This window comes from Ferrimonas sp. YIN67, from assembly GCF_057219095.1.
The window spans coordinates 807,400-922,742 of sequence record NZ_JBXVVJ010000001.1; the positions used below are offsets into that span (position 1 = coordinate 807,400).

102 protein-coding genes and 4 tRNA genes (2 of these 106 only partly in view) are annotated in these 115,343 nt (G+C 57.1%); 42 read left to right on the forward strand and 64 right to left on the reverse strand.

Annotated features, from left to right (window positions below):
• The 6 genes from AC2D8U_RS03110 to xerD all read right to left on the reverse strand — a co-directional run.
• On the reverse strand, positions 1-139 hold the 5' portion of the coding sequence (locus AC2D8U_RS03110) for an acyl-CoA thioesterase (protein ID WP_484617578.1). The gene continues 281 nt to the left of window position 1, outside the view; 139 of the gene's 420 nt are visible here — the first part of the coding sequence; its start codon is at positions 137-139; its stop codon lies beyond the left edge, outside the window.
• 169 nt (positions 140-308) lie between these two features.
• Positions 309-1,577 carry a DEAD/DEAH box helicase gene (locus tag AC2D8U_RS03115; protein ID WP_484617579.1) on the reverse strand — a complete coding sequence of 423 codons (1,269 nt, stop codon included), beginning with the start codon at positions 1,575-1,577 and terminating at the stop codon, positions 309-311.
• 120 nt (positions 1,578-1,697) lie between these two features.
• Positions 1,698-2,579, reverse strand: a complete 882-nt coding sequence (locus AC2D8U_RS03120) for an AEC family transporter (protein ID WP_484617580.1) — start codon at positions 2,577-2,579, stop codon at positions 1,698-1,700.
• A gap of 1,085 nt (positions 2,580-3,664) precedes the next feature.
• A complete protein-coding gene (gene recJ, locus AC2D8U_RS03125; RefSeq protein WP_484617581.1) occupies positions 3,665-5,389 on the reverse strand; it encodes a single-stranded-DNA-specific exonuclease RecJ in 1,725 nt (574 codons plus the stop codon).
• 74 nt (positions 5,390-5,463) lie between these two features.
• Positions 5,464-6,174, reverse strand: coding sequence for a bifunctional protein-disulfide isomerase/oxidoreductase DsbC (dsbC, locus tag AC2D8U_RS03130; RefSeq protein WP_484617582.1), 711 nt, complete (start codon positions 6,172-6,174; stop codon positions 5,464-5,466).
• Between the two features lie 163 nt (positions 6,175-6,337).
• On the reverse strand, positions 6,338-7,228 hold the full coding sequence (xerD, locus tag AC2D8U_RS03135) for a site-specific tyrosine recombinase XerD (protein ID WP_484617583.1): 891 nt from the start codon (positions 7,226-7,228) through the stop codon (positions 6,338-6,340).
• A 177-nt stretch (positions 7,229-7,405) separates the two neighbouring features.
• On the opposite strand from xerD, the gene AC2D8U_RS03140 reads away from it, so the two are divergent.
• The 3 genes from AC2D8U_RS03140 to AC2D8U_RS03150 all read left to right on the forward strand — a co-directional run bounded on the left by AC2D8U_RS03140 (position 7,406) and on the right by AC2D8U_RS03150 (position 12,829).
• Entirely contained in the window at positions 7,406-8,593 is a 1,188-nt protein-coding gene (locus AC2D8U_RS03140) for an efflux RND transporter periplasmic adaptor subunit (protein ID WP_484617584.1), read from the forward strand.
• The gene (locus AC2D8U_RS03145; RefSeq protein WP_484617585.1) at positions 8,593-11,742 is read left to right on the forward strand and encodes an efflux RND transporter permease subunit; all 3,150 of its coding nucleotides are present in this window, start codon (positions 8,593-8,595) and stop codon (positions 11,740-11,742) included. The genes AC2D8U_RS03140 and AC2D8U_RS03145 overlap by 1 nt, the downstream gene beginning before the upstream one ends.
• A gap of 226 nt (positions 11,743-11,968) precedes the next feature.
• On the forward strand, positions 11,969-12,829 hold the full coding sequence (locus tag AC2D8U_RS03150) for an esterase/lipase family protein (protein WP_484617586.1): 861 nt from the start codon (positions 11,969-11,971) through the stop codon (positions 12,827-12,829).
• A gap of 120 nt (positions 12,830-12,949) precedes the next feature.
• On the opposite strand, the gene brnQ is transcribed toward AC2D8U_RS03150, so the two are convergent.
• Complete coding sequence (gene brnQ / locus AC2D8U_RS03155; protein WP_484617587.1) at positions 12,950-14,272, reverse strand: branched-chain amino acid transport system II carrier protein; 1,323 nt, start codon at positions 14,270-14,272, stop codon at positions 12,950-12,952.
• Between the two features lie 415 nt (positions 14,273-14,687).
• Here brnQ and AC2D8U_RS03160 point away from each other — a divergent pair, with 415 nt between their 5' ends.
• The 3 genes from AC2D8U_RS03160 (at position 14,688) to AC2D8U_RS03170 (ending at position 18,849) form a co-directional block, all read left to right on the forward strand.
• Entirely contained in the window at positions 14,688-15,353 is a 666-nt protein-coding gene (locus tag AC2D8U_RS03160) for a tRNA1(Val) (adenine(37)-N6)-methyltransferase (RefSeq protein ID WP_484617588.1), read from the forward strand.
• Complete coding sequence (gene srmB / locus AC2D8U_RS03165) at positions 15,350-16,585, forward strand: ATP-dependent RNA helicase SrmB (protein WP_484617589.1); 1,236 nt, start codon at positions 15,350-15,352, stop codon at positions 16,583-16,585. The genes AC2D8U_RS03160 and srmB overlap by 4 nt, the downstream gene beginning before the upstream one ends.
• Before the next feature lie 104 nt (positions 16,586-16,689).
• Positions 16,690-18,849, forward strand: a complete 2,160-nt coding sequence (locus tag AC2D8U_RS03170) for a PAS domain S-box protein (RefSeq protein ID WP_484617590.1) — start codon at positions 16,690-16,692, stop codon at positions 18,847-18,849.
• A 9-nt stretch (positions 18,850-18,858) separates the two neighbouring features.
• Here the strand turns inward: AC2D8U_RS03170 and AC2D8U_RS03175 are convergent, their stop codons facing one another.
• The 6 genes from AC2D8U_RS03175 to epd form a co-directional block, all read right to left on the reverse strand.
• Complete coding sequence (locus AC2D8U_RS03175) at positions 18,859-20,187, reverse strand: tetratricopeptide repeat protein (RefSeq protein WP_484617591.1); 1,329 nt, start codon at positions 20,185-20,187, stop codon at positions 18,859-18,861.
• Positions 20,188-20,469: 282 nt separating this feature from the next.
• A complete protein-coding gene (locus AC2D8U_RS03180; RefSeq protein WP_484617592.1) occupies positions 20,470-21,105 on the reverse strand; it encodes a hypothetical protein in 636 nt (211 codons plus the stop codon).
• 401 nt (positions 21,106-21,506) lie between these two features.
• On the reverse strand, positions 21,507-22,223 hold the full coding sequence (locus AC2D8U_RS03185) for a DUF481 domain-containing protein (protein ID WP_484617593.1): 717 nt from the start codon (positions 22,221-22,223) through the stop codon (positions 21,507-21,509).
• A gap of 117 nt (positions 22,224-22,340) precedes the next feature.
• A complete protein-coding gene (gene fba, locus AC2D8U_RS03190; protein ID WP_484617594.1) occupies positions 22,341-23,408 on the reverse strand; it encodes a class II fructose-bisphosphate aldolase in 1,068 nt (355 codons plus the stop codon).
• Between the two features lie 89 nt (positions 23,409-23,497).
• Positions 23,498-24,676 (reverse strand): phosphoglycerate kinase, encoded by a 1,179-nt coding sequence (locus AC2D8U_RS03195; protein ID WP_484617595.1) that lies wholly within the window; start codon positions 24,674-24,676, stop codon positions 23,498-23,500.
• 12 nt (positions 24,677-24,688) lie between these two features.
• Positions 24,689-25,723, reverse strand: a complete 1,035-nt coding sequence (epd, locus tag AC2D8U_RS03200; RefSeq protein WP_484617596.1) for an erythrose-4-phosphate dehydrogenase — start codon at positions 25,721-25,723, stop codon at positions 24,689-24,691.
• A 187-nt stretch (positions 25,724-25,910) separates the two neighbouring features.
• On the opposite strand from epd, the gene AC2D8U_RS03205 reads away from it, so the two are divergent.
• From AC2D8U_RS03205 to AC2D8U_RS03220, 4 genes are all read left to right on the forward strand, one after another.
• Entirely contained in the window at positions 25,911-26,600 is a 690-nt protein-coding gene (locus AC2D8U_RS03205; protein ID WP_484617597.1) for a pseudouridine synthase, read from the forward strand.
• Between the two features lie 54 nt (positions 26,601-26,654).
• Entirely contained in the window at positions 26,655-27,326 is a 672-nt protein-coding gene (locus AC2D8U_RS03210) for a potassium channel family protein (RefSeq protein WP_484617598.1), read from the forward strand.
• 87 nt (positions 27,327-27,413) lie between these two features.
• Positions 27,414-28,247, forward strand: coding sequence for a CvfB family protein (locus AC2D8U_RS03215; RefSeq protein ID WP_484617599.1), 834 nt, complete (start codon positions 27,414-27,416; stop codon positions 28,245-28,247).
• Positions 28,248-28,359: 112 nt separating this feature from the next.
• Entirely contained in the window at positions 28,360-28,974 is a 615-nt protein-coding gene (locus AC2D8U_RS03220; protein WP_484617600.1) for a LysE family translocator, read from the forward strand.
• A gap of 17 nt (positions 28,975-28,991) precedes the next feature.
• Here AC2D8U_RS03220 and AC2D8U_RS03225 read toward each other — a convergent pair whose 3' ends face one another.
• Both AC2D8U_RS03225 and AC2D8U_RS03230 read right to left on the reverse strand, forming a co-directional pair.
• Positions 28,992-29,228: a DUF3389 domain-containing protein gene (locus AC2D8U_RS03225; protein WP_484617601.1), complete on the reverse strand. Its 237-nt coding sequence runs from the start codon at positions 29,226-29,228 to the stop codon at positions 28,992-28,994.
• A complete protein-coding gene (locus AC2D8U_RS03230) occupies positions 29,225-29,656 on the reverse strand; it encodes a hotdog fold thioesterase (RefSeq protein ID WP_484617602.1) in 432 nt (143 codons plus the stop codon). Before AC2D8U_RS03230 ends, AC2D8U_RS03225 begins: the two co-directional genes overlap by 4 nt.
• 143 nt (positions 29,657-29,799) lie before the next feature.
• On the opposite strand from AC2D8U_RS03230, the gene AC2D8U_RS03235 reads away from it, so the two are divergent.
• Positions 29,800-30,276, forward strand: a complete 477-nt coding sequence (locus tag AC2D8U_RS03235) for a DUF2947 family protein (protein ID WP_484617603.1) — start codon at positions 29,800-29,802, stop codon at positions 30,274-30,276.
• A 55-nt stretch (positions 30,277-30,331) separates the two neighbouring features.
• On the opposite strand, the gene AC2D8U_RS03240 is transcribed toward AC2D8U_RS03235, so the two are convergent.
• Positions 30,332-31,567, reverse strand: coding sequence for a GGDEF domain-containing protein (locus AC2D8U_RS03240; protein ID WP_484617604.1), 1,236 nt, complete (start codon positions 31,565-31,567; stop codon positions 30,332-30,334).
• A gap of 140 nt (positions 31,568-31,707) precedes the next feature.
• On the opposite strand from AC2D8U_RS03240, the gene AC2D8U_RS03245 reads away from it, so the two are divergent.
• Entirely contained in the window at positions 31,708-31,905 is a 198-nt protein-coding gene (locus AC2D8U_RS03245; protein WP_484617605.1) for a YgdI/YgdR family lipoprotein, read from the forward strand.
• Between the two features lie 194 nt (positions 31,906-32,099).
• Here AC2D8U_RS03245 and tkt read toward each other — a convergent pair whose 3' ends face one another.
• From tkt to speE, 4 genes are all read right to left on the reverse strand, one after another.
• The gene (gene tkt, locus AC2D8U_RS03250) at positions 32,100-34,100 is read right to left on the reverse strand and encodes a transketolase (RefSeq protein WP_484617606.1); all 2,001 of its coding nucleotides are present in this window, start codon (positions 34,098-34,100) and stop codon (positions 32,100-32,102) included.
• A 214-nt stretch (positions 34,101-34,314) separates the two neighbouring features.
• Positions 34,315-35,175 carry a DNA ligase gene (locus tag AC2D8U_RS03255; protein WP_484617607.1) on the reverse strand — a complete coding sequence of 287 codons (861 nt, stop codon included), beginning with the start codon at positions 35,173-35,175 and terminating at the stop codon, positions 34,315-34,317.
• A 224-nt stretch (positions 35,176-35,399) separates the two neighbouring features.
• Positions 35,400-37,316, reverse strand: a complete 1,917-nt coding sequence (gene speA / locus AC2D8U_RS03260) for a biosynthetic arginine decarboxylase (RefSeq protein WP_484617608.1) — start codon at positions 37,314-37,316, stop codon at positions 35,400-35,402.
• Positions 37,317-38,177 (reverse strand): polyamine aminopropyltransferase, encoded by an 861-nt coding sequence (gene speE / locus AC2D8U_RS03265; protein ID WP_484617609.1) that lies wholly within the window; start codon positions 38,175-38,177, stop codon positions 37,317-37,319.
• Between the two features lie 509 nt (positions 38,178-38,686).
• Between speE and metK the strand changes: the two genes are divergently transcribed.
• The gene (gene metK, locus AC2D8U_RS03270; RefSeq protein ID WP_484617610.1) at positions 38,687-39,841 is read left to right on the forward strand and encodes a methionine adenosyltransferase; all 1,155 of its coding nucleotides are present in this window, start codon (positions 38,687-38,689) and stop codon (positions 39,839-39,841) included.
• An 83-nt stretch (positions 39,842-39,924) separates the two neighbouring features.
• Here metK and AC2D8U_RS03275 read toward each other — a convergent pair whose 3' ends face one another.
• The gene (locus AC2D8U_RS03275; RefSeq protein WP_484617611.1) at positions 39,925-41,127 is read right to left on the reverse strand and encodes an MFS transporter; all 1,203 of its coding nucleotides are present in this window, start codon (positions 41,125-41,127) and stop codon (positions 39,925-39,927) included.
• Between the two features lie 177 nt (positions 41,128-41,304).
• On the opposite strand from AC2D8U_RS03275, the gene AC2D8U_RS03280 reads away from it, so the two are divergent.
• The 6 genes from AC2D8U_RS03280 (at position 41,305) to AC2D8U_RS03305 (ending at position 45,782) form a co-directional block, all read left to right on the forward strand.
• Entirely contained in the window at positions 41,305-42,468 is a 1,164-nt protein-coding gene (locus AC2D8U_RS03280; protein ID WP_484617612.1) for a hypothetical protein, read from the forward strand.
• Positions 42,469-42,529: 61 nt separating this feature from the next.
• A complete protein-coding gene (locus AC2D8U_RS03285; RefSeq protein ID WP_484617613.1) occupies positions 42,530-43,018 on the forward strand; it encodes a SprT family zinc-dependent metalloprotease in 489 nt (162 codons plus the stop codon).
• A gap of 49 nt (positions 43,019-43,067) precedes the next feature.
• Positions 43,068-43,754 (forward strand): endonuclease, encoded by a 687-nt coding sequence (locus AC2D8U_RS03290; RefSeq protein ID WP_484617614.1) that lies wholly within the window; start codon positions 43,068-43,070, stop codon positions 43,752-43,754.
• Between the two features lie 15 nt (positions 43,755-43,769).
• On the forward strand, positions 43,770-44,501 hold the full coding sequence (gene rsmE, locus AC2D8U_RS03295; protein ID WP_484617615.1) for a 16S rRNA (uracil(1498)-N(3))-methyltransferase: 732 nt from the start codon (positions 43,770-43,772) through the stop codon (positions 44,499-44,501).
• A gap of 10 nt (positions 44,502-44,511) precedes the next feature.
• Positions 44,512-45,459 carry a glutathione synthase gene (gene gshB / locus AC2D8U_RS03300; RefSeq protein WP_484617616.1) on the forward strand — a complete coding sequence of 316 codons (948 nt, stop codon included), beginning with the start codon at positions 44,512-44,514 and terminating at the stop codon, positions 45,457-45,459.
• On the forward strand, positions 45,456-45,782 hold the full coding sequence (locus AC2D8U_RS03305) for a hypothetical protein (RefSeq protein WP_484617617.1): 327 nt from the start codon (positions 45,456-45,458) through the stop codon (positions 45,780-45,782). The genes gshB and AC2D8U_RS03305 overlap by 4 nt, the downstream gene beginning before the upstream one ends.
• Positions 45,783-45,791: 9 nt before the next feature.
• Here the strand turns inward: AC2D8U_RS03305 and AC2D8U_RS03310 are convergent, their stop codons facing one another.
• From AC2D8U_RS03310 to AC2D8U_RS03325, 4 genes are all read right to left on the reverse strand, one after another.
• Complete coding sequence (locus AC2D8U_RS03310; protein ID WP_484617618.1) at positions 45,792-48,251, reverse strand: putative bifunctional diguanylate cyclase/phosphodiesterase; 2,460 nt, start codon at positions 48,249-48,251, stop codon at positions 45,792-45,794.
• 399 nt (positions 48,252-48,650) lie between these two features.
• On the reverse strand, positions 48,651-49,100 hold the full coding sequence (locus AC2D8U_RS03315) for a hypothetical protein (protein ID WP_484617619.1): 450 nt from the start codon (positions 49,098-49,100) through the stop codon (positions 48,651-48,653).
• A 5-nt stretch (positions 49,101-49,105) separates the two neighbouring features.
• Positions 49,106-50,257: a hypothetical protein gene (locus AC2D8U_RS03320; RefSeq protein WP_484617620.1), complete on the reverse strand. Its 1,152-nt coding sequence runs from the start codon at positions 50,255-50,257 to the stop codon at positions 49,106-49,108.
• Positions 50,241-50,633, reverse strand: coding sequence for a hypothetical protein (locus AC2D8U_RS03325; RefSeq protein ID WP_484617621.1), 393 nt, complete (start codon positions 50,631-50,633; stop codon positions 50,241-50,243). The genes AC2D8U_RS03320 and AC2D8U_RS03325 overlap by 17 nt, the downstream gene beginning before the upstream one ends.
• Positions 50,634-50,773: 140 nt before the next feature.
• Here AC2D8U_RS03325 and AC2D8U_RS03330 point away from each other — a divergent pair, with 140 nt between their 5' ends.
• From AC2D8U_RS03330 to AC2D8U_RS03360, 7 genes are all read left to right on the forward strand, one after another.
• Entirely contained in the window at positions 50,774-51,808 is a 1,035-nt protein-coding gene (locus AC2D8U_RS03330; RefSeq protein ID WP_484617622.1) for a methyltransferase, read from the forward strand.
• Positions 51,809-51,882: 74 nt separating this feature from the next.
• Positions 51,883-51,969, forward strand: a tRNA-Leu gene (locus AC2D8U_RS03335).
• 23 nt (positions 51,970-51,992) lie between these two features.
• Positions 51,993-52,079, forward strand: a tRNA-Leu gene (locus tag AC2D8U_RS03340).
• 32 nt (positions 52,080-52,111) lie between these two features.
• A tRNA-Leu gene (locus tag AC2D8U_RS03345) sits at positions 52,112-52,198 on the forward strand.
• Positions 52,199-52,203: 5 nt separating this feature from the next.
• Positions 52,204-52,290: transfer RNA gene (locus AC2D8U_RS03350), tRNA-Leu, on the forward strand.
• Between the two features lie 100 nt (positions 52,291-52,390).
• Positions 52,391-54,004 carry a DUF342 domain-containing protein gene (locus AC2D8U_RS03355; protein WP_484617623.1) on the forward strand — a complete coding sequence of 538 codons (1,614 nt, stop codon included), beginning with the start codon at positions 52,391-52,393 and terminating at the stop codon, positions 54,002-54,004.
• A 106-nt stretch (positions 54,005-54,110) separates the two neighbouring features.
• Positions 54,111-54,719, forward strand: coding sequence for a superinfection exclusion B family protein (locus AC2D8U_RS03360; RefSeq protein WP_484617624.1), 609 nt, complete (start codon positions 54,111-54,113; stop codon positions 54,717-54,719).
• A gap of 41 nt (positions 54,720-54,760) precedes the next feature.
• Here the strand turns inward: AC2D8U_RS03360 and AC2D8U_RS03365 are convergent, their stop codons facing one another.
• A complete protein-coding gene (locus tag AC2D8U_RS03365; protein WP_484617625.1) occupies positions 54,761-55,525 on the reverse strand; it encodes a TetR/AcrR family transcriptional regulator in 765 nt (254 codons plus the stop codon).
• A 981-nt stretch (positions 55,526-56,506) separates the two neighbouring features.
• Between AC2D8U_RS03365 and AC2D8U_RS03370 the strand changes: the two genes are divergently transcribed.
• The gene (locus tag AC2D8U_RS03370; RefSeq protein WP_484617626.1) at positions 56,507-56,647 is read left to right on the forward strand and encodes a hypothetical protein; all 141 of its coding nucleotides are present in this window, start codon (positions 56,507-56,509) and stop codon (positions 56,645-56,647) included.
• Positions 56,648-56,777: 130 nt separating this feature from the next.
• On the opposite strand, the gene AC2D8U_RS03375 is transcribed toward AC2D8U_RS03370, so the two are convergent.
• The 10 genes from AC2D8U_RS03375 to AC2D8U_RS03420 all read right to left on the reverse strand — a co-directional run bounded on the left by AC2D8U_RS03375 (position 56,778) and on the right by AC2D8U_RS03420 (position 67,041).
• Complete coding sequence (locus AC2D8U_RS03375; protein WP_484617627.1) at positions 56,778-57,329, reverse strand: hypothetical protein; 552 nt, start codon at positions 57,327-57,329, stop codon at positions 56,778-56,780.
• 423 nt (positions 57,330-57,752) lie between these two features.
• Positions 57,753-58,433, reverse strand: coding sequence for a tRNA (guanine(46)-N(7))-methyltransferase TrmB (trmB, locus tag AC2D8U_RS03380; protein WP_484617628.1), 681 nt, complete (start codon positions 58,431-58,433; stop codon positions 57,753-57,755).
• Positions 58,433-59,203, reverse strand: a complete 771-nt coding sequence (locus AC2D8U_RS03385; protein WP_484617629.1) for an ABC transporter permease — start codon at positions 59,201-59,203, stop codon at positions 58,433-58,435. Before AC2D8U_RS03385 ends, trmB begins: the two co-directional genes overlap by 1 nt.
• Complete coding sequence (locus AC2D8U_RS03390) at positions 59,203-60,141, reverse strand: ABC transporter ATP-binding protein (RefSeq protein ID WP_484617630.1); 939 nt, start codon at positions 60,139-60,141, stop codon at positions 59,203-59,205. Before AC2D8U_RS03390 ends, AC2D8U_RS03385 begins: the two co-directional genes overlap by 1 nt.
• A 171-nt stretch (positions 60,142-60,312) precedes the next feature.
• A complete protein-coding gene (glnB, locus tag AC2D8U_RS03395) occupies positions 60,313-60,651 on the reverse strand; it encodes a nitrogen regulatory protein P-II (RefSeq protein WP_484617631.1) in 339 nt (112 codons plus the stop codon).
• 9 nt (positions 60,652-60,660) lie between these two features.
• Positions 60,661-62,283, reverse strand: coding sequence for an NAD+ synthase (locus AC2D8U_RS03400; RefSeq protein WP_484617632.1), 1,623 nt, complete (start codon positions 62,281-62,283; stop codon positions 60,661-60,663).
• Between the two features lie 105 nt (positions 62,284-62,388).
• Complete coding sequence (locus tag AC2D8U_RS03405) at positions 62,389-64,590, reverse strand: prepilin-type N-terminal cleavage/methylation domain-containing protein (protein ID WP_484617633.1); 2,202 nt, start codon at positions 64,588-64,590, stop codon at positions 62,389-62,391.
• Positions 64,591-64,604: 14 nt separating this feature from the next.
• A complete protein-coding gene (locus tag AC2D8U_RS03410) occupies positions 64,605-65,750 on the reverse strand; it encodes a pilus assembly PilX family protein (RefSeq protein ID WP_484617634.1) in 1,146 nt (381 codons plus the stop codon).
• A gap of 11 nt (positions 65,751-65,761) precedes the next feature.
• Positions 65,762-66,484 (reverse strand): hypothetical protein, encoded by a 723-nt coding sequence (locus AC2D8U_RS03415; protein ID WP_484617635.1) that lies wholly within the window; start codon positions 66,482-66,484, stop codon positions 65,762-65,764.
• Positions 66,475-67,041 carry a GspH/FimT family pseudopilin gene (locus tag AC2D8U_RS03420; protein WP_484617636.1) on the reverse strand — a complete coding sequence of 189 codons (567 nt, stop codon included), beginning with the start codon at positions 67,039-67,041 and terminating at the stop codon, positions 66,475-66,477. The genes AC2D8U_RS03415 and AC2D8U_RS03420 overlap by 10 nt, the downstream gene beginning before the upstream one ends.
• Positions 67,042-67,155: 114 nt before the next feature.
• On the opposite strand from AC2D8U_RS03420, the gene AC2D8U_RS03425 reads away from it, so the two are divergent.
• Positions 67,156-67,599 (forward strand): type IV pilin protein, encoded by a 444-nt coding sequence (locus AC2D8U_RS03425; protein WP_484617637.1) that lies wholly within the window; start codon positions 67,156-67,158, stop codon positions 67,597-67,599.
• Positions 67,600-67,657: 58 nt separating this feature from the next.
• Here AC2D8U_RS03425 and ispH read toward each other — a convergent pair whose 3' ends face one another.
• The 6 genes from ispH to murJ all read right to left on the reverse strand — a co-directional run bounded on the left by ispH (position 67,658) and on the right by murJ (position 75,029).
• Positions 67,658-68,587 (reverse strand): 4-hydroxy-3-methylbut-2-enyl diphosphate reductase, encoded by a 930-nt coding sequence (ispH, locus tag AC2D8U_RS03430; RefSeq protein WP_484617638.1) that lies wholly within the window; start codon positions 68,585-68,587, stop codon positions 67,658-67,660.
• Positions 68,587-69,051 (reverse strand): FKBP-type peptidyl-prolyl cis-trans isomerase, encoded by a 465-nt coding sequence (gene fkpB / locus AC2D8U_RS03435; RefSeq protein ID WP_484617639.1) that lies wholly within the window; start codon positions 69,049-69,051, stop codon positions 68,587-68,589. The genes ispH and fkpB overlap by 1 nt, the downstream gene beginning before the upstream one ends.
• Positions 69,048-69,578 (reverse strand): signal peptidase II, encoded by a 531-nt coding sequence (gene lspA / locus AC2D8U_RS03440; RefSeq protein ID WP_484617640.1) that lies wholly within the window; start codon positions 69,576-69,578, stop codon positions 69,048-69,050. The genes fkpB and lspA overlap by 4 nt, the downstream gene beginning before the upstream one ends.
• Positions 69,571-72,393, reverse strand: coding sequence for an isoleucine--tRNA ligase (gene ileS / locus AC2D8U_RS03445; protein WP_484617641.1), 2,823 nt, complete (start codon positions 72,391-72,393; stop codon positions 69,571-69,573). The genes lspA and ileS overlap by 8 nt, the downstream gene beginning before the upstream one ends.
• Positions 72,394-72,416: 23 nt before the next feature.
• Positions 72,417-73,358 carry a bifunctional riboflavin kinase/FAD synthetase gene (ribF, locus tag AC2D8U_RS03450; RefSeq protein ID WP_484617642.1) on the reverse strand — a complete coding sequence of 314 codons (942 nt, stop codon included), beginning with the start codon at positions 73,356-73,358 and terminating at the stop codon, positions 72,417-72,419.
• Between the two features lie 114 nt (positions 73,359-73,472).
• Positions 73,473-75,029, reverse strand: a complete 1,557-nt coding sequence (gene murJ, locus AC2D8U_RS03455; protein ID WP_484617643.1) for a murein biosynthesis integral membrane protein MurJ — start codon at positions 75,027-75,029, stop codon at positions 73,473-73,475.
• A gap of 270 nt (positions 75,030-75,299) precedes the next feature.
• Here murJ and rpsT point away from each other — a divergent pair, with 270 nt between their 5' ends.
• A complete protein-coding gene (gene rpsT, locus AC2D8U_RS03460) occupies positions 75,300-75,560 on the forward strand; it encodes a 30S ribosomal protein S20 (RefSeq protein ID WP_484617644.1) in 261 nt (86 codons plus the stop codon).
• Between the two features lie 533 nt (positions 75,561-76,093).
• Here rpsT and yaaA read toward each other — a convergent pair.
• Both yaaA and AC2D8U_RS03470 read right to left on the reverse strand, forming a co-directional pair.
• On the reverse strand, positions 76,094-76,870 hold the full coding sequence (gene yaaA / locus AC2D8U_RS03465; RefSeq protein WP_484617645.1) for a peroxide stress protein YaaA: 777 nt from the start codon (positions 76,868-76,870) through the stop codon (positions 76,094-76,096).
• A gap of 145 nt (positions 76,871-77,015) precedes the next feature.
• Positions 77,016-78,464: an alanine/glycine:cation symporter family protein gene (locus tag AC2D8U_RS03470; RefSeq protein WP_484617646.1), complete on the reverse strand. Its 1,449-nt coding sequence runs from the start codon at positions 78,462-78,464 to the stop codon at positions 77,016-77,018.
• A 484-nt stretch (positions 78,465-78,948) separates the two neighbouring features.
• Here AC2D8U_RS03470 and AC2D8U_RS03475 point away from each other — a divergent pair, with 484 nt between their 5' ends.
• The 4 genes from AC2D8U_RS03475 (at position 78,949) to AC2D8U_RS03490 (ending at position 83,010) form a co-directional block, all read left to right on the forward strand.
• Entirely contained in the window at positions 78,949-79,926 is a 978-nt protein-coding gene (locus AC2D8U_RS03475; protein ID WP_484617647.1) for an OmpA family protein, read from the forward strand.
• Between the two features lie 138 nt (positions 79,927-80,064).
• Positions 80,065-81,021: a transaldolase gene (gene tal, locus AC2D8U_RS03480; RefSeq protein ID WP_484617648.1), complete on the forward strand. Its 957-nt coding sequence runs from the start codon at positions 80,065-80,067 to the stop codon at positions 81,019-81,021.
• 63 nt (positions 81,022-81,084) lie between these two features.
• Entirely contained in the window at positions 81,085-82,731 is a 1,647-nt protein-coding gene (pgi, locus tag AC2D8U_RS03485; RefSeq protein ID WP_484617649.1) for a glucose-6-phosphate isomerase, read from the forward strand.
• Between the two features lie 99 nt (positions 82,732-82,830).
• The gene (locus tag AC2D8U_RS03490; RefSeq protein ID WP_484617650.1) at positions 82,831-83,010 is read left to right on the forward strand and encodes a DUF3545 family protein; all 180 of its coding nucleotides are present in this window, start codon (positions 82,831-82,833) and stop codon (positions 83,008-83,010) included.
• A 56-nt stretch (positions 83,011-83,066) separates the two neighbouring features.
• On the opposite strand, the gene AC2D8U_RS03495 is transcribed toward AC2D8U_RS03490, so the two are convergent.
• Entirely contained in the window at positions 83,067-83,612 is a 546-nt protein-coding gene (locus AC2D8U_RS03495) for a hemerythrin domain-containing protein (RefSeq protein ID WP_484617651.1), read from the reverse strand.
• Between the two features lie 89 nt (positions 83,613-83,701).
• Entirely contained in the window at positions 83,702-84,382 is a 681-nt protein-coding gene (gene ung, locus AC2D8U_RS03500) for a uracil-DNA glycosylase (RefSeq protein WP_484617652.1), read from the reverse strand.
• A gap of 158 nt (positions 84,383-84,540) precedes the next feature.
• Between ung and nfo the strand changes: the two genes are divergently transcribed.
• The gene (gene nfo, locus AC2D8U_RS03505; RefSeq protein ID WP_484617653.1) at positions 84,541-85,407 is read left to right on the forward strand and encodes a deoxyribonuclease IV; all 867 of its coding nucleotides are present in this window, start codon (positions 84,541-84,543) and stop codon (positions 85,405-85,407) included.
• A 94-nt stretch (positions 85,408-85,501) separates the two neighbouring features.
• Here the strand turns inward: nfo and thrC are convergent, their stop codons facing one another.
• From thrC to AC2D8U_RS03525, 4 genes are all read right to left on the reverse strand, one after another.
• Positions 85,502-86,782, reverse strand: coding sequence for a threonine synthase (gene thrC, locus AC2D8U_RS03510; protein WP_484617654.1), 1,281 nt, complete (start codon positions 86,780-86,782; stop codon positions 85,502-85,504).
• Positions 86,782-87,735 (reverse strand): homoserine kinase, encoded by a 954-nt coding sequence (gene thrB, locus AC2D8U_RS03515; protein ID WP_484617655.1) that lies wholly within the window; start codon positions 87,733-87,735, stop codon positions 86,782-86,784. Before thrB ends, thrC begins: the two co-directional genes overlap by 1 nt.
• Before the next feature lies 1 nt (position 87,736).
• Complete coding sequence (gene thrA, locus AC2D8U_RS03520; RefSeq protein WP_484617656.1) at positions 87,737-90,193, reverse strand: bifunctional aspartate kinase/homoserine dehydrogenase I; 2,457 nt, start codon at positions 90,191-90,193, stop codon at positions 87,737-87,739.
• Between the two features lie 386 nt (positions 90,194-90,579).
• Positions 90,580-91,263 (reverse strand): tRNA/rRNA methyltransferase, encoded by a 684-nt coding sequence (locus AC2D8U_RS03525; RefSeq protein ID WP_484617657.1) that lies wholly within the window; start codon positions 91,261-91,263, stop codon positions 90,580-90,582.
• Between the two features lie 111 nt (positions 91,264-91,374).
• On the opposite strand from AC2D8U_RS03525, the gene aceK reads away from it, so the two are divergent.
• From aceK to AC2D8U_RS03540, 3 genes are all read left to right on the forward strand, one after another.
• Entirely contained in the window at positions 91,375-93,099 is a 1,725-nt protein-coding gene (aceK, locus tag AC2D8U_RS03530) for a bifunctional isocitrate dehydrogenase kinase/phosphatase (RefSeq protein WP_484617658.1), read from the forward strand.
• A 69-nt stretch (positions 93,100-93,168) separates the two neighbouring features.
• Complete coding sequence (slyD, locus tag AC2D8U_RS03535; RefSeq protein WP_484617659.1) at positions 93,169-93,747, forward strand: peptidylprolyl isomerase; 579 nt, start codon at positions 93,169-93,171, stop codon at positions 93,745-93,747.
• 158 nt (positions 93,748-93,905) lie between these two features.
• On the forward strand, positions 93,906-94,073 hold the full coding sequence (locus AC2D8U_RS03540; RefSeq protein ID WP_484617660.1) for a DUF2986 domain-containing protein: 168 nt from the start codon (positions 93,906-93,908) through the stop codon (positions 94,071-94,073).
• Positions 94,074-94,171: 98 nt separating this feature from the next.
• Here the strand turns inward: AC2D8U_RS03540 and AC2D8U_RS03545 are convergent, their stop codons facing one another.
• The 12 genes from AC2D8U_RS03545 to AC2D8U_RS03600 all read right to left on the reverse strand — a co-directional run bounded on the left by AC2D8U_RS03545 (position 94,172) and on the right by AC2D8U_RS03600 (position 105,697).
• Positions 94,172-94,522 (reverse strand): hypothetical protein, encoded by a 351-nt coding sequence (locus AC2D8U_RS03545; protein WP_484617661.1) that lies wholly within the window; start codon positions 94,520-94,522, stop codon positions 94,172-94,174.
• Positions 94,523-94,826: 304 nt separating this feature from the next.
• Positions 94,827-95,165: a hypothetical protein gene (locus AC2D8U_RS03550; RefSeq protein WP_484617662.1), complete on the reverse strand. Its 339-nt coding sequence runs from the start codon at positions 95,163-95,165 to the stop codon at positions 94,827-94,829.
• A gap of 738 nt (positions 95,166-95,903) precedes the next feature.
• Complete coding sequence (locus tag AC2D8U_RS03555; protein ID WP_484617663.1) at positions 95,904-96,380, reverse strand: phosphatidylglycerophosphatase A family protein; 477 nt, start codon at positions 96,378-96,380, stop codon at positions 95,904-95,906.
• On the reverse strand, positions 96,377-97,366 hold the full coding sequence (gene thiL, locus AC2D8U_RS03560) for a thiamine-phosphate kinase (protein ID WP_484617664.1): 990 nt from the start codon (positions 97,364-97,366) through the stop codon (positions 96,377-96,379). The genes AC2D8U_RS03555 and thiL overlap by 4 nt, the downstream gene beginning before the upstream one ends.
• A 33-nt stretch (positions 97,367-97,399) precedes the next feature.
• A complete protein-coding gene (gene nusB, locus AC2D8U_RS03565; RefSeq protein ID WP_484617665.1) occupies positions 97,400-97,810 on the reverse strand; it encodes a transcription antitermination factor NusB in 411 nt (136 codons plus the stop codon).
• Between the two features lie 12 nt (positions 97,811-97,822).
• A complete protein-coding gene (gene ribH, locus AC2D8U_RS03570; RefSeq protein ID WP_484617666.1) occupies positions 97,823-98,299 on the reverse strand; it encodes a 6,7-dimethyl-8-ribityllumazine synthase in 477 nt (158 codons plus the stop codon).
• 96 nt (positions 98,300-98,395) lie between these two features.
• Positions 98,396-99,499 (reverse strand): bifunctional 3,4-dihydroxy-2-butanone-4-phosphate synthase/GTP cyclohydrolase II, encoded by a 1,104-nt coding sequence (gene ribBA / locus AC2D8U_RS03575; RefSeq protein WP_484617667.1) that lies wholly within the window; start codon positions 99,497-99,499, stop codon positions 98,396-98,398.
• A 13-nt stretch (positions 99,500-99,512) separates the two neighbouring features.
• Entirely contained in the window at positions 99,513-100,169 is a 657-nt protein-coding gene (locus tag AC2D8U_RS03580; protein ID WP_484617668.1) for a riboflavin synthase, read from the reverse strand.
• Positions 100,170-101,303, reverse strand: a complete 1,134-nt coding sequence (gene ribD / locus AC2D8U_RS03585) for a bifunctional diaminohydroxyphosphoribosylaminopyrimidine deaminase/5-amino-6-(5-phosphoribosylamino)uracil reductase RibD (protein WP_484617669.1) — start codon at positions 101,301-101,303, stop codon at positions 100,170-100,172.
• Positions 101,303-101,755 (reverse strand): transcriptional regulator NrdR, encoded by a 453-nt coding sequence (gene nrdR, locus AC2D8U_RS03590; protein ID WP_484617670.1) that lies wholly within the window; start codon positions 101,753-101,755, stop codon positions 101,303-101,305. Before nrdR ends, ribD begins: the two co-directional genes overlap by 1 nt.
• 133 nt (positions 101,756-101,888) lie before the next feature.
• On the reverse strand, positions 101,889-103,145 hold the full coding sequence (gene glyA, locus AC2D8U_RS03595) for a serine hydroxymethyltransferase (protein ID WP_484617671.1): 1,257 nt from the start codon (positions 103,143-103,145) through the stop codon (positions 101,889-101,891).
• A 218-nt stretch (positions 103,146-103,363) separates the two neighbouring features.
• Entirely contained in the window at positions 103,364-105,697 is a 2,334-nt protein-coding gene (locus tag AC2D8U_RS03600; protein WP_484617672.1) for a TonB-dependent hemoglobin/transferrin/lactoferrin family receptor, read from the reverse strand.
• Between the two features lie 361 nt (positions 105,698-106,058).
• Here AC2D8U_RS03600 and ettA point away from each other — a divergent pair, with 361 nt between their 5' ends.
• The 3 genes from ettA to AC2D8U_RS03615 all read left to right on the forward strand — a co-directional run bounded on the left by ettA (position 106,059) and on the right by AC2D8U_RS03615 (position 110,548).
• Positions 106,059-107,723 (forward strand): energy-dependent translational throttle protein EttA, encoded by a 1,665-nt coding sequence (ettA, locus tag AC2D8U_RS03605; protein ID WP_484617673.1) that lies wholly within the window; start codon positions 106,059-106,061, stop codon positions 107,721-107,723.
• Between the two features lie 115 nt (positions 107,724-107,838).
• The gene (locus AC2D8U_RS03610; RefSeq protein WP_484617674.1) at positions 107,839-108,987 is read left to right on the forward strand and encodes an ABC transporter substrate-binding protein; all 1,149 of its coding nucleotides are present in this window, start codon (positions 107,839-107,841) and stop codon (positions 108,985-108,987) included.
• Position 108,988: 1 nt separating this feature from the next.
• Complete coding sequence (locus AC2D8U_RS03615; RefSeq protein WP_484617675.1) at positions 108,989-110,548, forward strand: GGDEF domain-containing protein; 1,560 nt, start codon at positions 108,989-108,991, stop codon at positions 110,546-110,548.
• Positions 110,549-110,577: 29 nt separating this feature from the next.
• Here the strand turns inward: AC2D8U_RS03615 and AC2D8U_RS03620 are convergent, their stop codons facing one another.
• Positions 110,578-112,059, reverse strand: coding sequence for a pectate lyase (locus tag AC2D8U_RS03620; protein ID WP_484617676.1), 1,482 nt, complete (start codon positions 112,057-112,059; stop codon positions 110,578-110,580).
• Between the two features lie 32 nt (positions 112,060-112,091).
• On the opposite strand from AC2D8U_RS03620, the gene AC2D8U_RS03625 reads away from it, so the two are divergent.
• Positions 112,092-112,268, forward strand: coding sequence for a hypothetical protein (locus AC2D8U_RS03625; protein ID WP_484617677.1), 177 nt, complete (start codon positions 112,092-112,094; stop codon positions 112,266-112,268).
• Positions 112,269-112,632: 364 nt separating this feature from the next.
• On the opposite strand, the gene AC2D8U_RS03630 is transcribed toward AC2D8U_RS03625, so the two are convergent.
• Complete coding sequence (locus AC2D8U_RS03630) at positions 112,633-113,142, reverse strand: zinc ribbon-containing protein (protein WP_484617678.1); 510 nt, start codon at positions 113,140-113,142, stop codon at positions 112,633-112,635.
• A 156-nt stretch (positions 113,143-113,298) separates the two neighbouring features.
• Here AC2D8U_RS03630 and leuS point away from each other — a divergent pair, with 156 nt between their 5' ends.
• Positions 113,299-115,343, forward strand: the 5' portion of a protein-coding gene (gene leuS / locus AC2D8U_RS03635; RefSeq protein WP_484617679.1) for a leucine--tRNA ligase. It continues 535 nt past the right edge of the window; only the first 2,045 of its 2,580 coding nucleotides appear in the window; the start codon lies at positions 113,299-113,301; its stop codon lies off the right edge, out of view.

The following is a 115,343-nucleotide window of genomic DNA, read 5'->3' on the forward strand; positions in this document are numbered from 1 at the left end:
ACTTTTGAAAAAAATGGATCCGCACATTTTCGAAATAACGGAAGTACACCACGTTGTTCACATGCCCTAAGGCATCCATCTCGCCCCAGGCCACCGGCTGTTCCATCCAGATGGGGTAATCTTGCTTAAACTTGCTCATCGCTTGCCCTGCGTTAAAACGAACGTTTGATTTCATTTTACGTTAGCAGTCAGGCCGATATGGAACAAGGCTCTCGGGGAGAGCCTTGTCTCTTGGAAGTGCCTGTGTTCGGAAGCGCTACCGGGCACCCGGATCTTAGCGCCCGGCATCTGAAACCAGCACCGAAGACTTATCGCTTGGCCTTGCCTTTGCGGGCCCGCATGGCTCGCTCACCGGCGCTTTGGTCGGTGGGGTTGTTGGCCCGAGCCTGCTTACGGGTATAGCGTTGCTTGTTGTGCACTTCGTAGATCAGGTTGGTACGATCTTTGACCGCATAACCCGGTTGGTTGATGCGATGGATCTGCTGGCCGATTAGGTTCTCGATCTGGGCGACGGAGAGCTCCTCGTCGCGTCCCACCAGGGAGATGGCATGGCCCCGTTGTCCGGCACGACCGGTGCGACCGATGCGGTGGACATAGTCCTCGGCCAAGAATGGTACGTCGTAGTTAAGGACATAGGGCAGGCCCTGGATATCCAGGCCCCGAGCGGCCACATCGGTGGCCACCAGTACACGGATCTTTCCTTCCTTAAACTCCCGCAGGGCACGACGACGAGCTCCCTGCCCCTTGTCACCATGACAGGCTGCGGCAGGCACGCCGTATTGGTTGAGCTCCGCAACCACGGCGTCGACGGACTCCTTGTAGTTGGCGAACACCAACACCTGGTTCCAGTTTTTACGACCGATCAGCTCTACCACCAGATCCAGCTTGCGCTCGTCATCAACGGGATAGATCACGTGGGAGACGGTTTCGGCGGTGGCATTTTGTGGTGCCACGGCGACGACAACCGGGTTGCTCAGGCTCTGGGTGGCCAATTGCTTCATCTTCGGTGGGTAGGTGGCGGAGAACAGCATGGTTTGATGCTTGGGTGGCACCAACGCCATCACCCGCTTTAGCTCGCCGGCAAAGCCCATATCGAGCATACGGTCCGCTTCATCCAATACCAGATGGGCCACCTGGCTCAGGCTGACATTGCCCTCGCTGACGTGCTCCAGCAGGCGTCCTGGGGTAGCAACCAGGATATCGACGCCATTTTTCAGCCGCTCCGCCTGACCGGCCATCTTGGTGCCACCGTAAACCACCTCTACCGTCAGTTCGGCGTATTGGGTGTAGTCACGGCAGTTGGTGGCGATCTGGGCAGCCAACTCCCGGGTGGGGGCGAGGATCAGGGCGCGGATCTGACGGCCCTGGCGCTGCTTCGGGTTGTCCAGCAGCTGTTGGATAATGGGCAGCGAGAAGGCGGCGGTCTTACCTGTGCCGGTCTGGGCGTTGGCCAGGATATCCCGCCCCTTGCGCGCGGCGGGGATCGCCTTGCGCTGGACCGGGGTCATCTTGTCGTAGCCGCACTCGGTGACGGCGCGAACGATTTCCGGGCCAAAGCCCTGGGAAGCAAAACTCATGGTGATTCCTGACCGACTGAAAAATACGGGCGCGAATTATACCTGAATAATCATAGCTTGTCGGCGCTAGCCACGATCTGGGGGCAAAGCGCCCTTTATTCCCGGCATTTTGGCGATGCCTCAGGCCAGCTGAAAGGCCAGGATCAGCAGGATGGGCAGGGTGATCAGGGTTAAAAAGTTGCCAAACAGGATCATCGCCGACATCTGGTGGGGCGACACGTTATAGCGCTCGGCAAACAGGTAATTCATCACCGCCGGCGGCAGCATGCAGAACAGCAGCATCATCTGACGGTGCAGCAGGGGCAGATCCATGACCAGCTCGACCACCCCGAAGGTGATGGCCCCGGTGAGCAGGCCCAGCAGGGTGGCCGCGACGCCCAACTTGAGATCGCGCCAGTGGAGCCGCACCAGCTGCCCGCCCAGGCCCAACAGCATCAGGGGAATGGCTGCCTGGCCCGCCAGCTCCGCCGCCTGGATTAAGGGATTCCACAGGGTGATCCCGCTCAGGTTCAGGCCGACGGCCAGCAAGGCGGCAGGCATCAGGGGCGAGCTCAGCAGGCCCGACAGAGACAGTTTGCCCTGAAACAAGGCCAGCCCTATGGTCAGGTGCAGCATGGAGGCGACGGCAAACAGCAGTACGGCAGGCTCTTGTGCAACCTCACCAAAGGCAAAGAAAAACAGGGGAATGGCCAGATTGCCACCATTGCGAAACATCTGCGGCAGTGCCCACAAGGGGAAGGACAGTCCCAATAGGCGGGCCAGGGGCCAGATCAGGACTCCGGGCAGGAGGACAGCAATGATGCAGGCCAGGATCAGATCTTGTACTCCGCTATTGGCCAATGGCAGTTGCAACAGGGAGCTGAACACCAGGGCGGGCACACAGACGGCCATATTGATCCGGTTCATCTGACTGAAATCCGGCTTTATCGTCCGTGCCAGGAGAAAGCCCGTCAGGGCGATGGCAAACAGGGGAAACAGGATGGCACTCAAGGTGGCGAACATCGAAACTCCATCGAACACTTCAGTAAATACAACGTACTAGAACGATACGAACCCCACACTTTATCACATTCGTGCAGCATCTGGCGGCCCTGGGTTGCCCTGGCTGTTCCTCGGGATCCGTTCATGCACGGCGCAATGAGGCGCAACGGTTTGCGGCGGTTTTTGGGGATGGGTGTTGAGCTTCGCTTAGGCTCAACTCAACCTACAATTTTGTCCCGACATTCCCGCGTAGGTTGACGTCGAGCGGAGCGAGGCTCAACGGTTCCCCGGTTTCCCCGGTTTCCCCTCGTAGGTTGACGTCGAGCGCAGCGAGGCTCAACGGTTTCCCCGCGTAGGTTGACGCCCGGCGCAGCGAGGCTCGACGTTTTGCGGCGGTTTGGGGGATGGGTGTTGAGCTTCGCCTAGGCTCAACTCAACCTACAATTTTGTCCCGATGATCCCGCGTAGGTTGACGCCCGGCGCAGCGAGGCTCAACGGTTTACGGCGGTTTTGGTTGGTGGGTGTTGAGCTTCGCTTAGGCTCAACTCAACCTACAATTTTGTCCCGACATTCCCGCGTAGGTTGACGCCCGGCGGAGCGAGGCTCAACGGTTTGCGGCGGTTTGGGGAATGGGTGTTGAGCTTCGCTTAGGCTCAACTCAACCTACGATTCTGCGCAGATCTCCGGTACCAGCGTAGGTTGACGTCGAGCGGAGCGAGGCTCAACGTTATTCCCCGGTTTCCCTCGTAGGTTGACGCCCGGAGCAGCGAGGCTCAACGCTTTGCGGCGGTTTGGGGGGATGGGTGTTGAGCTTCGCTTAGGCTCAACTCAACCTACAATTTTGTCCGGGTTTACGGTTTCCCTCGTAGGTTGACGTCGAGCGGAGCGAGGCTCAACGGTTTACGGCGGTTTTGGTTGGTGGGTGTTGAGCTTCGCTTAGGCTCAACTCAACCTACAATTTTGTCCGGGTTTACGGTTTCCCGCGTAGGTTGACGTCAAGCGCAGCGAGGCTCAACGGTTTTCCCCGCGTAGGTTGACGCCCGGCGCAGCGAGGCTCAACGTTTTCACCAGATTTGAGTGGTATGTTGAGTCAGGGTTTCGTTGGGTTAAGCCGGCTCGAGGTATTCCACCAGCAACTGGACACTGTCACGCCCGCGCCAGTGATTGATGTCCAGCTTGTACGCCAGGGTTACCCAAGCCACTGAGGCATTAGGCCAAGTTTTGAGATCCACATTGAAGGCGATGGCGTCGAGCTGCACCTGGCCACACTCACTCTCCACCGCCAGCTTCAGATGTTTCTGCCCCACCAGACGCTGATCGAGAATACGGAACCTGCCATCGAACAGGGGTTCGGGGAAGTTCTGGCCCCAGGGACCGGCACTGCGCAGCAGGCCCGCTGTTTCCAGGTTAAGCTCGGCTGCCGTCAGCTCTCCGTCGGACAATAGCACGCCGGTCAGGGCTTCCTCCTCCAGGGTTGCTCGCACCGCTTGATCATAAGCGCTGGCAAATCGATCGTAATCCACTTCGCGCAGGCTGAGTCCGGCGGCCATGGCATGCCCCCCAAACTTGAGGATCATTCCCGGGTGGCGGGTATCGATCCCCTCCAACAGATCCCGCATGTGCAAGCCGGGAATGGAGCGGGCCGAGCCCTTGATCTCGCCATTGCCCGCATCGGCGAAGGCGATCACCGGGCGGTGGAACTGCTCCTTGATGCGCGAGGCCAGGATCCCGATCACTCCCTGATGCCAATCGCTCTGGTACAGGGCAACGCCCCAGGGCAGGGCTTCACCAGAGAGATCCAAGCGAGCCAGCGCCTGCACCGCTTCCTCCTGCATCCCCTGTTCTATCTCCCGTCTTTCCTGGTTGAGTCGATCCAGCTCGGAGGCGATCTGACGCGCTTCGACCATATCATCCGCCAGCAGGCAGGCTATCCCCAGGGACATGTCATCCAGACGACCCGCCGCATTGAGCCTCGGCCCCACGGCAAAGCCCAGATCCGAGGCCACCAGGCGGGCGGGCTCCCGCTGGGCCACCTCCAGCAGCGCCTTGATCCCGGGTCGGCAGCGTCCCGCTCGGATCCGTCGCAGCCCCTGCTGCACCAGCAAACGGTTGTTGTGATCCAGCGGCACCACGTCCGCAACCGTGCCCAGGGCCACGATATCGAGCAATTCGGCCATGTTGGGCAGGGGTAATTGTGCCTGGGCGAACCAGTTGCGCTGACGCAGCTCACCGCGCAGGGCCAGCATCAGATAGAAGGCGACCCCGACCCCGGCCATCGCCTTGGAGACGAAGGGGCATTCGTCCCGGTTGGGGTTGATGATCACATCGGCATTAGGCAGGGTGGCACCAGGAAGGTGGTGATCCGTGACAATAACCGTCATCCCCGCATCTTTTGCGGCCTGCACCCCAGAGTGTGCGGAGATCCCGTTGTCCACGGTGATCAACACCTCGGCACCGGCCTGCACTGCCAATTCCACCAGCGCCGGACTCAGGCCGTAGCCATAATCAAAGCGATTAGGCACCAGGTAGTCGACAAATTGGGCCCCCATGGCCCGCAACGCCAGCATGGAGAGGGCACTCGAGGTGGCGCCATCGGCATCGAAGTCCCCGACGATCAGGATCCGGCGATTGGCGGCGATGGCATCGGCCAACAGGGCGGCACCTTGGGCTGCGCCGGACAGGGTTTGCGGATCCAGCAAGTCGACCAACTCCAGTTGCAGAGCCTTGGGATCGGCCACGCCACGGCGGGCGTAGATCTGGCGTAGCAGGGGCGCAAGGGTATCGGGCAGATGGCTGTCATCCACCAAGGGGCGACGGATCAGATTTACCATGGGCAGGCTCGGTCGGAGAAAAAACAAAAGGCGTGCATCACGCACGCCTTTGGGCTTATCGGTCGTACGCTAGCTTACTGGGTTTTCAGGGCCATCAGCAAGCGCTCAGGCGGCAGGTAACCCGGCACCAGAGTACCATTTTCCAGCACCAGTGCGGGAGTACCGCTTACGCCGAAAGTACCACCCAGGGCATAGTGTTCGGCCACCTGGTTGTCACACTGTTTGGCCGCACCGGCTTTACCACTGGCCTTGGCCGTGGTCATCGCCTCCTGTTTATCCTCGGCACACCAGACGCTTTCCATCTCACGCCAGGCCGCTGTGCCCTGGCCACCACGGGGGAAAGCCAAGTACCGGATGGTGATCCCGCGCTCGTTGTAACCGGCCATGTCATCATGCAGCTTGCGGCAGTAACCACAGCTGATATCGGTAAAGACGGTCACCACGTACTGCTCGTCCTTGGCCGGAAAGACAATCATCGAGTCCTCCATGGCCTCCAGCTTGGCCTTGCGTACGCTCCCCATGGCCTGCTCGGTGAGGTTGGTCATGCCATTCTCGATGTCATAAACATTGCCGTGCAGTAAACGCGTACCGTCGGCGCTGACATAGAGCAGCCCCTGGGGGGTGATCACCTGAAAAAAGCCCTCAATGGGTGCCACGGTTAGCTCGGTGGCCGAGATCCCCAGCTTTTCCTGCAATGCAGCCTTGGCTTTACCCGTGGCGTCGTCCGCCAGGGCGGTCCCCAGGCTCAGGGCACCCGCGATCACAATGGAGAGTGCTTTCTTCATCTCATCATTTCCTTTCATTCAGTGGCGTCTTACAGCATAGACCGGCGCGCGTTGGCAAAACTTACCTTAGACGTGAACACAATGCCATGGCCAGACTTTGATAACCCAAACTCGGCTAACGTTTCGATGGTGCCAGGCTCGTACCTTGTGATCTCGAAGCAGCTCAAGGCCTTGGATGATGCGCCTCGTGCAGCGCCTGCAAACGGGCCTGGGCCACATGGGTGTAGATCTGCGTTGTGGAGAGATCACTGTGACCCAGTAACAACTGTACGACCCTCAGATCGGCCCCATGGTTCAACAGATGCGTCGCAAAAGCATGACGCAGGGTATGGGGCGACAGTGGCTTGTCGATCCCGGCCTTTAACGCATAGTGCTTGATGCGATACCAGAACGTCTGTCGGGTCATCTGCACCCCCCGCAAGCTGGGGAACACCACGTCAGACCGGTTCAATCCCAATAGCGAGCCCCTCGCTTCCTTTAGATAGTGCTCCAATACGAACTGCGCCTGCTCTCCCATGGGGACCAGGCGCTCCTTCCCCCCTTTGCCGGTGATCCGCACCACTCCCTGTCGCAGGCTGATCTGCTCCAACTGCAGGCTCACCAGTTCGGTCACTCGCAGCCCCGTGGCATAGAGCAGCTCCATCATCGCCCGATCCCTCAGCTGCACGGGATCGCCCTCCTCCGGTGCGGCCAGCAGAGCTTCCACATCGCTTTCACTGAGGGTGTCCGGCAATACCTTGGGCAGCTTGGGCCTGGCAATCAGTATCATGGGATCCGTGCCAATCCGTCCATCCGCGGCCAGTTGGGCATAGAAGCGACGCAGGGATGACATGGCTCGGGCGGTCGAGGAGCGCGCCAGCCCCTGCTCATGGCGCCAGGCCAGGTATTGCCGCACCAACTCGCCATCGACCTGGCACAATGAACGCTGCTGTTGTTCAACAAAACGGGCAAACGCCATCAGATCCGTTCGATAGGCCGACAGGGTATTATCCGATAGCCCCCGTTGGGACCAGAGGCGGTCGCAGAATGCCTCGATCTCGTGTTCCATGGTCATAAATTTGCAGAAAAATAGAGAGTTATAGACCAGCCTAAAGACCACAAGAGTGGGATTCAATGGCCCAAGTCGCCATGGGCCGAAATATACCCTTTTACAATTAGCCGCTTTCGTTCCCTTTACCTCGTGTTAACGTATGCTCCCATAGGTTGAGATTTTGTGGAAAAGGAATAGCCAATGAGTCTGTGGATACGACGCCTGCTGCCTCCCGTTATGGTGCTGGGGGCATTTGTGCTGGCGTTTATCGCCCTGATGGCCACCAAGCAAGCTCCCGAAAAGAAGGAGCAACAAGAAGCCCTCCCCATTGTCGAAGTCGTCGAGCTCACCCCCAGCTCTCACCAGTTGATCCTCAGTTCCTATGGCGTAGTAAAGCCCAAGCACGACGCACAGTTGGTGGCGGAGATCGGCGGACGCCTGATCGAACTGGCACCGGAGTTTGTGGTGGGACAACACGTCACTCAGGGCCAGTTACTGGCCCGGATCGAGCCCGCCGACTATCAGGCCAACCTGATGCAGGCACAGGCGGGTCTGGCCCAGGCCCGAGCCCAGTTGCAGGAAGAGATCGCCCGAGGCAAAGTGGCCGAAACCGAATGGCGGGGCGTAATAGAGGGGATCCCACCGGAGTTGGGGCTGCGCAAACCCCAACTGGCCAAGGAGCAGGCCAATGTCCGCAGCGCCGAGGCCACCCTGGCCCGTGCTCAGCGGGATCTGGAGCGCACCGAGATCCGTGCGCCGTTTGATGGCATCGTGACCGAACGTAACGTCGATCTGGGGCAGTACATCAACGTCAGCCTCAACCTGGGCCGGATCCAGGGTACGGCTCTGGCCGAAGTGAGACTGCCCCTGCCCCCCGAGGAGCTGGCCTACCTGGAACAGGAGGGCGATGCCGAGGTGATCCTCACACAGGATCTGGCCGGCAAGCGCCGGGAGTGGCCGGCTCGCATCGTCCGCTCCGAAGGGGTGATCAACGACGCCAACCGCATGATCTATCTTGTGGCTCAACTCACCGATCCCTATGCCCTGCATCATGATGGCCTGCCACTGAATTTCGGCAGCTTCGTCAATGCCCGGATCAAGGGACGCCGGCTCGATAACCTGGTCGATCTTCCCCGTCACGCGGTGCGCAGCCAAAGGATCACCATAGTCAAAGCCGACAACACCGTGGAGCTGCGCCAGGTGGAAGTGGTCCGGGCCGATCTGGAACGGATCTATATTCGTACCGAGCTCGCCCCGGGTGAGCGGATCAGCCTGAATGCCCTGGATGCCCTCGATAACGGCCGAAAAGTTAAGGTGGCCGGTGAGCCTCAACCCGAACAGCGCAGCCCAACCGGCACCAGCCAGATGGCGGTGGCAGGAGGCCTGTAATGAGAAAAACGGACAGCAACAAAGGGATCATTGCCTGGTTTGCCCGCAACCCGGTGGCAGCCAACCTCTTGATGGTGATCCTGATGGCCGGCGGCCTGTTCTCGGCACTGACCATCAACAAAGAGGTATTCCCCAAGTTTGAAATCAACCAGGTAATGGTGCGAGTTGCTTATCCTGGCGCCGCTCCTCAGGAGATAGAAGAGGGGATCACCATCAAGATCGAGGAGTCGATCAAAGACATTGAGGGGATCAAACGGATCCGCTCAGTGGCTCGGGAGGGATCCGGTGACGTCCGAGTTGAGGTTCTGGACAAGTTTGATCCCAAAGTGATTCTGGACGAGATCAAACTGCGGGTCGATGCCATCGCCACTTTTCCCGACAGCATCGAAAAACCCAATATCTACCAGCTCAAACCCGAAGCCAGTGTGATGTGGGTATCGGTGGCCGGCGATCGACTCACCGAGACCGAACTCAAGGAACTGGGTAAGACCATTCGGGACGATATCACCTCCCTGCCCGGCGTCACCAACGCCGAACTGCAAGGTGCCAAAGCTTATGAGATCGCCATCGAGGTGTCGGAGAGCAAGCTGCGGGAGTATCGGCTGACCTTTAATGATGTGGCAGCAGCGGTCAATGCGTCCTCGCTCAACCTGCCCGGAGGCTCCATTCGGGCCGAAGGAGGCGATATCTTGCTGCGCACCGATGGCCAGGCCTATGTCCAGGGAGACTTCGACCGCATCGTGCTGCGCAGCCTGCCCGATGGCTCCCGCCTGCTGCTGTCGGACGTTGCCACCATCCGGGATGGCTTCGAGGAGCGCCTGGGGCTGGCCCGATTCGATGGCGAAAAGTCGGTAGTGATCGCCGTGCGCAGTGTCGGCGATCAGGATGCCCTGTCCATCGCCAAACGGGTCAAGCAGTACATCGCCGACAAGCAGGAGAGTCTGCCAGAAGGGGTCGTGCTGGCCCACTGGGGGGACATGACCCAGTTCCTCTCCGGACGCCTGGATATGATGCTCAAAAACATGAGCCAAGGGGCCCTGCTGGTCTTCCTGGTCCTGGCGCTGTTCCTGCAGCTAAAGGTGGCCTTCTGGGTGATGATGGGCCTGCCCATCTGTTTCCTCTCCGCCCTCTTCTTTATGCCATTTGAGCCCATGAGCCTGTCGATCAACATGATCACCCTGTTCGGCTTCATCCTGGTGCTCGGGATCGTCGTCGACGATGCCATCGTGATCGGCGAGTCCGCCTATGCCCAGACGGAGAAGGACGGTCACAGCGCTGAAGCGGTGATCAAAGGGGCTCAGAAAGTCGCCATGCCAGCCACTTTCGGCGTCCTCACCACCATCGCCGCCTTTATCCCCATGCTGATGGCCACCGGCTTCCTCGGCGTGATTGGCGGTGCCATCGCCTGGGTGGTGATCCTCTGCCTGGGCTTCTCCCTGGTGGAATCCAAATGGATCCTCCCGGCCCACCTGGCCCATATGACGCCGCCCAAGCCGGGGCAAGGCTGGGGACCCTGGCTGCGCTTCAAACAGAGATTCAATGACGCCATACAACACCTCATCTACCAAGGCTATAAACCTGCCATGTCATGGCTGATGGATCACCGCTACTCGGTTCTGGCGTTCTTTATCGGCCTGATGATCCTCTGCAGTGGCCTGCTCCTCTCCGGCCAGGTGCGCTTTATCGTGTTTCCCAATATCCCCTCGGACTTCATCGAGGTAAGCGTCGAGATGGAGCCAGGCGTGTCCGAACGACAGACCCTGGATGCCATTGAAAAACTCGAAACCAGCCTGTTCCGGGTGGATGAACAGATCCGCCAGGAGCAGGGGATCGACGTGGTCAAACATGTCTTTGTCTGGTCCGGCAGCCGAACCAGTGCGCACATGGTGATCGAGCTCACCAGTGGCGAAGAGCGGGAGCAACTCGATGCGGTCATGATCGCAGCCCGGTGGCGGGAAACCATGCCCGAGCTGGTGGGGGTCAAGATCCTTGATATCAATGCCTCTACCGGAGATCAGGGCTCAGACGTGGCGTTTCGTCTCAACAGCAAGGATATGGATCAGCTGCTGGCCGCCAGCAACGATCTCAAGACGGCCCTGGCCGAATACGAAGGCCTGTACGACATCCAAGACAACTACTCCTCCGGCTCCCAGGAGATCCGTCTGGCCATCAAGCCCGAGGCCGAGGCCCTGGGCCTGACCCTATCGGATCTGGCCCGACAGGTGCGCTGGGGCTTCTACGGTTATGAAGCCCAGCGGATCCTGCGCAACAAGGAGGAGGTCAAGGTGATGGTGCGTTACCCCGCCGAGCAGCGCCGCACCATAGGTCATCTGGAAAACATGCGGATCCGCACCCCGGCTGGCCAGGAGGTGCCCTTCTCCACCGTGGCCCATATCGAACTGGCCAAGAGTTTCTCGGCCATCACCCGCACCAATGGTATTCGCTCCATCACGGTCAAGGCGCGGGCCTTCAAGGAGAAAGTGGAACCCGGCAAGATCTTGAGCGAAGTGAACGAGACCACCATCCCTGCACTCAAAGAGCGCTATCCGGGACTGACCACCGCCTTGGATGGTAGCGCCGAGGAAGATGCGGAAAATACCTTGCTGATGCTCCAGGGAACCTTCTTCGCCCTCTTTACCATCTTTGCCCTGATGGCGATCCCGCTCAAGTCCTACAGCCAGCCCTTGATCATCATGTCGGTGATCCCCTTTGGCATGATCGGGGCCGTGGTCGGCCACTTCCTACTGGGGCTGGATCTCTCCATGCTCAGCCTATTTGGGATCATCGCCCTAGCCGGTGTCGTGGTAAACGACTCATTGATCATGGTGGACTTCGTCAATCAGGCCCGAGCCGATGGCCACTCGTTGAAGGCCTCGGTCCAGGAAGCAGGGACACAGCGATTCCGCGCCATCGTCCTGACCTCCCTGACCACCTTCCTGGGGCTGGTGCCCATCACCCTGGAGACCAGCCTGCAGGCCAAAATCGTGATCCCCATGGCCGTATCCCTGGCGTTTGGGATCCTGTTCTCCACCCTGGTGACTCTGGTGCTGGTACCCACCCTCTACCTGATCCTCGATGACGTTAAGCGCCTGCTGAAATGGTGGTGGCGACCCGGCGGTGTCCCCCATCCACTGAGCCACAGCGACTAACGAACAATTTGGGGTCAGAGTAAAAACTCCCTGCGCCAAAGCAGACCACACAGGTCCAAAGGCATGTGTTTTTACTCTGACCCCAAATTCCAAGGGAGAAACAAGGATGTTCTGGCAAGGGTTAACGTCCACTCTGCTGAGCCTGACAATGTTGGCGGGCTGCGCGAGCTTGAGCGGAGCAGGATCAAATTCGGATGCTCAAAGCGGAGAAGGATCGATCCCCGGATTGAGCCGCTGTCACAGCCAAGCGCTCCAACCAATAGATGTCACACCGGGTGAGCCCATCACTGTGCTGGTTCATGGCTGCTTCAGCTCAGCCGGACGCTTTGAAGCCCTGGCCGATGTGCTCGCGTTTCATGGACAACAGGCGATCTGCTACAGCTATGATGATCGGGACAGTCTGATCAGCAGTGCAGAGGGCTTGAGTCGGGCGCTAGAGCAACTGTCCCAGCAAACCCAAGCTCCCCAAATCACGGTGATCGGACACAGCCAGGGCGGTTTGATCGCCCGCAAGGCACTGACCACCTCACTTCCTCAGCCCTTAGCCCTGCCAGCCAACGCCAAAGGTCTCCCGAAGATCGAGCTGGTCACGGTTTCCGCACCGCTGGCCGGGATCCGTGCCGCCGAGGCCTGTGCCAATCCCTGGCTACGGATCGCCACCCTCGGGCTCCATGATCTGGCATGCCGTGCCATCAGTGGGAGAAAGTGGTACGAGATAACCCATGCCTCAGAATTTATTCGAGAGCCCGGAGCACTGCAGGAATCCGTCCAGCGTTACTTATTGATCGCGACGGATGAACGAGGCAGCTGCAGGACATGGGATCCTCAGGGGCAATGCGAGAAGGACGATTACGTTTTTTCTCTTGAAGAGCAGCATCTGGGCAACCATGGCGGCGGCCTATTAGCCGTGCGTCATCAACTGGAGGCGGGTCATGCGGAGATAGTCGGAGAGGAAGGAATGGTGCCGTACAAGTTGATCCACAGCCTACAACAGCATGGCTATATCAAGAGCACGCCACTCGCTCATCGCAGCGCCTTTGACCAACTGCTTCGGCATCTCTATCTAAGCAATTTGGGGTCAGAGTAAAAACTATAAAGGGAGTCGGTGTGATTTGACCGGGTGTCGGGAGTTTTTACTCTGACCCCAAATTCAAACTGCAAAAAAAAGCCCCCCGATCATCGGAGGGCTTTTTCATATATCGAGTGTTTACGCTTGCTCGGTGGCTGCCTCGATGGCTTCCCCACGCTTGTAAAGCATGCCGGCAATCAGGGTGACCAGCACTGGGACGATCCAGGCCATATGAATGTCGTACAGCGGCAGGAAGGCGAAGAGCTCAACCAGAGGTGCCGCCAAACCCGCTACGTTCAGGCCGCTCAATACGCCGGTGAACAGGGCACCGATAAGCATGGCCGCCAGTGTCACGGTGCGAGCCGCAATGGCAGGACGGGCAAATACGAAGATCACCAGGGCCATGGCAACCGGGTAGATGATGAACAGCACTGGGATGGAGATGGCGATCAGCTGCTCCAGACCGATATTGGCCACGAACAGACAGACTGCGGCACAGATCAGCACCCAGTTACGGTAACCCAGGTTGATCTGACCGTTGAAGTACTCGGCAAATGCGGTGGTCAGGCCTACGGCCGTGGTCAGACAGGCCAGTACCACGACGGCAGCCAGGATCACGCCACCAAAACCACCAAACAGGTTCTGAACGTAGGCCGCCAGGATGGCGCCACCATTGGTCGCATCCGCCGCGAACTCGGAGCTTACGGAACCGACGTAGAACAGGGAGATGTAGACAAATGCCAGACCGACAGCGGCGATCACGCCGGCAATCATCATGTAACGAGCCTGGGCAGAAGGATCGGTAACCCCTTGACGACGCAGGATATCAACCAGCAGAGTGCCGAAAATCATCGCCCCCAAGGCATCCATGGTCATGTAGCCTTCCAGGAAGCCGGTGGTAAAGGCATCCGTTGCCCAACCGCCCTGTGCCTCGGCAACCGGGGCTGCTGGCGCGAAGAAGACGGAGATGGCGAGAATGGACAGCAGGGCGATCAGGGTTGGGGTCAATGCCTTACCGATGATGTCCATCAGCTTGCCCGGGTAGAGGGCCAGCAGAGTGGCAACAGCGAAGAACCCCAGGGTAAAGATCGCTTGGCTGGTCCCCGTGGCTTCACCCAGGAAAGGCACAGCACCGATCTCATAGGCCACCAGACCGGTACGTGGCGTCGCGAAGGCTGGACCGATAACGATAAAGATGGTTGCGGCAATCGCGGTGCTGACCCAAGCAGGCAGGCCACGGGTCATGGCCGGAACACCGCCCCCGACACGAGCGATTGCCACCAGGCAGATCAACGGCAGGCTAACGGCGGTGATCAAAAAGCCCAGCATGGCCGGCAGCATATTTGCGCCGGACTGGAGACCCGCCAATGGCGGGAAGATGATGTTGCCCGCGCCCAAAAAGAACGCGAAGAGCATGAACCCGAAACTTAAGGTATCGGCGGTGGATAATTTTTTGCTCAAAACTGACCTCTACTACGGCGGCTTTGTTGTTATAACGATTTCCTGAGCTCCACCATGTCAATGTGTACACCTAAATTTACAGGCCTGACATACACTATCGATGGGTTCCTTGAGCATTAATCCTTCATTTGCCGCGTTTTTCCCTTGGTTTCATCGCCAGCATGGCCAACTGGATACGAAGACAAGGGAAAATCGTGCTAACTCGACAGATGCACTAATACCAGCACAATCCACCAATTTCAAGCACAAACACCAAACGATAACAATTGAATTCTTTCTCCTCACATTGGCCCTCGGCGCATTTTCCACAAATTGGTGGCAAAATCTGCTAAAGTCTGCGCCCCCGTAACGAGCGAACCCCGGATCCATGCCCTTTACCTTTAAGCAATTTCATGTGGATGATGACCACTGCGGAATGAAAGTCAGCACCGATGCGGTGTTGCTTGGGGCCTGGGCTCACGTGCCTGTGCGGGGTACTCTGGTGGATATCGGAACCGGCTCTGGGATCCTGGCTCTGATGGCCGCCCAGCGCTGTGATGCTCATATTTTTGCCGTCGAGATGGACGCCGCTGCTGGGTGTCAGGCGCAGGCCAACTTTGATCTCAGCCCCTGGTCGGAGCAGTTGAGCCTGATCCCGCAGGATATTCAGACCTGGCAACCAGAGAAGCCGGTGGATGCCATCCTTTGCAACCCGCCCTACTTCACCAGCGGCGAACGTACGGCAAAGTGCCAGCGGCGTGCCCAGGCACGCCACCATGACAGCCTGAGTCATCCGGCTCTACTGGCCACCATCGAGCGCTTGCTAAGGCCTACGGGCTGTGCCAGCCTGATCATGCCAGCAACAGAGGCCGATGCGCTGTTGAAACAGCTAGAACAATATAAGCTGTACCCGGTACGTAGGTGTCGGGTACAAACCAAAGCAGATAAGCCGGTGCAGAGGGTTCTGCTTACCCTGTCACTCGCGCCACAACCTTGTCTCGATGAGACCTTGGTGATCCACGACGCCGATGGCCGTTATAGCGAGGCATTTTGTCGTCTCACCGAGGATTTTTACTTGAATATTGGATCGCAACGCCAATGAGCTTCCCCGAACTCGATCTTGACCCAAAACTGGAACGTGCCCTGCTAGAGGCCGGGTACACCAAACCTACCACCATTCAGAAGGCCGTGCTTGAATCCGCCCTGGAGCAACGCGACATCCTGGCCAGCGCCCCAACCGGCACCGGAAAAACGGCGGCGTTTCTGCTGCCAGCCATCCAGCACCTGCTGGACTTCCCACGCCGGGATCCGGGCCATGCCCGAGTGCTGATCCTGACCCCGACTCGTGAACTGGCAGAGCAGGTCCGTCAGTACGGACAGAAGTTGCTGGCCGGTACCGATCTCTTTATTGGTGCCATCGTCGGAGGACGTGACTTCCAACTGGATGCAGATCTCCTGCGCGGCAACTTGGATATCCTGGTCGCAACCCCGGGACGCCTGCTGCAGTATCTGGAAGATGAAAAATTTGATCCCCGCCAGGTGGAAGTTCTGATCATCGACGAAGCGGACCGCATGCTGGACATGGGCTTTATGCCTTCGGTACAGCGCCTGGCGGACGAGGTGCGCTGGCGCAAGCAGACCATGTTGTTCTCCGCCACGCTGGAGGGCAAGGGCCTGGAAACCTTTGTCGAGACCCTGCTGGACGATCCGCTGCGTTGCGATGCCAAGCCGCCACGCAGCGAGAAGCAGAAGATCAACCAGATGGCCTACCGCTGTGACGATGCCGGGCACAAGTTCAAGATCCTGCGCCACCTGATGGCCCAGGAAGATTGTGAGCGCAGCATCATCTTCTGTCGCACCAAAGAGCGCGCCACCGAACTGCACGCCAAGCTGTTTGCCAACAAGTTCCGTGTCGCCGTATTGCAAGGCGGTATGACCCAGGCTAAGCGCGACGATGCCCTGCTGAAGTTCAAAGAGGGCCGGGTCAAGCATCTGATCGCCACCGACGTGGCCGCACGGGGCCTGGATGTTCCTCAGATCAGCCATGTGTTCAACTATGACATGCCACGCAGCGGTGACGTTTATCTGCACCGTATCGGTCGTACCGCCCGTGCAGGGGCTAAAGGCACCGCCATATCGCTGATCGAGGCTCATGATCACCCAATGCTGGCCAAGGTGCAGCGCTACACTGATGAGCCCATCCGCAACCGAGTGATCGAGCACCTGCGACCACAGACCAAAGCGCCTAAGTTCAGCAAGCCGAAAAAAGCGAAGGTAACGAAAGGGGCAAAGAAAAACACGAAAAAAGCCGGGACAAAGCGTAAGACAAAGTAACGACTTGGCGCTCTTCTCAGGTAACCGCATCCACGAGGTGGCTTTGGATGAGCCAGGCACCTCGTGGTAACATCTCCGCATAATCAATGTGCACGGATGTTAAAGTGTCTTCGAAGGAATCGTTACAATTTGGCCTAAAAGAGGTTCTGGTTCGACACGCTCAACATAACCGCCGTCACCCTGCCTCCTTTCCCCTGCAGATCGCCCTGATGCTGGTCTTGGTCCTGGGGGCAACCTACGCCATGTTATATTTCAACAGCGAGATCCTAACCAGCCGCCTCACGAGCAAACGCTTTGCCGAGATGCAGCTGTTCAGTGACAGGATCAACGAGTCCCTGTTACGCCAGGAAGGCTCCATGCAACTGCTCAGCCAGTTTAGCAACCTCGCTTCCCTCAAGGATGCCTTCGACAAAAAAGGCACACAAGACACCCTCGAGCAGCTCCAGCGCAAGATGGCCCATTTCCAGTCCCTGACCCTGCTGGCCGCAGATGGCACCCCGACCATCCAGGTTGGCCCCCCCCCCACACTGGCGATCTCGACACAAGAGATCCAACTTAGTCGACAGGGGCTGGATCCGGGGGAGATCTATACGTCCCAGCTCTATCTCAATACCAAAGAGCGGTTGGCGTATCAGTGGTTGCTCGCCCCCCTGCCCAACAGCCCCGATGAGGCCAAGTCACTGCTGGCGGTCATCGAGATCAGCGATCTGTGGGAAAGCTTCTATACCTTCAATGGTGCCAATATTCTCCCGCTATTGCTGGTGGATGAAAACGGCTTCTATATTACGCTTACCGGTCAGGAGGAACTCGCACAAAGCCCGATAGCAACGCGCTTCCCCCGTCTGTGGCAGGCCATGGGCAGCAACAGCTTTGGCCAGTTTAATCAGGGCCCATACCATTTCGTCTACCTCCAGCTCCGCCCGGACAACGACACCCCTCTCTATCTGCTGTCCTATGTCGACGAACGTTCACATAAGCCGCTGGAGGATCGCTATCAACTGCAATTTTTTATCCTGACCCTGGCACTGATCCTGGTTCTGGCGCGCCTGATGTGGCGGCGTCGCTATGAACACGATCACCGCCTGGGGCAGCAGCAGGCAGAAACCCTGGCTGAGCAGCTATACCAAAGCAGTAATGCCACCATGCTGTTTGATACGGACGGCATTTGCCAAAGTGCCAATCAGGAGCTTTGCCAGCAATTGGGCCTCGGCGCAGACCAGTTGAAAGAACGCCGCTTCCGCCGCCTGTTTGACAGCGATCCCCTCAGCATCGACATGGTTTGGCAGCTGGCCCGTTCATCCGGTTACTGGGAAGGCCAGCTGTTTCTGCGCAAACAGCCCAAGGTGGCGCTCAAGGTGCAACTGCGCAAACTGCCCATGCAGAACAGGCACAACCTGATGTTGCTGTACATCGAAGAAAATCGGAAACAGTGGGCACAGGCACAACAGCTCAAGCAGCTCACCCAGCTCTGTGACGGTGCCAGCGGCTTGGCGCTACTGGATCTAAAAGATACCATCCTGACCTGCAATCCAGCCATGCGTCGGATCTGTGGTCAGCCACAGGACAAACTCACTGGCCAGCGGTGGCAACAGTTCTTGTGCCTGTTCAATGAAGAGATCCGTCTAACCCTCGCCAAGCAGCTCAATACGCGTGGCTACTGGCAGGGCCCTTTGTGGCTACGTCGCGGAGATGGTGATGTGATCCGCTGCTTAGCGAACCTTCAACTAAGCGATCCCTTGGGGGGGGAAGAGCCTTATCAGGTGCTGACCCTGACGCCACTGGAAAATCTGGCCGTGAAAATCGAGGGACAAATCGAGTACGGTGGCGTCACTCGGCATAACCTGGCTCAATGGGTGCGCCAGCACCCGGAGAAAACCGCCAGCCTGATGGTGCTGGAGTTGGAACAACCCGGAGTGCTCAACAGCTTTGCCGACGCCGACACGCTGCTCTATCAGCAACATAAATTGCTTTCCCTGCTAAATGGGGCCCTACCCAAGGAAGCATTACTCGGTGATGAGCTCCGCACAGGTGAGCTGCACATCCTGTTACCGGGCTGGGACGACGGTCAAACCACCTGTCTGGCAGCCAACCTGATCAAACTGCTCAAATCGGCAGAGCTGGATCACGAGCTGGTGATCGGCCTGGCAATCCGGCAGGACAGCCTAAGCTGGGAGGCGATGCTAGGGCAGGCACAAGCGGCGGTACAAAGGGCCAAGATGAGTGGCCAAGCCTATTGTCAGGCCTTTACCCGTACGCTGACGTAAACGGTTCGCTCACAGGGGACCATCCCTGACACCGTCATCCATCTTAGCCACCTTGGCGAGAAAGGAGCGATAGGGTTCCAGTTCGGCATAGGGCGTGGGATCAAACCCGCCTTGAACGGACAAAGAGAGGCTATCAAACGCCGCGGCTTTTTCGCCGAATTGCCATTGATGCTCAGCCAAAGTGGCGTTGAGCCAGGCTGGGTTATCGGACACAGCGGCCCCCTGCCGCAAAATGGCAAAAGCCTCTTGCCATGCCTCTCGCTGCACCAGCAGATAGCTCAAATTGCTATAAGGCTTGTGGCGATAAGGCTCCAAATCGATGGCATGACGGTATTTCAATTCCGCCTCCTGACTCTCTCCCATCGAATGCAGGGCCAATCCCCAGTGATACCAAGCCTCCCAAAGATCCGACTGCAGTGCCGTCGCCAGGACCAGGGATTGCACCGCCTGTGCCACCTCCCCCTGCTCCATCAGCACACTGGCCAGCCCATTATGGGCCAGCGCTTGATTGGCATTAAGCACTAATGCCCGCTCAAATTTCTCCTTGGCCTCATCGAAACGCTGCTGACGCGCCAAGATCTCCCCCCACATTACCAAGGCCAGATCCGCATCTTCGCGCTCTTGCGCCACCATTTGGCCCAGCACTGACAGGCTGAGTTCATCCTCGCCATTGGCCCAGTAGTAACTGGCCAGGACATAGGGATCGATCTTGAGCAGCAGCGCCTTGGCAGCCTGGGCGACCAAGCGATCAAAATCCTCATAGGGAAGCTCGGGGTTACTGACCGGCTGACTCACCAGGATACTCTCCTGTTCACTGACACTCAGCTTCAGCTCAAGCACGGTGCGCTTGTTCATCAGGTGGCCGGATATGGCCCGGTTCTCAATGCCCAGCACCATACGCACCAGGGACTTCAAAGAGTTGAGGGAGACGCCAAAGAGCACCACATCCTGGGTCACCTCCGGCTGCTCCGACTGCACGGCATTGAGTCCGGTATTGCTCCAGCCATCTCGCTGGATCCGGGCGATCTCATCACTGAGTTGCCAGGAGACCAGATCTTGCGTCAGCCCATCCAGATGAAAGGACTCAGGCACAGCGATGGGCTCGATGATAAAGCTGCGCTCAAACAGCCCATCGACGATGGAGAGAAAGGCGATGCCGACGGTAATAAAGCCCATCAGCTTGGTCAGCAGAGCAAAGATCCGACTCAAGCGCCGCTCGATACGCACCAGCCCCACATCGCGAAGGCGAACCCAGCCCTTTACCAGGGCAGACAGCGCCCTTTTTCCCCACGCCCGCGGCGCCACGTGCCCCGGGGCCATCTCCTTATTCGCGTCCATTGCTCTCCCTGCGTTTCACGCTGCCCTTGTCTCCCGTAATCACGACCAATAAGAAGGCTTGCAAGATGACTAAGCGAACCCTGAGGATAGAAACGGCTTAAAAGTCATGACGGCCGATATCAAACAGATGCATCCTCTTTCGAGCCACCGTCTCAGACTCACTTTGACCTCACAAGAGTAACTGGAGGACATTCAATCCAACCTCTGCCAGGAAGCTCTCAGCCTGATAAAAAGCGATAAAGAACGACAGCACAGAGATTGAAAAAAAGAATTTCATTTCTGTCATTTACTCCTAACTGGTATTTTGGCTTGACCGCAATGTGGGTCACCGTACAGGAGAACGATCTCAATAGGAAACGGAACAGAGACATTAGTTCTGGTCAAAAGGAAGCCATTTTGTAACCCCGCCGGCTTTCCACCCACCTCGATATGACTTATGAAGGGGCTACACGGGGTCATTTCAGAAAATGTCGTATAGAAGTTTGTTGTTCTTGTTTTATCGTCCCAGCAGGAGGCGCTGAGATTGGTGTTTCCATATGTCCAACCATACGGCTTAACTTGATAGGCAGAGTGTTTGAGCCATGCCTTGGCTTGGCTTACCCCATCTTCATCATCTTTACAGACCGCGATATTTAACGGTGTGTAGTCACTTAATCTATTGCTCCTATTTTCTCCTTGGTTAAACCAAACATAAACCAGTAATTCATCATCTGGGACGATACCATCACTGTCATTCACAATATGGCCCCACTTGTTTGATATGACTTCTTTCTTAAAGTCATCATTACTGCTGCACTTCTGGATTTCTGTTATCACTTTATCCTTATCCCCGTAGTGACACCGGTACCAGGTGGTTGAGACGTTGGCGTCTTGCTTCATATTATTGGCATCAGAAGTAAGAATATAAAAGTTAGGCATAATTCATCCTTGAATTGAATGGATAGGCTGTCAAAGCAAATGGAATATATTTCCCTTAAGAAACGATCAAATCGTCGTAAATAACACTCGTACAAAAATGTTCCATTTGGCATATAGAACAGATAAAACATGCCTGTGGTCAAACCTCTACACAAGCCAAAGGGCCGAGTGAGCAACGATACACACTGGTAACGTCAGTCCCTTGAAGCTTAGGATTAAAATCGCACATTACCACCCTATATTAGGCTTAACATCGAAGCATGGAACCCTGCCCCTCACAAACTTACCCCATACTTCGCACAAAAGACCCCCCTTCACCATCAATATCCCCTGAACCGAAAACGGGGCCTCAGCCCCGTCTCAATAGCAATGGAACACTGTGCCTCAAAGCCGACATCGCTTTAGAACTTGTACAAGAGCGTCGCCACCAACTCGGTGTCAGTACTCTGTTTGCCGACAACGGGATCACTGTTGTGCTTGACGTTGTACCCCAGCTTCATCGCCAAATTACCCACCAGGGCGGCGCTAACCGAGGTCTCGCTGCGACTGATGGTGGCACCGTCAAAGGCGTAATCTGAAGTCAGCAGCTGCTTGAACTCGGCGCTATCGGAAAACTGCCACCAGAACTCCGCTTTGGCCCGAAGGATCGCGTCCTGTTCATCCTCCACGCCAGGGTTTTCCGCTTCATCCACTTTCTTATAGCTGTAACCCGGACCGGCTTCGGCGATCAGCGTCATGCGCTCTTCATCGATGAAGCGGTGGCCATAACCCAGTGCTGCAGTCAGTACATATTCGTAACCGGAGAAGTTGTCGACCTCGCCACTGGCCATGCCAAACACGTAATGTTTACCGGTCGCAGGATAGTTGGATTGCACCAGGGCGTAATAACGTTCCGCGGAGCGCACATTGCTGTCTTCGGCATAGAGCGTTTCCAGCAGGTACTGATTGGTGAACTCCCCGATGCCGTGCTTACTGTCCAGCTTTCCCTTGATGGAGGTGGTTTCGGTATTCCCTGAAACGATGGTGGCCCCCAGCTCTGCACTGCCCTCGAAGGCGGCCAGGGATGGTACGGATACGATGGCGGCACAGGTGGCAGCCACGACGGACAAATATTTCATGCTTTCTCCCTGCATTCCCAAATTGATGCCAGACCGGCGACATCATGATAACAACTTGAAATCGCAATGCATAAAAAAACGCCTGCGATGGCAGGCGTTTCTATTCGGACGGTCAATTTAGAGGTTGACCTTGGGATCCAACTCGCCAGTTTGGTAGCGCTTGTACATCGCCTGCAGGGACAGGGGCTTGATCTTCGAGCCCTGGCCGGCACAGCCAAACGCTTCATTACGCTGCTCACAGATCGCCGCCATCGCCTCCATCGACTGCTTGAGGAACTTGCGGGGATCAAACTCCGCCGGATTCTCCGCCAGGAACTTGCGCACCGCCCCGGTGGAAGCCAAGCGCAGATCCGTATCGATGTTGACCTTACGTACGCCGTGCTTGATCCCTTCGACGATCTCCTCGACCGGCACGCCGTAGGTCTCCGGGATGGCCCCCCCATACTGGTTGATGATCTCCAACCACTCCTGTGGCACCGAGGAGGAGCCGTGCATCACCAGATGGGTATCCGGAATGCGGGCATGGATCTCCTTGATACGATCGATCCTGAGTACCTCACCCGTCGGCTTCTTGGAAAACTTGTAAGCCCCATGACTGGTACCGATGGCGATCGCCAGGGCATCCACCTTGGTGGCAGAGACGAAACGGGCGGCTTCTTCTGGATCGGTCAGAAGCTGCTCTTGGCTGAGCACCCCCTCGGCACCGACTCCATCCTCTTCACCGGCCATGCCGGTCTCCAGGCTGCCCAGACAGCCGATCTCCCCCTCCACCGATACACCGCAGGCATGAGCAAACGCCACCGTCCGCTGGGTCACCTGGACGTTGTAGCCGTAATCGGCAGGCGTCTTGCCATCGGCACGCAGGGAGCCGTCCATCATCACAGAGCTAAAACCCAACTGGATGGAGCGCTGACACACATCCGGCGACGTACCATGGTCCTGGTGGATGCAGACCGGCACATCCGGATACTGCTCCAGGGCGGCATTCATCAGGTAGCGGAGGAACTGGGGGCGCGCGTATTTACGTGCCCCGGCGGAGGCCTGCACGATCACAGGCGAGTCGGTCTTTTCCGCCGCCTGCATGATGGCCCGCATCTGCTCCAGGTTATTAACGTTAAAGGCGGGAACACCGTACTGGTGCTCGGCCGCATGGTCCAGCAGTTGACGCAAAGAGATCAAAGCCATAGTTAACAAACTCCGTGTAATGAAACCGCCCCACCGGCAAAGGCAGAGAGAAAAAAAAAGGCCGGCATAAGCCGGCCTCGAGTAGTGTCTTACTCCGCTGCGCGCGCCTGCAGCATGGCAACCGCGGGCAGGGTCTTGCCTTCGAGGAACTCCAGGAAGGCACCACCGCCGGTGGAGATGTAAGAAACTTTGTCAGCAATATCATACTTATCCACTGCTGCCAGAGTATCACCACCACCTGCGATGGAGAAGGCGTCGGACTCGGCGATTGCCTGAGCAATGCGCTTGGTGCCTTCACCAAACTGATCGAATTCAAAGACGCCGACCGGACCATTCCAGACGATGGTGCCGGCATTTTTCAGGATCTTAGCCAGGGCCTCTGCGCTGTCCGGACCGATATCGAAGATCATGTCATCGGCTTCGGTCTCGGCAACATCCTTGAGAGTGGCCACGGCGCTTTCGGAGAACTCCTTGCCACACACCACATCGGTCGGAACCGGGATGTCACCGCCATTGGCCTTGGCATCGGCGGTGAGCTTGTTGGCTTGGTCGATCAGATCGGCTTCGTACAAAGACTTGCCCACAGGATGGCCGGCTGCCGCGATAAAGGTGTTGGCAATACCGCCACCCACCACCAGTTGGTCCACCTTGGTGGACAGGGACTCCAATACGGTCAGCTTGGTGGAAACCTTGGAACCACCAACGATGGCCACCATCGGACGGGCGGGGTTGTCCAGGGCTTTACCCAGGGCGTCCAGTTCGGCTGCCAGCAGAGGACCGGCAGCGGCCTGAGGGGCAAACTTGCCCACGCCGTGGGTAGAAGCCTGGGCGCGGTGTGCGGTACCGAAGGCGTCCATCACGAAGATGTCACACAGGGCCGCGTAGGCTTTGGCCAGGGTCTCGTCGTCTTTCTTCTCGCCTTTGTTAAAGCGCACGTTCTCGAACACAACGACTTCACCGTCGGCCAGCTCAACACCGCTGAGGTAGTCTTTTTCCAGGCGCACATTGGCGTCCAGCTTCTCGTTGAGGTAGTTGGCAACCGGCGCCAGGGAGAACTCCTCGGCGTATTCGCCTTCGGTAGGACGGCCCAGGTGGGACATGATCATCACCTTGGCGCCTGCTTTCAGGGCGTGCTCAATGGTTGGCATGGAAGCGCGCAGACGGGCATCGGAGGTGACCACACCGTCTTTTACCGGTACGTTCAGATCCTGACGGATCAGGACACGCTTGCCGGCAAGATCCAGCTCGGTCATCTTCAAAATGTTCATAAGAGTGTTTCCTCAAAGGTTTAAGTGAATTGAATTCTTTTTGTCTGCCATCGCCAAGGCGGTGTCGAGCATGCGGTTAGCAAAACCCCACTCGTTGTCACACCACAGCAGCAACTTGACCAGATGGCCATCGGAAACCCGGGTCTGAGTGCCATCCACCACAACAGATCTGGGGTCATGATTAAAATCACAGGACACAAGGGGGGCTTCGGTATAGCCCAGCAGGCCGCTCAGCGCACCATGGGCAGCATCCTGCAGCACCCGGTTTACACTGGCGATATCCACCCTCTGTGTCAGGGTTAAAGAGAGATCCATCGCGGTCACATTGGTGGTGGGCACTCGCACCGCGATGGCTTCCAATTTGTTATGCAACTGGGGCAAGATCCGCTCGATCCCCCGCGCCAGCTTCGTGTCCACCGGAATGATAGACTGGCTGGCCGAACGGCTACGGCGGAGATCATCATGGTAGGCGTCAATCATCGGCTGATCGTGCATCGCCGAATGGATGGTGGTCAACGCCCCCCGCTCAATGCCAAAGGCCCGATGGATCCGATCCAGCACCGGCACCGAGCAGTTGGTGGTACAGGACGCATTGGAGACAATACGTTCATCGCCCGTCAAGGTATGGTGGTTAACGCCGTACACCACGGTGGCATCCACCCCCGCGTCTGCCGGATGGGCGATCAGCACCTGCTTCGCCCCAGCGGCCAGGTGCGCCTCGCACTCGGCGGCGGTCTTCAATACGCCGGTGCACTCAAGCACCAGATCGATCCCCAGCTGCCCCCAGGGCAGCTGGCTGACATCACTCTGCCGCAGCAGCGCGATCCGGTCGGAGTCGATGACCAAGCCTCCTTCGTCCTGCTCGACAGAATGGGCGAAGCGGCCATGGGTGGAGTCATATTGAAGCAGGTGAGCGATCCCCTCGGGCTTGGCCAACTCATTGATGGCTACGATACGGATGCGCTGCCGCAACCCCCGCTCATACAGAGCACGGAGGGTCGAACGGCCGATCCGGCCAAATCCATTGATGGCAACACGTAATGTCATAGCGGTCTGATTCTATTTTTTACTGACCAAATCTGAAGGCCTGCGAACGTCCGGTGTCAAAGCGGGCGCCAGTTTATCTCAGTTTAGGCCCCAGCCCCAAGGCATTCGAGCGACACTCAGCAAAGAAAAAACGTTAAACTGCGAACCTTGGCTCAAACCCACTCACGGGCGGATAAAAAGTTCAGCGATGCGATTAGACCGATTACTGGGGCAACACCCCACCTGGAGCCGCCGTCATGTTCGCCTGCTGCTGGCACAGCAAAAGGTACAGATCGATGGCCTGACCGTCAGTGACGGCACGGAAGAGGTCACTCCCTATCAGCGGGTCGAGGCCGACGGCCAGTGCCTCCAGGCTGGCCGAAGCGCCCATTACCTGATGCTCAACAAACCCGCCGGGTATTTGAGCGCCACCTCTGATCCCCTTCATCCAACCGTCATGACGCTGTTACCGGCCGAACTGGCTGATGAACTGCATATTGGCGGCCGACTCGACCGAGCCAGCACCGGACTTTTGATCCTCACCAACGACGGTAACTGGTCACGGCGCCTGACCGCTCCGGAGCTGAAGAAACCCAAAACCTACCGGGTCACCCTGGGCCAGCCGATCCATCCGGATACCGCTCGCATGTTTGCCGAAGGGATCCACTTCCCGTTCGAAGGGATCACCACCAGTCCCGCCCAGTTGGAACAACTGGGAGAGCGGGAAGCCCGGCTGACCATCTATGAAGGGCGCTATCACCAGATCAAGCGGATGTTCGGCCGCTTTCGCAATCCCGTCGTGGCCCTGCATCGCGAGTCCATGGGACCGCTGCAGTTGGGCGATCTGGCCAGTGGACAGTACCGCAAGCTGACCGCCGAGGAGATCGCCAGCGTCTAAGCCAGGCACTGTTCTACACTGTTCGAGACCCGATAGCCTGACCGAGCGTGGCCTATGAAAGCTTGGATAAACGAGAACAACAACTGCTATTTCCTGACCGGGGCCCTGGTGCTGCTCTTGATCAGCACCTCGTTGGAACAGGTCATGCCCAGCGGTCTGTTGGAAAACACCTTGCAGGGGCTCACCCTGCTTACCTTTATTACCTGTCTTAGCAGCCTCAAGTTCGAACCGGGCTGGCGGCGCTTCCTGAGACTCCTGATCCCCCTCTGGCTCCTGCTGGCGTTAACCAAGACCTGGCTGCCATTACCCTTGTTCGACACCCTGGCGCTGGGGCTGATGATCCTGTTCTTCTTTGGCACACTTAAAGCCACCGCCCGCCAGGTGCTGTTCAGTGGACAGATCAGCCACAATCGAGTGCTGGGCTCCCTGGCGCTGTTTTTATTGCTGGGATTATTGTGGGCCCTGCTTTACCTGCTGATCCTCGAGTTCTCTCCCGAGGCGTTCAACGGTATGAACCAACGCCCCTGGGGCGACAACTTCAACACTGCGGTCTATTTCAGTTTCGTCACCTTGACCACGCTAGGGTTTGGTGAGATCACCCCGTCCCACGCAGTCGCTCAGACCGCCGTCTACCTGGAGGCCATTGCGGGCGTCTTCTATCTGGCGGTGGTGGTGGCCAGCCTGGTCAGTGCCCACGGCAGCCATATTGAGGATGAAACCGACTAGCATAAGGACAAGCAGGGCAGCGATGGGGGCGAAAACAGGGTATACTTCGCGCCCTTTCCTTTATGGCAACCACGACAGGCAGATCCCATGGTCAAGATCGGACAAACCAACACCCTTACCGTCACCAAACTGGTGAGCTTCGGCCTCTATCTGGACGGCGACGACCTGGGTGAGATCTTGCTGCCCAAGAAATACACCCCCAAAGACGCCAAGGTGGGTGACAAACTCGAGGTGTTCATCTATCTGGACTCGGAAGATCAGTTTATTGCCACCACCCAGAAGCCCAAGGCTCAAGTGGGTCAGTTCGTCAGCCTCAAGTGCAAAGAGAACAGCCGGGTCGGCGCCTTCCTGGATTGGGGCTTGGACAAGGATCTGCTGCTGCCCTTTAACCAGCAGAAACGCCCGATCGAAGAGGGCCAATACACCATGGTGTACCTCTACGTCGACGAGCACACCGACCGTATTGCCGCCACTGCCAAGCTGGACCGTTTCCTCGATATCACCCCGGCCAACTATCAGGAAAATGAAAAGGTCCGGGTGGTGATCGCCGGTAAATCCGATCTGGGCTACAAGGCCATCGTCAACGATGCCCACTGGGGCGTGATCTACTACAACACCGTATTCAAGCCTTTGAAGATCGGTCAGCGCATGCCAGGGATGATCACCAAGGTGCGCGAAGGCGGTCGACTGGACGTCAGCATCAATCCGCCGGTCAACAAGCAGGTAGATCGACTGGGTGAGCAGATCCTGGCGTACCTGCACAAACAGCCGAACGGCTTCGCACCGCTCTATGACAAGACCGACGCCGAAACCATCAAGGCGGTTTTCGGCGTGTCCAAGGGTGTGTTCAAACGCACCATCGGCAGCCTGTACAAAGCGGGTCAGATCACCATCCTGGACAACGGCATTGAGCTAAAGTAACGCCCCCGTGCCCATCCGAGCCGTCAGCCCATCTGGCGGCTTTTTTCTGTTCGGCCACTCTGGCATACTCTCGCCGCCATTTTACGCCCATCGCCCATCAACGAGTTTGCCCATGATCGATCCCACCACTTTGGCCCTGTTTATCCCAACCTTCTTTGCCGTCTCCATTACCCCGGGGATGTGCATGCTGCTGGCCCTGAGCCTGGGGATGAGCATAGGTCTTCGTCGCACCCTGCCGATGATGGCCGGTGAGTTGATTGGAGTCGCCCTGGTCTCCCTGGCGGCGGTACTGGGCGTCTCGGCCCTGATGCTGCAGTTCCCCATGCTGTTCACCGCGCTCAAGTGGGTCGGCGGCGCGTACCTTATCTACCTGGGCTGGCAGATGTGGCGGAGTCAGGGTCAATTGGATCCGGGCGAATCAGTGGAGGCCAATGGGGCAAGAAGCCTGTTTAACCGGGGACTGGTGACCGCCATCGCCAACCCCAAGGGCTGGGCCTTCATGCTGGCACTGCTGCCCCCCTTTATCCACGCCGAGTTGCCGCTGGTACCACAGATCAGCGTCCTGCTGGCGATCATCCTGCTGTGTGAGCTGGTGTGCATGACTCTCTATGCCCTGGGTGGTGCCAGCCTGCGTCGTCTGCTCAACCCACGTAACGTCAAGCGGGTGAATCGCCTCTCCGGCAGCGTAATGGTGGCACTGGGCGCCTGGTTGATCCTCGGTCATTAACCCCCATGGGGCGTTGGTTAAACGCCCCTGATCTCCAGCCCAAGCTCCTGAGCCAGGGTTGCTATCTGCTCATCGTTATCAAGCCGTACCGACCAGCTGACGCCACCACCAAAGCCGGTGACCACGTTGGCGATCCCCACCAGCTGAATGTTGTCGGCCGCCGCCTGAAAGGTGATGCGTGCAGGCCCATCCAACCTCACCATCAGTTCGTTGGGGTTGGCGATCAGGGTCCCCTGGGAGAAGATCAGCTTCACACTTTGCCCTTATGCTTACGCACCGCCATGGTCAGGCGGCTGATACACACCAATTGTGCCTGTTCATCCCGTACTTCGATCTGCCACACCTGAGTCGTTCCCCCCAGATGGAGAGGGCTGGCCTTGCCGTAAACAGTGCCACTGCGCTTGGCCTTGAGATGGTTCGCGTTGATCTCCACCCCGACACAGTAGTGCTCGGTATCCACACACAGGTTCGCGGCAAACGAGCCTACGCTCTCCGCCAACGCCACCGAAGCCCCACCATGCAGCAAGCCCAGGGGCTGATGAGTGCGATGATCCACCGGCATGCTCATGGTCAAAGAGCGGTCGTCAACCTCGACCACCTCCATCCCCAGTTGCTGCACCAGGGTACCTTCTCCCCGGGCATTGAGCAGAGAAAACTCCAGTTCACGTTTCCAGATCGCCATTATCACTCCTGTTTGTACTGCGAAAGAGGCAGCATACTGGTTGATCCCAAGATGCCACAAGCGGAATAAGGCTCGGTCCAGCGGCTATGCTCTGTTACAGTGTGCGCCAAACGCCGACGATCCCGACGAATCCTGTTATTACCATGATCAAACACACCGAATTGAGCCAATATCCCTTTGCCTGGGTCTTCAACCGCGCCGATCTGAGCGTCAACGAAGAAGACAAGGCGGCGATCCAGCCCCTGACCCCTCACTACGCCAAGCAGGTCTGGCAGCAGAATGTCAGCACCGATGCGGTGGATCTGGAACGCCTCGACGAGAGTGACTGGCTCAGCCAGGCATCCCTTTGGCCCCACCAGTGGCAATGGGACAGTGCGTTTGAATCTGAAGAAACCGAACTGCCGGCCGAACTCCACGGCTTCCTGGGCTGGGATCCGCAAACCATCGTCTTCATCTGTTACGACGATCAGCACATTATCGAAACACGCTACGCCGTACTGCGTCGCAACTGGAAGGCCTTCCTGTTTGCCGCTGAGCAGGCATTGATCGTCGGACGCCGACGCAACGAGGCCCTGTGGTTTGTCGATGAACAATGGGTCAAGCTCGGCAGCAAGAGCTAATCGACTTTCATGAAAAGAACAACGCCCGTCGTGAACGGGCGTTTCTGTATTTGACTCAACTGGCCCGGGCCATCCGCACGCAATTTCGGCCCGCCTTCTTGGCGGTATATAAAGCCTTATCGGCGGCCTTGATCACCGCTTCTGGCTCGCTCAGTTCACCGCTGCGACCCGCCACCCCGAAACTCAGGGTGATCTGGACCTGTTCTCCGCCACCTGAGCCTCGCTGCTGACGCCCCACCTTGCCGTCCTCGGGGCGCTCCTGCTGACGACGCACCACAAAGGGATACTCGGCAATCTCTTCCCGGATGGCGTTAAGGTAACCCCGGCACTGCTTGGGACTCTTGCCGGGAAACAGGATGGTGAACTCCTCACCCCCGTAGCGGTAGACCCGCCCTCCCCCCTTAACCATGCTCAGGCGGGCTGCCACCAGTTTCAGCACCTCATCGCCGACATCATGCCCATAGGTATCGTTAAAGCTCTTGAAATGATCGATGTCCGTCATTGCCAGGGTGTAACGCCGTCCCAGACGTTTTAGCGCAAGGTTTAGCGATCGGCGGCCGGGTATGCCGGTCAGCTCATCCAGGAAGGCGATCTGATGACCATGCTGCAAGACCAGCACGAAGATGGCGATCCCCAGGGTGGTAAACAGGCTGGCGGCGATCAAAGGGCGGGCAAATCCCAAGGTCATCAGGATCAGGCCAACGATGATCAACAGGGCGGCCAGATCTCCACTCTGACCCCGGTTGAGATACAGCAGCCAGATCCCCAGGGCAAACATCAGTTGCCACAACACCAACAGCAAAGGTGCAGGGCTGAAATCCAGGAAGGTGAAGGCTCGGGGCTCAAGCCAGAAATACAACGCCAGGCTGCTACTTTGGTTCTTGGTCAACAACACCAAGATCACCAACGCGACCACTCCCATCACCCAGTGGATAATGCCCTTGCGATGAAAGGGCGAGCGATCCGGCATCAGCGCGACCACCAGGGCAAAAGCGGGCCCGAGTAATCCCATCAACCAGAACTCCAGGGCTACCTGAGGATCCTGCAAACTGGCCCCCAGGCGCTGCTGGATCAGGCCATACATCACCATGGCCAGCAGGATCTGGAAGCCGATCCGTCCCTGTTGATAGACCTGACTGAGCGCTAGGGCCGCCAGCAACGTCAACCAAGGCGCCGCCTTAAGCAGAAACACCTGCTCCGGGTATTGCATCACAACGAAGCCTGGCAACCAGAGGGCCGCAGGCAACAACAGCATCAAGAGAACAAGAATGGTGCGATCAGAGGCATTCACTTTGGCGCAGATCCCTTCCAGGCAAAAAGTTAACTTACGGATTTACTTTACTATTTGTCTCTGCCCATGGCGACAAAACCAGACAAAACCTAAATTCCAGTCGTCATCGGCTACACTCTGGAGGAACCTAGGAGCCCCCTATGCGATTAGCCTCCCTGTTGTTACTTCTCCTGCTGTGCGCCTGTGCTGGAGACTATCTGGTTGCCACCCATGACGGTCGCCTGTTTCTGTCTGACAACAAACCACAGTTACAAGGCAACAACTACGTCTTTGTCGATGAGCAAGGCCGGAAGCAGCGCATTCCCAGACAGGAAGTGCAATCCATCGATAAACGCTGAGTCCTACCCTGGAGCATGAACGCCTGAGTCGTTTCCAAACCGGCGCCAGTTACTTTGCTCCCTGCACTCAAGGGGCTCTCTGGTTGTTTGGCAATGCCCCTATGTTCATCGCTCCCCGGTCCGCACCAAGGTGCCAAAACGACACTGCCCCGGCAAAAGCCGGGGCAGTGTTATCTCATCGATGATCCCGAAGATCAGTCCGCCAGCAACTCGTTGGCGGTATCGACGATGTTCTCGACGGTGAAGCCGAACAGCTTGAACAGCTCACCCGCCGGGGCAGACTCACCAAAGGTGGTCATGCCGATCACGCGTCCGTCCAGGCCAACGTACTTGTACCAGAAGTCGGCGATCAGCGCTTCCACGGCGATACGGGCGGTCACGTCAGAAGGCAATACGGACTCCTTGTACGCCGCATCCTGCTTGTCGAACACGTCGGTGGCGGGCATGGAGACCACGCGTACCGCCTTGCCTGCCGCTTCCAGCTCGGCCGCCGCCTTCATCACCAGCTCCACTTCAGAGCCGGTCGCGATCAGGATCAGCTCCGGCTTGCCGGCACTGTCCTTGAGCACGTAGCCGCCCTTGGCCACATTGGCCAGGGTCTCGGCATCACGAGCCATAGGCTCCAGTCCCTGACGGGAGAAGATCAACGAGGTTGGGGTCTCGGTGCTTTCGACGGCACTGCGCCAAGCTACTGCAGATTCCACGGAATCACAGGGACGCCAAGTGCTCAGGTTCGGAGTCATACGCAAGGACGCCACCTGCTCCACCGGCTGGTGGGTCGGGCCATCTTCACCCAGACCGATGGAGTCGTGGGTATAAACAAAGATGGTCGGCTGCTTCATCAAGGCCGCCATGCGTACGGCGTTACGCGCGTACTCCATGAACATCAGGAAGGTGGCACCGTAAGGCTTAAAGCCGCCGTGCAGGGTCACACCATTCATGATGGCGCTCATGCCAAACTCACGCACGCCGTAGTGCACATAGTTACCGGCCATCTCTTCGGCCGTGATGGACACGGAGCCGGACCAGTTGGTCAGGTTGGACGGGGTCAGATCGGCAGAGCCGCCCAACAGCTCTGGCAGTACAGGGCCGAAGGCGTTCAGGCAATCCTGAGACGCTTTACGAGTGGCTACCTTGTTGGCATTGGCCTGCAGATCGGCAATGTAGCCTTCGACATGGGCCGTCCAGTTTTGGGGCAACTCGCCAGCAATACGGCGCTTAAACTCGGCTGCGAGGGCAGGATGGGCGGCGGCATAGGCGGCAAAACGCTGGTCCCAGGCCGTTTCAGCCTCGGCACCGGCAGCCTTGGCATCCCAGGCTTCATACACATTAGCCGGCACTTCGAACGGCGCATGGTGCCAACCCAGGAAGTCGCGGGCCGCGGCGATCTCTTCATCACCCAGCGGCGCACCGTGACAGTCGTGGGAACCGGATTTATTCGGGCTACCGTAACCAATCACGGTTTTGGTGCAGATCAGGGTCGGCTTACCGGTCTCGGCACGGGCGGCTTCGACCGCGGCTTTGATCGCCTCGGCATCGTGGCCATCAACCGCCGGGATCACATGCCAGCCGTAGGCTTCGAAACGCTTCGGCGTATCATCGGAGAACCAGCCGTCCACCTCACCGTCAATGGAGATCCCATTGTCATCCCAGAAAGCGATCAGCTTACCCAGCCCCAAAGTGCCAGCCAGAGAGCAGGCCTCGTGGGAGATCCCCTCCATCAGGCAGCCATCACCCATAAAGACATAGGTAAAGTGATCGACGATCTCATGACCTGGACGGTTGAACTGGGCACCCAGCACCTTCTCGGCCAGCGCCATGCCGACGCCATTGGTGATCCCCTGACCCAGAGGGCCGGTGGTGGTTTCGATCCCCGGGGCATAACCATACTCAGGGTGACCCGGAGTGCGGGAGTGCAACTGGCGGAACTGCTTGAGATCATCAATCCCAAGATCGTAACCGGTCAGGTGCAACAGAGAGTAGATCAGCATGGACCCGTGCCCATTGGACAACACAAAGCGGTCGCGATCGGCCCACTCTGGATTGGCAGGGTTATGCTTGAGGAAATCACGCCAAAGTACTTCGGCAATATCCGCCATGCCCATGGGGGCACCGGGATGGCCTGACTTGGCTTGTTGTACGGCATCCATGGACAATGCGCGGATCGCATTGGCAAGCTCTTTACGGGAAGACATCTTGGCTCCTGGTACAAGGAATTATCATTTCTGGTCGGGGCATATATTCCCCTCTTGGACACAAAGACGCAAATCGGTTATCCAATTTTGTTGCCTAGCGGTTAACTTTCACGCAAAAAGGAGTTTATACCAGTTGCGCGTGTTTATTGCTTCTACCTGCTCATGGCACAGAAATTTCGCATGATTTCCATTACCCCCTGCCCCTACACCGCCATTAGAAGCTGAGATAACGGCGCTGGAAACGGGCAAACTTGGGCAAGCCCTTCGCCGTACGACCATTGAAGCGGTAGGTGATCACCGCCCCGACCGGCGGAGGCTCTCGGCGCTGACGATCACTAAACCCCGTGCCAATGCGAAAACGCCGTCCGGCGGGATCTTCCACCAGCAACGACCCCATCATGCCGGCATACTTGCCTTTGCCTGGAAGGTGCGCGATCACCACGGCCTCGGCGTCTTCGAACACCTTAAACTTGAGCATCCCGGGATCCCGCCCGGCCACATAGCGCAACTGACGATGGCGCAGGATCAAACCCTCTCCTCCCTGGCTCGCCACCCGTTCCAACTGCGCCTGCAACTGGGCCTGATCGCTCAACTCATAGTGGGCAACCCGCTTGAGATGGCCCAGACCGAGTTGCCTGATTAAGCGACCAAGTTCTTGATAGCGCTGCTCAAAAGGCTGACTGCTGGCGGGCAGATCGAACAACATAAAGCTCACTCGACGCCAGGCCTCTTCATCAGGCACCGAATCCCGCACGATCCCCATCAGGGTCTCGAACTGCCCTCGGGCAACCCATAGCTCACCATCCAGGGCCACGGTGGGCAGAGGTTCGGTGAACCACGCCGGTGCCACAATCGGGTTACCGGCCCGACTCCATAATGCCCGACCATCCCAGTAAGCCCGCATGCCATCCAGCTTTTCACTGATCAAGTAGTGTTCCAGGGGGATCCCCTGTTGATAGGTTCGGGCCAGCATCAGTGGCGGCTCGGGCGCTGCACTGAGCCAAGGGGGAGTGCCGCTCACAGCAACCAGGGCGGTGATCATCAGGGAACGAATGTAACGTTTTTCGTACGACATCTGCGTTGCCTCCATGCATCGACTCTGCCTGGATCCTAATCTAAGGGCGCCAGCTTGCCCCCCGCCCTACTCCATCTCCCCCAAATGCGTTCATCAGGCTTCGGCTTCCGCTCCTGAGGCCCATGTTCAGACGTCGTCGGAACATGGGCCTGTCCCTTAGCCGTTAGCTGCCATACAAAACAAAAAAGGCCCAACCGGGCCTTTTTAGATCACGAACCGCCCTTTCAGGGCTCCAGGTAGGTATACCCCTGCAGGCCCGCTTCCAACTCCTCCAGGAACTGGCGCTTCTGCGCTTCATCCAGCGGTTGCTGTTCGAAGCGGGAGCGATACCGCGCCAGGATCACCTTGGGATCCAGATTGACGTACTCCATCACCTCGGCGACGGTCGTCCCCGCGATCTCCTCGACGATCTGTAACTGCCCCTGATCATCCAGCCGCACATCCACCACCTCGGTGTCGGCAAACAGATTATGCATATCACCGAGGATCTCCTGATAGGCCCCCACCATAAAGAAGGCGATATGATAGGGCTTCTCGGCCTGCCAGGCGGGCATCGGCAGGGTCGTCTCGATCCCCTGACCATCGACATACTGATCGATGGTGCCATCGGAGTCGCAGGTGATGTCCAGGATCACCGCGCGACGATCCGGCTGTTTGTCCAGACCCGACAAGGGCAGCACAGGGAACACCTGATCGATCCCCCAGGCGTCCGGCAGCGACTGGAACAGGGAGAAGTTGACGTAGAATTTGTCGGCCAACTTCTCGTTGAGATCGTCGATGAGCGGTCGATGAGCGCGATTTTTCGGCGACAACTGACGGGCCACATGCCAGGACACCTGCAGATGTACCTGCTCAGCCCAAGCGCGCTGGGTCAAATCCAGCAAGCCATAGTTGTACTTGGCATGAACGTCCGACAGATCATTGAGGGTATCGTGGTAGATCTCCCCCAACGCCCGCACATCCGTATTGCTGCGGGCCTCCTCCAGGGTCTGCCACATGTTATGCAGCACCATGGGCGCCTCGGCCTCGGGGGCCGGTAAGTCTGACTCGGGGGAATAGGCCTCCACCCCGATCACATCGGCGATCAAAACCGCGTGATGGGCTGTCATGGCCCGACCGGATTCGGAGATAAGCCGGGGATGGGGCAGGGAGTACTGCTTACAGACATCACCGATGGCATACACCACGTTGTTGGCGTACTCCTGCAGGGAGTAGTTGACCGAGCAGCTGCTCTGGGAGCGGGTCCCTTCGTAATCCACCCCCAGGCCGCCACCCACATCCACCGTGGTGATCGGGGCGCCCAGCTTGCGCAGCTCCATATAGAATCGGCCGCACTCGGTCAGTCCTTTCTGGATATCGCGGATATTGGACATCTGGCTGCCCAGATGAAAATGCAGCAGCTGCAGGGCATTAAGCCGATTTTCCTGGCGAAGACGCTCTAACAGCTTGAGGATCTGCATTGCCGACAGGCCGAATTTGGACTTTTCACCGCCGGAGGACTGCCACTTGCCCTTGCCCTGAGAGGCCAGGCGGGCACGGACCCCGAGCTTGGGGATCACGCCCAGTTTGCGACTCTCCTCCAGCACCAGATCCAGCTCCGACATTTTCTCAATCACCAGATAGACGTCGTAACCCATCTGCTGGCCGATCAGGGCCAGGCGCACGTATTCCCGATCCTTGTAACCGTTACAGACGATCACCTGGGCCGCATCCTGAGCCATGGCCAGGACTGCCATCAACTCGCCTTTGGAGCCCGCTTCCAGGCCCAGCTGCTCGCCGCCTCCGGCGATCAGGCCGTTAACCACGCTGCGCTGCTGATTCACCTTAATGGGATACACCGCCAGGTAATCCCCGTCGTAGCCGTACTCGCTGATCGCCTCACGAAAGGCACCACACAGGCTCTGTACCCGGCTATGGAGGATATCCGGGAAACGCACCAGCAGCGGCAGCTTGGCGTCCCGCTGGGACACCAGGGTGTCGGTCAGCGCGGCCAGATCGATGCTGCGTGCCGGGTTACCCTGCTCCGGGCGCACCTCCACGTTGCCATGGGCGTTAATATGGAAGAAGCCCTGCCCCCAATAAGGGACGTTGTACAGATCCAGGGCGTTATCGACGGTCCAGTTCAATGCCGGAGTCTCCAATCAATCGATCTTGGCCAAACGGTCGACCAGGTATTGCGGCAGGGCGAAACTGCCGGTATGGATGGCCGGGTTGTAGTAGCGGGTCTTAAAGCCAGCCTTGGCAAAGCGCTCGGCGATCACTTGTGTGGACAGCTGGCGCAGCTGCGCGTTGTCAGACGCCCAGGCCAGGGACATGATCCCGCCGATGTAGGTCGGGATCGGCGCACAGTAGAAGGTGCGGTCGGCGAAGAAGGGCTGGAGTCGCGCCTTGGTGGTCTCCGCCTCATCCGGCTGCATGAAAGGGACGCCGTTTTGTGCCACAAACACACCGCCCTCGGTCAGGCAGTTCTTGCAGCCCTTGTAGAAATCGGACTCGAACAGGGCTTCCCCGGGACCGATGGGATCGGTGCAGTCGGAGATGATCACATCGAACTTCTCGGTGCAGTTCATCACGAACTCTTTGCCGTCACTGATCACGACATGAGCTTTCGGATGGTCAAAGGCCCCGGCACTGTGGTTGGGCAGGTGCTGCTTGCACATCTCGATCACCTGCTGGTCAATCTCCACCTGAGTCACGTGCTCCACCGACTCATGGCGCAGCACTTCGCGCAGAATGCCGCCGTCACCACCACCGATGATCAATACGCGCTTGGCGTTGCCATGGGCCAGGATCGGCACATGGGTCAGCATCTCATGGTAGATAAACTCGTCGGCTTCGGTGGTCTGGATCACGCCGTCCAGGGCCATTACACGCCCGAATCGCTTATTTCTGAAGATGATCAGTTCCTGGTGCTCCGTCGGGGCACGAAACAACACCTCTTCCATCTCAAACTGTTGGCCGTAGGTCGGGTACAGGGTTTCCAGGTAACGATTGTCGCTCATGGCGTTATCTCCTCAAGCTGCGCGAGGGCGCAGGGGCGGTGCAAAGGCATAAAGTAAAGCATGACCCACGCCATACAGTGTGGCGCGTTTCATCAAAAAAAGGCGATTCGAAGAGATGACCTTGGGGTCATTACGGGGTTGGGGAGTACGAAGCAGGAGAACAGCGGAGCGGACAGACGACAGAGTCATGCCGGTAAAACACCAGTATTTTGCCGTGCAAGCCTTGCCCACACGGCTTACGCCTCGAGAACCATAACGCCCATAAACCTCAAAATCAGCTAAAAATCAGTCAGCAACATCTGCTGAGGCGCGCATTTATACCCCCTTTAGTGGGCAAAATCCAGCGGCTAAAACTGCGACTACACTTGAGAGCCAGACGAAGCTTTACAGGCGATGGTGAAAGGTTTTGATCCGCCGCACTGGAATTGACGTCAAAAATCCATAAAATAGCCGTCCAGATGTAGATGCTTCTACACGCCTTTCAGTTTAGATAGACGAGAGAATTTCCTATGGCACGTCACCTGTTCACCTCTGAGTCGGTGTCCGAAGGTCATCCAGATAAAATTGCCGATCAGATCTCCGATGCGGTATTGGATGCGATCCTGGCTCAAGATCCTAAGGCTCGTGTAGCCTGCGAAACTTATGTGAAGACCGGCATGGTCATGGTCGGTGGCGAAGTGACCACCTCTGCCTGGGTTGATATCGAAGAGATCACCCGTCAGACCGTCCGCGACATCGGTTACATCCACTCCGACATGGGCTTCGATGCAGACTCCTGTGCCGTACTGTCCGCCATCGGTAAGCAGTCTCCGGACATCAACCAGGGTGTCGACAAAGCCGATCCGCGTGAGCAGGGTGCCGGCGATCAGGGCCTGATGTTTGGCTATGCCAGCAACGAGACCGACGTGCTGATGCCAGCGCCGATCACCTACTCCCACCGTCTGGTGAAGCGCCAGGCCGAAGTGCGCAAGAACGGTACCCTGCCGTGGCTGCGTCCGGACGCCAAGTCCCAGGTGACCTTTGCCTACAACCAAGATGGCACCATTGCCGGGATCGACGCCGTCGTGCTGTCTACCCAGCACTGTGACACAGTGACCACCGAAGATCTGCGTGAAGGCGTGATGGAAACCATCATCAAGCCGGTACTGCCGCAGGAGTGGATCACCAAGGACACCAAGTTCCACATCAACCCTACCGGTCGCTTCGTGATCGGCGGTCCTATGGGTGACTGTGGCCTGACCGGTCGTAAGATCATCGTCGACACCTACGGCGGCATGGCCCGTCACGGTGGCGGTGCCTTCTCCGGTAAAGATCCTTCCAAGGTTGACCGCTCTGCCGCCTACGCCACCCGCTACGTAGCCAAGAACATCGTGGCCGCCGGCCTGGCAGACCGCTGTGAGATCCAGGTTTCCTACGCCATCGGCGTGGCCGAGCCGACCTCCATCAGCATCGAGACCTTCGGCACCGGCAAGCTGTCTGAAGACAAGCTGATCGCCCTGGTCCGCAAGCACTTCGATCTGCGCCCCTACGGTCTGATCCAGATGCTGCACCTGGAGCGTCCAATCTACCAGCCGACCGCCTCCTACGGTCACTTCGGCCGTGTCGAGTTCCCTTGGGAGCAGACCGATAAAGCCGAAGCCCTGCGCGCCGACGCCAACCTGTAAGCTCAGGTTAACAACAAAACGCCCGGCTCTCGTACGAGAGCCGGGCGTTTTTTATGGTGAGAGGCTCAAACCGTCCCTCCTCCTCAGATCTGAGCCAGTTGCGCCTGGTGGACCCGGTTGCGGCGTGAGAGCCCCGCCACCAACAGCACCATGACACCATAGATCAGGCCCGAACCTGCCACCACGCCGTCCCAGGCGAAATTCTGCCAGCACCACAGCAACCAGAAACCGCCGAAGCTGCCGCCAAGATAGTAATGCACCAGGTACAGTGCCGTGGCGCCCGCCTTGGCATACTTAGCCTCTCGTCCAACCCAGGCATACGCCAGGGCATGGACCAGGAAGGCACCGGCACTGATCACCAACATCCCCAACACCATGGCCCAAAGCGCGTCGCTTCGCGCGATCAGCACTCCGCTAAAGGCGAGCAGGGTGCCCAACAGCATGCCGGACAGGGGGCCAAATTTCAGGCTCCAGCGGCCGGACAGGCTCGAGGTAAAGGTCCCCGTGATGTAGCAGATGAAGATCAACGAGGTCACCGCCAGCGGCAGGCTGTGGGGCGGCGCCACCAGGCGAAACCCCATGGCAGAGAACTGGTTGACGAACAGGGCAAAGTTCAAGGCGCCGATCCACATGGCCAGAACCAGGCGGGGATCGGCCAGATGCCGGAGGGTGCTGCGTAAGGACGCCCCGAGACTGGCATGGCTGGGCGTAAACTGGCGGTCCTGCGGCAACCAGCGCCAGACGCCGATCAGGGCCAGGGCACTGAGCCCCCCCATCACCAACAGGGTGCCTTGCCAGCCGAGCAGATCCCCCAGGCCACCGCCCGCCAAGCGGCTGAGGATCCCGCCGATGGAGTTGGCAGCGACAAACCCACCGACGGCGATGGCCAGGGCTTTGGGCGAAAACTCTTCGGCCAGGTAGGCCACGGTCACGGACGCAAACCCGGCCAAGGTCACCCCCATCACGGCCCGGGCCAGGGCCAGTTGCCAAAATGCCTGAGCCAGCGCACCACCGGCGCCAATCACCGGGATCAGGGTCAGGCTTAACAACATCACTCGGCGACGGCCTATCCGCTCGGACAACAACGCCCAGGGCAACAGGGCCAATGCCATCCCCAGGAAGCAGGACGCATGAGCCCAGTTGGCCTCACTTGGGGACAGGGCGTAGCGTTCGGCCATCTGTGGCAGCAGGGGCTGGAACAGATACAGGTTTCCGAACACCATCAGGGCGCCCAGAGTCAGTGCCCGGCGGGCGGCGTAATAGGCTTTTGAGCCGACTTCAATCATGACATTAACTTAAAGGAGGGAGAGTACAGGCACAGGATAGCAATCGACCACGAGGGAAAATAATCAAACTTGTCATTGTTAAAATAGCGGGACCTTATGATCCCGCCTCAACGAGGTTTGCCCGAACGGACAGATCCCAGTACCTTGAGCGATATCAAGGGATGACTGGGCAAGGCGATGAAAGGAACGGGCAGCAAACTGGGGCTTGGCATGATGATGGCAATGATGGGCTGGCAACCGAGTGCCCAAACCCTAGAACTGAATACCGAAGAACTGAGGCTGCCGCACGCCCAGGCCCAACTGGAGCCGGTACTTCATCGATACCAATCGACCCTCTCCCCCATGCTAAAGCGGTTTCGGACCGAGCAAGCAGAACTGCCTGCCACCCAAACCGTGAGCGAGGGCGGACGCGCCTTGTGGCAGGCCGCCGTGGCGGACGTACAATCCGGTCATCTTGATGATCGCCCGCTTTACTGGAGCCGCCTGAGCGCCCGCCAGGCCCTAAAGTCTGAGCAACCCGCCTTCGCCCTGGCATCATGGCAAAGAGAGATCCTGCTCAGCAGTCTCGAAAAGGCATCCCGAGGGATGAGCGACATCCAGTTTGATGACGATGCCCAGGTTCGGATCCTGCTCACCGGCTTTGATCCATTCCAATTGGACAGAGCGATCGATCAATCCAATCCTTCTGGAGTGGCCGCATTGGCCCTGGATGGTCAGCGCTGGCAGCTGGAAGGGCAAAAGATCCAGTTGGAGTCTGTGCTGATCCCTGTGCGCTTTACCGATTTCGATCAGGGTCTGATCGAGTCCCTGCTGACACCCTACCTGAGGGACAATCGCATCGACATGCTGCTCACGGTATCCATGGGACGTGAGCAGTTCGATCTGGAGCGCTTCCCTGGCCGCCAGCGCAGTGCCGCCGCACCGGACAACCTCAATGTGCACACCGGGGCAACCCAAACGGCCCCATTACCCCCCAAGCTCAACGGCCAGCCCTTGGATGGCCCCGAGTTTGTCGAGTTCAGCCTGCCGACAGAGGCGATGCGGGGTGCGCCTGGCCCATACCGGATCAACGACAACCGACGGGTTATCACTGCTGAGGGGAGTATCGAGGCCCCCAGCCTGGCCGCCCTGGAGGGCCAACTCGCCGTATCCGGCTCCGGCGGTGGCTACCTGTCCAATGAGATCAGTTACCGCAGCGTCCTGCTCGGCCAGTTACTCGACAGCAAGGTGCGGATCGGTCACATCCATACACCCAAATTACAGGGCTATGATGAGCAGACCCATCGCGCCATTCTCGAGCAGCTTGAAGCCATGCTACACCAGGCCGCGCTCGCCCTATAACACCTGAGCATCAGGGCCGAGGGTGGTATACTGCCGCCCTTGGAATTTCCCACCCGATACCATGAAGTACGATACCCTCCTACGCAACAGGCTCACGGCCGCGATAGAACAGGCTTACCACAGGGCCGAACAGCAGCTTCAGCGCACCTTTCCTCGACCAACGGTCAGCCTGGCGCTGCGAGGCCAAAGTGCGGGGGTGGCCCATCTGACCGAAAATCGCCTGAGATTCAATCCAGTCCTGTTGGCGGAAAACCCTGAGTCCTTCCTGCACGAGGTTGTTCCCCATGAGATCGCTCACCTGCTGGCCTATCAACTCTACGGCAGGGTCAAGCCCCACGGCCCGGAGTGGCGCGGCCTGATGCGCGATCTGTTCGCCCTGGAGCCCAAGGTTCGGCACAGCTTTGATGTGTCCAGTGTCGCCCCAACGACCTACTCCTATCGGTGTGAGTGTCAAACCCATCAACTGACGATCCGCCGCCACAACAAGGTCGAAAGGAAACAGGCCCAATATCACTGCCGGCACTGCCAGGGCCTGCTGGTAGCTTGCTGAGAGTTCTCGGTCGCCTTTTCTCTCTATTTACTATAACCATTCAAGAACTATGCGCTTTTTTATACTTTTCCTCGCCTTGCTTTCCTCTTTTGCGGCAGCGACGCCCCAGACCTTCAGCCAAGCCAAACGTCACCTGGTGGAGCTGTACTCAGATCAACTGCCACCACAGAGTCTGTACTGCAATTGTCCCTTTGAGGCCCAGGGTAAGCGCCTGGTACCGGACCTTGAAGCCTGCGGCTATCAGGTTCGCAAACAGCCCGTTCGAGCCAGCCGGATTGAATGGGAACACGTTATGCCGGCCTGGGATTTTGGCCATCAACGTCAGTGTTGGCAGGACGGTGGGCGACGCAATTGCCAAAAAGATCAGAGGTTTCGCCTCAAGGAAGCGGACATGCACAACCTCTATCCGGCCATCGGCGAGATCAATGGCGATCGCTCCAACTATCGATTCACGGTCTGGGGAGAAAGTGCCAGTGCCTACGGCCAGTGCGAGATGGTGGTAGACTTCAAGGGCCGCCGGGCCCAGCCCCCGATGGAGAGCCGCGGGGTCATTGCCCGGGCCTACCTGTACATGGCACAGCAATACCAATTGAGCCTGTCCGACGGACAGGAGAAACTCTATCGCGCCTGGCATACAATGTACCCGGCCCAGGCAAGCGAGTGCCATCGACACTCTTTGGTGAGCGAACGCCAGGGCTGGGACAATCCATTCATCGCCGAGCAGTGCAACGGCTAAGCAACGAAGAGCAAGATGCGAATACCTAGGATCTATCAACCCGGCCCCCTGATGGCCGGACAATCTCTGGCCCTGGATGAAGATGGGGCTAATCACATTGGTCGTGTTCTTCGCATGCAACCCGACCAACAGGTGATGCTATTCGACGGTCTGGGGGATCAATTCCTGGCCAGGATCACCGAGGCAGGGAAAAAAAACGTCGTCGTCCAGATCGAAGCGCAGCAGACACACAATAGTGAGTCTCCGCTGTCACTGCATCTGGGCCAAGTGATCTCCCGGGGCGATAAGATGGAATTCACCATCCAGAAATCTGTTGAACTGGGCGTCTCCTCCATCACACCGCTTTGGTCTGAGCGCTGTGGCGTAAAGCTCACCGGGGATCGCCTGGATAAGAAGATCCGCCAGTGGCAGAAGATCGCCATTGCCGCCTGTGAACAGTGTGGTCGCAATGTGGTGCCAGAGATCCGTCCCGTGATCAAACTGGAGGAGTGGCTTCAGGAGCCCTTCGAAGGCCTGAAACTGAACCTGCACCCCCGTGCCGAGTACAGCATCAATACCCTGCCGGAGCCTGTCAAAGCACTGCGCCTGTTGATTGGCCCTGAGGGCGGGCTGTCACCAGAGGAGATCCACACTGCCGCCCATGAAGGATTTACTGATATCCTGCTGGGCCCAAGGGTGCTGCGCACCGAGACCGCCGCACTGACCGCCATTACCGCACTACAGGTTCGCTTCGGCGACCTGGGATAAGGAGTATTCGATGATCAAGCTGGGCATCGTGATGGATCCCATCACCAGCATCAACATCAAGAAAGACACCAGTTTTGCCTTCCTGCTGGAAGCCCAGAAGCGCGGCTATGAGTTGCACTATATGGAGATGGCCGATCTCTACCTGGAGCAGGGGGCCCCCAGAGCACGGACGCAACCGCTGAAGGTAATGGAAGATCCCAAGAAATGGTTTTCGCTGGGACAAGATGAAGACTTGGCGCTGTCCGATCTCGATGTGATCTTGATGCGTAAGGATCCACCGTTTGATACCGAATATATCTATGCCACCTACATCCTCGAAAGGGCGGAGGAGCAAGGTAGCCTGATCGTCAACAAACCTCAGAGCCTACGCGACTGCAATGAGAAGCTGTTCACCGCCTGGTTTGCCGAGCATACGCCGCATACCCTAGTGACTCGTAGCGCCGACCGGATCCGGGAATTCCATGCCAAGCATGGCGACATCATCCTCAAACCCCTAGACGGAATGGGCGGTGCCTCCATCTTCCGGGTCAAGGCCGATGGCGGCAACTTAGGTGTGATCATCGAGACCCTGACCCAGCACGGCCAAGTCTATGCCATGGTGCAAAAGTTCATCCCGGAGATCACCGATGGCGACAAGCGGATCCTGGTGGTGGACGGTGAGCCGGTACCCTACTGTCTGGCCCGAATCCCGCAAGGAGGGGAGACCCGCGGCAACCTGGCAGCAGGCGGTCGGGGCGAAGCCCGGCCCCTGAGCGAGAGTGACTGGGCCATTGCCCGGGCTGTGGCACCTGAACTAAAGAAACGGGGATTGATCTTCGTTGGGCTGGACGTCATTGGTGACAGGCTGACTGAGGTGAACGTCACCAGCCCCACCTGTGTCAGAGAGATCGACGCTGCCTTCGGTACTAACATCAGCAGCCAGTTGATGGACGCCATTGAGCACCGTCTCAAAGCATGATGCCACGCACGTTACTCCTGCTTCTGGCGACGCTATTGAGTCTTCCCGTGAACGCCAACCCCTGCCTTCAAGGGGCTTGGCGCACGGAAGCCTGCCCCAACCGGCTTTACCAGTCGATCAGCGACGATGGAGAAGCCAAACTGATCTGCGTCTGTACGGAAGACTTTGAACATTTGAGGCGCCGCCTGAGTAGCGAGGATACCGCTGGGATACAGCTGCGTCAGCGGGAACTTGAACGCCTATCCTCCTCCTACAACCTGGGGATCCCGGCGCTCAAAAAGGCGCTAAAAATCGCCCCCACAGCACCAGTGCAGGGTGACTAAAGAGCGGACTCAACGCGCCTGCCGCCCCAGCAGGCGCTCCTCATCCTGCCACTCGAGATCGGGCCCTAAGCGCTCCAGCAGCCCCAGGATCTGACGCTCATCCTGAGGGGCAGCATAGAGATAGCCTTGGGCACAATCGCAATTTGCCTTCAGCAGAAACTGACGCTGATCATGGCTCTCCACCCCTTCTGCAACTACGGTTCGTTTCAGGTTATGGGCCAAATCGATGACACTGGTGACGATATTTCGATCCACATCGGACGTATCCAGATCAGACACGAATCCCTTATCCACCTTCAAGATGTCAAAGGGCAATTGCTTAAGGTAGCTCAAGGAGGAGTAGCCAGTACCGAAGTCGTCGATGGCGATCTTTACCCCCATCGCCTTGAGCTGGTGCATGATGTGCATCGCTTTATCCAGATTTTTGATCAACACCTCTTCGGTGATCTCAAGTACCACTCTCGAAGGTTCAATCTGGCGACGTTCGATCTGCTCCTGTAAATACTCCACCAACCCTGCATGCAGATATTGGCCAGTCGACAAATTGATCGCCATGTAGAAGCGGTCGTGATCCAAGGTTTGACTGAAACGCTGGAGCTGCTCCAGCGCTTTTTCAATCACATAGTATCCCAGCTCAATACTGTGCTCACTGCCCTCGATCTCTTTGATAAATTCTCCAGGCATCACCAGGCCCCGGCTTGGATGCTGCCAGCGAACCAAAGCCTCAAAACCAACAACTCTATTTTCAGCCATATTCAGGACAGGTTGCATCGACAAATAGAGCTGGCGTTCCTTGATGGCCGTTCGAATATCCTGTTCTAGCATCAGTTTGCGCGACGCACTCTCCAGCATCTGCTCGTTGAACACTCGGTAGTTGCTCCTGCCCGCCTGTTTGGCCTGATACATGGCCAGATCAGCCCGTTTAAGCAGCTCTTCGGGCCGGGCCATGGGGTTATCGCAGAACACCACGCCAATACTGGTGGTAATGATCAGGGTATGGCGTCCCAACTGCAGGGGCTGCTGCAAACTGGTAAAGATCTGATGGATGATACGGTGAATATCCGATTCGGACTCCAGGCCACGGACGATAACGGTAAATTCATCGCCCCCTAAGCGACAGACGGTATCCATGGTTCGCACACTTTTTTGCAGGCGATTGGCCACCGTTTTGAGCAATTCATCCCCGATATCATGCCCAAGGGTGTCATTAACCCGCTTAAACTCATCCAGATCCAAAAAGAGCAAAGCGATCTGCTCATCGGTCCGCCCAATACTTCCCAGAGACTTGGCCAACTCATGGTGGAACATGGCACGATTGGGGAGGCCGGTCAGAGCATCCATCATGGCCATACGTTGCAGTTCATTGGTATAACGATCTACATCACTTTCCAAACGCTCTAATTGATTGGCCACATCCAGAGTCGTCGACTCCAATTGCACCAGTTCATCACGAAATCGTCCCCGGCCCCGATGCAATCGCTCACGCAGATCATCGAAACGGCTCTGTGCCAACAACGGTAGGGCCTGCCCCAGGCGCCGTATCCTCTGTAGCGGACTCCAAAACAGGGCCATGCCCATCAGACCCGCCAAAAGCATGGCCAGCAGTAACAAGCCGGTCAAGTCGCTGACAAAGGCACTTTCGGTACTGGCCAGATCATCAATATTGCGGAAGAGCAGGAGCTGCTCACCAGTGTCCGCTACCGCCCAACTGAAGAAGACCCAGCTCTCTTCACCCAGGACCAATTGCTGCGGCCCACTCTCTATGACCTCCAAACTCAAACGGGAGGCCACGTCCCCCAATAAACGCATGTTGGTACTGCGATTCGTCAGACTGAGGAAAAGGCGTTGCCAGGGGCTATGACTACTGGTCACCCCCTGCCCGAGCATCGCCAGCTCAACCTGGTGATTTTCCGCTAACTGAGCCAAAACATCTTCAAACCCGGTCGTAAACACCAGAAGATTGATGTCACTATCCGCCAAGACCGGAACGGCGACATCGATAACGCACTGATCGGCACAGCGCACTCGCTTGATCGGCTCTCCGGTACGAAAGCTCTCCTCCAACCAACTCACATTGTCAAAACGGTCATAACCGAATGCCATGACAGATTGCAGACTGGCATCAAACAGGTGAAGAGACTTGAGCGCCCAGAACAGTTCGAAATCGCCCCAGTCCGATGAGAGTTTTGACTCCATTTCAACCAGATCCAACTGATGATCATTCCCCTCCATCATCAGGTGTAATTCCTGGCTTAAAGCGATCAACCTCTGCTCTTCGGAACGAAGGCGAATGTGAAAGTCTCGCCACAGGGTGTTGTATTGGTCCGATAAAACATTGTCCAACTGCTGCTCGAAACGCCGCACCCCCACGGCTCCAATCACCACACTGACAAAGACAAGCATTGCCACCAAAGAGAGGACAAATTTCCAGCGTAGGCTCAGAAAGTAACTGGATTGCCTTAACTTCATGTATTCACCACTTCCATTGGTTGGGCAGCCAAGCGCGATGCCATAGTCAATATCATTTGCTGGATAGCGGCCTGTGTGGCTCGGAAAAACGATGTAAAGGTTTGAGCCCAACGGGACGATAACACCCCCTTCGGCTCCTCTTGCCGACCAGCCAGTGCATCGCGGCACAGGTAACGATCACCGTTACATGAATAATAGTTCCCTTCACCATAGCGCGCAGGATGACTCATGGAGTCATGCGGACTTCTCTGAACAATGGCGGCGGTGGCCCCTTCACGAACGCATCGATGGACTGCGGGATCAATCAGACCAAGGTTCTGCTCACATCCTGGCCCGCGGCTGCTGTAGTGGTAGGAGGCGGTGCGAGGTAAGACTGAAGCAGGCACTTTCACGACACCGTTAACGCACTTCAACATGGTTCACCTCACTCTGCATACCGGCAGGGATATATCCAATTGCACCCGGTGTGTTTTCAACCAGCTGTACCATCTGCGTCATAGAGTGGGCGACCTGAGGGCGCTCCCCGGTTCCAGAAAAAACCAAGCGGTCCCACTCACGGTTTAATTGAAAAGGCAAAAGCTTTAGTACATCACGACAAAAACGATTGTGGTCAGGATCCCGGGGCGGTAAGACAAAAACCGTAATGGCCGTGCCGTCGGACCAAAACTGTTTTTTCATGGTAAATATCGCGCGCAGCTCTGTCTGCTTGAGCACGGATACCTGACTGTCTTTATTCACTATGATGTGGATGGCATCCTGAGCATGAACGGATCCCGCAATCAATATCCAGGCTGCAACCAGAACGCCTCTTATGCATGTTGTCAGCATATTCAGAAACTCCTTTTCCATGCCGGTTACAGCGACCAGTTCCAGCGATAGGCCAACTGCAGCAGGTAGAGGTCGCTTATCCGATCCTGACCCTCAAGTCCGGTCAAAGACCCAGGATAGAAGGCCGTTCCATCCATACGATGCCATTCTGCGGACAATTGCCAATCCGATAGGAACTGCCAAGACAGCCCCAGGGTAACCACCTTGCTCCAAGCTAGGTAGTCCTCCTTTCCCTGAAACACGAAGCGCTGTCCATCTTTATCTTCTTTATCGCCAAAATAAACTTCATAACGCGTCAGAAGGTTCAAACTATCGGTTAAAAAATAGCGCCCCTGAACGTAGCCGCCCTGAGCCGTTTGAGAAAATTTACGTTCCAGTTCAAGCCGTTGGACATCAATTGGCATCTCAATGTACTCAGCACTCCATTGCCAGTATTGAAACTCTCCTTTCACACCAAGGATCCAGCGCTCTATATCGTACTGAGTATCAGCCATAGGCTGAGTGAAATCGGCAACAAACTTGCTTTCTACATAGGACAGTTTCCACTGCATCCAGGGCCGATATTCCCACGAAGCCGTGGCCACTAAAATATCGGCATCCTCAAATTCAAGCCCACTGCTGTGACCAAAAAAACTTTCAGCGAAGTTATCCCCTAGTTCCATCAAGCCATAGGCCAAGTCCCAGCTGAGCGACTGCTCTCCCCAAAAGTGCACAGCAGCAATACGCCCCCCATCGCTGCGCAGCGATGCATCCCGGCCGAACTCCGGATAAATGGATTGAGGCAATAAAATGGAAGGGCGACTGAATAGGCTGTCACGAGTGGCATTGTAAAAACCCTGGTTTGATTTATACCGGCCGAGTGCAGCCGCTACACTCCCTGACTCCAGTGGCATTCGATACTCGGCAAACAGATAATCGATGCCCGTACTGACCTCGGACAAGTTCCCCATCTCTCGGGAAACTAACTGACCAGCCATACGCCAACGCTCACTCGCCCGCCAATTTATGTTAGCCACTGCTTCATAGTTATGAGCCGACACCTCCCCCGGCTCGGTCAGGAAATAACCACCATCGTTATAGGCAACCCCCTGAGATAAGTAAAAGGATCCGTCCAGTTTTGCATGTGCCAACGGAGAAAACGCCAGCAGCAACGGCAGCAACCTATATATGCTTGTCATCCATGAGCTCCTCTATCCATGTTTTGCTCACATACCCAATGGCCCCGGGCGTCGATCGCACTCGCTCCCACATCTCATCTTCCGATGTGACGATTTGGGGACGCTCTCCACTGCCCGAAAAGACCAGGCGATCCCATACCCTAGTTAGCTGAAATGGCAGCAGCTCTAACTGCTTTTGACAAAAGTTACGATGCTGGCTGGAGCCAACAGGCAAGACAAACACCACGACGGCACTGCCATCCTGCCAAAATTGCCGTTTCATGGTAAAAATAGCGCGGCGCTCTGACACGCTTAAATTCTCAAGATAGGAAGGGCTGTGACCGATGATCTGGGTCGCTGGCAATTCCGCCGTGGCCGCACCAAAGGTAAAAAACATCTCGAGAAAACACCCTATACAGAGTGCCCGTCCGATTCGCATCCTTGCTCTCCAACAATCTCACTAAGCAAAATAAGTGTAGGTCAAACCCATCCCTGACCAAGTATAATTGCCCATAAACGTATTATTTATAAACCATCATGACTTTAACCAATTCCAGTCGACTCGTGGCAAAAAATGCTGATCTTTTTCAGGATCAACACCTGCTTCTACTCAACGCCGATGGCGATACACTGGCAAACGAACTGCTCAAGCACTGTGCCAGCCTGACGGTCCTGACTCCGGACTACACCCATTTTCAACAGCTCAAAGTCCAGTGCGACCCCAAGATCCGAGTGCATTTTGGTGCCGAGTTACCCGCCAGCATACAGGCGTCGGTGGATGTCGCCTTGATCCGCCTCCCCAAGGCCAAGGATCACCTGGCTTATTTCACAGCCCTGGCCTCCTCGGCACTGCCTGAAGGGGCCCCCCTCTACTGGGTTGGAGACAACAAAGGTGGGATCCGTTCGACCGACAAGATGGCAAAGCCCTGGGCGGAGCATATCCGCAAATGTGCGTCGGGCTCTCATTGCCAGCTACTGTGTGGACAAAACCGCCGCCAACCCAACTGGGATCTGAACACCTGGTGGCTTGCCCACCAAGTCACGACCCCCGACGGGGAATTGGCCTTAGGCTCCCTGCCCGGAGTCTTCGGCCATGGCAAACTGGATCCGGGGACCAGGCTTCTGCTTTCTCACCTCCCCGAGCATCCGAAGGGGCGGGTATTGGATTTTGGCTGTGGTGATGGTGTGATCGGCACCTTCCTGGCCAAACGCAACCCGGCCATCGATCTGACCATGGTGGACATCAATGCCATGGCCCTCAAGGCCGCCGAACACAGCCTGGCCCTCAACGGTCTGAATGGCCATGTTCATCCCTCTAATGGATTGGCCGAAGTCACGGGAAAATTCGATCTGATTGTCTCCAACCCGCCTTTCCACCAAGGCTTGGGTCAGACATTCGATGTGGCCCGTCAATTTATACGGGATGCCGCAGACAGGCTGGCCCCGGGTGGTCAATTGATCATTGTTGCCAATCAGCACCTCCCCTACGGAGATGATCTGCATCACGCCTTTGGCCGGGTAAACATCATCGGCCAGGACAACAAGTTCAAAATCTACGCAGACAGTAAATAATTTCCAGATCCAGTATTGACCGATCTGAGAATCTCCCTATAATGCGCCTCCGTACCAACGATGAACGCAAACATGCAGATGTGGCGGAATTGGTAGACGCGCTAGCTTCAGGTGCTAGTGTTCGCAAGAACGTGGGAGTTCAAGTCTCCCCATCTGCACCATCGTTGAGACACTGTTATACCACGCAGATGTGGCGGAATTGGTAGACGCGCTAGCTTCAGGTGCTAGTGTCCGTTAGGACGTGGGAGTTCAAGTCTCCCCATCTGCACCATGATTTTCATGGTGGTAAACAAACAGCTTTATGCACGAGTGGCGGAATTGGTAGACGCGCTAGCTTCAGGTGCTAGTGTCCGTTAGGACGTGGGAGTTCAAGTCTCCCCTCGTGCACCACATTTGCAGATGTGGCGGAATTGGTAGACGCGCTAGCTTCAGGTGCTAGTGTTCGCAAGAACGTGGGAGTTCAAGTCTCCCCATCTGCACCAGATTTTAAGCCCCGGCTCTCAAGAGCAGGGGCTTTCTGTTTTTTAAAGACTTCTTCCCCGCTATACTGGCCATATTACTCCACTCTCATGGACGAGATGCATGTTGGATCCACAGAACATCTTTTGGGACAAAGACCAACAATGTGCCTGTATCGATCTCATCCCTCAGCAACACCATGCCTTAACTCCTGAGGCTCTCCTCGCCTTGCTACAAGTGAGCGACTATAACGCTCTCGCTCCGTTGGAAGAGGAGTGGCCCACCAGTTTCGCCCTACTGCAGCAACGCCTAGATCAGCAAAGTGATACACCACTGCGACTTCGGTTGGCAGAGAAGCGCCATGGACACTGGCAACTCTTCCCCTCAAAAGACGGTATGCAGCTAGAAGCAAAGCGTATTCCACCTCAAGGAGGGCGAACAGCTGAGTTAGCCGACCTGCTTCCCAAGTTGCAAGAACACGGGATCCAATACGGCTTAATAAGGCGCAATATAGAGCGTCTTTGTCAGGATCCCACCCACCCTCGACTGGTGATTGCACGAGCCAAAGCACCGGAACACGGACAAGATGGCCAATTAGATCGGTTGGTCCCCCTCGCCCATGAGCGTCTGCTCCAGCCTCAGACCTGCGGTAATGACAAGGTCGACTTGAGGGATCTGGGCGATCAAATCACCATAGAGCAAGGCGAGCCCCTGATGCGACGCCACCCACCAACAAAAGGTACGAATGGCTACGACCTTTCGGGGCAAGTGCTGCTGGCTCGCAGCGGCAAAGAGGTCAAACTGGCACCCGGCCCAGGAACCGCATTGGCGCCGAATGATCCGGACCTTCTTATTGCGACGCAAAGCGGCCAGCCCGTCCAGACGTCAAAGGGTATGGCCGTAGAGCACGTACTGTCGCTCAAACAGGTCGACGCCAAGTGCGGTCACATTCGTTTCGATGGTTCTATCGTGGTCCTGGGAGCGGTCAGTGAAGGCATGCGCATCGAAGCCACGGGCGATATCAGTGTCGGTGGGCTGGTTGAAGGAGCTCACCTGATCGCCGGCGGCAAAATTAATATTGGCCAGGGGGCCATCGGGCGTCGGCGTGCCGACGGCAGTCTGACCTGTCACCTGGAGGCTCAGGATGAGATCCACCTGCGCTTTGCCCAATACACACAGCTCGTCAGCCAAGCCAGCATCAATATTGAACGTCAGAGCCTGCATTGTCACCTTGACGCTCAGGGGCCGATCCAGATCGGCACCCCAAAGAGCAACAAGGGCGACTTGATTGGCGGGCAGGTCCAAAGTGAACACTCCGTCTGTGCGGCCACGATAGGGGCCCGCGCAGGAGCCGAAACCCGCATCGTATTGGGAGGCGCTCTCCCTCGCTTGCGAAAAGAGCTTGAGTCCCTGCATGAGCAACATGAAATAAATCAACAACGCTATGTCGCACTCAGCCAAAAGGCCACGCCAGCAGGAGATGGAGAAACAGCCCAAAAGCTGGTTATGGCGTTAGCACAACTCAAGAAAAACGACAAAGAGCTCAACGACAAGATTAAGGCACAGGAGGCTGCGATTGAACGGGTCTTCCGGCAGTGCCACGTGACCATTTATAAGGCATTGTTTGCCAGAGTGGAGTTTGACATCGGTCAGATCCGAAATAGAACCCACAGAGAGCGGGGACCCACTCTGGTTCAGATCCAAGAGCAAAAAATATGCCTGAGCCCCCTACTTTGATCACGGTTCCTTATGGCAAGATGGCGCCATTATAAAGAGGCACAATCCTTGCGTAATTCTTCCCTAGTGCCCATGGACGTCAAATTACCACCGATAAGGAATTTTGATGAACGAGCTTTTAACTCTTTTGCGCCGGATCAGGCCCGGAGCCGCCCTGGCGACAACAGCGCTATGGCTGCTATTGACCAGCTTAGCCCTGCTTCTTCTGCCACTGTCGACACTGGAGTCCCTTTTCCTGCAGGACTGGATCAACAATAACGGGTTTTGGCTTGGCCTAACCGTTGTTGGTAGTGCAAGTTACCTGGCTGCCCATGTGCTCCGCCAGGTCCTAGAAACACTGCAATCCAGGCTCATGGAAAAACGCAAACTCATCAGTATTGAAGAAAAAATAGGTACTTTGGATGGGCAAGAGCGCGCCCTCCTGAGGGAATTCTTTTTACAGGGCAAAGGCGTTCTTCCCATGCCGATCGGGCATAACGCCGTTGCCAGCCTTATCGAGTGCGGGGTATTGGAAACTGCTGGCCCGACGGAGCATTACGCGATTGAAGGACCTGTCACGCCCTTAAAGATCGCATCGGCGGCGAAAACTCGGCTCAATCGTCAACTGCTCAGGCTACCAGAGGGGCAACTCGACGAGAAACAGCGTGCTGCACTCTTAGCCGCACGCCCAGATTTCGTTAACGGGCCAAAACGGAATCGACGCCAGGCAGCCTAGAAGAAAAAAGGCACTGCGATTGCAGTGCCTTTTCCTCTGATTCATAGGGCTTCGAGCATGTTCCGCTCAAGCTCGCTTTCATTGAGCTGATGTTCAACTTCCGCCATGATCCGCTGATATGAATCATGACGCAGAGGCTTTTTCCACTCCAGAGTATTAATGAAGATGGCGAAAGACTCGAACAGCTGACGGGTTGACAACACCTTCATGGCCCCCCCAAGCAGAGGATTATCCAACGAGCCCGAAGCTCCTCGCTGAAAATAGCTGAGCATGGCATGCACAGTTGTGACCTGCTCATCACTGGCGACCAACTCTCCCTGGATCCGCGCACCTTCAATGACTCTCAAAATGGCATTGTAGAACTGATCGAGATACATCTTCAGCTCTTGTACCCGAAACTCACTCGCACGCTCCAGTACCTTTGGCGCTCCGCCGAGCGTGTTGAGCCCCAGTGTCCAGCTAGACCGTTGAATAGAAACAACGGCATACAGATGCATGGCGATCCAGCGCTCAGCATAGAAGAGTTCACAACTCATAAAGTAAGGTTGCCGCTCAACCAACTGCTCGACATGGCGAGCAAAAATGGCAATCAAGAGATCTTCTTTACTGGAGAAGTGTTTATACAAGGTTCCTGCACTGCAACCCGCCCGTGGGGCCAATTCGGAAAATCGGAAAGAAACCAACCCTTGTTGCTGGATCAATTGTTCAGCAAGACGCACTAAAACCTGATCACGTTGACGAAAACGTGTTTGGTTGGGTGAGCCCCAGCTCGGGGACGAGCCTGTATCCGTGGCCATCAGTGTCATGCTTTCCTCTTCTAGTCCAGATCCAACTTTTACAATACCCCTACTGTAAAAGGGGACGGGATGAAACTCTGTGCTCTAGCGCTAACTTTTTGCTTTCCGTGGGACAATTTGACATAAAAAAGACCGTGGCATGCACGCCCCACACAGAAGCCAATACAACCCAATGACCCATTGAGATACCAAACGCCACCAAAAGCCTTCGATTCGCTCCATGCGCAGGGACATTTTGTCCCACCGGGACACCAGTACCCACCCAGTGGTTCAAATAGCATCATGACGCTTTCCAGGCATGGGTCCAGTACAGCAGAAAAGCGGGTATAAAAGGCTGACAGCCAATGCGTGGGGAGAGCTGAGCGGCGACAGCAAAGAACACTTGCGCAAACCAAGACAGTCCTTGCGACTTGCTCCACGCCCTCATATGGCTTGGCGGCCACCGCTCTTTGAAAGGCTGAAGGCAAACGCTCTAACTCAACCGAGCCATTGCCGAACCAGGCCAAGAGGACTCGTGGTTTGAAGCATCCCTCAAACCAAGCTGACATACGACGAGCTGCACGACGACAAGTTTCTTTACTCGCATCACGACTGGCACAGTCGGCAGTTCAGGACTCTTTCAGGCAGCAAATATTAACGAACGCTTGTTTGGCTGAAGGCTGTTGATAGACCCCGAACCAGAATGCATCCAGTCCAAAGGATTGCACCTTCAAGCTTGCCCACTCGACCAAGCTCATTCTCTCCCCCTTCACCAGGAAAAATCTGCTACTCGCATTATCCCAAGCGAAGGAGTAGCCATTGAAAAATAACTAAATACTACCGTCCCCAAAAATTTTCATGACGCCCTCCCGCCGGGTTCAGTGCGTAAATATTCATACACCCCAAAATTCCATTCCACCAAAGTCGCAGTCCCAAAGGCGATCTTTCGCTCGATCTTTCTTCTCTATACTGGTATTTAATACTAGGCGGATGATCTAAAAAGGAGGCGATATGGCAGAGCAACAGACAACCGCAGAAGAGCCAACACAAAGCCCTTCTGCACCCAGCACCTGGCGCGAGGGTGCCATCGGACAGCAACTCGTCGATCTTCTAGAGGATGCCGTCGAACAGGCGCCCGGTAATGGCGACTGAACAATGAGTTCAAGAAACGGCACAGCTAACTGTGCCGTTTTCTGTTGGCAAGCGGCGACTAAGATCGAGCGGCTCTCTTACGAGAATTCAGCCGCCAGGAAGGGCAACAAGCTCACACGCTGCGGCAAGGTTAAAATGCAATACCTATGTCCCAGTACAAGGTAGGGTTTTGCAGTCGATACTTCCCATCGCCATCATCTTCGCGATAATCAATATGGGGAAGCACGGCAAACCCGACCGATACTCGCCCCCAAGAGAGTGATAGGTTTGGTGCCAACAGAGGGATCACCTTACGCTCAGTCCCCAGAAATTCTTGATTTTGATAGCGTGCCGATGAACGACTTCCCGCCCCAATGAGCACACCCACAGACAGATGACGATTCAACATATACTGCCAATTCCAGCTCAGGGTATACATGGGATTATCAAAGCTGTCCCGCAGGTAAGCGGCACCCACATCACAGTACCAGTTTAGGCTGCCATGACACTGCTTTACTCGATAGTAGAGACCAATACCTTGGTGTGACTCATTGAATTTCGGAGAGCTTTCATAGGGCTCATCTTCCAGGTGGTGTGACCAACCTCCCAACCGAAGTTGACCCGTCCATGCGTCTTGGGAGGAATTGGCGCCTGCACTTAGCCAAAAAAGACTGGCAAGCAGGCAGAGACATAGCGTACGCATCTCGCCAACTCCCAACAACGCCTGATCAATAGATGATCAGGCCTTTGGATGCTGACAGAGAGGATCCACAGACTACGCTAACGTCAACACCCAGCCATATCGAAACCGGATCTGCTCACTACGATGACGTTCCCTTTATCCTGTGATGCGCTTCACTACGCTCCCCTATACCACCGGGGTTAAGTCACTGGGCATTTGCGGCCGAGCACTCCACCGACGATACAACCGGGTGCGATGGTGTGCCAAAGCATAGACCAAATACCAGCAACTGTTACTCATCGCCACAGAGATGCTGGGCTCTTCCCGAGCCCAGATTCGTTTACTGGCAAAGGACAGGGTGAGATTAAAACTGTGTAGAAAGCACCAAGTCCTGGATAAGCGTTGCGGACAAGAGAGGCAAAGATCCGAAACAGGCCATCAGGGCTAGGTGTCCTGTTTCTTCGAGCCCAGATCTGCCAACAGGCGATGCAAGGCCTGACCGGACTGGCCGTATTTGCGCTCAAACGGCGTCAAAGCCGGCCCCGAGGGGATGGACTGCCACCGCGCTTGATAACCGGCAAATGAGAGCGCTTGAGCGAACTCCTCAAGATACAGTCGCCAATTAGAGCGCAGCTCCAAGTGCCCCCCCAAAGCCAGGATCGAGGGAAATAGAGGACCGCCATGCCAACGACGCTGCAGGTGTGCCGACTTAGGCCAGGGGTTGGGGTAGAGGATATAGTGATGGGTCGGTTGCCAGCCATCGTCAACCATCAGCCGCCACAGATCATTGAGGTTGCCTCGCGCCACCCGATAATTCTGCCCTTCACTGCGGTAGTGCCCGTGTTTTTCCACTCGAGCCGCTGACTTATCCAGTCCCAGTACCAATGCGTCCGGATGCATTAAGGCCAGATTGGCGGTGGACTCCCCCACGCCACAGCAGGAGTCCAGCACCAGGGGACGACCATCCGCCTCCTTCCAGGCTTTGAGCTCATCAAACAACGCCAGGCTGTGATCCGCAAACGGAGCCTGAAACTCATGGGCCAGGTGACGACGAACCGTCGTCTCCAGGTTGTCGTGTACCCCTGTCTGGTTGGACACGATCTGGCGGGAATCACGATGACTCATCAGTGTCTTAATCCTATGCCTTTGTCGATCAGGTAATAGGCCAGTGAACCCAAGGCCACAATAAACCCGGTCAGTACGGCCAACGACGCCCCAAGGCTCACATCACTGTAGCCCAGGAAGCCATAACGGAACGCGTTAATGGTATAAACCACGGGGTTCAACTGAGAAACTCCCTGCCAAAACTCAGGCAATAGGCTGATGGAGTAAAACACCCCGCCCAGGTAAGTCAGAGGTGTCAACACGAAGGTGGGAATTATGCTGATGTCATCAAAGGTCCTGGCAAATACCGCATTGATAAGCCCCCCCAATGCAAACACCACGGAGGTCATCAACAAAGTGATCAATAACACCGGAAGGTTGTGGATCTGGATATCAACAAATCCCAGGGCCACCAGGGTAACGATGGCCCCGACGCATAGGCCTCTGGCCACACCGCCAGCGACATAGCCAAGAATGATCAGGATATTGGGTACCGGCGCCACCAGCAATTCCTCGATATTACGTTGGAACTTGGCGCTAAAAAAAGAGCTGGCAACGTTGGCATAGGAGTTGGTGATCACCGACATCATGATCAGGCCGGGCATAATGAACTCCATGTAGCTGAATCCGCTCATTTGACCGATACGGGAGCCAATCAGGTTGCCGAAAATCAAAAAATACAAGGTCATGGTAATGGCTGGCGGTACCAGAGTCTGTACCCAGATCCGGCTAAAACGCGTCACTTCCTTGCGCACCAGGCTGGTAAAAGCTATCCAATATGGGTGGCTCATCAGGCATCCCCTCCCTGTCGACCATTTTCCACTAACGAGACAAAGAGTTCTTCCAAGCGGTTAGCCTTGTTACGCATCGATTGCACGCCGATCCCCTGAGCCGTCAACTGGGCAAATACCCCGTTGAGGCTATCACTTTTTTCCACATCCACTTCCAGCGTATGGGGATCCAAACGCCTTGATACGACGCCATCCAGTTCCAGGGCGCCACTGCCTGGTTTGAGATCTAACACAAAGGTTTCCACATGGAGCTTGGCCAGTAGGGCTTTCATACTGGTGCACTCCACCAGTTGCCCCTGGTCAATGATGCCAATATTACGACACAGCATCTCTGCTTCTTCCAGGTAGTGGGTCGTCAGAATAATGGTGACGCCCGCATCATTGATTTGCTTAAGAAAACGCCACATTGAGCGACGGATCTCGATGTCCACACCGGCCGTGGGCTCATCCAGGATCAACAACTTAGGCTCGTGCATCAGGGCACGTGCAATCATCAGCCGCCGCTTCATGCCACCGGACAGTTCTCGGGCTCGAGCATTGCGCTTTTCCCAAAGATCCAATTGACCGAGATATTTCTCCGCCCGTACCAGGGCCTGATCCCTAGGCACGCCATAGTACCCTGCCTGGTTTACGACGATCTGCAGCACGGTTTCGAACTGATTAAAATTAAATTCCTGCGGCACCAAACCGATACAACGCTTGGCTGCGTTCAGTTGGGTGTTGATATTGTGACCAAAGACTTCGACCTCACCACTGCTCTTATTGACCAGGGCGCTGATGATCCCGATGGTGGTGGATTTACCGGCCCCGTTAGGACCCAACAAGGCAAAAAAATCCCCCTGTTCAACAGTAAGATCGATCCCTTTAAGGGCCTCGACGCCACCGTCATAGGTTTTGCGCAGCGCCCGGATAGACAGGGCGTTGACCTGACTGCTCATACATTATCCCCTTATTCAATCGAGCAATTATATGTGTTGTGCGGGCCAGTGAAAACGGAAAGGAAATAGGGATATCCGCACATTCAACGTAATGAATCCAAAAACAAAGCCGCGCTTCCCATATCGATGGGAAACGCGGCTTGCCAATACGGTTCGCGGTGTGCTTTTCGCTCAGATCGCGTCTTCGTTCTCTTCCCCAGTGCGGATCCGGATCACCCGCTCGATGTCTGTCACGAAGATCTTTCCATCACCGATCTTGCCTGTGCGTGAAGTTTCGATGATGGCCTCAATTGCCTGATCCACCATATCTTCTCCGACAACGATCTCGATCTTTACCTTAGGGAGGAAGTCCACCATGTACTCGGCACCACGATACAGCTCGGTGTGCCCCTTCTGACGGCCAAAACCTTTGACTTCCTGCACCGTCATGCCAGTGATCCCGATCTCTCCCAAGGCTTCACGGACGTCGTCCAGCTTGAAGGGTTTGATGATCGCTTCCAGTTTCTTCATCTCGTTCTCTTACCAGTTTGCTCGGCCAAAACCTGAGGTAATGGGATAGCGTCGATCCTTACCAAATGCACGTGGCGTGACTCGTGGCCCCACTGCGGCTTGGCGTCGTTTGTATTCATTGATGTCCGTCAGGCGGATCACCCGCCTAACATCGGCTTCGTTATGGCCATCCGCGATAATATCCGCAACACTCTGATCCTGCTCAACATAGCGTTCCAAAATATCATCCAGCACATCATAAGGAGGCAGACTGTCCTGATCTACCTGATCCGGTGCCAGCTCCGCCGACGGTGGGCGAGTGATCACGCGTTCGGGGATCACCGGCGAAACCCTGTTCCGATAAACGGAAAGGCGGTACACCAGCTGTTTGGGAAGATCCTTGATCACCGCAAATCCTCCGCACATATCCCCATACAAGGTGCAATACCCCACGGCCAACTCACTCTTATTGCCCGTTGTCAGCAAGATCTTACCACTCTTGTTGGACAGAGCCATCAGTAACACCCCACGGATCCTAGCCTGCAGGTTTTCCTCTGTGGTGTCCTTCTCCTTGCCCGCGAACAGGGGACTCAATGCGCCAAGGAAGCCGTCAAAAATAGGCTCGATGGGCGTCACATCATACGCCACCCCCAGAGCCTTGGCTTCGGCCTCGGCATCCTCAAGACTGATGGAGGAAGTATAGCGGTAGGGCATCATGACAGCCTGCACATTCTCGGCGCCGATGGCATCCGCCGCGATCGCCAGCGTCAAGGCCGAATCGATGCCACCGGATAGGCCCAGGACCGCTCCCGGAAAGCCGTTTTTCTGCACATAGTCGCGTACTGACATTACCAAAGCGTTGTAGATCTGCGCATCATCACAAGGCAACTCGAGCCGCTCGGCAGGTTGGGGAGCACCATCGATAAAGCGGACCAGGGCAAACGCCTCTTCAAACTGGGGCAGTTCCTGAGTCACTGAGCCGTTGGCATCCACCACCATAGAGTGACCATCGAACACCAGCTCATCCTGGCCACCGATCTGGTTGAGATACACAACTGGCGCACTGGACTCGGCACTGCATGCCTCCAGGACATTGAGGCGCTCATCCAGCTTGGTCATATCAAAGGGGGAAGCATTGAGGCTCAGCAAGATCTCGGCCCCCTGCTCCCGAGCACTGGCGATCGGCTCGTGGTGCCAGATATCTTCGCAGATCAACACCGCCAGCTTATGTCCCTGGACCTCCAGCACGCAGGTTTCGTCACCGCGAGCGAAATAGCGCTCCTCATCAAAAACCCGGTAATTAGGCAGCTTCTGCTTATGAGTCAAGGCGAGGCGTTTGCCATCGGAAAACACCGAGGCACTGTTGAACAGCTCACCCTCTTCATTCCGGTAGGGATGTCCTACGATCACTGTGATCCCAACTGCCGCCTGCCGGATCGTCGCCAACACCGCATCGGTCCTGGCCATCAAGTCGGGACGCAACAGCAGGTCTTCCGGTGGATAGCCGGTCACGGCCAGTTCCGAGAATAGGATCAGATCCGCTCCCTGCTGACGGGCGCGCTCTATGTCTTGGCAAATGATCTCACCATTGCCTTCGATGGCCCCGACCACAAAGTTTCTTTGGGCCAGAGCCAGGGTTAACTGCTTGCTCATAAACTTGTCAGACTGCACTTGGAATAGTCCGCAAGTGTAAGGCAAAGCGAAAGGGGAATACAGCCACCCAGGCCGGGTTATCAAGCTTTCACATGGCGTAATGCCCTACAGTCCTGTCGGGCCCGTGGCGTAGTTACAACCGGTCCACGCCGTCGCATCCCCCGGGATCCCGCCATGCACCATCACCACACACAGCTCACTGGGATCAACCTCGGCCTCGATCATGGTTTCGGTAATCGTGGACGGTTCGAACACCGAGTTCGTACCACTGAATGATATGTAATGGTCAGCCTCTCCATCACCGGTATCCAGCCAGGATGCGGGAAGGTTGCAGCCAAAGGTTGGAGTGGCCTTGCCGGTTAGACTCGGCTGGTCGGAGCAAGAGGTTCCCTCACTGGAGGACACCGCCACAAGAAAATCTTTGCTATCGCAACTGTCCCAACTATGAAACGCTCCCCCCGCGGTCAATTTCGCCGCGAGACAATAGATCCGCCCTCCCACGGTGAGACTGGTTGGATCTGGCGCACCCGAGCCACCCAACTGGATCCCCAAGTATTCAGTAAACACCGTGTCTGCGTCATAAGCCGAAATTGGCCCATTTCCCGTTACCCCCGAATTGCTCTTCCTGGAACTCACCGCAGCAACATAATTGCCCAGACTTGACGCATCATAGGTCAGCTCTCCGCGGCTGTAGTAACCGACGTAGTAATCCCCGTCCACGATCGTAGCCCCGACGCTGGCGCCAGCCACAGGCTGGTTGCTGATCTTGACCCCGCCACCACAGTCATAGCCCTCACGGCTCGCGCCACACTGACTACAACCACTGAGCGGGTTCGCGGCATCGAAGCTGGTACTGCCACAGGAGTACAGGGTCCAGTCCGCCAACAGGGTGTTGTTCACTTCATGGAATGGGTAGGCCGTCAGCGGCAGAGATGACTTAGCATCGGGATAGTTTTCAATGGGGTCCACATACACGGCACGAGACATCAACTGGGTTCGAGTGCTGGCAGTGGGGTCAATACTGACGACCCCCTGAGGAACCAAAATGCCGGTAGACAGGTACTCATAGCTGCCCGGACTGGACTGGTAATTAACGGAGCTACTGGCAAAGTCTCGCAGCAGCGCGGTAACTCTCGCCTGATACTCAGCAACCACGGCGGCATTGCTGAGATGATCTCGCGTCATCACCTCCAAATGTACCTGCTGCCAGTCCGGCATCAACACATAGTAGCCATCCACCCGCATCATCCGACAGGCCTCCAGGTAGGACTGTCCGGCAATTACCTCTCGGGAATAATCACCCACCGAGTACTTGAGGTTGCCCCAGCGGCGATAGTCATAGCTAAAATGTTTCTCCAGTCGATCCGCTTCGGTCGGCGATGCGCTGTAGGCGCTCGCATCGAAATGGTCTGCACAGCAACGGCTGCACAAAGCCGGTAGACGGTCCGTACCGCTAACCGTGGCAACACCAGTGGGTTTAGTACTGGCCCCTATCGCCCCCCAGGTTAATTGGTCATCCACCCAGTCCAATTGCAGCGCATTGTTGCGCATGGCCGTATCGGCTGACAGAGTGCAACTGCAACTGACGGTGATATTGTCTTCCTGAACTATCTTCTGATCATCGGCATTATAGAAATTGATGGAATCAAACTGCACCAAGACCATGCCGTCTTTGGCATCTACCGTCGGCAGAGGCTTTGACGTTTCCCGCTTACTGCCGTCCCCGAGTTCGATATCGATCACATCCGGCGCCGCAGCATCATGATGCACCACCGTTGGACCAGTTCCCCCCAGTCCCTGCCCGCCTCCGGAGGCCGCCGTGCCGGTATCGGCAGGGGTAGGCGACAGACTGTGGGTCAGAGACACTGCCTGAGCGCTACCGCTCGTATCGGTCCAGCCAACCGTGACCACCACATGCTTTTGCACTATGGCATCGTCCGGTTCGGAAGAGTCAACAAAGGCCCCATCAACCAGAGTTCGATTGGAGACGACCCAGCCGAGACTGAAAGTCTGGGAGAGAAAGTTCACCTCATTGGAGGCCGGCAGCACGCCATCACGTCCCCCTTGGTTGGTCGCAATATCCGCAAAACCAAACCCTGCGGGGTCTTCCCCCGTGGTATAGGCGCGCAGATCGTCGATCTTTGCCTGGGCCAGTTTCAGCGCGACCTCCCGTTGACTGGTGGCCGAAGCGCTTTTGACCAGCTTGCCCTGAAGTGTGGTCAGGGCCACTACCCCAAGGCCGATCACGAGCACCGCTACGAGCACTTCAATCAACCCAAAGCCCAGTTGCTGCCGCCGGGACCCCATACCACTCTCCTTGTCTAAAAATCCTTCCAACTGCCAGCGACCTTCACCAGGGGGGAAAACACCTGACTGAGATCTTCTTCAAATGCCTCAAACACATCAGAGTGCCAGCTCACCGCCGCACTGCCGTTGATATTACCCACCTCCGGGGCACTGCTCATGACTGCACCATAGATCATGGCACCGGCATTCATACTGACGGTGGCGTCGACAGAGGCGTCATCCGGCGTCGAATCGAAGGCAAAGACCACACCATAGAATGGCCCGCTCTTCAGGATCAGATCCGCATCCACCGCCAGCAGGATCACTGGCGCCTCCGGGGCGCCAACCTCTCCCGGTTCACAGGGCGTCATACCTGAACCTTCAAATACATAGATCCCGGCCGGTGTCGCCGTACTCAGGCTGCTGCAGTCACTGATCTTCGTTGCACCGCGATAATAGATCTGCTGCCAATCTTTCGAGGCGATACCAAAGGTGAACTCAAACAGATCCTCGGGAAAGTTGGGGTCGTCTATCACAATATCCTGCCCGCCCTGGACAAATTCCCCCTTCGAACTGCCTCCGGCTTTCTCCGAATAGATAAAATCAAACTTGTTACAGGCCTCCCCTCCCCGGGCAAACTCCTCCACAGGGCAGGTGGTTGCCGCTCCAGTAAAGTCATCGGTCTCCCCGGCCCAGACCGACAAGGGCACTCCCTGCCCGCCACCATTGGGCATGGCACCGATGTCCAAGGTTCCGTTGAGTCGGCTTGCACTGGCCAGGCTTAAAGGCGCCGGAGCCCCCATCTCAAACAAAGGTGCGCGGGCGTAGATCTCCGATACCTTTGCCGAGGTCCTGGAAGCCACATCAAGGTAACTGGCCTCGATCTGCACCGGATCATTCCCGTCGGTACAGTCCCACCTGGCCGTCACCTTGCTGCCATCGGGTAGATCCATCTCTTTACTGAGGCCACATACCGATGCCGCCCCATCAAGGAACAGTCGTACGGCCCCATCCAGGCCCGACTCGGCTCGGCTAAAGGCCTGGGCATACTGAAACTCATTGGCCGAGATCCGCTTCTCCAAGAGCAGGACCTTAGCCGCGTAGAGGGTCACTGCCGCCAAGATCAACATAAGCATTAACGTAATGCTCATGGTGGCAAAACCTCGGCTCTCCCTGCCCATGCCGCCTCCTTTTAATAGACGTTATTTCGGATCCGGACCCGCTGCTGCAAGGTCAGCGAGATCTCGGGCCGCCTGACAATCTGGCCGCTCAAGGTAATAGTGACCGATTGGATCAAACGTGACGTATTCGCTTCAATTGGCGGGTCGAGCTGAAAATCCAACCGGGTTACGGCGAGATCCGGACTTGTCACTCCTTGCCAATAGGTTGTCGAACAAGGCTGTGCTGGCAGGTCCTTTTTCCACCGTCTGACTTCAACTTCTTGATTCGTGCTGTCAAAACGATAACCAACCAGCTCGGCCGGATCATCCAGCGATGTCGTCGCATCCTGGGTAATGGGTGATCCATCCTCATTATGATCCGCCATCACCGCAATACACTGGTAGGGTCCCCCCTCACCATGGCTGGCACCACTGACCAGATCATCCAGATGTTTTGCCGACCAATTGCCATCACTGTCGATGCTACCAGGAAGAAACATAAAAGACTGATCACCGATATCCCTATTGCTCAGGGCATCGCCTCGGTAACCGGCCCGCCGGATATCCCGCACCATAAGGGTCATCAGGATCTGCAGCTCCTGATTCAGACGGGACAGCTCCAAAGTGGTACTGTTGGCCCTGAGATTGGCACCGGAAAAAGCCACCAGAGCCGTCAGGACCAGCAACCCCAGTGTCATGGAGACCATCAGCTCCACCAAGCTAAACCCCAGCATCCTTGCGATCTTCAACCGCATGCCTTCAACCCCATTATCGACTCCGATCCCGAAGAGCAGATCCGTACACGACCCACCATACTGGTAATCACCTTGACCCGCCGGGTCGTAGACGCCTCCAACTCAAGGCTGCCCGAAGTCATCGCACTGCGTCGCCGATCAAGTACAAAAGCATTGCCAGAATAAGTGATACCAGACAGAGTAATGCCAGTAAAATCAGTCGCCACCACCCCCCTCAGGATCCCATCCCCATCAATTGAGCAGGCCGCAGAACTGTCACAGGAAGTGCAAGTGTCGGGTGTTGTGGTCAGACGCACACACCAATTCCGGGTGTCCTCATTCAGCAATTTGACCGTGACCCCATCGAGGTCTCGCTTTATTGCCTCGGTCCGAGCCAGGTGGATCGTATTGAGCACTTGGAAGGCGGCGGAACGCAGCCGCAATCCCTGTGCCATGCCGGTAAAGGCGGGCACAGCCATCCCCACTAAGAGACTGAGCACGGTGATCGCAATCAGTAACTCAATCAGGGTAAAGCCGCCGCGATGACGGCGCGGGTACAATTCCTTGAGGACTTCCATAGATACACCTTTCCCTGTGAACTGGAGAAACGCTCCCTTCCCGTCTAGATCTTAATGATATTAGGAGTGTAGCCTGCTCTCACGCTGTGTGACGGAACCACCAGGAGTGCCACGATGATCTTCCCCTACAAACGCTACCGTCCATTTCGGGGGCTAACCCTGATTGAACTGATGATCACCCTGGTGATCCTTGCCATTATTGCCAGCATGGCGGTTCCCTCCTATCAGGGATACGTTCGTAAAACCCACAGGGTTAACGCACAACAAGATCTGCTTGAGGCCCAGTTACAACTCGAGGAGTACCGGATCAGCTGCCGTCAGTATGGCCAGGCCCCTAATGACTGCAATAGCGCTTCCCCCACCACACTCACAGCCAGTGCTTTAGGGATCGGCAACACTGCTAACTACAGCTACGCTCTATCCAATACTTCCGCCTCGACCTATACCCTTACCGCCACCGCCACCGCTGCGCAAGCCAATGACAGCGAAGGCAGTCAATCCTGCAAAATCCTCACGATAAACCAAAGTGACGAAAAGTCCCCCACCCCCTGCTGGTAGACTCACACGCACAAAAAACGCCACCCTTGAGGGTGGCGTTTTTATTATCAGCCTTGGCCTATCGTAGCTCGGCTGGAACATGGAATACCACGTTCTCTTCTCGACCTTGGGCCTCTTGAACCTCTATGGCGCCCTGAGCCTTCAGCGCCTCAACCACGCCCTGTACCAGCACCTCCGGTGCCGAAGCCCCGGCGGTAACGCCCAGGGTATCCACCCCATGCAACCACTCGCTACGAATGTCCTCGGCACCATCGATCAGCTGAGCCGCTGTCCCGGACTTTTCCGCCAACTCCCGCAAGCGATTGGAGTTTGATGAATTTTTCGAGCCGACCACCAACACCAGATCGGAGCGAGCAGCCAGTTCCCGCACCGCGTCCTGGCGGTTCTGGGTGGCGTAGCAGATATCGTCCTTGCGAGGTCCTTCAACCTGGGGAAAACGCGCCTTAAGGGCTGCGATCACCGCCGCGGTATCATCCATCGACAGGGTTGTCTGAGTCACAAAGGTCAGGTTGGCCTCATCTTTGACTTCCAGCCTGGCCACATCTTCGGGGGATTCCACCAGGTAGATCCCCCCCTGATCATTGCTGTATTGCCCCATGGTACCTTCCACCTCAGGGTGACCGGCATGACCAATCAGCACACACTCAGTGCCCCGACGGCTGGCCCGGGTGACCTGCATGTGTACCTTGGTCACCAGCGGACAGGTGGCATCAAACACCTTGAGGCCGCGCTGCTTAGCTTCATCGCGAACCGCCTGAGACACCCCGTGGGCAGAGAAGATCACGATACTGTGGTCCGGCACCTGGTGCAGCTCATCGACAAACACCGCCCCGCGCTGACGAAGGCCATCCACCACATAGCGGTTGTGGACCACTTCATGGCGCACATAGATAGGCTTTTCAAACAGCTCCAGAGCGCGCTCAACAATGCTGATCGCCCGATCAACGCCGGCACAAAAGCCGCGGGGATTGGCCATTACGACTTTCATCACGACTCCTTGACGATCACGTCCAAGATCTCGACGTCAAACAGCACGGTCTGACCGGCCAGTGGATGGTTGAAGTCCACCGTCACCGAATCCCCTTCCACGGCCCGGATCACCCCGGGAAACTGGTTCCCGTCCATAGCGGTAAACGCCATGATGGTACCGATCTCCAGCTCGGCATCGGCCGCAAACGCCGTGCGCTCCATATGCTGGATATTGTCCGGGTTCGGTTGGCCAAAGGCGTCCTCCGGCGGCAGGCTAAAACGCTTCTTGTCACCCTTGGCCAGGCCCATCAGCGCCTGCTCCATGCCAGGACTCAGGCTGCCGTCCCCCAGGGTCAGGCGCGCCGGTTTGCCATGGGCGCGAGTGCTGTCGGCAACACTGCCGTCACTCAGCTCCACGTTGAAGTGCATAAAGATCTGGGCGCCAGGGCCCACTACCGGATCACTCACAGGGACCTCACTCATTTGACTCGCTCACCTTCACCAGCTTTAGGCTGGCGAAACGCATCCAGGATCATCAAACCGGCGCCAATACAGATGGCGCTGTCGGCAATGTTAAATGCCGGCCAGTGCCAGTTGCCGACGTAAAAATCGATAAAGTCGATCACATAGCCGTAGGCGAGGCGATCGATCAGGTTACCGATGGCGCCCCCCAGGATCAGTGCATAGGCATTATTGAGCAGGCGATTGTCTGCCCGCTCCGAGCGCAACATCGCGATCAAACCCACGGAAACGATCAAGGCAAAAATGGCGAAGCCCCAGCGCTGCCAACCACCGGCATCCGCCAGAAAGCTGAAGGCCGCTCCTTCATTGTGCACATAGCGCAGGTTCAGGTAGGGGATCAGGGGGATCACTTCGCCATAGGCCATCTTGGCCACGGTGAGCAACTTGGTCGCCTGATCGAGGATGAGTGCCAAGGCACTCACCCACAGCCAGACACAACCACTGTGCGTCCATGCACCGGGACGCTGGGTCCAGGCTTCCTTAAGCATACTGACGGGCCTCACCTGCGCCATCGATGTTGGTGACACAGCGACCACACAGGGTCGGGTGCGCCGCAACACTGCCCACGTCTTCACGGTGGTGCCAGCAGCGCTCACACTTGGCGGCACTGGTCTTGGTCAGTTTCACCAGCAGGCCGTCGATCTCAGTGCCCTTGGCACCGTCGGCCTCGGCCAGCTCCTTCACCGTGGCGTTGGAGGTGATCAGCACGAAGCGCAATTCATCACCCAGCTGCTCCAGCAGGGCTTTGAGTTCACCACTGGCGTACAGGGTCACGTCCGCTTCAAGGCGGTTCTTGATGCCGTCGGCCTTGGCCTGTTCCAGCTGCTTGTTCAACTCACCCAACACGGCCACCAGCTGCTGCCATTGGCCATCGGTCAGGGCTGCCTCGTCACTCATGGCCGCCAGGCCATCGAACCAGTACTGGGTAAACACAAACTCGCCACGCTCGCCCGGCAACTCTTTCCAGATCTCGTCGGCGGTGAAGCTCATGATCGGCGCCATCCAGCGCACCAGGGCCTCGGTGATCAGGAACAGGGCACTCTGGCAGGAGCGGCGGGCATGGCCATCGCCTTTGGCGGTGTACTGACGATCCTTGATGATATCCAGGTAGAAGCTGCCCAGCTCGACAGAGCAGAACTGCATCAGACGCTGAGTCACACCGTGGAAGTTGTACTCTTCATAAGCAGCAACGATCTCTTCCTGCAGGGCGTGGGCACGGGCCACAACCCAGCGATCCAGCGCCACCATCTCGTCCAGCGCCACCATATCGGTGGCCGGGTTAAAGCCACTCATGTTAGCCAGCAGGAAACGGGAGGTGTTACGGATCCGGCGATATGCATCGGCGCTGCGCTTGAGGATCTCGTCGGAAACGGTCATCTCACCTGTGTAATCGGTGGAAGCCACCCACAGACGCAGGATATCCGCTCCCAGCTTGTTCACCACCTGCTGCGGACTCATCACATTGCCCAGGGACTTGGACATCTTGCGGCCCTTGCCATCCACGGTAAAGCCGTGGGTCAGCACCTGTTTGTAGGGGGCCTTGTTCTTCATCGCCGTGGAGGAGATCAAGGAGGACATGAACCAGCCACGGTGCTGATCCGAGCCTTCCAGGTAGAGATCGGCACCGTGGCCGTTGAATTCTGGGCGGGCATCCACCACGGAAGCGTGGGTGACACCGGAATCAAACCACACATCCAGGGTGTCGGTCACCTTGGTGTAGTGCTCGGCTTCGTCCCCCAGCAGCTCGGCGGCGTCCAGATCCCACCAGGCCTGAATCCCCTCTTGCTCGACACGCAAAGCCACCTGCTCCATCAGCTCAACGCTGCGCGGATGCAGGGCCTGGGTTTCGTTGTGGACGAACAGGGCGATCGGCACCCCCCAGGTACGCTGACGAGAGATACACCAGTCCGGACGGTTCTCCACCATGGTATCGATACGGGCCTGACCCCAATCCGGGATCCACTGCACCTGCTCAATCTCTTCACGGGAGCGCTGACGCAGACCAGCCTGATCCATGGAGATAAACCACTGCGGGGTGGCACGGAAGATGATTGGCGTCTTGTGGCGCCAGCAATGCGGGTAGCTGTGGCGCAGGGCCTCATGGTGCAGCAGGGCACCTTTCTCTTTGAGCACCTCGATGATCGGGCCATTGGCCTTGAACACGTGCTGACCGGCAAACAGAGGGGTATCTGGCAGGTAGACGCCGTTATTCCCTACCGGGTTGGCCACCTCCAGGTTGTACTGGTTGCCCACCACAAAATCTTCCTGGCCATGGCCAGGCGCGGTGTGCACACAACCGGTACCTGAGTCTGTGGTCACATGATCACCCAGGATCACGGGCACCAGCATGTCGTAGAAGGGGTGATGGAACTGCTGCAGCTCCAGCGCCTTGCCCTGGCAGTAACCCAGGTTGTGGTAGTGCTCGATCCCGGCACGATCCATCACGTCTTTAACCAGATCGGCAGCCAGGATCAAACGCTCCTTGCGCTCACCTTCCACCTGCACCAGGGCATACTGCACGCTCTCATGCAGGGCGATGGCTCGGTTAGCCGGCAGGGTCCACGGCGTCGTGGTCCAGATCACGGCCGAGATCGGGCCTTCGCCCTGATGGCCTTCGGCACAATCGAACTTGTCCGCCACCAGCTTGGCATCGTCGGCGACAAAACGTACGTCGATGGCTGGCGAGGTCTTATCCTCGTACTCCACCTCGGCCTCGGCCAGGGCAGAGCCACAATCGGTACACCAGTGCACCGGCTTGGCACCTTTGTGCAGGTGACCGTTGTCGATGATCTTAGCCAGGGAGCGGATGATGTTCGCTTCGGTCTCAAAGGCCATGGTCAGGTAAGGCTTGTCCCATTCACCCAGTACGCCCAGGCGGATAAAGTCGGCTTTCTGGCCTTCGACCTGGGTCTTGGCATACTCACGGCACTTTTGACGGAACTCGGCGGCGGAGACCTTGTGGCCCGGCTTACCGACCTTCTGCTCCACCTTCAACTCGATGGGCAGACCGTGGCAATCCCAGCCCGGGACATAGGGCGCATCAAAACCAGACAGGGTCTTGGCCTTGATGATGATGTCTTTGAGGATCTTGTTCACGGAGTGACCGATGTGGATGTCACCGTTGGCGTACGGAGGGCCGTCGTGCAGCACGAACGGCTTGGCGCCCTGACGGCTGGCACGAATGGCTTTGTAGAGCGCCTTTTCGTCCCAGTTTTTGAGCATTTCAGGTTCACGCTTAGCCAGGTTCCCGCGCATCGGGAACTCGGTTTCAGGCAGATTCAGAGTCGTTTTGTAATCAACCATTTAGGGTCACACCATCCGGTAAATCAAACAGGGTTTTTTGCGTTTGCGAGCCGCACTCGGGCTTCCTTCGCATCCGCCTGGATCTGGGCCTTCAACGCCTCTAACGAGGAGAAGGCTTGTTCATCCCGCAGCCAGCTCACCAGCTCGACCTGCAGGTGCTGACCATAAAGATCAGCGTTAAAATCAAAAATATGTACTTCAAGGCGACACTGCACCCCGGCCACCGTAGGGCGTCGCCCGACATTGGCCACGCCGCGATACCAGCGGCCATCCTGAGTGCAGATCCGCACCGCAAAGACGCCCCGAACCGGCACCACAGTGCGCTTAAGCAGCACATTGGCCGTGGGGAAATCGATGGTCCGGCCCAGCTTATCACCGTGGGCCACACGACCGCTGATCCGATAAGGGTAACCCAGCATTGCCGCGGCGTCAGACATATCACCGCGAGCCAGGGCCTGGCGGATCAGGGTGCTGGAGATCCGCGCGCTGCCCAACAGGCAACTGGCGGTATCCTGCACGGTGAAACCATGCTGCTGACCGGCGCGTTGCAGCAGGGAAAAATCTCCCCGGCGATCCTTGCCAAAACAGAAGTCGTCCCCCACCACCAGGTAGCGAACCCCGAGCCGACCAACCAGCAGATCATCCACAAACGCATCGGGATCGTACTGGGCAAATTCACGATTAAAGCGCACGCACAGTACCCGATCCACCCCCAGCTGAGCCAACCGGGCCAGCTTGTCTCGCAACAGGCTCAGCCGAGCGGCCGCCCGCTCACCAAGGAAAAATTCCTGAGGCTGGGGCTCGAACAACATCACGGTGGCGGGCACTCCGTGCAACCGGGCGACCTCGACCAGACGACCTATCACCGCGGCATGGCCCAGATGCACGCCGTCAAAATTCCCTATTGTCAGGACACAACCCCGGTGATGCTCCACCAGATTGTGAATACCTCGGATCAACTCCATGGCTCAGCCGCACATCTTTTGCTTCGAAAATCGCCGGATTATACCCTAGTACCCCATCACAGGGAAAACGATTGGTTCAGCTCATTTTTCACGCAACGGGCCACTCCCCCAAGCTCACGCGCTCTTTAGCCGATTGGGACGGATCCCCAGCAGCAATAAACTCACTAGGTAGATCAGCGCCCCCAGGCCGATATAGCCAAACAGCCGAACGATCCGCTCCAGGGTGTCCCATGCCAGCCACTGAGCCTCAGGGGGGCACAGCCATAACAGGCTTGCAGCCATGGCAGCGCCGGCCAGGATCATCTTGCTGATCAGCAGCTGGCTGTCCCGGGTCAGGCTAAAGACCTCCTGCCGACGTAAGCCTCGGTAGAGCAGGTAGGCATTCAAAGTGGCCGAAGCAGAGGTCGCCAGTGCCAGCCCCACATAACCAAAGGGGATCGCCAGCACGACGTTAAAGCCCATATTCGCCACCATGGCGATGATCCCGTAACGCACCGGGGTCTTGGTGTCCTGGCGGGCGTAGTAACCCGGTGCCAGCACCTTCACCAGCATAAAACTGAGCAGGCCCGAGGCGTAGGCCAACAGACTCATGGTCGCCATCTGGGTGTCGGCAACAGTAAAGGCACCACGCATAAAGAGCACCATGAGCATGGGTTGAGCCAATACCATCAGCCCCAGCATCGCCGGGATCCCCAACAACAACACCGAGCGCATGCCCCAATCCAGGGTTTTGGCGAACTGGCTTGGATCCGCGTCGGCGTGCTTGCGCGACAGCGCTGGCAGGATCACCGTGGCGATGGCGATACCAAACAGGCCCAGGGGAAACTCCAGCAAACGATCGGAGTAGTAGAGCCAACTGATGGATCCGGTCATCAGGAAACTGGCAATAAAGGTATCAAACAGCAGGTTGATCTGACTGACGGAGACGCCAAACATCGCCGGGATCATCAAGGTGCGGATCTTTACCACCCCGGGATGAGACCAGCCCCAACGGGGGCGTACCAGGGTATGCGTACGCAGCAGGAAAGGGATCTGGAACAGGAACTGCACCAGGCCCCCGATAAATACGCCCCAGGCCAGCCCCAGCTCAGGCTTCGCCAATTGGGGCGACAACCACAGGGCACAGGCGATGATGGCAATATTGAGAAAGACCGGGGTAAAGGCCGCCACGGCAAAGCGTCCCAGGGTGTTGAGGATCGCCCCAGCCAACGCGGTAAAGGTGATAAACCACAGGTAAGGGAAGGTGATCTTGAGCATCAAGGCAGCCAGCAAAAATTTCTGCCCCTCCGGCTCACCACCGAGCCAGGCAACAAACCAGCCGGTGCCAAACAGCGCCGCCAGCACCGGAGAGCCTATCACCCCCACCAGGGTCACCACAGTCACGATCAGCCCCAGCGTGCCGCTGACCCGGGCGATCAGCTCCTGCACCTCGCTGTGAGAGCGCTTCTGCTGATACTCGGTCAATACCGGCACAAACGCCTGGGCAAACGCTCCTTCGGCAAACAGGCGACGCAGGAAATTGGGGATCTTGTTCGCCAGGAAAAACACGTCGGCCGCCGCCCCAGCCCCCATTAAATTGGCCACCACCACGTCACGGACCAGCCCCAGTACACGGGAGATCAACGTCATGGCACTCACGATCAAGCCGGAGCGAACAAGTTTTCTGCTCAAAAAAGACCCCTGAAACACACAAAAGATGGGACCTGGCCCACCCCCACAAGACGGGAAGACAAAAAAAAACCGCGCCCCCTGTCACCGAGGCGGGAATGCTGCTAGAATTTCGCCCCATCTTAAACTAGATGGGTTGCGAAAGGCCAAATTTGGTCACCGGCTCTTAGAACTGGCGCTTATTTGCTCATTGTCGTTGACAAACCGGGCTGAAATAAGTAAATTCGCGACCCTTGTAAGAATCCAGACTGCACCGTTTTTAGGAGTTTGCACTTGGCTAACATCAAGTCTGCTAAGAAGCGTGCCATCACCAGCGAAAAGCGTCGTCAGCACAACGCTTCCCGTCGCTCTATGATGCGCACCTACACCAAGAAAGTAATTGCTGCTATCGCCGCTGGCGACAAAGCTGCTGCTACCGAAGCTTTCCAAGCTGCCCAGCCTATCCTGGATCGCATGGCCACCAAAGGTCTGATCCACAAGAACAAAGCTGCTCGTCATAAGAGCCGCCTGGCTGCGCAAATCAAAGCTCTGTAATTATTGCTTTGACATTGCTTAGTAAAAACCGGCCTTCTGGCCGGTTTTTTTATGTCTGTTTCCCCCTCATCGCCCCCTCACCCTGAGCATCCGCTGATCCGTGCCGAACGCAATGCCCCAGGCCCCGCCACTTGATGATCAGGCGTTGCATCATCCACCTGCCGATCAGCAGCCGATATAGGTTCGTAAGAGGGCCAAGGCCCACCATTTCAGTCCACACCCCCTGAAGACGCAACGCCACCACACCAGCATTGCAAGGGATATTCCGGAATAGGTAGCCTCGGTATTGGGCCCCTACCTGACTGACCACAATAGAGGGTCAGTGGCGCCCCCTGAGCCCAGGTTCAACGTCCAGGAATGTCCAGCATGCTCATGACCGGGATAGGCCACAGGTCGCCATTCTGCGCATCATGGAGCTTCCGTTCAGAAGCTTGGAAATAAACCAAATACCCCCTATTCCCGAGATCCTTGGTGACTGAGCAGCAAAAAGGCCCTGGAGCTCAGGGCCTTTTAAAGTACCAAAGGTTTTACGCCTAGACGGGTTCATCCCGCAGAAACACCAGGGAATCTTCGCTCGAGTCCGCCTCACTGAAGCGATAACCCGCGTAATCGAAGGCTTCGAGCTCCTTCGGGCTCTGGGGCTGCTGCTCGATCATAAAGCGTGCCATCATCCCCCGAGCCTTCTTGGCATAGAAGCTGATGATCTTGTACTGGCCGTTCTTCAGATCCTTGAATACCGGGGTGATGATCCGCCCCTCCAGTTCGCGCTTCTTCACCGACTTAAAATACTCATTGGAAGCCAGATTAACGACCACGTTGTCGCCCTGTGCCGTCAGGGCCTGATTGAGCGCGTCGGTAATGATGCTGCCCCAGAAGGTGTAGAGATCTTTGCCTCGTCCATTGGCCAGCTTGGTGCCCATCTCCAACCGATAGGCCTGGATCAGATCCAAGGGACGTAAGAGGCCGTACAGGCCCGACAAAATCACTAAGTGCTGCTGGGCATAGGCTAACTGCTCCGCGTTGAGCGTGCCCGCATCCAGGCCCGTATAGACATCACCGTTAAAGGCCAGCACCGCCTGCTTGGCATTGTCCTGCGTAAAGGGAGGCTGCCAATCGGCAAAGCGCGCGGCATTCAGTCCCGCCAGCTTATCCGACAGCTTCATCAGGCTGGCCAGATCCGCCGGGGTCAATTGCCGGCAGGTGGTGATCAGGGCTTCGGCGTGCTCCAGCAAGGCCGGCTGAGTAAACGCATCGATGTGCGCCGGCGTATCAAAATCCAAATTCTTCGCCGGGGAGATCACCGCCAACATACACAGCTCCTTGAAAGGGTTCCATCGAATGAAGCTTCAATATATCAGTGGCACAGACACAAAAAAACCGCGCCCCCCAGTTAAGGGGAACGCGGCTTTCGATTGCCTCATTCGCTAATTCATAACAAACGCAGGCAAGCTGTCATTAACGCTCGAAAACCGGCTTTTGCTCGGCGTCTTTCCAAGTGTCACAGTGCAGCTGAGCTTCCAGTGCGGCAACGGTGCCCGCATTGAACTCCGGAGTCTTGCCGGCTTTAAGCTGATCTTCGTAATCCTTGATCACCGCAATGGCTACCTTGGACAGCATCACCAGGGCGGCAATGTTCACCAGCGCCATCAGGCCCATGGACACATCCGCAAAGTTCCACACCAGGTTCAGGGAGGCCACGGAGCCCGCCATCACCATGGCCAGAACCGCAACGCGGAAGCCGGTCAGTACGGCCTTGCTCTTGGTCAGGAACTTGATGTTAGTTTCTGCGTAGCTGTAGTTGGCAATGATGGAGCTAAAGCAGAACAGGATGATGGCGAAGGCCAGGAAGAAGGAAGCCCAACCACCCAGTTCATTGGTCAGCGCCAGCTGCAGCAGGCCGATACCACCTTGACCCTGTGGATCATTCAGCACACCAGACAGCAGGATGATCGCCGCAGAGGCGGTACAGATCACCAGGGTATCGACGAACACACCAGTCATCTGGACGAAGCCCTGGGACGCAGGGTGGTTCGGGTTCGGGGTAGCAGAGGCGGCGATGTTGGCCGCAGAGCCCATACCCGCTTCGTTGGAGAACAGACCGCGGGCCACACCGGCCATAACAGCACCAATCACACCACCAGCAGCCTCTTCCAGGCCGAAAGCAGACTTGAAGATCAACGCCAGAGCGGCTGGCACTTCGGTGATGTTCATCACCAGCACGATCACAGCGATCAGCAGGTAAGCGACGGCCATTACAGGGACGATCAGCTCAGAGGCCTTGGCCACCTTCTTCAGGCCACCGAAGATGATGTAGGCACTGGCCGCTACGATCAGCAGACCCAGCAGCGCCTTATCGATACCAAAGGCGGTGTTCACCGCATCGGCGATGGTGTTGGACTGAGCGGCGTTGAAGGCAAAGCCGAAGGCGATGATCAGCAGTACGGAGAACAGGGAGCCCATCCAGCGTTTACCCAGGCCCTGCTCCATGTAGTAAGCCGGGCCACCGCGGTAGATCCCGTCGTCACCCTTCACCTTGTAGACCTGAGCCAGGGTGGACTCAATGAACGCGGTCGCCATACCCAGCAGGGCGATCAGCCACATCCAGAAGATGGCACCGGCGCCACCCACGGTGATGGCCACGGCCACACCCGCCATGTTGCCGGTGCCCACACGGGCCGCCATGGAGGTACAGAACACCTGGAAGGAGGAGATCCCGTCGGTGGTGTTACGACCCTCTTTCACCAGCTTCACACCGTGGCCGAGGCGACGGAACTGGATAAAGCCAGTCATCACGGTAAACAGCAGACCAGCAAAGACCAGCACAAAGATTAGAACTTTGCCCCAGAGCAGGCCGTTCATCGCATCAATAACCGCCTCGATGGGCGCGAAAAAAGCATCAAGCATATTGTCAGTTCTTCTATAGGGCACTTAAGGAATGCGGAGACATTCCTTAAGTGGCTCAATCATCAACTTCCCTACCAAACTTCTTGGCCATTCCCTGCCGGTTGTCAGCCGTTTGTCTCACTTTTCTTCTAGTTCGCGGCCACTTTTATGGCTGCCCGTACTGACAACAGGCGGGCACCTTAGCATACCCCGCTTCCCGGCACGCACGATCCAGATCACAGTCAACCACTTTGGCAACACTCAGTTAACCCGCGCCAGCACCCGCCGCAACACCCAACGACTGCACGCGACACCAAAGCGACACCAAAGCGACACAGGGATCACAAGTTCAGCACGCACCAGTGACACAAAAGCCACCAGCTGCCACCAAAAGCCATACAACGCTCTGAATTATTAACGCGTTTCTAAGGAAGCTTCTACGCTTATGAGTGTGCATCGTCGCGTCTGCGACACGCGAAAAATGAGAACAGCAGGGAGTCTGAATATGAAACCACACAGGATCCTCTTACTGGGCCTGATCCCCTTACTCTCCACCACGACCAGTCACGCCGATGAGGCCCCGTGGTATGTGGGGATCGGACTGGGCCAGTCCAACTGGGCAGGTGTGTGCCCTGGTGATCGCGGCACCATCACTGAGTGTGACGATACTGACTTTTCTTGGGATATCTATGGTGGCTGGCAGTTCTCTCGCCATCTTGGTCTGGAGTTGGGATACACCAATCTAGGGGAAGCAAACTGGGCCACCGCATTGGAGTCTCGAGATACCAAAGGCGAAGGTCTTCGCTTTGGCCTGACCGCTCGAAGCCCGGTGTTGGATGTATTGGATCTGGTTGGGGAAGTGGGCGGTTATTGGTATGACTTGGAGATCACAACCGATACGGCTCAATTCGATGAGGACGACCTGGCCCTCTACTACGGCGCGGGGCTGGACTACACACTGGGATCCCAATGGTCCGTGGGCTTTCGCTACCGTCACTTCCACCATATGGAGATCGCCAACCGCTTTAACCTGACCGATGCGCATTATTGGGGCCTACAGGGCACCTATCGATTCGGCAGTAAACCTCGCCCAGCGCCAGTGGCAGCAGCGGTTGTCCCTGCCGTCGTTGCGCCTGAGCCCGCTGTCACGCCGCCTATTCCACCAGCCACGACACTCTATTTTGACTTTGACTCAGCACAACTTAATGAACAGGAAATCGTGAAACTAAAGCCGATCGCTCGGTTTCTAACCAAGCACCCTGACAGTCAGGCAGAGATCATTGGTCATACCGACGGCAAAGGGGAAAACGACTACAACCGCGTCTTAGGGCTCAAGCGCGCCAAGACAGTGGAAGCCAGACTGGTTGATGACTATGGTATCGATGAGGAACGGCTCAATACCGTCACTTGGGGAGAGGCTGGAGCCAAACCTTCGGCCAATCGCCCGGATCGTAAAGTTACGATCAATTTATCCTTAAAGTGATTTTTACTTAATTGTAACCAGGAAATTCAACCGGTTGTGTAATTTATTTACTTAAGCGGTTGGCTTTAAGGAACAAATCCCCTTTAATGGTACGCTCAATCTCGCATGGCGATGCCAGACAGTAACGGAATGATCCCTATGGCGAATGCACTTAATCAATTGAAATCTATGACTACCATCGTGGCCGACACCGGCGATATCGAGGCGATCCGCCTCTATCACCCGGAGGATGCTACGACCAACCCCTCCCTGATCCTCAAAGCAGCACAACTGCCCCAATACGATAGCCTGATCCAGGACGCCATCGATTGGGCCAAAGCGCAAAGCCAGGATCCCACCACCCAACTGGACGATGCCGCAGATAAGTTGGCCGTCAACATCGGTGTCGAGATCCTAAAACTGGTTCCAGGTCGGATCTCCACCGAAGTGGATGCCCGACTCTCTTTTGACACACAAGGCTCCATCGCAAAGGCGCGTAAGCTGGTCCGCCTGTATCAGCAAGCAGGCATCGGTCCAGAGCGGATCCTGATCAAGCTGGCCTCCACCTGGGAGGGGATCCGTGCCGCAGAGCAACTGGAGCAGGAGGGGATCAATTGTAACCTGACCCTGCTGTTCAGCTTTGCCCAAGCCCGCGCCTGTGCCGAAGCTGGCGCTTACCTGATCTCTCCGTTCGTTGGGCGGATCTACGACTGGTACAAAGCCAAGAGCGGCGAAGAGTATCAAGGGAAAGACGACCCAGGGGTACAGTCAGTCAGCCATATCTTCAACTACTACAAGAAGCATGGCTACGACACCGTCGTAATGGGGGCCAGCTTCCGCAATACGGGTGAGATCCTGGCTCTGGCAGGCTGTGACCGCCTGACCATCAGCCCAGCTCTGCTCGAAGAGCTGAGCAACACTGAGGTCGAGGTCAACGCCGAGCTGAACTACACGGGTGAGATCCATTCCCGCCCGGCTCCACTGTCCGAAGCTCAGTTCCGCTGGGAGTTGAATCAAGATCCCATGGCCGTCGAAAAACTGGCCGAGGGGATCCGCAACTTCGCCATCGATCAGGGCAAGCTGGAGACCATGCTGCGCCAACGCCTTGGCCTGTGAACCTGACCACGGATTGACCCACGCCCGGGACAAGCGCCCGGGCGTACTTTTGGAACAAAAATCATGACCGCACTCACCCAACTGCCAAGCTGGCAAACCCTCAAACAGCAACGCCAATCGCTGGAGACCCAATCCCTGCGCCAGGATTTCGCTACGGATCCCAACCGGGCGCAGCGCTACAGCGTTGAGGCCGCAGGCCTATTGCTGGATTACTCCAAAAACCGCATCAATGATGCCACCCTGGCGGCCCTGTTCAGCCTGGCCCGTGAAGGCAAATTGGAAGCACTTCGTGACGCCATGTTTACCGGCGATGCCATCAACAACACCGAGGGGCGCAGCGTCCTGCATACTGCCCTGCGTTACCGTGGTAATGCGCCTATCCTGGCCGAAGGCAATGATGTGGTCCCGGAGATCCAAGCGACCCTGGCCAAGATGAAAGCCTTCGTCGAGCAGATACACAATGGCGTGCGCACCGGCTACACCGGCAAGGCCTTTACCGATGTGATCGCCATTGGCATTGGCGGCTCCTTCCTGGGCCCCAAGGTCGCGACCGAGGCCCTGCGCCCCTATGCCCAGGGCTTGCGCCTGCATTATGTCGCCAACGTCGACGGCACCGCCCTGGCCGAGAAGCTGAAAAAGGTGGATCCGGAAACCACCCTGGTGTTGATGTCCTCCAAGTCGTTCACCACCCAGGAGACCCTGGCGAACACCGAAAGCGCCCGGGACTGGTTCCTGCGCAGCGGTGCCTCTCAAGACGATGTCGCGGCCCACTTCGTGGCCGTCAGTTCAAACGTTCCGGCCGCCGTGGCGTTCGGGATCGATGCCGAGAACATCTTCCCCATGTGGGACTGGGTAGGCGGACGCTACTCCCTGTGGTCAGCCATCGGCCTGCCCATCGCCCTGGCGGTTGGCTTTGATCACTTCGAACAGTTGCTGGCAGGCGCCGAAGCGATGGATGAGCACTTCCGCAGTGCCCCATTAGAGCAGAACATGCCTGTCCTGATGGGCTTGCTCTCCCTGTGGTACACCAATTTCTTCGATGCCCAAAGCCAGGTGGTCCTCACCTATGATCACTACCTGCGCGGCCTGCCCGCCTATATTCAGCAGTTGGATATGGAGAGCAACGGCAAAAGCGTAGATAAAGCGGGCAATCCGGTTGAGCATCGCACCGGCCCAGTGATCTGGGGCGGCGAAGGCACCAACGGCCAACATGCCTACCACCAGTTATTGCACCAAGGCACCGCCCTGATCCCGGCAGATTTCATCCTGCCACTGCAGAGCCACAACCCACTGGGTCGCCACCATAATATGCTGGCTGCCAACTGCCTGGCCCAGGCCCAGGCCCTGATGCAGGGCAAGACCCTGGATGAGGCCAAGGCGGAACTGGCTGGCAAGGGACTGTCGGACAGTGAACTGGAGGTGCTGGCCCGTCACAAGGAGATGCCAGGCAACCGTCCGAGCAATACCCTGGTGATGGATAGCCTTACGCCCGCGACACTGGGTGCCCTGATCGCCCTCTACGAGCACCGTACCTTTGTTCAGGGTGCTCTGTGGGACATCAACTCCTTCGACCAATGGGGCGTGGAGCTGGGCAAGGTGCTGGGTGACGCTGTGCTGAATGAAATTGAGTCCGATGCACCAGCTTTTGCCCAGGACAGCTCAACCAACCAACTGATTGCTCTACTGCGTCGAGGGAAAATTAAACCGTAATCAAAAACAGTCACTCAGGTAACATTTTTGTTGCATTCTCTTTTTCAGCCGTGTTAATTATGCTCTGCAAGCAGGGAAATACACGTTGGGGAGAGTGTTATGGAAAGACTGGATTACGGTTCACCGGAAGGTAGCGTTGTCGAAAAGCCAACTCGTCGGGGCAGTAAAAAGCGTAAATGGCGCGAGATTGAAGCCCTGAAAGAGCGCGCAAGGCTACGCAAAGAGCTTGAAGATATCGATTTCTGTTTCGATCTTGAGGATGACCTCCTCAACGTGTAAAAGCCAGAAAGCCCCGCATCGCGGGGCTTTCTTTTTAATCCTTGGAAACACGTGAGCTAGAGCTCACCCAACTCACCCAGGTAAGTTCGAAGATCTTCATACTCCCGATCGCCTTTCTCACTAAAGAGGGGATCGTCCACCAACTTACTGGCGACCTGTTGTTGCAACAAGCGCCAGTCATGATCATCCAGGGCCAGCTCCAACTTAGGCAGGACATGCTTTTCCTCTTGCGCCAGGTGGGCACGCTGGATGGCGGCAAACTCCTTGAGATCCGCGATCAGCCGGTCCCTTGGAACCACGGCATCGTTGAGGATCATATTGAGCGTATCCATCAACTGATCAGTCACTTCCCTTAAGCGCTGATGCTCCTGTGCCAGACGATTCACCGACGCGTCTTCGCCCACCTTGTCCAGATAGTACTCATAGAGAATATCTTCCAGCGGATGGTGACTGTGATCTGCATAGCGCTGAAGATAATCGATCACGTCCCGCACCAGAGACAAACTGACCTCTTCACCACGCTCCAGCTTCTCCGCCTTACGCTCAAGCAAAGCTAACAACTTGCTGATGTGCTTATGGTCTGTGTGGATCCTTGCCAACATAGGGTCACCATTTTTTCTTTATTTGAGTAAGAATAGCTCTTTAGCCAGCATGCAGGGCTTCCCCTATCCCCGCCATGATCCCCATCAACTCACGCCGGAGCAACCGGCTGCCAATCAATGGCGGCTTTTCCCTGCTGCCGCAGGAGGGTGTTAGCCTGTGAAAAGTGGCGGCACCCAAAGAACCCCCGATACGCCGATAAGGGCGAGGGGTGGGGCGCCGATAAGACAAAATGCCTACTGCGATCAATCCCCTGCCCCTTCTTCTGAGCATGACTTCCCCACAACAAAAATACCACCCCCTCACATTGAGCATTGATCTGCTCAATGATCTTATCGGTAAAGGTTTCCCATCCCAGTTTGGCATGGGAGTGGGCCTGCCCGGCATTGACGGTCAGCACGGTATTGAGCAGCAAGACCCCCTGATCGGCCCAACTCCCCAGGTACCCATGATCGGGGATCACAAACCCAGGAATATCCTGAGCCAGCTCCTTGTAAACATTAACCAAGGATGGGGGGATCTTCACCCCCGCTGGCACCGAGAAACACAGGCCATGAGCCTGATTAGGGCCGTGGTAAGGATCCTGGCCCAGGATCACCACCTTGATCTGATCGAGATCAGTCCGACGAAATGCCTCAAACACACACTCTTCGGGCGGATAGATCACCTGTCCTTCGTGGCGCCAGGCGGCGATCCGCGTCACCATCTCCTGGAAATAGGGCTCCTGCTTGAGGGGGCCAAGGATCCGCTGCCACTGATTCTGGATCGTCATGGGTAACTCCTGAACTGCGATAACCCGCCAGCATACCCAAGCCCTAGCAGGGAGAAAAGCCAGATTAGAAGGAAAAAACCGAGCTGACCAATCGCTCAGCCCTGCTTGCCCAGATCCGCGTGTCGCCGTACCATCCCAGCATCACATCAGGAGATCCCATGTCGCACACTCCACGCTTTATCGGTGCCCACGTCAGCGCCAGTGGTGGCGTCGAAAACGCCCCCCTTAACGCCGCCAAGATCGGTGCCAACGCCTTCGCCCTGTTCACCAAGAACCAGCGACGATGGGAAGCCAAGCCCTTAACCACAAAAAATATCGACCTCTTTCAGGCCAACTGCGAGCGTCTTGGTTTTAGCCCCGCGCAGATCCTGCCCCATGACAGCTACCTGATTAATCTTGGTCACCCCGAGGCAGACGCCCTACAGCGCTCCCGTAACGCCTTCATCGACGAGATGCAGCGCTGCGAACAACTGGGCCTGACCCTGCTGAACTTCCATCCCGGCAGTCACCTGCGCAAGGTGAGTGAAACCGCTTGCTTGGCCACCATTGCCGAGTCCATCAACCTCGCCCTGGACGCCACCCAGGGTGTCACTGCCGTGATCGAAAATACCGCCGGCCAGGGCAGCAACCTGGGACACAGCTTCGAACAGCTGGCCGAGATCATTGAGCGGGTGGAAGACAAGAGCCGGGTGGGGATCTGCCTCGATACCTGTCACACCTTCGCCGCCGGTTACGATCTGCGCTCCACCACTGCCTGCGAAGCCACCTTTGCTCAACTCGATCGCACCGTTGGGCTCTCTTTCCTCAAAGGCATGCACCTCAACGATTCCAAATCCGCCCTCGGCAGCCGGGTAGACCGTCACCACAGCCTGGGCCAGGGAGAGATAGGCACCGACCTGTTTCACTTTCTGATGAACCACCCGGCAACCATAGGGATCCCTCTGGTGCTGGAGACCATCGACGAGACCCTCTGGCGCGATGAGATCGATTGGCTGCGCAGCCTGCAGCGGGACCGGGCCGCTTAACCCTTCACCATCTTCTATGGATCAGGCAACTGCCCTGCCCCCTAAAAAAACGGGGAGCCACCAGGCTCCCCGTTTTCAGGTTCGATCATGGTCCTTACAGCGCACGCTGCAGGAAGGTCGCCAAAGCTTCATAGCTGGCATCCAGCTTCTCACTGAGGATCGGCTTATCCACCACGGCCGCCAAGGCAGGCGGTAGGGGCACTTCCAACTCCAACACCTCCTCAACGGCACCCTGGAACTTGGCCGGATGGGCCGTGCCGAGGAATACCCCGATCTCATCGGCTTTGAGCTGTCGAACCAGACCTTCGCTGGCCACCGCCGCATGGGGCTCGGACAGGTAGCCCTCCCCGTACATCGCCTTCATTCGGGCTTGCGTCTGCGCTTCATCCACCATTTCCGCCGCCAGCTCGGACAGGGGCCAGGATTGCAACTCGCACAGGGCTTCGACCCGAGGCCAGTTGTTGGGGCTGGTCACATCCATGGCATTGGACAGGGTGGCAAATACCGGGTTGGGCTGCCACACACCGTTCTCGAGGTAACGGGGAACCGTATCGTTACTGTTGGTGGCCGCGACAAAGCGCTTGATGGGCGCGCCCATCGCCTTGGCCAGCATCCCCGCCGTCAGGTTACCAAAGTTACCGGACGGCACCGCGAAGACGGCCTTGTCCCGCTGGGCCGCTGGCAGTTGGGCCAGCGCCTCAAAGTAGTAGCAGATCTGGGCGATCAGGCGGGCGATGTTGATGGAGTTGGCCGAGGTCAAGCCGTATTGCGCCTTGAGCTCGGCATTGGAGAATGCCGCCTTGACCAGGGCCTGGCAGTCATCAAAGCTGCCCTTCACCGCCAGAGTGTGGATATTCTTACCCAAGGTGCAGAACATCTTCTCCTGCAGTTCGCTGATCCCCCCATCGGGATAGAGCACCACCACATTGATGTTATCCAGGCCATAGAAGGCATCGGCCACCGCCGCACCGGTATCACCTGAGGTCGCAGTCAGGATGGTCATCGGCTTATCCTTGGCCACCAGGCTCAGGGCTCGAGCCAGGAAACGGGCACCGAAATCCTTAAACGCCAGGGTGGGACCATGGAACAGCTCCAGGCAATACTGCTGTGGGTTCACCGCCACCAGGGGAACGGCAAAGCCAAAGGCATCACGCACCAGGTTACTGACCGTTTCCTGACCCAGCTCCTCAGCCAGCCAGGCGCCCAGCACCTTCTCGGCCCGGCTCAGGAAGTCGCCCTGCCAGAACGCCTCATCCAGCACCAACTGAGGGATCTGCCTAGGAAAGAACAGGCCCTGCTCGGCCCCCAGTCCCTGCTGTACCGCCTGGGCAAAGTTCACCTGCTCGTCGGCCACCTTGAGATTAAACAACTCCATTACTTCACTTCCCCTTTCGATACTTGAATGCCGTCTTCGGCCAGGCGGCACACACGCACCAGGCCACGCTCATTGAGCATATAGTCTTGTTTTAGAATGTCGGCCGCCGCCTGGGCTTGCTCGAGGCTGCTGGCCACGGCAAACAGGGTGGGGCCGGAGCCGGAGATCCCAATGGCGGGACAGCCCAGCTCAGTCAGCTTTTCCCTGGCAACCTGATAGCCGGGAATATGGGCCGCTCGATAAGGCTCCGCCACCACATCCTTGAGCACGGACAAGGCCGTCTGCTCATCCTGACGGTGACAGGCGTCCACAAAGGTCGCCAGTTGCTGACCAAACACCAGGGCCGTACTCAGATCCACCTGCTTAGGCAGCAAGGCCCGCATCTTGGCGGTGGAAAGGGTGATCCCCGGGTTGGCGACCACCCAATACCAGTTGTCGAAACCCGGCAACTTCTGGGCACGCTCCGCCAACATCAGCTGCAGCCCCCCCAGGTAACTCGGCGCCACATTGTCGTAATGGATCGAACCGGAGATCATCCCCTCCAGCTCCCCCATCAGCAGCAACAGGGCCTCTTTGGACATGGGCTCACCAAAGTAGGCGTTGACCGCCCCCAGAGCCGCCACCACGGAGCTGGCACTGCTGCCCAGGCCGGAGCCTACCGGCAGGTTTTTCTCCAGAACGATCCTCAACCCGCTGGGCGTCAGCCCCAGACGCTCGATAAAGATCTCGACGCAGCGCAGTACGATATTCTCTTTGGGATCCGGCGGCAGCACGTCGACAAAAGGACCACAACAGCGCAGCTCCAGGCCCTGATCGCCCGGAGCAATGGAGACCCGATCGCCCAGCAGGGTGCCATCCACCGGGGACAGCGCCGCCCCCAGCAGATCAAACCCGACGCTGACATTCCCCATTGAGGCAGGGGCGTAGACGGTAACCGCTTCACGAGCTTCCATATCAGGCCTCCTTCTGCCAGCTCTGGGTACGCAGTACGTCGGCAAACACACCCGCGGCAGTCACCGCACCACCGGCACCGTAGCCCCGCAGTACAAAAGGCAACGGCTGGTAATAGCGGCTGTAGAAGGCCAGGGCATTCTCCCCTCCCTTGATGCTGTAAAGGGGGTGATCACGACCCACAGCCTCCAGTTTGACCTGACAGCGTCCATCCTGATCGATCGCACCGACATAGCGCAGCACCTTGTCCTCGGCCCGAGCCGCTTCGATCCGCGCAGCGATCGCCGCATCGGCCTTGGGCAGATTCGCCAGGAAGGTGGCCACATCGCCACTGGCGTCAAAGTCTGAAGGCAACACGCTCTCCACCTCGACATCCTCCAGCTCCAGCTCCAGGCCAGATTCGCGTGCCAGGATCAGCACTTTACGCGCCACGTCCATGCCGGACAGATCATCACGAGGGTCTGGCTCGGTAAAGCCCATCTCCCGTGCCTTAACGGTCACCTCGGACAGGGGAACCCCCTCCTCCAGCTCACCGAAGATATAGGAGAGGGAGCCGGACAGGATCCCGGAGAACTGCTGCAGTTCATCCCCGGCCCGCAACAGCCCCTGGAGGTTGTCGATCACCGGCAAACCGGCCCCCACATTCGCCTCATAGAGGAACTGACGCTTGTGCTCCTGGGCCAGCTCACGCAGCTCACGGTAAACCGCCATGGAGCCAGTATTGGCTTTCTTATTGGGGGTGGCGATGTGCCAGCCCGCCTTCAGCGCATCGGCGTAGCAATCCGCCACACTCTGCTCGGCGGTACAGTCCACCAGTACCGGGTTTACCAGGCCCTGCCCCTGAGCGAAGGCCAGCAATGCCGGCATGTTCAATGCCTGTCCCTGGGCCAGCAGGTTGTCACGCCAGTTATCCAGTGCCAGACCATTGGCATCGAGCTGCATCTTGCGGGAGTTGGCCACACCACACAGGCGGATGGCGATGTTCTGCTTGGACAGGCTGGCCTGCTGGCTCTGGATCTGCCGTACCAGCTCCGCCCCGACATTGCCCGCCCCGATCAGCACAACATCGATGTAGTGGCGGGTGTCGAAGAAGTTCTGGTGACACAAACGCAGGGCACCGGACGCCTTATCCTGCTCGATCACCGCAGAGATCGCCCGCTCTGAGCTGCCCTGGGCGATGGCCGCAATGGAGGCACCGGCCTGTGCCAGGGAGCGGAAGAAACGGGTTGCCACGCCTTTCTTGGCACGCATCCCATCGCCGATCAGGGTGATGATCGCCTGATCCTTGAGGATCTCAAGGGGCTCAAGCAGGCCCTGCTTAAGCTCCAGCTCAAAGGCCGCTTCCAGCGCCGCCTTGGCGGCCAGCCCATCCTGGGCGGGAATGCAGAAGGTGATGGAGTACTCGGAGGAGCTTTGGGTGATCAAGGAGATCGACAGGCCTTTGGCGGCAATGGCGTTAAACACCCGACCGGCCATCCCGACCATCCCCTTCATGCCCGGACCGGACACGCTGAACATCCAGTGATCGTCCAGGTTGGAGACGGCTTTCACCAAGGACTTGGAGGGCGTGGTGCGGGCATGGATCAGGGTTCCGGGCGCAGCAGGATTGAGGGTGTTGCGGATCCGGCAGGTGATCTGGTGCTGGGCGATGGGGGCAATGGTCTTGGGATGCAGCACCTTGGCGCCGAAGTAGGAGAGCTCCATCGCTTCTTCGTAGCTGAGGGCCGGCAGCAGGTGAGCGTCGTTGATCAGGCGCGGATCCACGTTGTAGACCCCATCCACATCGGTCCAGATCTCGCAACTGTCCGCGTGCAGACAGGCTGCCAGCACCGCAGCAGAGTAATCGGAGCCGTTACGTCCCAGGGTAACCACTTCCCCTTCGCCGTTACGGGCGGTGAAACCGGGCATGATCCAGATGCGATGGGCCCGCAGATCCAGTGAAGCCAGCTTGCTTCGGCTTCGCTCGATATCGACCTCCGCTTCCAACACCGGACCATTAGCCAGGAAGTACTCCCGGGGGTCCAACACACCGACATCCACGGACTTACGGGCGAACAGCACCTCAAGCGCCGCCACGGACAGCCGCTCTCCGGTCACCAGGATCTGCGCCATCACTTCATCGGGACAGCGCTGTAACAGGGTAACCCCATGCACCAACTTAAGCAGGGCAGCCCGCTCTTCGGCAAAGCGTGCCGCCAACTGTGCCTGAGCCGACGGGTCCAGACACTTGCCGATGGTCGCCTCCAGCTGACTCATCCGCTCATCCAGCAACTCCAGCTGAGGAGCCTGGCCCGAGCGAGCCGCCAGGGCGACCGCTTCCAAGGCATTGGTGACGCCCCCGGGTGCCGAAACCACCAGCATCACGGGAAACTGAGTGGCCTCATCACTGACCAGCGAGACAACGTGTTTCAGTTTCTCGACATCTGCCAGAGATGACCCGCCGAACTTCATTACTTTCATTTACTTAACTCCCTTTCCCGAACGCTCCAAACCGACTCTAAAACCAACAAGCCCGCTCGGAGGGAGCGGGCTTGTTGTTTTGGATTTATTATCTCCAGGGTATCGTCAGCCCGCCCCCAACCTACCAATGGTAGTGGTGGTGCCGGTGGTACCGATAATGATCTGACGGCCAAAGCCCTGGATGTTGGAAAGCACACTGTGCTCCTTATGTCGAATTGCTATACACCTTCGCCGCTGGCGCTCTGGATGTCAACGGCAGATCTCAAACCCCGAGCACATCATTACGATTTCCATCTGTCCCATAAGGAAAAGCCATGCGTTATTAAAGGATTCTTAAGGACCCCCCTGCCCCTAAGACAAACTATCCCGATTGCCAAGTTCAAGGTTTATTTTGAAAGCAGGGCTTTTTCGATATCCCCCATCAGCAGATGCAACATTGCCACATCCCTCTGGCTCAAGGTACCCAGGCTGTCGGCGAGCCAGCGCCTTAACGGCTCCTCCGCCCCCACCTCCAGCCGGTCTAGCAAGCGTGCAGAACGTCCTTTGAGCGCCGCAAACTGCGCCTCATCGGCCACAGGCTCCATTGGCAGGCTGGCCTGGGAAAACTCATAGGCGTACAGCATGATCGCCTGTCCCAGGTTCAGAGAGGGGTAGGGGTTGGCCAGGGGGATGGTGGTGAGCAGATCGGCCAACGCCAGATCCGCATTGGACAAGCCAGAGGCTTCGCAGCCAAACACCAGAGCCACTTTCTCAATACTGCCACCCAGCTGCGCCACATGACGGGCCGCCTCGGAGGGCGTGTGTAAACGACGCTTGTCTCCCCGTTTGCGGGCACTGGTGGCCAACACCAGATCCATGTCCGCCACCGCCTCGGCCAGGGTATCAAAACCTTCAGCCTGCTCAAGGATATGCTGACTGCCATGGGCCAGCCAGTTTGCTTCATCGCTGCGCTGGACATTGGAAGCCACCACTCGCAAGCGCTCAAACCCCATGGTGTTCATCGCCCGGGCCGCCGCCCCGACGTTCTCGCCCCGCGCCGGGGCGACCAAAATAAAGTAAAGCTGTGCCATACACTCCTCCGCATTGGCGCCCAAGGTTAGCGCTTTTCCATTGAGAAGCAAGGCGATGGGCACTAGCCTAGGAAACAGGTGAATTAAACGCACCCGCAGGGAGGCTCCACCATGACAAGCTTCACCATGACAGGCTGTACCCCAACTCAACTGGCGTATCGGATCCTCGCCGGTTTCGACAAGCACTACCGACTCTTTACCCGGATCACCCGTCAGGCCAGGGAACGCTTCGCTCATCAAGAGTGGCTGGAGATCCAAAATGCCCAAAAGGCCAGGATCCGTCTCTACAGCGAGCAGATCAGCGATCAGACCCGAACCCTGATCCAACAGCTGGATAAGCCGGTGATCTCACCGCAGCTGTGGCAAGACACCAAGACTGCCTACACTCGACTGCTCGAGGGGCACCCCCAGGCAGAGCTGGCGGAGACCTTCTTTAACTCGGTCTTCTCCCGCCTGTTCCGTCATCGTGGGCTGGATAATCAACACCTCTATCTACAGAGCGACGCGCCCGCCAGGGCGCCGTTCACCCCCGAACGAATCAGCCAGGCCCTGCCCCTGGGAAATACACCCAAGCAGGTGATCGCAACCCTGCTCAACCCTAAACGATTTATCCGCCCGTTTGAGGATCTCGAGCGGGATCTGGAGCTGTTGTGGCAACGACTTGGCCCCCTGGTGGAGCGCCATCACTGCCAACACATCGAACTGGTTGACAGCGTCTTTTATCGAAACAAGGGGGCCTATCTGGTTGGTCGCCTGACGGGGACCCAGGGAAGCCTGCCGCTGGCCCTGCCCATCCGTCATGGCGAGCAGGGTCTATACATAGATGCGGTGTTGACCGAGGAGACGGATCTCTCCGTGGTGTTCAGCTTCACCCGCTCCTACTTTATGGTCCTGACCGACCGACCCGCCGAATTGGTCGCCTACCTGAAACAGCTGTTACCCGGTAAGAGCTACGCCGAACTCTACACCGCCATCGGCCTGCAAAAGCACGGTAAAACCGAATTTTATCGTCACTTCCTACACCACTTGGCCAATACGCAGGATCAGTTTGTGGTCGCGCCCGGGATCAAGGGAATGGTGATGGCCGTGTTCACCCTGCCCTCCCTGCGCATGGTGTTCAAGGTGATCAAGGACAAATTTACTCCACCCAAAGACAGCAACAAGGTCCAGGTTAAAGCCAAGTATGAGCTGGTCAAACAGCATGACCGGGTGGGTCGCATGGCAGACACCCATGAATACAGTAACTTTGCCATTCCCAGGAAACGCTTTGCTCCCGAACTGCTGGAGGAACTACTAGCGATCGCACCGTCCGAGATGGAGCTGACGGACAGCCAGGTGATCTTCAAGCACCTCTATGTCGAACGGCGGATGATCCCCCTCAACCTCTACCTGGATGAGGCCACTGAGGATCAGTTGGAGCAGGCGGTGTTCGAATATGGCCTGGCGATCAAACAACTGGCCAGCGCCAATATCTTTCCCGGTGACATGCTGTTTAAGAATTTTGGCGTGACTCGACACGGCAGAGTGGTGTTCTACGACTATGACGAGATCAGCTACATGACAGAGTGCAACTTTCGCACCATTCCCAAGCCCCGATACCCTGAAGATGAATGGGCCGCGGAGCCCTGGTACTCAGTCGCCCCCATGGATGTGTTTCCGGAAGAGTTTGGTCGCTTCCTCTTAGCCAAACCCGAGGTCCGCCAAGCCTTTATGCGCCATCATGCCAATCTGCTCACGGCAGACTACTGGCAAACCCTGCAGGAGCGGATCCGTCACCAGCATATCCCGGATTTTTATCCCTATAGCAGGGACTGCCGATTACGCAGCCGAATTTGATAACCCGATCCTGGCCTGGAACCGGCGCATCCCTTAAGATGCCCTTTTTTACCCAACTGGAGACGTCCGATGATCATCGACGCCAAAACTGTAGTGACCCTGCACTACCGCCTGCGCAATGCCGAAGGCGAGCTGCTTGAAGAATCCTTTGGCGCCGAGCCGATGCAATACCTGCACGGTGCCCAGAACATGATCCCAGGACTGGAAAAACAGCTGACCGGCAAGCAGGCCGGTGACCAGTTCAAGGCCGATATCGAAGCCGCAGAAGCCTATGGCGAGTTTGAAGACGGACTGGTTCAGGATGTCCCCCTGGCCGCTTTTGAAGGGGTGGATGACATCGTGCCCGGCATGCGCTTTATCGCCGAGACCGACATGGGCCCGCGCCCAGTCACCGTCACCGAAGTCAAAGACGACGCCGTTGTCGTAGACGGCAACCACCCCATGGCTGGCCAATCCCTGCACTTCGAGGTTGAGGTGGTTGAAGTGCGTGAAGCCTCCGAGGAGGAGTTGAATCACGGCCATGTACACGGCGCTGGCGGTTGTGGTGGCGGTTGCAATCACGACCATGGCGAAGAACATGAGTGCTGTGGTGGATCCGGCAACTGCGCCAAAGGCGACGACTGCTGCGGTGGTCACGGCCACCATTAAGATGTGGTGCGACTGATACTTAAACAGGGCCCATCGAACGATGGGCCCTGCTCTTTTCAGTCCCTAACCCGTATCAGCGACCAAACCGGCGCCTAAGGCACTACCCTTAGCAATAATTCGGCTCGACATCATGAGCCACTCCTCACCAGAGCCAGGTTATGAACCGAAAGAAAAAAGTGAAGCAGACGCTGCTGAAGAAAGCCAAGAAAGCCAACGCAAAACTCCACCCCAGCAACAAGCCGAAGTACATCAGTAAGGCGGACCGGGAAACGATGGCGCAAGAGGAGCCCCTATTGCCTGAGGCTCAGATTGGACAAGAAAACTAGCCCAGCTCCGCCCCCTGGGCTCAAGCAGCAACTCCGAGCACTCCCAATATAAACACCAAGGCCCCGAACACTGTCGGGGCCTGCTCACGGAACAGCCATCACTTGTTTTTCTTGGCGCGCCGGTGTGCATCCCAGACTTTCTTGTTCTTTTCCCCAAGCACTTGACGCAGCGCTTGGCTGTATTGTTTGATATTGTCCTTACGTGCCTGTTTGGCCTCTGCACTGCCTCTTCCATACTCTTCATTGGTGGCCCGATTGGCCAGGTACAGGTCAACTTTCATCTTGTAGATCTTATCCTGCACCGACTTGTCGATGGCCATCACCGATGCCATCTCAGTCACTTCGGACTCAAACTTACTTTTTACTGCCCCACTGACTTCCGCAGCAAAACTGTTTACAGAAAAAACGAGCATGACAGCAGCCAAGCATGCATAGAGCTTACTTTTCATCGGGAACACTTCCTTAATATTGTCGTAAACCCTCAATAGATTACTCGCCACGAATCGCCCGCAACAAGATCGCAACCCGAACCTTTAAATGACTTTACATTTCCGCAAGGTGAGTAACCCTAATATTAAGTGCATAGGCATCGAAGAATAGGCATTGCAATTGGACAGTATCGTCTGCCCGGATAAATAGCTGGGCGACTCGCCCTTACTCACCCAAACAAAAATCCCCATCACTCAATAGCGATGGGGATCCCTGGGCAGATGCACGGCGCCTTGCACTAGGCCCCGCCTGATTCAGAAGGGCTTACTTTTTGTTCGTACGCTGGTGTTTATTGAAGGCTTGCATGTTTTTCACACCAACCGCAGCTTTGATCCCTTCACGGTACTGACGATTGTTCTCCTTGCGCGCTTCCTTTGCCTCGTCGCTGCTGCGCCCAAACTTACTGTTGGCCTCCCGGTTAGCCAAGTACATCTCTTTTTTCAGCGTCAAGATCTGCTTTTCCTGGGCCTTGCTGATGTCCATCACCTGGGCCATCTCCTGCACTTCACCCTTCATACGTTTTTCAATTTGTGGGGTTACGTTGGATGCAAAAGCATTAAAAGAGAGAGTTAGAGCGGCAGCGGCGAGCAGTAGTTTTTTCATTACTATTCCTTTGTATTTAATTATCTTTCAAGCATTTGTTTGAGAAAGACCATATCAAAAGCACAGTTTATTTCTCAATCACCAAAACCCGATCCCTGTCACACTTTGGTGTTAGCGATCCCACCAAGGGCGACATTTAATTACAGCTTTGTTGAGCAACTCACAATTCAACCCCATTTTGCTGCATTAAAAAAGCTTCATCACGGATTTGTGGGGAGCTCATTCGCACACGTATTTTTGAGGCTAGCTTGTTCAGCAAAAGCCGCGCTTAAATAAGGGCTGCCATCACTGGCGCGCCGACACTTCGTCACCGGCGTGGAGGTGCCTGAGTGACACCCTGTGATACCAGGTTAAGGGCCCGAGAGGCCAGCGAAGGCAGGGGTAAAAACCAAAGGTTTTACCCCATAGGCAGGGATCTCGTAGCCGCTCGATTTGACGAAGCAGAGACTGCGCCGTCATAAAACCGACCCTGGCCGCTACCACAGTAGCAAGGGGGAGAACGAGGATAAGCACCGACGGGAGGCTGAGGGGAATCAGAGCGGGGCGTGCAGCCGGGAGAATCCCTATTGTTGCCGTCGCCAACGGGACAAACGGACTTTATGCCCCACGAAGTTCGCACGCCTGTGGCGTCCCTGAAACTGACTTCGACGCAGACGGACACCTAGATCATACGCTGCATTATGCAAGTGCGAAGAGCCTAAAAAAGGGCCCTTCAGGGCCCTCGTAAACGCTGAAGCATCAAAGCAGCAAGTAGGCAGCTCCCTGCACAATGGCCAGGGCAAAGATCCCCGCCAGCACGTCATCGATCATGATGCCGAATCCACCATGGACATGCCTGTCCAGCAGTTTAATGGGCCAAGGCTTGAGAATGTCGAAGAAGCGAAAAGCGATAAAGGCGGCAAGAATCCAGATCCAGCCTGCGGGCAGGCAGATCATGGCGATCAACATCCCCACGACTTCATCCCAGACGATGGCGGGATGATCATGCTCCCCCATATCCTTGGCTGTTTTATCACACAGATAGATCCCCACCAATCCCATCACCAGCACTATGGCCAGGTAAACCGGCAATGAGAGGCCGGCCATCAGGAAAAAGAAAGGCAATGCGGCCAGGGTCCCAAAGGTTCCCGGGGCTTTGGGGGCAAGGCCAAGGCCAAACCCCAGGGCCAGGAAATGCACCGGATTGGTCATCCGGATCCCAGAGAAGCGACTCATGAAGCATCCTTAAAGTGGTTGTAACCTGACAGATCCAGCGTAACCGGCTGACCCTCACACCGATAATCGATGCCGGTACCATTGGTGATCTGACCAATACAGTGATAATCCGTGCCGGCTTCCGCCAGCGCTTTAGCCAAGTTGTTGCGTTGCGTCTCAGGAACGGTAAAGAGCAGCTCGTAGTCCTCACCACCACACAGCGCCATCCGCCGCGCATCCTCCACCGCCATACACGCCAACAGAGAGGCTGACAGGGGGAGACGATCGAGTTCCACCACAGCTCCCACACCGGAAGCCGTCAGGATATGATCCAGATCGGTGGCCAGGCCATCGGACAAGTCCATAAGGCTGGTCGCGATCCCTCTCAAGGCTCTTCCGGCCAGGACTCGCGGACGTGGTCGCAGGTGACGCTCGGTGAAGGTGCGGTGGAACTGAGCTCCAGGTGCCAAATCCCCCGTCAGACAGCGTAGACCGGCACCGCTATCTCCAAGCGTCCCGGTAACAAACAGCCAGTCCCCCACACGGGCACCACTGCGATACATAGCCTTACCTTCTGGCACATGGCCATGGATGGTGAGTGTTAGGCTCAGGGGCCCTCGAGTGGTATCGCCGCCGACCAGGGCAACCCCATAGTACTGGCAGATCTCAAACAAACTGGCAGAGAAGCTCTCCAGCCAGGGCTCATTGGCACCGGGCAGGGTGATCGCCAGCGTCATCCAGGCTGGCTCAGCCCCCATAGCCGCCAGATCGCTCAGGTTAACGGCCACCGCCTTGTAAGCCAGATCCGCCGGATCGATCTCCGGCAGAAAATGGGTGCCCGACACCAGGGTATCGGTTGACACCACCAACTGACTCCCCTGGGGAACCTGCAACACCGCGCCATCATCACCGACCCCAAGGAGCACGTCCTTGCGTTGATTCGGCCGAGTGAAATGGCGCTTTATCAGTGAAAACTCTCCACTTCCCATAACGTAATACGGCCACATAAATGTGGCCGTTCTCCTTGTCCTACCCGTCGCTTAACGGTTGATGGCGATGGCCAGCTTATCCAGCACGCCATTAACAAACTTGTGGCTTTCCTCGGCCCCAAAGACCTTGGCCAGCTCAATCGCTTCGTTAATGGCCACCTTGTAAGGAACATCATCCCGGTGCATCAATTCATAAGCACCCAGGCGCAGGATCGCCATTTCCAACGGATCAACCTCTTCAGGCAAACGCGCCAGATTCGGCTTCAGTTTGGCATCCAGGTTACCGACTTGGGCAGAAACGCCCGTCAGCAGTTCACGGAAATACGCAACATCCGCACCCTGGGTGTCCTGCTCGGTCAGGAACTCATGTTCAACATCGGCAATGGCGTTACCGCTCATCTGCCAGGAGTAGATGGCCTGCACCGCCAGTTGGCGGGCTTTACGACGCTCGGAAGGCTTCACAAAATTCTCCAATCAGGCCTGCTCGGCCAGATGGTTTAGGACATTGACCATCTCCAGCGCACCCAAGGCGGCTTCACCGCCCTTGTTGCCCGCTTTGGTGCCGGCGCGCTCGATGGCCTGCTCAATAGTATCGGTGGTCAATACGCCGAAGGACACGGGAGTATCAAACTCCAGCATCACCTGGGCCAGTCCCTTATTACACTCACCGGCGACAAAGTCGAAGTGCGGCGTACCGCCGCGGATCACCGCCCCCAGGGCGATGATGGCATCGTACTTACCGCTCGCTGCCAGGCGGCGAGCCGCCAATGGCAGTTCAAAGGCGCCCGGCACCCGTACCACAGTGATGTCTTCATCATTCACCTGGCCAAAACGCTTCAGTGTGTCCACTGCGCCCTCTTGCAGGCTGTCGACGATAAAGCTGTTAAAACGGGATACCACCAAAGCGATTTTAGCCCCTTTGGCTTCGATGTTGCCTTCGATTACGTTCATTTTGTTATCCATTTCATTCTCAAGGCCCGTCGCCAGGCCGAAAAGTTGCCGTATGATAGCACAAGCGCATGGAAAATTAGCGCCAGATCTATCGTCTTATTCTTCGATGTATTCGCTGACTTCGAGGCCAAATCCGGACAGCGCATGGTAACGCTTCTGGCTCGACAGCAGACGCATGCGGCGTACCCCGAGATCCGCCAGGATCTGCGAGCCGACCCCCACGGTACGGGTCGCTTCCAGATTACGTTTTACCCCAATGCCTGTGCCGTTTTGCTGGGCCGCCAGCGCCTTGAGCTGCGCCAGGCGGGCTTCACTGCTTTGCTCTTGGCCCAATAGGACCAGCACCCCACCCTCTTCACTGATCTTGGCCATCGCCTTCTCCAGCGGCCAGGTCGGTACGCCGTTGAGGGTCGATTTAAGCAGATCCCGGGTCGGATCCCCCAGGTGTACCCGTACCAGACAGTTGTCGGTCACCTCGCCCTTGATCATGGCGACATGCACCAAATCGTCAATGGTGTCGCGGTACGCCACCATCTTGAAGTCACCGTGAAGGGTCGGCATGGTGCACTCGGTTTCCCGAATGATGGTGGTCTCATTGAGGTTACGGTATTCGATCAGATCGGCAATGGTGCCGATCTTCAGCCCATGCTCCTGGGCAAAGACCTCCAACTGGGGGCGACGAGCCATGGTGCCATCCTCGTTGAGGATCTCGACAATCACGGCGGCATTGCTAAAGCCAGCCAGACGAGCCAGATCCACCGAGGCTTCGGTATGACCGGCCCGATTCAACACACCGCCATCCTTCGCCCGCAGCGGGAAGATGTGACCCGGCTGGACCAGATCGGATGGTTTGGCGTCCTCGGCCACCGCTGCCAGGATGGTGCGCGCCCGATCGGCAGCGGAGATCCCTGTGGTCACCCCCTCAGCCGCTTCGATGGAAACGGTAAAGGCGGTGCCATACTGCTCCGTATTGCGACTGACCATCTGGTGCAGTCCCAAGGTGTCACAGCGCTGCGCACTCATGGGCAGGCAGATCAGGCCGCGACCATACTTGGCCATAAAATTGATCGCCTCCGGGGTAACCGCCTCGGCGGCCATGATCAGATCCCCTTCATTTTCCCGATCTTCGTCATCCATCAAGATCACCATCTTGCCCTGACGGATATCCTCGATGATCTCTTCAATGCGGTTGAGCGCCATAGCGGTGTTTTCCTTACTTCACAAAGCCACTGCGGGCCAGGGTTTCCAGCGTCAGGCCGCCCGGTGTGGGGAGATCGGCCTGGGGCTGCATCAGTTTTTCCAGATAACGGGCCAGCAGATCCACCTCAAGGTGAACCAGATCCCCGGCCTTCAGATCCACTAGAGTGGTCTCTTGGGCGGTGTGTGGCACGATGGTGAGGCGGAAACGGGCTCCGTCCACTTCATTGAGGGTTAGGCTGACGCCATCGATGGTCACCGAGCCCTTGTGCGGCAGGTAGCGCCCCAGAGAGCCCGGGGCTTCAAGCCAAAACTCGATGGCACGAGCCCTTACGTCCCGGCTGACGACGGTGGCGACCCCATCGACATGGCCACTGACCAGATGCCCTCCCAGGCGGGTACTTGGGGTCACAGCCTGCTCCAGGTTCACCTTACGACCCACGCTGTAACGAGCAAAATTGGTCAGGGCCAGGGTCTCGGCACTGACGTCTGCCACGAAGTGATCGGCGCCCAGGCTCACCACGGTCAGGCAAACTCCGTTAGTGGCGATGCTATCACCCAGCTTAACGTCCCCCAGGGGCAAGGCCCCGGTCGCAACAGTGACACGCAGATCACCACTGCGCTTTTCCAGATCTCGCAGTGTTCCCACCGCCTCAACAATCCCGGTAAACATCTATTTCTCCGGCTCCTTTCGAGTCAGTGTCAGGCGCAGATCGGCCCCGACACGACGAATATCGCTAAATTCCAATGGAGCCAAATCGGCCATCTGAGTGTATTCAGGCAGCGCCAACAGTCCCCGGGCGGGATTGCCCATCAGCTTCGGCGCCTGATAAAGAACCAGTTCGTCCCACAATTCGGCCGCCATAAAGGCGCCACACAAACCGGCACCGGCCTCCACCAGCACGTCGTTGATCTCCCGTCGCCCCAGCTCCTCCAGCAGAGCCGGCAGATCCAGCTTACCATCCCCACCCTGCGGCCCGGGCCAGATCTCGACCCCATCGGGCCAGGCGTTCTGGTACTGGGCACAGGCCGCCAGCAATACCGGACCTTCGCCGTCGAGCAGTTTGAGCGGCGGGGCCAGGCGAGCACGACCATCCACCACCACGCGTAGCGGCTGCAACAGCTGCTCCAGGGCGATGCGCTCGCGCCAGTGTCCCAGCTCATCGTAGCGAACATTCATACTCGGATCGTCCGCCAGCACCGAGTCGGCTCCGGTGATCACCGCACAGCTTTGTGCGCGCAAACGCTGGACGTCGGAGCGGGCCTCGGAGCCTGTGATCCATTTGGATTCGCCATTGTTCAGAGCGGTACGGCCGTCAACGCTGGCAGCCAGCTTCAGCCGTACATAGGGACGGCCGCTCTGCATTCGCTTGATGAAGCCGGGGTTGAGCGCCTCAGCCTCTGTCTGCAACAGGCCGTGGGCAGTGGCGATCCCGGTATCGCTGAGCATTTTCATACCCCGTCCAGCCACCTTGGGGTTGGGATCCACCATGGCGGCGATCACCTTTGATACCCCGGCCTCAATCAGTGCAAGAGCACAGGGCGGAGTACGCCCATGGTGGCTGCAGGGCTCCAGAGTGACGTAAGCCGTCGCGCCCCGCGCCCGCTCACCCGCCATGCGCAGGGCGTGGATCTCGGCATGGGGCTCACCCGCCTTGAGGTGAGCGCCTTCCCCCACGATCTCTCCGTCCCGAACGATCACGCAACCCACCCTGGGGTTGGGTCGGGTCGTCAGCAGCCCTTGCTTTGCCAAGCGCAATGCTCGCGCCATGTAGTGCGCATCGTGCGACGAAAAAGCGGAGGTCATCAACGCTTTTCCAAGTTGGCGATCGCCTCGCCAAACTGGGACAGATCGTCAAAGGCCCGGTATACGGAGGCAAAACGGATGTACGCCACCTTATCCAGGGTCGCCAACTGCTCCATCACCAGGTTGCCCAGCATGTCACTGCCCACTTCACGCTCCCCCGTGGCACGCAGCGCCGACTTGATCTTACTCACCGCCTGCTCAACCCGCTCGGTACTCACCGGCCGCTTCTCCAGCGCCCGTTGCAGGCCGCGACGCAGCTTATCTTCGTCGAAAGGCTGGCGGGTGCCATCCTGTTTGATGATCCGAGGCATCACCAGTTCGGCGGTTTCAAACGTGGTGTAGCGCTCTTTACAGGTGAGGCATTCGCGACGACGGCGCACCTGGTGGCCGTCGGCCACCAGCCGGGAGTCGATCACCTTGGTGTCCGTAGCGGCACAAAAGGGGCAGTGCATAGGATCTCCTGCGCAGTGGTGTCATAACTTGCCCGCAAGAATACCGAATTTCGCCAATGAGAGTAAGCCGCTAGCTACGAAAAAGCCCGCCGAGTGGCGGGCTTTCCTGTCAAACCGTTACGACAACTGGCCGTTACTTGTATACCGGGAAGCGGGCACACAACTCGACGACCTGGGCCTTGACGCGCTCCACCACGGATTCATCGCCAAAGTTATCCAGAATGTCACAGATCCAGCCGGTCAGTTCCCGGGCCTCGGCTTCGCCGATCCCACGGCGAGTCAGCGCCGGAGTGCCGATCCGCAAACCCGAGGTAACGAAGGGGCTGCGTGGATCGTTAGGTACCGAGTTCTTGTTCACCGTGATGTTGGCACGGCCCAAGGCGGCGTCCGCATCCTTCCCGGTAATGTCTTTCTTGATCAGATCCAGCAGGAACAGGTGGTTCTGAGTGCCACCGGAGACCACATCATAGCCGCGGTTGATGAACACATCGGCCATCGCCTGAGCATTCACCACAACCTGCTTCTGGTACTCGGCAAACTCCGGGGCCAGGGCTTCCTTGAAAGCCACAGCCTTTGCCGCGATCACATGACACAGGGGGCCGCCCTGACCACCGGGGAAAACGGCAGAGTTCAGCTTCTTGTAGATCGTCTCATCACCGATGGCGGAGAGGATAAGGCCGCCACGGGGGCCGCCCAGGGTCTTGTGGGTGGTGGTGGTCACCACATGGGCATGAGGTACCGGGTTGGGGTAGATCCCTGCCGCCACCAGACCGGCCACGTGAGCCATATCGACAAAGAGGTAGGCACCCACTTCGTCGGCGATCTCGCGGAACTTGGCCCAATCGATGATGCCGGAGTAGGCGGAGAAGCCACCGATGATCATCTTCGGCATGTGCTCCTTGGCCAGGGCACGGATCTCATCGTAATCGATGGCACCGGTATCAGCATTGATCCCGTATTGCACGGCGTTGTAGATCTTGCCGGAGAAGGAGACTGAGGCACCATGGGTCAGGTGACCGCCGTGGGCCAGGCTCATGCCCAGTACGGTGTCACCCGGCTGCAGCAGCGCCATAAACACCGCCGCGTTAGCCTGAGAGCCGGAGTGCGGCTGTACGTTGGCGTACTCGGAGCCAAACAGCTCATTGGCGCGATCGATGGCCAGTTGCTCGGCCACATCCACGTGCTCGCAGCCACCATAGTAACGCTTGCCCGGATAGCCTTCCGCGTACTTGTTGGTCAGCTGAGAGCCCTGAGCCTCCAGCACGCGTGGGCTGGTGTAGTTTTCCGAGGCGATCAGCTCAATGTGGTGTTCCTGACGCTCACGCTCTGCTTCCATGGCTTGCCACAACTCGGGATCAAAATCCGCGATATTCATGCTACGTTCGAACATCCGTCTCTCCTGGGCGGTTAATACAAAAAGGGGCTTACGAGGCCCCACATTCTACCTACTGAATCCCGTTACCCAAACCCTTTGCGACCCTTGTCACACTAATGAGGTGATAACCTCAGTGAGTTCCTTATCGATGAACCTGTGATCCCGGCGGGAAAACCCCAACCACAGACGCAAAAAAGCCGGACACGAGGTCCGGCTTTAAGAGAATCTGCTGCTTAGAACTGATACTTAACAGTGAGGTTGAAGTAGCGACCCGGCTGAGTAAAGTTGCTCTCCGGAGCCCCCATGTTCTCCATCAAGTACTTGGACTGACCCGCGACATCAGCGTACTCGATATACTCTTTGTCAAACAGGTTGAACACACCCGCGCGCACTTGCCAGTTAGGTGTCAGCTCCATGCTCATGGTTGTGTCCATCACAGCATAACCAGACGTCTGGTACACGACATTGTATTGATCCCCACCAACACACAGCTCAGGCATACCTGGGAAGCTGCTTTCATAACAGGTCTCAGACAACAGCTCCATGTCTTTAACCCGATCCATCTTAGAAGCCATACGTACTACGGCACCAAAGGTGGTCGGCATTCCTGCAATGCTGGCATAGGCGTTCACCCCAACAGAGCTCTTTAAAGGACTGACACTGTTAAGGAATTCACCATTATGATCCTTGCCATAGGTGTAAGCAATGTTCCCCCAAAGCTCCAGATCGTTAGTCAGCCAATGGTTGACCTGGCCTTCGAAACCGTAGATCTCGACCTTGTCACGGTTGACGTACTCGTACTGCAATGCAACGACGGGATCCATCTTGCCCGCCTCACAGCGATCGAAACCGTAACCCGGCAAATAACCCGGATTACACAATGGAGCATCGATAAACTCCCAATCGATGTAATCAATGGCCTGGGTGTAGAAACCGGTCAGTTCATAGGAAGTATTGCTGTGGTTACCACGCACGCCAATCTCGAGTGTATGGGACTCTTCCGACTCCAGATCATAGTTCGGCATGATCACAACCGGGAAAGGCATACGGCCATCCTGGATCTCCAACTCGCCCCACTTTTGATCCGGTGTCGGCATTTTGTAGCCATAGGCATACTGACCGTAAACACTGACCGCATCCGTGATGTGGTAGATCATCCCCAGCTTGGGTGACCAGAAGCCATCACTCATGCGCTCCCAATTAGCCGGGTCAAAGTCCTCACGATCACCGATGGCATCCCGCGCCATATCCGCATCCGGGGTATTACGGAAATAGTCGTAACGCAAACCAGCGATCACATTCAGCTTGCCGTCCAACAGATGAACATCATCCTGAATATAAAAGCCCACACGCAGGCTGTCGGTATCGGCAAAGGCAAACTGGTCTTCGCCTATCCACTCTCCATTCTTGCCCGGTGTGTAGTAGGTACGATGACGTTTCATCGTGGAGTTTTCGACGTCCAGGCCAAAGGTCAACTGGTGTCCGTAGCTGTCGTTACCAAGGTACTTACCAAAGGCACTGGCCAAGCCGATCCGAGACTCTTCAAAGTCATAGTCACGGAATTGGGTCATGCCCGCACGGTCGCCATCGACAACACCATGGTAGTCTCGGTGCTCGTTCTGATCGGTAAATCCGTAATAAAGCACGATATCCAGATCATCGTGCAAAATGGTGCCCTTATCAGAACGTAAACGCAGGGAACTGTTGAAGGCTTGAGTCGCGCGATCGATATCACGATCTTCCTCACGCACCCCATCTTTATCAAATTTCTGTTCCCAGCGGTCCAAACGCTGATCCAGATAATCCAAGGTCAGCTGAATATTGGTGTAATCATTGAGCAGGTATTTGCTTTTAAACAGAATACTGTTATTAACCAATTCACTGTCTGCAAGGTCATTCGCGTAGTTCTGCTGCTCTTCGCCATCGCGATGTTGAACGGTCAGCAGGTTCTCAAAGTTGCCGTAGGCGGCAGCGCCGGTAAAGCCTGAGGTCCACTCGTTGTTCAGTCCGGTAAAACCGGCGTTCACCGCTGTATAGGTGCTATCACCGCGCAAGTAGTCGGCCGCATCCTTGGTATTCATGACCACCACACCACCCAGGGCATCTGAGCCGTATATAGTGGAGGCAGCGGCTTTAACAACCTCGATTTGCTTCAGCGTCTCAACCTCGGTCAGGCCACGGCCGGTGCCTTCGGCGCCCGGACCAAGAGGCGAGGCGTACTGGTTATTCACCCGTACCCCATCTTTGACCATCATCACCCGGTTGCCCCCGATCCCACGGATAGTGACCGAGGTCGGCTTACCGGCACCGCCTCGAACATCCACCGCCGCTTCGGTGCGGAACAAGGAGGAAAAATCGGTAGACATATTACGGGCGATCGCCTCTTCGTCGATCACCACAACGGAGCCCGCGACACTGTCCAGACTCTGCTCAAGGCGTGAGCCGGAAACCACCATCACTTCCACATTCTTGCGGGTCTTGGCGCCGACCTCTTCGGCCAGGGTGGCGGGTGCAGTCAGTGCACTGGCGACAGCGACACTGACCAAACTCATCTTGGTGATCTTCATGCAGACTTGCCCTACAACTCTATTCAGCTTCAGCGTTCGGGAACACACTCAAATGCGAATGCATCCCATTAACTCATATTTAAAGTGGGCACAGTCTATCAATGCAATGGAGGGAAAAGGTTGCTGCGAGTCTCGTTTTTTTGCCGAAATTCAGTTTTTTTGACGTCAAATGTTACAGCCAGGAGTGCTTCTCATTTCGCCGAGTGGTTTGCGAAAGCCCTGTCGCTCCGTGACGAAAGTTATTTCGAGTCTGCAAGGGATGGCAGCCACTCCCTTGGCACTTTCTTGTCAATAAAGGGGGCAGCCAAAGCCACCCACTTGGGGTAAAATTTCGGTTTCTTTTTTCAATTGCAGGTTCCAGATGGCTCAATTCATCTACAGCATGCTGCGCGTGGGCAAGGTTGTCCCACCTAAGCGTCATATCCTTAAAGATATCTCCCTTTCCTTCTTCCCTGGCGCCAAGATCGGTGTACTGGGCCTCAACGGTGCCGGTAAGTCCACCCTGCTGCGGATCATGGCCGGCGTCGACACCGAGTACGAAGGTGAAGCCCGTCCACAGCCCGGGATCAACGTCGGTTACCTGCCTCAGGAACCTCAGCTGGATCTGACCAAAACCGTGCGCGAAGTGATCGAAGAGTCCGTCTCCGACGTCAAGAACGCCCTGACCCGCCTGGACGAAGTGTACGCCGCCTACGCCGAGGAAGGGGCCGACTTCGACGCCCTGGCCAAGGAGCAGGGTGAATTGGAAGCGATCATCGCCACCAAAGATGGCCACAACCTGGACAATGCCCTGGAGCGTGCCGCCGACGCCATGCGTCTGCCGCCATGGGACGCCAATGTCGGTAACCTGTCCGGTGGTGAACGTCGTCGTGTCGCCCTGTGTCGCCTGCTGCTGGACAAGCCGGACATGTTGTTGCTGGATGAGCCCACCAACCACCTGGACGCCGAATCCGTCGCCTGGCTGGAGCGCTTCCTGGTCGAGTACACAGGTACCGTCGTCGCCATTACCCACGATCGTTACTTCCTGGACAACGCTGCTGGCTGGATCCTGGAACTGGATCGCGGTGAAGGGATCCCATGGGAGGGTAACTACTCCTCCTGGCTGGAGCAGAAGGAGCAACGCCTGGAGCAGGAAGCCGCCCAGGAAAAGGCCCAGATGAAGTCCATCCAGAAAGAGCTGGAGTGGGTGCGCCAGAACCCTAAGGGTCGACAGGCCAAGTCCAAGGCCCGTATGGCGCGTTTCGAGGAGCTGAACTCTTCTGAGTTCCAAAAGCGCAACGAAACCAACGAGCTGTTTATCCCACCGGGTCCGCGCCTGGGTGACAAGGTACTGGAGGTTGAAAACCTGACCAAGTCCTACGACGGTCGGGTACTGATCGACAACCTGTCCTTCTCCGTTCCCAAAGGTGCCATTGTCGGCATTATCGGCCCGAACGGCGCCGGCAAATCCACCCTGTTCCGCATGATGAGCGGTCAGGAGCAACCGGACTCCGGCACCATCACCCTGGGCGATACCGTCAAGCTGGCGTCCGTCGACCAGTTCCGTGACAGCATGGACAACAGCAAGACGGTCTTCCAGGAAGTCTCCGGCGGTCAGGATATCCTCAAGATCGGCAACTTTGAGATCCCGTCCCGCTCCTATGTGGGTCGTTTCAACTTCAAGGGCTCAGATCAACAGAAACGCGTCGGCGAGCTGTCCGGGGGTGAGCGGGGTCGCCTGCACCTGGCCAAGCTGCTGCAGGCCGGTGGCAACATGCTGCTGCTCGATGAACCGACCAACGATCTGGACATCGAAACCCTGCGTGCCCTGGAAAACGCCCTGCTGGACTTCCCTGGCTGTGCCATGGTGATCTCGCACGACCGCTGGTTCCTCGACCGCGTCGCCACCCACATCCTGGATTACCGCGATGAGGGTAAGATCAACTTCTTCGAAGGCAACTTCAATGAGTACGCCGACTGGATGAAGAAGGAGCAGGGGATCGACATCACCCAGCCCCACCGCGTCAAGTACAAGCGCATCGACTGATCTTAAGGTCAAACGCCCAAAGCGCCGGAATTCTCCGGCGTTTTTTCATTCTTGCCTGACATATTGCTATAGTGAACACAACGGATTGAGAGTTGCCCAAGGATAGGGACAAGACATGCTCAAATTTGCTCACGGGGTTTTTCTCGCCCTTTTGACCTGTAGCACCTATGCTGCCCCTCCTTTTTACATCGGCTTGGATACAGCACTGACTGGCAGCGCGGGTCCTGCTGGCATCGCTATCCAAAGAGGCGCACAGGTTGCAATAAAACAGATCAATGATCAGGGAGGTCTCCTGGGCCGGCCCATTGAGTTACTCAGCAAAAACCACCGGGGCAACCCGGCACGTGGTCGCGACAACCTCCTTGCCTTCGCACAACAGCCCAACCTGCTTGCCGTACTGGGCGGCGTCCACACTCCCGTGATCCTGGCCGAGCTAGATCTCATCCACGACAATGAGCTTCTGTTTCTGGTCCCCTGGGCTGCTGGAACGCCGATCACCGACAACGACTACCAACCCAACTTTATCTATCGCCTGTCAATCCGTGATCAATGGGCTGCCCCCTTTTTGCTCGACAAGGCCAAGGAGCGAGGATTTTCTCGCCCTGCTCTGTTACTTGAGAATACAGGTTGGGGGCGCTCAAACGAAAAGTCGGTCCGAGAGGCCCTACAGCAGCACGGGGCGGGACCAGCCAGCGTTCACTATTTCAACTGGGGGGAAACCCAGTTCACCACAGTCCTGAGTCAAATCAAGCAAAGTGGTGCAGACCATATCCTGTTGGTGGCGAATGCAAAAGAGGGAAAATACATCCTTGATGAGGCGCTCTATGATCCCCAGTCCCCGCCCATCTTTGCCCATTGGGGGATCGCCTCGGGAGATCTGGTTCACGAGCTCCCCGCCTCTCCCGTAGAGAATGAACTCTATATTCTCAATACTTGGCACCAGATCATCCCCCCCACTACCCCTAAACAGCAGCGCTTCGTGGACGACTACTGCCAACTCTACCCCGACTGCCAACAAGCCCTATCACGGATCTACGCCATGGGGAGCCTGCACAGCTATGAACTGCTCCAATTGCTGGCCCAAGCCGTCGAACTGGCTGGCACCGCTGATCGGAACCAGATCCGTGAACAGATGGACAAGTTGCCCCCTTATCAAGGTCTGTTTCAATACTATGAACGCCCCTTCGACCCCACCAATCACGAGGCGCTGACCCCCTTAAATTACCAACTGATCACCCTCAAAGCTCTGCGTGGCAACCTTTAACATGCACTCAGAAACTCGGATACGTCCTCCACTGCCGCTGATCGGCTATGCCCTGATCCAAGTCCTGCCCATCGCTTTTTTGGTCCTAAGCTTATCTGGGCTGATCCTGCATAAAGTTTCCCTGAAGCAGCTACTCAACAATGCAGAGATTAATCTTCAAAAGCAGTCCGCTACCGATGCAATCAGGATCAGTGAGCAATTAAATGCACTGAATGATGTTGCCACCCTGCTGGCCAACAATCAGATGCTCATCAATGGCCTGATCGATGTCATCGGCAGTCGTCACTATCTGGATCTTTTGGTCCGCTCAGTCAAACTGCCAGGGCAAGGGGGACGCCTCAGCGTGACCGATTACAAAGGCAGGGTGTTGTTCGCCAACTGGGATGCCAGTTCCTTCTTACCCTGGGTGGTACCCGTGATCGAGCAGGGCCAGCCTCTTCAACAGTTCCATCCTCAGGGGCTGCGCATCGTCACCCCTATCCTGATCCAGGGTATGGGCGAAGGGAGCGTGGTGATCCAGTATCCCAGAGACGATCTCATGCACACACTCAAGCTCAATCGAGCCAGCCGGGATCTGGGCTTACTGGATACCGAGTTACAGCCGGTCCTGATGGCCAGCTCCGATCTCTACTGGAGTCAGGAGCGAATCAATGAAACGGATCCGGACTGGCTCAGCTTTGTTCAGCCTCTCCTGCCACCGTGGCAGCAGTACCAACTGCTCACGTTAGAACCGAAAGTCACCGCCACCGACTCGATCAAATCGGTGGAAAATACCATCCTGGTCTCCAACGCCCTGACCCTGTGTCTGTTATTGCTCTTTACTCTGGGAACGGCTTGGGTCATGCGTCGGCCCCTCAAGACCCTGACAGAGCATATCGACAAGATGCGCAAAACTCAGGACTGGGCAACCCCCCTCCCTGCCAGTGGCCCCAAGGAGTGCTATGTAATGGCCAGTGCATTCAATGGCCTGATGTCTGCCTTGGCCGCCAGCATGCATCGTTCACGCCATGACGCCCTGACAGGAGTGAGTAACCGAGGCCATTTCGATGAGTGTTTTGAACGGCTCTGGGCACAGGCATGCCGTCATCAAGACAAACTGTGTATCATGCTGATAGACATCGATCACTTCAAAGCTTACAACGATAACTATGGTCACCCTCAGGGCGACGAATGCCTCCGACAGGTCGCCCAACTGCTCAAGGGTGTGACCCGACGCGCCGATGACCACCTGTTTCGCTATGGGGGGGAAGAGTTCGTTATCCTTACCGAACGTCCCAACAAACCAGAGATGCTGGCGGAGAAAGCCCTCAATGCGATCCGCCAGGCAGGCATTGTTCACGCGTACTCCCCAACCGCCCCACACATCACCATCAGTCTCGGCCTTTATACGGCCACGGCAGCACATCCATTCGACCGACAGAACTTAGTCGACGAAGCCGATCGAATGCTGTACTTGGCCAAGCAGCGTGGACGAAACTGCTATGTCACCCAATCGGCCCAGGCTCAACCGCCGAGACCCCCCACAACACATTCCGCCGAACCCAGCCCCAGTCACCCATAGCCCACTGAGTGGATGAGATTCACCGGCCTTCACTCCACCAGCTCATAGAAACCGTGCAGCCATTCCTCGAGGCGGGTATAACCCGATGGCATGATCTCGTTGTAGTTGTCCGGCACCTGCAGTGTCCACCGGTTTTCCGCCAATACGGGCCAGCCGTCGGCATTGTTGCTGCAATCCACCTCTATCTCATACATGGAAGTGCTGTCCGGCACCGTGTCCCAGCCAGAGCTGACTGAAAGGCTCAGTTCATTGTCACCGCTACAGCTGTTTTTCGAGCTGATGCTGCGAGATTGCCCAGCTCCCTTGCCTTCGGTGATGTAGAGTGTCCGTCCCTGATGCCCCTCCTTGGAGCTGTCACACTCTTGGGCCTTCACCTTGATGCTGCTGGCACCGGCCGAGATCACCCGCCCATAGGGATAGCGAATATTGTCGGGGCCGACACAGTCCGGGATCTCCCCAGCCCGATCACGCACATCATTGATCAATCGCTCATCCAGAGAGTCCCTATCTGCGGGCCTGGCCCCGACACTGGCCAGAACCGAAGCCTCCACGTCCTGTGCCGGTAAGATCTCCAGCCCATCGATCCTCAAGGGTGGCTCAGAGACACGGAAGGCATCCGCCCCCTCGGTATTCACATAAACGCAGGGCCAATCGCTGTTGCTGTAATCCCCGCACAAATTTCCTTCGATATAGACTTTGGAACCCGTTCGGCGAGTCTGAAGCTTCACCCACTGATCGCCATCGTAGGTATCCTTTCCAGGGATCCGTACATTGTTGATGGTGGTGGACAAACGCACCTGACCGTCATGATAACCACGCTCGTGCAACCCCCAGATCCTGTGGCCCACTTGAGCCGTGTTGTACACCAGGTTGTTGGCCACGATGCTGCGAGGCGACACATCCAGAGGGCCTCGGTCATCCACGTGAGCGATCAGGTTGCGGTACACCAGCATGTCATAGGACTCCATCATCAGTCCCTTGGAGTGTTTACCCTTGGCATGAAGGTTGTAGTTAAGGCCTTCGGCAATGATGCTGTTGCTGACGGTCACATCCCAAACGGCATATTTGGTGGTGAAGTTCTCGTCGATGGCCCAGCTCACTGACAGGTGATCCAAAACAACATTCCTTGGTTGGCGGCTCTCGTCTGAGTCACTGCCAATCACCAGCAGTGCGTCCCGCTCACTGGGCTTGGGCCCTTCCGGATCGTCACCGGGGCGCACCCGAATGTGCTGGATCAACACATTCTTGGCTTCCATCCTCAGGGTGTGGCCGCGCAGGGTAATGCCTGGGCTGGGGGCCGTCTGGCCCGCGATGGTGATGTAGTCATTATTGATCGACAGCCGATTGTTGAGATCGATGTAGCCGCTGACTTCAAACACGCACACCCGAGGACCACTGGCATCGATGCATTGGCGCAAGGAACCGTCTCCACTGTCGGCCAAGGTGGTCACCTTATAGACGGTGGCGTTAGGCGTAGTCTCGTGACGACCACTGCCAGCAGGTGTGTCCATCCCATAGCCTACAGAGCAAGGGATGATAGGCAGTGCATCGCTCATATCACAGTCGTACTCCCCATCCCCACCGGTCGGAGGCTGAGGATCTGGACCAGGATCAGGGCCTGGGTCTGGGTCTGGGTCTGGGTCTGGATCTGGCCCGGGATCGACTGGCGGGGGTTCAGGATCCACTGGCGGCACGCCGCCATCCTCACCCGAGGTACTAGTGTCACTGCACGCCATTGTTAGCGTTGCTGACAAGACCAGCAACGCTAACAAGCGCCATCGTCGGGGTTGACTCGCCAGATACCTCATACACACCCTCTTGCGGCAAACACCAATGAACACTTAGGTATAACAAGGGGTCGGCGCTGGAACAATCTCGAGGTTATCAGCCCACAGAAGCAGGCTCGTAGTACGGTCCTTAAAAAAAACCTATCTGAGTCACATGACAAGACAACAAACAAGAAGACAAACAACCCCGTAACCGCGACGCGCCTCTGGACAACCGGCTCTATCACAGTTCGGCTTTAACAACGCCTAGTGCCGTTCTCAAACGGTATTATGGAATCAAGCTGTCGTCGCTCGTGCTCAAGGCTCCAGGGGGCGGCGGGAGAAGCGGATCCCATCACAGTGCGGACACGCCGGCAGCTCGGTGGGATGGAAAAAAGCCATGCTGTGACCGCAATTATCACAGACCAACTCCCCAAGCCCTACGACTTCACCCGCCTCATAGGTCCCGTGATGACGCAACTCCTCACCCAGCTCATGCCACTCCAACTGGCTGCGATCGGTGATCTCCGACAACCAGCGCCAGACGGTGTTCTCCAGTCCTAGGGTGAAGACGCTGTCACCTTCCGCCTCAAACTGATCCTGGGCATGGCGCTGGGCGTAGTCCGCCAAGTCGCGGCGCAAGAAGGATTCCACCATGTCGAGCTCCGACTCGCTCAGTTCGCTCTCCATGGCAGCAAAGGTCCGGCTCTCCTTGAGCACCGCATCGAGCTGTCCCAAAGTCAGATCCGGCTCATGTCGGTAACGCCGCTCCATCTCCTGAAGCAAAAATTCGTATTTGCGGATCAATACGTCGTTGCGGGTATCCATGGCGCCTCCCCCAGTTTGGGTAATGAGTCGAGCAAAAGGACAAAATCCGGCTAAGTCCTGGTTGTTGCTTATCCGGCTCCTGCGTTATTCTATGCAGATCTTTATGGGCCATTCCCTGCCCGAAATCAAAATTTCAAGTGGACTCCAGACGTGTCGATGCAAGAGCAATACAATCCCGCACAGATCGAGCCCAAGGTGCAGCAGCACTGGGCTGAGAATAACACCTTCACCGCGAAGGAAGAGGAAGGCAAAGAGAAGTTCTATTGCCTCTCCATGTTCCCGTATCCGAGCGGCCGCTTGCACATGGGCCACGTTCGTAACTACACCATCGGCGATGTGATCAGCCGTTACCAGCGCCTGCAGGGAAAAAATGTCCTGCAGCCCATCGGCTGGGACGCCTTCGGCCTGCCAGCCGAAAACGCTGCGATCAACAACAAGACGGCGCCGGCACCCTGGACCTACGACAACATCGAATACATGAAAGGCCAGCTGGCGATGCTGGGCTTTGGCTACGACTGGAGCCGCGAACTGGCCACCTGTAAGCCTGACTACTACCGCTGGGAACAGTGGTTCTTCACCGAGCTGTACAAAAAGGGGCTGATCTATAAGAAGGTTAGCTCAGTAAACTGGTGTGAGAACGATCAAACCGTACTGGCCAACGAACAAGTGGTCGATGGCTGCTGCTGGCGCTGTGACACCCCGGTGATCCAGAAAGACATTCCCCAGTGGTTCGTCAAGATCACCGACTATGCTGACCAGCTGTTGAGCGACATGGATCAGCTGGATGGCTGGCCAGAGATGGTTAAGACCATGCAGCGCAACTGGATTGGCCGCTCCGAAGGGATCGAGATGACCTTCGACGTCGAGGGGTCTGACGAGTCCGTGGCGATCTATACCACCCGTCCAGACACCGTGATGGGCGTCACCTACGTGGCCGTGGCCGCCGGTCACCCGCTGGCCGAACGCGCCGCCGAAGGCAATGCCGAGTTGGCCGCCTTCATCAACGAATGCAAGAACACCAAGGTGGCCGAAGCCGAACTGGCCACCATGGAGAAGAAGGGCATAGCCACCGGTCTGTTCGCCATCCATCCACTGTCCGGCAAGCAGGTGCCCATCTATGTAGCCAACTTCGTGCTGATGGGCTTTGGTACCGGCGCCGTGATGGCGGTTCCCGCCCACGATCAGCGCGACTACGAGTTCGCGACCAAATACGGCATCGCCATTGAACCTGTGATCAAGCCGCTGGAAGGCGAGCTGGACATCAGTGAAGCCGCCTACACCGAGAAGGGTACCCTGTTTAACTCCGGTGAGTTCGACGGCCTGGAGTTTGATGGTGCCCTGGAGGCGATCGCCGCCAAGCTGGACACCCTGGGTAAGGGCCACAAGACCACCAACTTCCGTCTGCGCGACTGGGGGGTATCCCGTCAGCGCTACTGGGGCGCCCCGATCCCGATGGCCACCCTGGAGAACGGTGAAACCGTACCGGTACCGGTTGAAGATCTGCCGGTGATCCTGCCAGAAGACGTGGTGATGGACGGCGTGACCAGCCCAATCAAGGCGGACAAAGCCTGGGCCGAGACCAGCATCGATGGTCAGAAAGCCACCCGCGAGACCGACACCTTCGATACCTTTATGGAGTCCTCCTGGTACTACGCCCGCTATACCAGTGTCGGCACCGACGATCAGATGCTGGATCCGGCCAAGGCCAACTACTGGCTGCCAGTGGATCAGTACATCGGCGGCATCGAGCACGCCAACATGCACCTGCTCTACTTCCGCTTCTTCCACAAGCTGCTGCGCGATGCGGGCCTGGTGAACTCCGACGAGCCGGCCAAGCGCCTGCTGTGTCAGGGCATGGTACTGTGTGACGCCTTCTACTACGTTGGCGACAACGGTCAGCGTGTCTGGGTCGCCCCCACCGAAGTGACCCTGGAGCGCGACGCCAAGGGCGCCGTCACCAAGGCGACCGACAAGGATGGCCGCGAGCTGGTTCACACCGGCATGACCAAGATGTCCAAGTCCAAGAACAACGGCATTGATCCCCAGGAGATGGTGGACAAGTACGGTGCCGACACCGTACGCCTGTTTATGATGTTTGCAGCCCCGCCAGAGCTGACCCTGGAGTGGCAGGAGTCCGGCGTCGAAGGGGCCCACCGCTTCCTGAAGCGTCTGTGGAAACTGGCCTTTGAACACACCGCCAA

What these genes read in the sequence shown, in the direction of transcription:
- AC2D8U_RS03115 (WP_484617579.1), bottom strand. Translation starts at nt 1,577, where the DNA reads ATGAGTTTTGCTTCCCAGGGCTTTGGCCCGGAAATCGTTCGCGCCGTC.
- AC2D8U_RS03120 (WP_484617580.1), bottom strand. Translation starts at nt 2,579, where the DNA reads ATGTTCGCCACCTTGAGTGCCATCCTGTTTCCCCTGTTTGCCATCGCC.
- recJ (WP_484617581.1), bottom strand. Translation starts at nt 5,389, where the DNA reads ATGGTAAATCTGATCCGTCGCCCCTTGGTGGATGACAGCCATCTGCCC.
- dsbC (WP_484617582.1), bottom strand. Translation starts at nt 6,174, where the DNA reads ATGAAGAAAGCACTCTCCATTGTGATCGCGGGTGCCCTGAGCCTGGGG.
- xerD (WP_484617583.1), bottom strand. Translation starts at nt 7,228, where the DNA reads ATGACCATGGAACACGAGATCGAGGCATTCTGCGACCGCCTCTGGTCC.
- AC2D8U_RS03140 (WP_484617584.1), top strand. Translation starts at nt 7,406, where the DNA reads ATGAGTCTGTGGATACGACGCCTGCTGCCTCCCGTTATGGTGCTGGGG.
- AC2D8U_RS03145 (WP_484617585.1), top strand. Translation starts at nt 8,593, where the DNA reads ATGAGAAAAACGGACAGCAACAAAGGGATCATTGCCTGGTTTGCCCGC.
- AC2D8U_RS03160 (WP_484617588.1), top strand. Translation starts at nt 14,688, where the DNA reads ATGAAAGTCAGCACCGATGCGGTGTTGCTTGGGGCCTGGGCTCACGTG.
- srmB (WP_484617589.1), top strand. Translation starts at nt 15,350, where the DNA reads ATGAGCTTCCCCGAACTCGATCTTGACCCAAAACTGGAACGTGCCCTG.
- AC2D8U_RS03175 (WP_484617591.1), bottom strand. Translation starts at nt 20,187, where the DNA reads ATGGACGCGAATAAGGAGATGGCCCCGGGGCACGTGGCGCCGCGGGCG.
- AC2D8U_RS03180 (WP_484617592.1), bottom strand. Translation starts at nt 21,105, where the DNA reads ATGCCTAACTTTTATATTCTTACTTCTGATGCCAATAATATGAAGCAA.
- AC2D8U_RS03185 (WP_484617593.1), bottom strand. Translation starts at nt 22,223, where the DNA reads ATGAAATATTTGTCCGTCGTGGCTGCCACCTGTGCCGCCATCGTATCC.
- fba (WP_484617594.1), bottom strand. Translation starts at nt 23,408, where the DNA reads ATGGCTTTGATCTCTTTGCGTCAACTGCTGGACCATGCGGCCGAGCAC.
- AC2D8U_RS03195 (WP_484617595.1), bottom strand. Translation starts at nt 24,676, where the DNA reads ATGAACATTTTGAAGATGACCGAGCTGGATCTTGCCGGCAAGCGTGTC.
- epd (WP_484617596.1), bottom strand. Translation starts at nt 25,723, where the DNA reads ATGACATTACGTGTTGCCATCAATGGATTTGGCCGGATCGGCCGTTCG.
- AC2D8U_RS03205 (WP_484617597.1), top strand. Translation starts at nt 25,911, where the DNA reads ATGCGATTAGACCGATTACTGGGGCAACACCCCACCTGGAGCCGCCGT.
- AC2D8U_RS03210 (WP_484617598.1), top strand. Translation starts at nt 26,655, where the DNA reads ATGAAAGCTTGGATAAACGAGAACAACAACTGCTATTTCCTGACCGGG.
- AC2D8U_RS03215 (WP_484617599.1), top strand. Translation starts at nt 27,414, where the DNA reads ATGGTCAAGATCGGACAAACCAACACCCTTACCGTCACCAAACTGGTG.
- AC2D8U_RS03220 (WP_484617600.1), top strand. Translation starts at nt 28,360, where the DNA reads ATGATCGATCCCACCACTTTGGCCCTGTTTATCCCAACCTTCTTTGCC.
- AC2D8U_RS03230 (WP_484617602.1), bottom strand. Translation starts at nt 29,656, where the DNA reads ATGGCGATCTGGAAACGTGAACTGGAGTTTTCTCTGCTCAATGCCCGG.
- AC2D8U_RS03235 (WP_484617603.1), top strand. Translation starts at nt 29,800, where the DNA reads ATGATCAAACACACCGAATTGAGCCAATATCCCTTTGCCTGGGTCTTC.
- AC2D8U_RS03245 (WP_484617605.1), top strand. Translation starts at nt 31,708, where the DNA reads ATGCGATTAGCCTCCCTGTTGTTACTTCTCCTGCTGTGCGCCTGTGCT.
- tkt (WP_484617606.1), bottom strand. Translation starts at nt 34,100, where the DNA reads ATGTCTTCCCGTAAAGAGCTTGCCAATGCGATCCGCGCATTGTCCATG.
- AC2D8U_RS03255 (WP_484617607.1), bottom strand. Translation starts at nt 35,175, where the DNA reads ATGTCGTACGAAAAACGTTACATTCGTTCCCTGATGATCACCGCCCTG.
- speE (WP_484617609.1), bottom strand. Translation starts at nt 38,177, where the DNA reads ATGAGCGACAATCGTTACCTGGAAACCCTGTACCCGACCTACGGCCAA.
- metK (WP_484617610.1), top strand. Translation starts at nt 38,687, where the DNA reads ATGGCACGTCACCTGTTCACCTCTGAGTCGGTGTCCGAAGGTCATCCA.
- AC2D8U_RS03275 (WP_484617611.1), bottom strand. Translation starts at nt 41,127, where the DNA reads ATGATTGAAGTCGGCTCAAAAGCCTATTACGCCGCCCGCCGGGCACTG.
- AC2D8U_RS03280 (WP_484617612.1), top strand. Translation starts at nt 41,305, where the DNA reads ATGAAAGGAACGGGCAGCAAACTGGGGCTTGGCATGATGATGGCAATG.
- AC2D8U_RS03285 (WP_484617613.1), top strand. Translation starts at nt 42,530, where the DNA reads ATGAAGTACGATACCCTCCTACGCAACAGGCTCACGGCCGCGATAGAA.
- AC2D8U_RS03290 (WP_484617614.1), top strand. Translation starts at nt 43,068, where the DNA reads ATGCGCTTTTTTATACTTTTCCTCGCCTTGCTTTCCTCTTTTGCGGCA.
- rsmE (WP_484617615.1), top strand. Translation starts at nt 43,770, where the DNA reads ATGCGAATACCTAGGATCTATCAACCCGGCCCCCTGATGGCCGGACAA.
- gshB (WP_484617616.1), top strand. Translation starts at nt 44,512, where the DNA reads ATGATCAAGCTGGGCATCGTGATGGATCCCATCACCAGCATCAACATC.
- AC2D8U_RS03305 (WP_484617617.1), top strand. Translation starts at nt 45,456, where the DNA reads ATGATGCCACGCACGTTACTCCTGCTTCTGGCGACGCTATTGAGTCTT.
- AC2D8U_RS03310 (WP_484617618.1), bottom strand. Translation starts at nt 48,251, where the DNA reads ATGAAGTTAAGGCAATCCAGTTACTTTCTGAGCCTACGCTGGAAATTT.
- AC2D8U_RS03315 (WP_484617619.1), bottom strand. Translation starts at nt 49,100, where the DNA reads ATGGAAAAGGAGTTTCTGAATATGCTGACAACATGCATAAGAGGCGTT.
- AC2D8U_RS03320 (WP_484617620.1), bottom strand. Translation starts at nt 50,257, where the DNA reads ATGACAAGCATATATAGGTTGCTGCCGTTGCTGCTGGCGTTTTCTCCG.
- AC2D8U_RS03325 (WP_484617621.1), bottom strand. Translation starts at nt 50,633, where the DNA reads ATGTTTTTTACCTTTGGTGCGGCCACGGCGGAATTGCCAGCGACCCAG.
- AC2D8U_RS03330 (WP_484617622.1), top strand. Translation starts at nt 50,774, where the DNA reads ATGACTTTAACCAATTCCAGTCGACTCGTGGCAAAAAATGCTGATCTT.
- AC2D8U_RS03355 (WP_484617623.1), top strand. Translation starts at nt 52,391, where the DNA reads ATGTTGGATCCACAGAACATCTTTTGGGACAAAGACCAACAATGTGCC.
- AC2D8U_RS03360 (WP_484617624.1), top strand. Translation starts at nt 54,111, where the DNA reads ATGAACGAGCTTTTAACTCTTTTGCGCCGGATCAGGCCCGGAGCCGCC.
- AC2D8U_RS03365 (WP_484617625.1), bottom strand. Translation starts at nt 55,525, where the DNA reads ATGACACTGATGGCCACGGATACAGGCTCGTCCCCGAGCTGGGGCTCA.
- AC2D8U_RS03370 (WP_484617626.1), top strand. Translation starts at nt 56,507, where the DNA reads ATGGCAGAGCAACAGACAACCGCAGAAGAGCCAACACAAAGCCCTTCT.
- AC2D8U_RS03375 (WP_484617627.1), bottom strand. Translation starts at nt 57,329, where the DNA reads ATGCGTACGCTATGTCTCTGCCTGCTTGCCAGTCTTTTTTGGCTAAGT.
- trmB (WP_484617628.1), bottom strand. Translation starts at nt 58,433, where the DNA reads ATGAGTCATCGTGATTCCCGCCAGATCGTGTCCAACCAGACAGGGGTA.
- AC2D8U_RS03385 (WP_484617629.1), bottom strand. Translation starts at nt 59,203, where the DNA reads ATGAGCCACCCATATTGGATAGCTTTTACCAGCCTGGTGCGCAAGGAA.
- AC2D8U_RS03390 (WP_484617630.1), bottom strand. Translation starts at nt 60,141, where the DNA reads ATGAGCAGTCAGGTCAACGCCCTGTCTATCCGGGCGCTGCGCAAAACC.
- glnB (WP_484617631.1), bottom strand. Translation starts at nt 60,651, where the DNA reads ATGAAGAAACTGGAAGCGATCATCAAACCCTTCAAGCTGGACGACGTC.
- AC2D8U_RS03400 (WP_484617632.1), bottom strand. Translation starts at nt 62,283, where the DNA reads ATGAGCAAGCAGTTAACCCTGGCTCTGGCCCAAAGAAACTTTGTGGTC.
- AC2D8U_RS03405 (WP_484617633.1), bottom strand. Translation starts at nt 64,590, where the DNA reads ATGGGGTCCCGGCGGCAGCAACTGGGCTTTGGGTTGATTGAAGTGCTC.
- AC2D8U_RS03410 (WP_484617634.1), bottom strand. Translation starts at nt 65,750, where the DNA reads ATGGGCAGGGAGAGCCGAGGTTTTGCCACCATGAGCATTACGTTAATG.
- AC2D8U_RS03415 (WP_484617635.1), bottom strand. Translation starts at nt 66,484, where the DNA reads ATGCGGTTGAAGATCGCAAGGATGCTGGGGTTTAGCTTGGTGGAGCTG.
- AC2D8U_RS03420 (WP_484617636.1), bottom strand. Translation starts at nt 67,041, where the DNA reads ATGGAAGTCCTCAAGGAATTGTACCCGCGCCGTCATCGCGGCGGCTTT.
- AC2D8U_RS03425 (WP_484617637.1), top strand. Translation starts at nt 67,156, where the DNA reads ATGATCTTCCCCTACAAACGCTACCGTCCATTTCGGGGGCTAACCCTG.
- ispH (WP_484617638.1), bottom strand. Translation starts at nt 68,587, where the DNA reads ATGAAAGTCGTAATGGCCAATCCCCGCGGCTTTTGTGCCGGCGTTGAT.
- fkpB (WP_484617639.1), bottom strand. Translation starts at nt 69,051, where the DNA reads ATGAGTGAGGTCCCTGTGAGTGATCCGGTAGTGGGCCCTGGCGCCCAG.
- lspA (WP_484617640.1), bottom strand. Translation starts at nt 69,578, where the DNA reads ATGCTTAAGGAAGCCTGGACCCAGCGTCCCGGTGCATGGACGCACAGT.
- ileS (WP_484617641.1), bottom strand. Translation starts at nt 72,393, where the DNA reads ATGGTTGATTACAAAACGACTCTGAATCTGCCTGAAACCGAGTTCCCG.
- ribF (WP_484617642.1), bottom strand. Translation starts at nt 73,358, where the DNA reads ATGGAGTTGATCCGAGGTATTCACAATCTGGTGGAGCATCACCGGGGT.
- yaaA (WP_484617645.1), bottom strand. Translation starts at nt 76,870, where the DNA reads ATGTTGGCGGTGATCTCCCCGGCGAAGAATTTGGATTTTGATACGCCG.
- AC2D8U_RS03470 (WP_484617646.1), bottom strand. Translation starts at nt 78,464, where the DNA reads ATGCTTGATGCTTTTTTCGCGCCCATCGAGGCGGTTATTGATGCGATG.
- AC2D8U_RS03475 (WP_484617647.1), top strand. Translation starts at nt 78,949, where the DNA reads ATGAAACCACACAGGATCCTCTTACTGGGCCTGATCCCCTTACTCTCC.
- tal (WP_484617648.1), top strand. Translation starts at nt 80,065, where the DNA reads ATGGCGAATGCACTTAATCAATTGAAATCTATGACTACCATCGTGGCC.
- pgi (WP_484617649.1), top strand. Translation starts at nt 81,085, where the DNA reads ATGACCGCACTCACCCAACTGCCAAGCTGGCAAACCCTCAAACAGCAA.
- AC2D8U_RS03490 (WP_484617650.1), top strand. Translation starts at nt 82,831, where the DNA reads ATGGAAAGACTGGATTACGGTTCACCGGAAGGTAGCGTTGTCGAAAAG.
- AC2D8U_RS03495 (WP_484617651.1), bottom strand. Translation starts at nt 83,612, where the DNA reads ATGTTGGCAAGGATCCACACAGACCATAAGCACATCAGCAAGTTGTTA.
- ung (WP_484617652.1), bottom strand. Translation starts at nt 84,382, where the DNA reads ATGACGATCCAGAATCAGTGGCAGCGGATCCTTGGCCCCCTCAAGCAG.
- nfo (WP_484617653.1), top strand. Translation starts at nt 84,541, where the DNA reads ATGTCGCACACTCCACGCTTTATCGGTGCCCACGTCAGCGCCAGTGGT.
- thrC (WP_484617654.1), bottom strand. Translation starts at nt 86,782, where the DNA reads ATGGAGTTGTTTAATCTCAAGGTGGCCGACGAGCAGGTGAACTTTGCC.
- thrB (WP_484617655.1), bottom strand. Translation starts at nt 87,735, where the DNA reads ATGGAAGCTCGTGAAGCGGTTACCGTCTACGCCCCTGCCTCAATGGGG.
- thrA (WP_484617656.1), bottom strand. Translation starts at nt 90,193, where the DNA reads ATGAAAGTAATGAAGTTCGGCGGGTCATCTCTGGCAGATGTCGAGAAA.
- AC2D8U_RS03525 (WP_484617657.1), bottom strand. Translation starts at nt 91,263, where the DNA reads ATGGCACAGCTTTACTTTATTTTGGTCGCCCCGGCGCGGGGCGAGAAC.
- aceK (WP_484617658.1), top strand. Translation starts at nt 91,375, where the DNA reads ATGACAAGCTTCACCATGACAGGCTGTACCCCAACTCAACTGGCGTAT.
- slyD (WP_484617659.1), top strand. Translation starts at nt 93,169, where the DNA reads ATGATCATCGACGCCAAAACTGTAGTGACCCTGCACTACCGCCTGCGC.
- AC2D8U_RS03540 (WP_484617660.1), top strand. Translation starts at nt 93,906, where the DNA reads ATGAACCGAAAGAAAAAAGTGAAGCAGACGCTGCTGAAGAAAGCCAAG.
- AC2D8U_RS03545 (WP_484617661.1), bottom strand. Translation starts at nt 94,522, where the DNA reads ATGAAAAGTAAGCTCTATGCATGCTTGGCTGCTGTCATGCTCGTTTTT.
- AC2D8U_RS03550 (WP_484617662.1), bottom strand. Translation starts at nt 95,165, where the DNA reads ATGAAAAAACTACTGCTCGCCGCTGCCGCTCTAACTCTCTCTTTTAAT.
- AC2D8U_RS03555 (WP_484617663.1), bottom strand. Translation starts at nt 96,380, where the DNA reads ATGAGTCGCTTCTCTGGGATCCGGATGACCAATCCGGTGCATTTCCTG.
- thiL (WP_484617664.1), bottom strand. Translation starts at nt 97,366, where the DNA reads ATGTGGCCGTATTACGTTATGGGAAGTGGAGAGTTTTCACTGATAAAG.
- ribH (WP_484617666.1), bottom strand. Translation starts at nt 98,299, where the DNA reads ATGAACGTAATCGAAGGCAACATCGAAGCCAAAGGGGCTAAAATCGCT.
- ribBA (WP_484617667.1), bottom strand. Translation starts at nt 99,499, where the DNA reads ATGGCGCTCAACCGCATTGAAGAGATCATCGAGGATATCCGTCAGGGC.
- AC2D8U_RS03580 (WP_484617668.1), bottom strand. Translation starts at nt 100,169, where the DNA reads ATGTTTACCGGGATTGTTGAGGCGGTGGGAACACTGCGAGATCTGGAA.
- ribD (WP_484617669.1), bottom strand. Translation starts at nt 101,303, where the DNA reads ATGACCTCCGCTTTTTCGTCGCACGATGCGCACTACATGGCGCGAGCA.
- nrdR (WP_484617670.1), bottom strand. Translation starts at nt 101,755, where the DNA reads ATGCACTGCCCCTTTTGTGCCGCTACGGACACCAAGGTGATCGACTCC.
- glyA (WP_484617671.1), bottom strand. Translation starts at nt 103,145, where the DNA reads ATGTTCGAACGTAGCATGAATATCGCGGATTTTGATCCCGAGTTGTGG.
- AC2D8U_RS03600 (WP_484617672.1), bottom strand. Translation starts at nt 105,697, where the DNA reads ATGAAGATCACCAAGATGAGTTTGGTCAGTGTCGCTGTCGCCAGTGCA.
- ettA (WP_484617673.1), top strand. Translation starts at nt 106,059, where the DNA reads ATGGCTCAATTCATCTACAGCATGCTGCGCGTGGGCAAGGTTGTCCCA.
- AC2D8U_RS03610 (WP_484617674.1), top strand. Translation starts at nt 107,839, where the DNA reads ATGCTCAAATTTGCTCACGGGGTTTTTCTCGCCCTTTTGACCTGTAGC.
- AC2D8U_RS03615 (WP_484617675.1), top strand. Translation starts at nt 108,989, where the DNA reads ATGCACTCAGAAACTCGGATACGTCCTCCACTGCCGCTGATCGGCTAT.
- AC2D8U_RS03620 (WP_484617676.1), bottom strand. Translation starts at nt 112,059, where the DNA reads ATGGACACACCTGCTGGCAGTGGTCGTCACGAGACTACGCCTAACGCC.
- AC2D8U_RS03630 (WP_484617678.1), bottom strand. Translation starts at nt 113,142, where the DNA reads ATGGATACCCGCAACGACGTATTGATCCGCAAATACGAATTTTTGCTT.